This is a genomic window from Paenibacillus cymbidii, assembly GCF_004764705.1.
GTDB lineage: Bacteria > Bacillota > Bacilli > Paenibacillales > NBRC-103111 > Paenibacillus_AN > Paenibacillus_AN cymbidii.
Genome location: NZ_SHLX01000008.1, coordinates 1 through 113,990 on the forward strand (window position 1 = coordinate 1; position 113,990 = coordinate 113,990).

General features: G+C 58.5%; 118 protein-coding genes, 1 tRNA gene and 2 other annotated features (1 of these 121 running past the window's edge). Of the genes, 18 read left to right on the plus strand and 101 right to left on the minus strand.

The features are described 5' to 3' along the window. Positions 1–340: 340 nt before the first annotated feature. A complete protein-coding gene (locus tag EXY20_RS12435) occupies positions 341–685 on the plus strand; it encodes a hypothetical protein (protein WP_135551403.1) in 345 nt (114 codons plus the stop codon). Here the strand turns inward: EXY20_RS12435 and EXY20_RS12440 are convergent. Beyond that, the gene (locus tag EXY20_RS12440; RefSeq protein ID WP_167859197.1) at positions 682–3,213 is read right to left on the minus strand and encodes an S-layer homology domain-containing protein; all 2,532 of its coding nucleotides are present in this window, start codon (positions 3,211–3,213) and stop codon (positions 682–684) included. The genes EXY20_RS12435 and EXY20_RS12440 overlap by 4 nt on opposite strands. A 133-nt stretch (positions 3,214–3,346) precedes the next feature. After that, positions 3,347–4,156: a carbon-nitrogen family hydrolase gene (locus tag EXY20_RS12445; RefSeq protein WP_135551407.1), complete on the minus strand. Its 810-nt coding sequence runs from the start codon at positions 4,154–4,156 to the stop codon at positions 3,347–3,349. 174 nt (positions 4,157–4,330) lie between these two features. On the opposite strand from EXY20_RS12445, the gene EXY20_RS12450 reads away from it, so the two are divergent. Beyond that, positions 4,331–5,533, plus strand: a complete 1,203-nt coding sequence (locus EXY20_RS12450) for a pyridoxal phosphate-dependent aminotransferase (protein WP_135551951.1) — start codon at positions 4,331–4,333, stop codon at positions 5,531–5,533. Positions 5,534–5,877: 344 nt separating this feature from the next. On the opposite strand, the gene EXY20_RS12455 is transcribed toward EXY20_RS12450, so the two are convergent. Beyond that, positions 5,878–6,261, minus strand: coding sequence for a hypothetical protein (locus EXY20_RS12455; RefSeq protein WP_135551409.1), 384 nt, complete (start codon positions 6,259–6,261; stop codon positions 5,878–5,880). A 176-nt stretch (positions 6,262–6,437) separates the two neighbouring features. Continuing rightward, positions 6,438–6,649: a binding site (T-box leader), on the plus strand. Between the two features lie 103 nt (positions 6,650–6,752). On the opposite strand from EXY20_RS12455, the gene proB reads away from it, so the two are divergent. The 7 genes from proB (at position 6,753) to EXY20_RS12490 (ending at position 13,930) form a co-directional block, all read left to right on the plus strand. Continuing rightward, on the plus strand, positions 6,753–7,856 hold the full coding sequence (gene proB / locus EXY20_RS12460; protein ID WP_135551411.1) for a glutamate 5-kinase: 1,104 nt from the start codon (positions 6,753–6,755) through the stop codon (positions 7,854–7,856). A 71-nt stretch (positions 7,857–7,927) separates the two neighbouring features. After that, entirely contained in the window at positions 7,928–9,175 is a 1,248-nt protein-coding gene (locus EXY20_RS12465) for a glutamate-5-semialdehyde dehydrogenase (RefSeq protein ID WP_135551413.1), read from the plus strand. Between the two features lie 17 nt (positions 9,176–9,192). Further along, the gene (gene proC, locus EXY20_RS12470; RefSeq protein WP_135551415.1) at positions 9,193–10,077 is read left to right on the plus strand and encodes a pyrroline-5-carboxylate reductase; all 885 of its coding nucleotides are present in this window, start codon (positions 9,193–9,195) and stop codon (positions 10,075–10,077) included. Further along, positions 10,074–11,348, plus strand: coding sequence for a 2,3-diketo-5-methylthiopentyl-1-phosphate enolase (locus tag EXY20_RS12475; protein ID WP_135551417.1), 1,275 nt, complete (start codon positions 10,074–10,076; stop codon positions 11,346–11,348). Before proC ends, EXY20_RS12475 begins: the two co-directional genes overlap by 4 nt. Further along, on the plus strand, positions 11,345–12,052 hold the full coding sequence (locus EXY20_RS12480; RefSeq protein ID WP_135551419.1) for a 2-hydroxy-3-keto-5-methylthiopentenyl-1-phosphate phosphatase: 708 nt from the start codon (positions 11,345–11,347) through the stop codon (positions 12,050–12,052). Before EXY20_RS12475 ends, EXY20_RS12480 begins: the two co-directional genes overlap by 4 nt. A gap of 4 nt (positions 12,053–12,056) precedes the next feature. Further along, positions 12,057–12,698 (plus strand): methylthioribulose 1-phosphate dehydratase, encoded by a 642-nt coding sequence (gene mtnB / locus EXY20_RS12485; RefSeq protein ID WP_135551421.1) that lies wholly within the window; start codon positions 12,057–12,059, stop codon positions 12,696–12,698. Between the two features lie 101 nt (positions 12,699–12,799). Then, the gene (locus tag EXY20_RS12490) at positions 12,800–13,930 is read left to right on the plus strand and encodes a GGDEF domain-containing protein (protein WP_135551423.1); all 1,131 of its coding nucleotides are present in this window, start codon (positions 12,800–12,802) and stop codon (positions 13,928–13,930) included. Between the two features lie 11 nt (positions 13,931–13,941). Here EXY20_RS12490 and EXY20_RS12495 read toward each other — a convergent pair whose 3' ends face one another. After that, complete coding sequence (locus EXY20_RS12495; RefSeq protein WP_235885755.1) at positions 13,942–14,661, minus strand: DnaD domain protein; 720 nt, start codon at positions 14,659–14,661, stop codon at positions 13,942–13,944. A gap of 204 nt (positions 14,662–14,865) precedes the next feature. Here EXY20_RS12495 and EXY20_RS12500 point away from each other — a divergent pair, with 204 nt between their 5' ends. Beyond that, positions 14,866–15,201 carry a hypothetical protein gene (locus tag EXY20_RS12500; protein ID WP_135551427.1) on the plus strand — a complete coding sequence of 112 codons (336 nt, stop codon included), beginning with the start codon at positions 14,866–14,868 and terminating at the stop codon, positions 15,199–15,201. A gap of 81 nt (positions 15,202–15,282) precedes the next feature. Here the strand turns inward: EXY20_RS12500 and EXY20_RS12505 are convergent, their stop codons facing one another. From EXY20_RS12505 to EXY20_RS12560, 12 genes are all read right to left on the minus strand, one after another. Continuing rightward, positions 15,283–16,794, minus strand: coding sequence for an AAA family ATPase (locus EXY20_RS12505; RefSeq protein ID WP_135551429.1), 1,512 nt, complete (start codon positions 16,792–16,794; stop codon positions 15,283–15,285). Next, on the minus strand, positions 16,787–17,320 hold the full coding sequence (locus EXY20_RS12510; RefSeq protein ID WP_135551431.1) for a hypothetical protein: 534 nt from the start codon (positions 17,318–17,320) through the stop codon (positions 16,787–16,789). The genes EXY20_RS12505 and EXY20_RS12510 overlap by 8 nt, the downstream gene beginning before the upstream one ends. 513 nt (positions 17,321–17,833) lie before the next feature. Beyond that, entirely contained in the window at positions 17,834–18,352 is a 519-nt protein-coding gene (locus EXY20_RS12515) for a cell wall elongation regulator TseB-like domain-containing protein (protein WP_135551433.1), read from the minus strand. Further along, the gene (locus EXY20_RS12520; protein WP_135551435.1) at positions 18,349–19,656 is read right to left on the minus strand and encodes an amidohydrolase; all 1,308 of its coding nucleotides are present in this window, start codon (positions 19,654–19,656) and stop codon (positions 18,349–18,351) included. The genes EXY20_RS12515 and EXY20_RS12520 overlap by 4 nt, the downstream gene beginning before the upstream one ends. An 11-nt stretch (positions 19,657–19,667) precedes the next feature. Continuing rightward, positions 19,668–20,300, minus strand: a complete 633-nt coding sequence (locus tag EXY20_RS12525) for a redox-sensing transcriptional repressor Rex (RefSeq protein ID WP_135551437.1) — start codon at positions 20,298–20,300, stop codon at positions 19,668–19,670. Continuing rightward, entirely contained in the window at positions 20,297–23,173 is a 2,877-nt protein-coding gene (dinG, locus tag EXY20_RS12530; protein WP_135551439.1) for an ATP-dependent DNA helicase DinG, read from the minus strand. The genes EXY20_RS12525 and dinG overlap by 4 nt, the downstream gene beginning before the upstream one ends. Positions 23,174–23,257: 84 nt before the next feature. Beyond that, positions 23,258–23,968 (minus strand): tetratricopeptide repeat protein, encoded by a 711-nt coding sequence (locus tag EXY20_RS12535; protein ID WP_135551441.1) that lies wholly within the window; start codon positions 23,966–23,968, stop codon positions 23,258–23,260. A 146-nt stretch (positions 23,969–24,114) separates the two neighbouring features. Further along, entirely contained in the window at positions 24,115–24,498 is a 384-nt protein-coding gene (gene panD, locus EXY20_RS12540; RefSeq protein ID WP_135551443.1) for an aspartate 1-decarboxylase, read from the minus strand. A gap of 27 nt (positions 24,499–24,525) precedes the next feature. Then, positions 24,526–25,398, minus strand: coding sequence for a pantoate--beta-alanine ligase (gene panC, locus EXY20_RS12545; RefSeq protein WP_135551446.1), 873 nt, complete (start codon positions 25,396–25,398; stop codon positions 24,526–24,528). Then, the gene (panB, locus tag EXY20_RS12550) at positions 25,395–26,261 is read right to left on the minus strand and encodes a 3-methyl-2-oxobutanoate hydroxymethyltransferase (protein ID WP_135551448.1); all 867 of its coding nucleotides are present in this window, start codon (positions 26,259–26,261) and stop codon (positions 25,395–25,397) included. The genes panC and panB overlap by 4 nt, the downstream gene beginning before the upstream one ends. Before the next feature lie 393 nt (positions 26,262–26,654). Continuing rightward, positions 26,655–27,626 carry a biotin--[acetyl-CoA-carboxylase] ligase gene (locus EXY20_RS12555; protein ID WP_135551450.1) on the minus strand — a complete coding sequence of 324 codons (972 nt, stop codon included), beginning with the start codon at positions 27,624–27,626 and terminating at the stop codon, positions 26,655–26,657. A gap of 135 nt (positions 27,627–27,761) precedes the next feature. Next, positions 27,762–28,004, minus strand: a complete 243-nt coding sequence (locus tag EXY20_RS12560) for a hypothetical protein (RefSeq protein ID WP_135551452.1) — start codon at positions 28,002–28,004, stop codon at positions 27,762–27,764. A gap of 145 nt (positions 28,005–28,149) precedes the next feature. Between EXY20_RS12560 and EXY20_RS12565 the strand changes: the two genes are divergently transcribed. Beyond that, on the plus strand, positions 28,150–28,569 hold the full coding sequence (locus tag EXY20_RS12565; protein WP_135551454.1) for a GNAT family N-acetyltransferase: 420 nt from the start codon (positions 28,150–28,152) through the stop codon (positions 28,567–28,569). A gap of 4 nt (positions 28,570–28,573) precedes the next feature. Beyond that, complete coding sequence (locus EXY20_RS12570; RefSeq protein ID WP_135551457.1) at positions 28,574–29,425, plus strand: DMT family transporter; 852 nt, start codon at positions 28,574–28,576, stop codon at positions 29,423–29,425. A 40-nt stretch (positions 29,426–29,465) separates the two neighbouring features. Here the strand turns inward: EXY20_RS12570 and EXY20_RS12575 are convergent, their stop codons facing one another. From EXY20_RS12575 to EXY20_RS12615, 9 genes are read right to left on the minus strand one after another with little or no spacing between them, the layout of a single operon-like run. Further along, positions 29,466–31,292 (minus strand): ABC transporter ATP-binding protein, encoded by a 1,827-nt coding sequence (locus tag EXY20_RS12575; RefSeq protein WP_235885854.1) that lies wholly within the window; start codon positions 31,290–31,292, stop codon positions 29,466–29,468. 40 nt (positions 31,293–31,332) lie between these two features. Beyond that, a complete protein-coding gene (locus EXY20_RS12580) occupies positions 31,333–33,081 on the minus strand; it encodes an ABC transporter ATP-binding protein (RefSeq protein ID WP_135551462.1) in 1,749 nt (582 codons plus the stop codon). Between the two features lie 37 nt (positions 33,082–33,118). Next, on the minus strand, positions 33,119–34,408 hold the full coding sequence (locus tag EXY20_RS12585) for a CCA tRNA nucleotidyltransferase (protein WP_167859198.1): 1,290 nt from the start codon (positions 34,406–34,408) through the stop codon (positions 33,119–33,121). Further along, positions 34,396–35,568: an N-acetyl-alpha-D-glucosaminyl L-malate synthase BshA gene (bshA, locus tag EXY20_RS12590; RefSeq protein WP_135551466.1), complete on the minus strand. Its 1,173-nt coding sequence runs from the start codon at positions 35,566–35,568 to the stop codon at positions 34,396–34,398. The genes EXY20_RS12585 and bshA overlap by 13 nt, the downstream gene beginning before the upstream one ends. Positions 35,569–35,625: 57 nt before the next feature. After that, entirely contained in the window at positions 35,626–36,330 is a 705-nt protein-coding gene (gene bshB1 / locus EXY20_RS12595; protein WP_135551469.1) for a bacillithiol biosynthesis deacetylase BshB1, read from the minus strand. Continuing rightward, a complete protein-coding gene (mgsA, locus tag EXY20_RS12600; protein ID WP_135551471.1) occupies positions 36,330–36,755 on the minus strand; it encodes a methylglyoxal synthase in 426 nt (141 codons plus the stop codon). Before mgsA ends, bshB1 begins: the two co-directional genes overlap by 1 nt. Positions 36,756–36,792: 37 nt before the next feature. Further along, entirely contained in the window at positions 36,793–37,596 is an 804-nt protein-coding gene (gene dapB, locus EXY20_RS12605) for a 4-hydroxy-tetrahydrodipicolinate reductase (RefSeq protein ID WP_135551473.1), read from the minus strand. A 24-nt stretch (positions 37,597–37,620) separates the two neighbouring features. Further along, positions 37,621–38,145: a tetratricopeptide repeat protein gene (locus tag EXY20_RS12610; protein WP_135551475.1), complete on the minus strand. Its 525-nt coding sequence runs from the start codon at positions 38,143–38,145 to the stop codon at positions 37,621–37,623. 41 nt (positions 38,146–38,186) lie between these two features. After that, positions 38,187–38,525 (minus strand): nucleotide pyrophosphohydrolase, encoded by a 339-nt coding sequence (locus EXY20_RS12615; RefSeq protein WP_135551954.1) that lies wholly within the window; start codon positions 38,523–38,525, stop codon positions 38,187–38,189. 335 nt (positions 38,526–38,860) lie between these two features. Here EXY20_RS12615 and EXY20_RS12620 point away from each other — a divergent pair, with 335 nt between their 5' ends. Continuing rightward, a complete protein-coding gene (locus EXY20_RS12620; protein WP_407944913.1) occupies positions 38,861–39,727 on the plus strand; it encodes a YitT family protein in 867 nt (288 codons plus the stop codon). Between the two features lie 81 nt (positions 39,728–39,808). On the opposite strand, the gene EXY20_RS12625 is transcribed toward EXY20_RS12620, so the two are convergent. From EXY20_RS12625 to EXY20_RS12655, 7 genes are all read right to left on the minus strand, one after another. Next, positions 39,809–40,642: a sporulation protein YpjB gene (locus tag EXY20_RS12625; protein WP_167859199.1), complete on the minus strand. Its 834-nt coding sequence runs from the start codon at positions 40,640–40,642 to the stop codon at positions 39,809–39,811. A 78-nt stretch (positions 40,643–40,720) separates the two neighbouring features. Then, on the minus strand, positions 40,721–41,398 hold the full coding sequence (locus EXY20_RS12630) for a DUF1405 domain-containing protein (protein WP_135551479.1): 678 nt from the start codon (positions 41,396–41,398) through the stop codon (positions 40,721–40,723). A gap of 61 nt (positions 41,399–41,459) precedes the next feature. Next, positions 41,460–42,347: a menaquinol-cytochrome c reductase cytochrome b/c subunit gene (locus EXY20_RS12635; protein WP_135551481.1), complete on the minus strand. Its 888-nt coding sequence runs from the start codon at positions 42,345–42,347 to the stop codon at positions 41,460–41,462. A gap of 18 nt (positions 42,348–42,365) precedes the next feature. Then, complete coding sequence (gene qcrB / locus EXY20_RS12640) at positions 42,366–43,037, minus strand: menaquinol-cytochrome c reductase cytochrome b subunit (RefSeq protein WP_135551483.1); 672 nt, start codon at positions 43,035–43,037, stop codon at positions 42,366–42,368. A 20-nt stretch (positions 43,038–43,057) separates the two neighbouring features. Beyond that, the gene (locus EXY20_RS12645) at positions 43,058–43,609 is read right to left on the minus strand and encodes a ubiquinol-cytochrome c reductase iron-sulfur subunit (protein WP_135551485.1); all 552 of its coding nucleotides are present in this window, start codon (positions 43,607–43,609) and stop codon (positions 43,058–43,060) included. Between the two features lie 238 nt (positions 43,610–43,847). Then, the gene (locus tag EXY20_RS12650) at positions 43,848–44,300 is read right to left on the minus strand and encodes a DUF2487 family protein (RefSeq protein ID WP_135551487.1); all 453 of its coding nucleotides are present in this window, start codon (positions 44,298–44,300) and stop codon (positions 43,848–43,850) included. 175 nt (positions 44,301–44,475) lie between these two features. After that, complete coding sequence (locus tag EXY20_RS12655) at positions 44,476–45,633, minus strand: hypothetical protein (RefSeq protein ID WP_135551489.1); 1,158 nt, start codon at positions 45,631–45,633, stop codon at positions 44,476–44,478. 233 nt (positions 45,634–45,866) lie between these two features. Between EXY20_RS12655 and EXY20_RS12660 the strand changes: the two genes are divergently transcribed. Then, positions 45,867–46,844 (plus strand): alpha/beta hydrolase, encoded by a 978-nt coding sequence (locus tag EXY20_RS12660; protein ID WP_135551492.1) that lies wholly within the window; start codon positions 45,867–45,869, stop codon positions 46,842–46,844. Between the two features lie 66 nt (positions 46,845–46,910). On the opposite strand, the gene EXY20_RS12665 is transcribed toward EXY20_RS12660, so the two are convergent. The 5 genes from EXY20_RS12665 to EXY20_RS12685 form a co-directional block, all read right to left on the minus strand. Next, positions 46,911–47,522, minus strand: a complete 612-nt coding sequence (locus EXY20_RS12665; protein WP_135551494.1) for an anti-sigma factor family protein — start codon at positions 47,520–47,522, stop codon at positions 46,911–46,913. Then, positions 47,519–48,112 (minus strand): RNA polymerase sigma factor, encoded by a 594-nt coding sequence (locus EXY20_RS12670; RefSeq protein ID WP_135551496.1) that lies wholly within the window; start codon positions 48,110–48,112, stop codon positions 47,519–47,521. Before EXY20_RS12670 ends, EXY20_RS12665 begins: the two co-directional genes overlap by 4 nt. Before the next feature lie 836 nt (positions 48,113–48,948). Next, complete coding sequence (locus tag EXY20_RS12675; protein WP_135551498.1) at positions 48,949–50,037, minus strand: prephenate dehydrogenase; 1,089 nt, start codon at positions 50,035–50,037, stop codon at positions 48,949–48,951. 53 nt (positions 50,038–50,090) lie between these two features. Continuing rightward, positions 50,091–51,197: a histidinol-phosphate transaminase gene (gene hisC / locus EXY20_RS12680; RefSeq protein WP_135551500.1), complete on the minus strand. Its 1,107-nt coding sequence runs from the start codon at positions 51,195–51,197 to the stop codon at positions 50,091–50,093. A 200-nt stretch (positions 51,198–51,397) separates the two neighbouring features. Then, the gene (locus EXY20_RS12685) at positions 51,398–52,186 is read right to left on the minus strand and encodes a phytanoyl-CoA dioxygenase family protein (protein ID WP_135551502.1); all 789 of its coding nucleotides are present in this window, start codon (positions 52,184–52,186) and stop codon (positions 51,398–51,400) included. Positions 52,187–52,367: 181 nt separating this feature from the next. Between EXY20_RS12685 and EXY20_RS12690 the strand changes: the two genes are divergently transcribed. After that, entirely contained in the window at positions 52,368–53,090 is a 723-nt protein-coding gene (locus EXY20_RS12690) for a FadR/GntR family transcriptional regulator (RefSeq protein WP_135551506.1), read from the plus strand. A 48-nt stretch (positions 53,091–53,138) separates the two neighbouring features. Here the strand turns inward: EXY20_RS12690 and EXY20_RS12695 are convergent, their stop codons facing one another. The 48 genes from EXY20_RS12695 to EXY20_RS12920 all read right to left on the minus strand — a co-directional run bounded on the left by EXY20_RS12695 (position 53,139) and on the right by EXY20_RS12920 (position 92,745). Further along, positions 53,139–53,564 carry an NUDIX hydrolase gene (locus EXY20_RS12695; protein ID WP_135551958.1) on the minus strand — a complete coding sequence of 142 codons (426 nt, stop codon included), beginning with the start codon at positions 53,562–53,564 and terminating at the stop codon, positions 53,139–53,141. A 199-nt stretch (positions 53,565–53,763) separates the two neighbouring features. Then, positions 53,764–54,366 carry a histidine phosphatase family protein gene (locus tag EXY20_RS12700; protein ID WP_235885767.1) on the minus strand — a complete coding sequence of 201 codons (603 nt, stop codon included), beginning with the start codon at positions 54,364–54,366 and terminating at the stop codon, positions 53,764–53,766. A gap of 362 nt (positions 54,367–54,728) precedes the next feature. Beyond that, positions 54,729–55,541 (minus strand): tryptophan synthase subunit alpha, encoded by an 813-nt coding sequence (trpA, locus tag EXY20_RS12705; RefSeq protein WP_135551510.1) that lies wholly within the window; start codon positions 55,539–55,541, stop codon positions 54,729–54,731. Beyond that, a complete protein-coding gene (gene trpB, locus EXY20_RS12710; protein ID WP_135551512.1) occupies positions 55,528–56,736 on the minus strand; it encodes a tryptophan synthase subunit beta in 1,209 nt (402 codons plus the stop codon). Before trpB ends, trpA begins: the two co-directional genes overlap by 14 nt. Continuing rightward, positions 56,736–57,407 carry a phosphoribosylanthranilate isomerase gene (locus EXY20_RS12715; RefSeq protein ID WP_135551514.1) on the minus strand — a complete coding sequence of 224 codons (672 nt, stop codon included), beginning with the start codon at positions 57,405–57,407 and terminating at the stop codon, positions 56,736–56,738. The genes trpB and EXY20_RS12715 overlap by 1 nt, the downstream gene beginning before the upstream one ends. A gap of 3 nt (positions 57,408–57,410) precedes the next feature. After that, positions 57,411–58,214: an indole-3-glycerol phosphate synthase TrpC gene (trpC, locus tag EXY20_RS12720; RefSeq protein WP_135551516.1), complete on the minus strand. Its 804-nt coding sequence runs from the start codon at positions 58,212–58,214 to the stop codon at positions 57,411–57,413. Next, positions 58,204–59,247 (minus strand): anthranilate phosphoribosyltransferase, encoded by a 1,044-nt coding sequence (trpD, locus tag EXY20_RS12725; RefSeq protein WP_135551519.1) that lies wholly within the window; start codon positions 59,245–59,247, stop codon positions 58,204–58,206. The genes trpC and trpD overlap by 11 nt, the downstream gene beginning before the upstream one ends. A gap of 33 nt (positions 59,248–59,280) precedes the next feature. Next, positions 59,281–60,825, minus strand: a complete 1,545-nt coding sequence (trpE, locus tag EXY20_RS12730) for an anthranilate synthase component I (protein ID WP_135551521.1) — start codon at positions 60,823–60,825, stop codon at positions 59,281–59,283. 443 nt (positions 60,826–61,268) lie between these two features. Next, entirely contained in the window at positions 61,269–61,652 is a 384-nt protein-coding gene (gene aroH, locus EXY20_RS12735) for a chorismate mutase (RefSeq protein ID WP_135551524.1), read from the minus strand. A gap of 4 nt (positions 61,653–61,656) precedes the next feature. Then, a complete protein-coding gene (gene aroB / locus EXY20_RS12740; RefSeq protein ID WP_135551526.1) occupies positions 61,657–62,751 on the minus strand; it encodes a 3-dehydroquinate synthase in 1,095 nt (364 codons plus the stop codon). Between the two features lies 1 nt (position 62,752). Further along, entirely contained in the window at positions 62,753–63,916 is a 1,164-nt protein-coding gene (aroC, locus tag EXY20_RS12745) for a chorismate synthase (protein ID WP_135551528.1), read from the minus strand. Positions 63,917–64,208: 292 nt separating this feature from the next. Further along, positions 64,209–64,373, minus strand: a complete 165-nt coding sequence (locus EXY20_RS38885; protein WP_167859200.1) for a hypothetical protein — start codon at positions 64,371–64,373, stop codon at positions 64,209–64,211. 86 nt (positions 64,374–64,459) lie between these two features. After that, the gene (locus EXY20_RS12750) at positions 64,460–65,242 is read right to left on the minus strand and encodes a CheR family methyltransferase (protein WP_135551530.1); all 783 of its coding nucleotides are present in this window, start codon (positions 65,240–65,242) and stop codon (positions 64,460–64,462) included. A 141-nt stretch (positions 65,243–65,383) separates the two neighbouring features. Beyond that, complete coding sequence (ndk, locus tag EXY20_RS12755) at positions 65,384–65,827, minus strand: nucleoside-diphosphate kinase (RefSeq protein WP_135551532.1); 444 nt, start codon at positions 65,825–65,827, stop codon at positions 65,384–65,386. 135 nt (positions 65,828–65,962) lie between these two features. Next, entirely contained in the window at positions 65,963–66,937 is a 975-nt protein-coding gene (locus EXY20_RS12760) for a polyprenyl synthetase family protein (protein WP_135551534.1), read from the minus strand. Further along, positions 66,934–67,806, minus strand: coding sequence for a menaquinone biosynthesis protein (locus EXY20_RS12765; RefSeq protein ID WP_135551536.1), 873 nt, complete (start codon positions 67,804–67,806; stop codon positions 66,934–66,936). Before EXY20_RS12765 ends, EXY20_RS12760 begins: the two co-directional genes overlap by 4 nt. Continuing rightward, positions 67,793–68,401 (minus strand): UbiX family flavin prenyltransferase, encoded by a 609-nt coding sequence (locus EXY20_RS12770; protein WP_135551538.1) that lies wholly within the window; start codon positions 68,399–68,401, stop codon positions 67,793–67,795. The genes EXY20_RS12765 and EXY20_RS12770 overlap by 14 nt, the downstream gene beginning before the upstream one ends. Beyond that, positions 68,395–69,267 carry a UbiA-like polyprenyltransferase gene (locus tag EXY20_RS12775; RefSeq protein WP_135551540.1) on the minus strand — a complete coding sequence of 291 codons (873 nt, stop codon included), beginning with the start codon at positions 69,265–69,267 and terminating at the stop codon, positions 68,395–68,397. Before EXY20_RS12775 ends, EXY20_RS12770 begins: the two co-directional genes overlap by 7 nt. Positions 69,268–69,271: 4 nt before the next feature. Next, complete coding sequence (locus EXY20_RS12780) at positions 69,272–69,988, minus strand: demethylmenaquinone methyltransferase (protein WP_135551542.1); 717 nt, start codon at positions 69,986–69,988, stop codon at positions 69,272–69,274. A 10-nt stretch (positions 69,989–69,998) separates the two neighbouring features. Next, positions 69,999–70,910 (minus strand): heptaprenyl diphosphate synthase component 1, encoded by a 912-nt coding sequence (locus EXY20_RS12785; RefSeq protein ID WP_135551544.1) that lies wholly within the window; start codon positions 70,908–70,910, stop codon positions 69,999–70,001. Between the two features lie 120 nt (positions 70,911–71,030). Continuing rightward, positions 71,031–71,567, minus strand: coding sequence for a hypothetical protein (locus EXY20_RS12790; RefSeq protein WP_135551546.1), 537 nt, complete (start codon positions 71,565–71,567; stop codon positions 71,031–71,033). 98 nt (positions 71,568–71,665) lie between these two features. Then, positions 71,666–71,887 (minus strand): trp RNA-binding attenuation protein MtrB, encoded by a 222-nt coding sequence (gene mtrB, locus EXY20_RS12795; protein WP_135551548.1) that lies wholly within the window; start codon positions 71,885–71,887, stop codon positions 71,666–71,668. Positions 71,888–71,980: 93 nt separating this feature from the next. Next, on the minus strand, positions 71,981–72,907 hold the full coding sequence (locus EXY20_RS12800; RefSeq protein ID WP_235885776.1) for a phosphatase PAP2 family protein: 927 nt from the start codon (positions 72,905–72,907) through the stop codon (positions 71,981–71,983). Positions 72,908–73,079: 172 nt separating this feature from the next. Beyond that, entirely contained in the window at positions 73,080–73,769 is a 690-nt protein-coding gene (locus tag EXY20_RS12805) for a histidine phosphatase family protein (protein ID WP_235885784.1), read from the minus strand. A gap of 93 nt (positions 73,770–73,862) precedes the next feature. Further along, positions 73,863–73,936 (minus strand) — tRNA-Pro (locus EXY20_RS12810). Between the two features lie 198 nt (positions 73,937–74,134). Continuing rightward, complete coding sequence (locus EXY20_RS12815; RefSeq protein ID WP_135551550.1) at positions 74,135–74,407, minus strand: HU family DNA-binding protein; 273 nt, start codon at positions 74,405–74,407, stop codon at positions 74,135–74,137. Between the two features lie 198 nt (positions 74,408–74,605). Next, positions 74,606–76,084: a stage IV sporulation protein A gene (gene spoIVA / locus EXY20_RS12820; RefSeq protein ID WP_135551552.1), complete on the minus strand. Its 1,479-nt coding sequence runs from the start codon at positions 76,082–76,084 to the stop codon at positions 74,606–74,608. A 350-nt stretch (positions 76,085–76,434) separates the two neighbouring features. Further along, complete coding sequence (locus EXY20_RS12825) at positions 76,435–77,199, minus strand: hypothetical protein (RefSeq protein ID WP_235885785.1); 765 nt, start codon at positions 77,197–77,199, stop codon at positions 76,435–76,437. Then, positions 77,196–77,534 carry a 2Fe-2S iron-sulfur cluster-binding protein gene (locus EXY20_RS12830; protein WP_207671261.1) on the minus strand — a complete coding sequence of 113 codons (339 nt, stop codon included), beginning with the start codon at positions 77,532–77,534 and terminating at the stop codon, positions 77,196–77,198. The genes EXY20_RS12825 and EXY20_RS12830 overlap by 4 nt, the downstream gene beginning before the upstream one ends. 22 nt (positions 77,535–77,556) lie before the next feature. Beyond that, a complete protein-coding gene (locus EXY20_RS12835; protein ID WP_135551556.1) occupies positions 77,557–77,853 on the minus strand; it encodes a 2Fe-2S iron-sulfur cluster-binding protein in 297 nt (98 codons plus the stop codon). Between the two features lie 16 nt (positions 77,854–77,869). After that, complete coding sequence (locus EXY20_RS12840; protein ID WP_135551558.1) at positions 77,870–78,061, minus strand: DUF2768 domain-containing protein; 192 nt, start codon at positions 78,059–78,061, stop codon at positions 77,870–77,872. 231 nt (positions 78,062–78,292) lie between these two features. After that, a complete protein-coding gene (locus tag EXY20_RS12845; RefSeq protein ID WP_135551560.1) occupies positions 78,293–78,568 on the minus strand; it encodes a stage VI sporulation protein F in 276 nt (91 codons plus the stop codon). Positions 78,569–78,677: 109 nt separating this feature from the next. Next, entirely contained in the window at positions 78,678–79,706 is a 1,029-nt protein-coding gene (locus tag EXY20_RS12850; protein ID WP_135551562.1) for an NAD(P)H-dependent glycerol-3-phosphate dehydrogenase, read from the minus strand. Between the two features lie 27 nt (positions 79,707–79,733). Continuing rightward, positions 79,734–80,330, minus strand: coding sequence for a glycerol-3-phosphate 1-O-acyltransferase PlsY (plsY, locus tag EXY20_RS12855; RefSeq protein ID WP_135551564.1), 597 nt, complete (start codon positions 80,328–80,330; stop codon positions 79,734–79,736). A 54-nt stretch (positions 80,331–80,384) separates the two neighbouring features. Beyond that, positions 80,385–81,710, minus strand: coding sequence for a ribosome biogenesis GTPase Der (der, locus tag EXY20_RS12860; RefSeq protein ID WP_135551966.1), 1,326 nt, complete (start codon positions 81,708–81,710; stop codon positions 80,385–80,387). A 145-nt stretch (positions 81,711–81,855) separates the two neighbouring features. After that, positions 81,856–82,470 (minus strand): hypothetical protein, encoded by a 615-nt coding sequence (locus EXY20_RS12865; protein WP_135551566.1) that lies wholly within the window; start codon positions 82,468–82,470, stop codon positions 81,856–81,858. A gap of 46 nt (positions 82,471–82,516) precedes the next feature. Beyond that, complete coding sequence (fni, locus tag EXY20_RS12870) at positions 82,517–83,593, minus strand: type 2 isopentenyl-diphosphate Delta-isomerase (RefSeq protein ID WP_135551568.1); 1,077 nt, start codon at positions 83,591–83,593, stop codon at positions 82,517–82,519. 225 nt (positions 83,594–83,818) lie between these two features. Further along, positions 83,819–85,120 carry a 30S ribosomal protein S1 gene (rpsA, locus tag EXY20_RS12875; protein ID WP_135551570.1) on the minus strand — a complete coding sequence of 434 codons (1,302 nt, stop codon included), beginning with the start codon at positions 85,118–85,120 and terminating at the stop codon, positions 83,819–83,821. A 114-nt stretch (positions 85,121–85,234) separates the two neighbouring features. Then, complete coding sequence (locus tag EXY20_RS12880; RefSeq protein WP_135551572.1) at positions 85,235–85,825, minus strand: lysophospholipid acyltransferase family protein; 591 nt, start codon at positions 85,823–85,825, stop codon at positions 85,235–85,237. Positions 85,826–85,828: 3 nt separating this feature from the next. Further along, positions 85,829–86,527 carry a (d)CMP kinase gene (gene cmk, locus EXY20_RS12885; RefSeq protein ID WP_207671262.1) on the minus strand — a complete coding sequence of 233 codons (699 nt, stop codon included), beginning with the start codon at positions 86,525–86,527 and terminating at the stop codon, positions 85,829–85,831. Positions 86,528–86,619: 92 nt separating this feature from the next. Continuing rightward, positions 86,620–86,859 (minus strand): hypothetical protein, encoded by a 240-nt coding sequence (locus tag EXY20_RS12890; protein WP_135551576.1) that lies wholly within the window; start codon positions 86,857–86,859, stop codon positions 86,620–86,622. Between the two features lie 75 nt (positions 86,860–86,934). Next, on the minus strand, positions 86,935–87,588 hold the full coding sequence (locus EXY20_RS12895; RefSeq protein ID WP_207671263.1) for a flagellar brake protein: 654 nt from the start codon (positions 87,586–87,588) through the stop codon (positions 86,935–86,937). 126 nt (positions 87,589–87,714) lie between these two features. Further along, the gene (gene ypeB / locus EXY20_RS12900) at positions 87,715–89,037 is read right to left on the minus strand and encodes a germination protein YpeB (protein ID WP_135551581.1); all 1,323 of its coding nucleotides are present in this window, start codon (positions 89,035–89,037) and stop codon (positions 87,715–87,717) included. A gap of 143 nt (positions 89,038–89,180) precedes the next feature. Further along, positions 89,181–89,339, minus strand: a complete 159-nt coding sequence (locus tag EXY20_RS38890) for a hypothetical protein (protein ID WP_167859201.1) — start codon at positions 89,337–89,339, stop codon at positions 89,181–89,183. An 18-nt stretch (positions 89,340–89,357) separates the two neighbouring features. Further along, entirely contained in the window at positions 89,358–90,056 is a 699-nt protein-coding gene (gene prsW / locus EXY20_RS12905; protein ID WP_135551583.1) for a glutamic-type intramembrane protease PrsW, read from the minus strand. A 54-nt stretch (positions 90,057–90,110) separates the two neighbouring features. Beyond that, the gene (locus EXY20_RS12910; RefSeq protein ID WP_135551585.1) at positions 90,111–91,361 is read right to left on the minus strand and encodes a Glu/Leu/Phe/Val family dehydrogenase; all 1,251 of its coding nucleotides are present in this window, start codon (positions 91,359–91,361) and stop codon (positions 90,111–90,113) included. Positions 91,362–91,535: 174 nt separating this feature from the next. Beyond that, complete coding sequence (locus EXY20_RS12915) at positions 91,536–92,144, minus strand: genetic competence negative regulator (protein WP_135551587.1); 609 nt, start codon at positions 92,142–92,144, stop codon at positions 91,536–91,538. A 274-nt stretch (positions 92,145–92,418) separates the two neighbouring features. Further along, the gene (locus tag EXY20_RS12920) at positions 92,419–92,745 is read right to left on the minus strand and encodes a hypothetical protein (protein WP_135551589.1); all 327 of its coding nucleotides are present in this window, start codon (positions 92,743–92,745) and stop codon (positions 92,419–92,421) included. Between the two features lie 158 nt (positions 92,746–92,903). On the opposite strand from EXY20_RS12920, the gene EXY20_RS12925 reads away from it, so the two are divergent. Beyond that, positions 92,904–93,785, plus strand: a complete 882-nt coding sequence (locus tag EXY20_RS12925) for a polysaccharide deacetylase family protein (protein WP_135551591.1) — start codon at positions 92,904–92,906, stop codon at positions 93,783–93,785. Positions 93,786–93,871: 86 nt separating this feature from the next. On the opposite strand, the gene EXY20_RS12930 is transcribed toward EXY20_RS12925, so the two are convergent. From EXY20_RS12930 to EXY20_RS12945, 4 genes are all read right to left on the minus strand, one after another. Beyond that, positions 93,872–96,178: a thiamine pyrophosphate-dependent enzyme gene (locus EXY20_RS12930; protein ID WP_135551593.1), complete on the minus strand. Its 2,307-nt coding sequence runs from the start codon at positions 96,176–96,178 to the stop codon at positions 93,872–93,874. A 50-nt stretch (positions 96,179–96,228) separates the two neighbouring features. Next, positions 96,229–97,242, minus strand: coding sequence for a 2-oxoacid:acceptor oxidoreductase family protein (locus EXY20_RS12935; protein ID WP_135551595.1), 1,014 nt, complete (start codon positions 97,240–97,242; stop codon positions 96,229–96,231). Positions 97,243–97,474: 232 nt separating this feature from the next. After that, positions 97,475–97,705: a hypothetical protein gene (locus EXY20_RS12940; protein WP_135551597.1), complete on the minus strand. Its 231-nt coding sequence runs from the start codon at positions 97,703–97,705 to the stop codon at positions 97,475–97,477. Next, complete coding sequence (locus EXY20_RS12945; RefSeq protein WP_135551599.1) at positions 97,702–98,301, minus strand: CPBP family intramembrane glutamic endopeptidase; 600 nt, start codon at positions 98,299–98,301, stop codon at positions 97,702–97,704. Before EXY20_RS12945 ends, EXY20_RS12940 begins: the two co-directional genes overlap by 4 nt. Before the next feature lie 119 nt (positions 98,302–98,420). On the opposite strand from EXY20_RS12945, the gene EXY20_RS12950 reads away from it, so the two are divergent. Then, positions 98,421–99,341: a hypothetical protein gene (locus EXY20_RS12950; protein WP_135551601.1), complete on the plus strand. Its 921-nt coding sequence runs from the start codon at positions 98,421–98,423 to the stop codon at positions 99,339–99,341. Between the two features lie 75 nt (positions 99,342–99,416). Here the strand turns inward: EXY20_RS12950 and EXY20_RS12955 are convergent, their stop codons facing one another. After that, on the minus strand, positions 99,417–99,734 hold the full coding sequence (locus EXY20_RS12955; protein ID WP_135551603.1) for a rhodanese-like domain-containing protein: 318 nt from the start codon (positions 99,732–99,734) through the stop codon (positions 99,417–99,419). A 185-nt stretch (positions 99,735–99,919) separates the two neighbouring features. Beyond that, positions 99,920–100,233, plus strand: a binding site (T-box leader). An 89-nt stretch (positions 100,234–100,322) separates the two neighbouring features. On the opposite strand from EXY20_RS12955, the gene serA reads away from it, so the two are divergent. Further along, positions 100,323–101,909 (plus strand): phosphoglycerate dehydrogenase, encoded by a 1,587-nt coding sequence (serA, locus tag EXY20_RS12960; protein WP_135551605.1) that lies wholly within the window; start codon positions 100,323–100,325, stop codon positions 101,907–101,909. Positions 101,910–102,783: 874 nt separating this feature from the next. Here serA and EXY20_RS12965 read toward each other — a convergent pair. The 11 genes from EXY20_RS12965 to EXY20_RS13015 all read right to left on the minus strand — a co-directional run. Continuing rightward, positions 102,784–103,716, minus strand: coding sequence for a manganese-dependent inorganic pyrophosphatase (locus EXY20_RS12965; RefSeq protein ID WP_135551607.1), 933 nt, complete (start codon positions 103,714–103,716; stop codon positions 102,784–102,786). A gap of 118 nt (positions 103,717–103,834) precedes the next feature. Continuing rightward, entirely contained in the window at positions 103,835–105,754 is a 1,920-nt protein-coding gene (locus EXY20_RS12970) for an ATP-binding protein (protein ID WP_135551609.1), read from the minus strand. Beyond that, positions 105,754–106,467, minus strand: coding sequence for a response regulator transcription factor (locus tag EXY20_RS12975; protein ID WP_135551611.1), 714 nt, complete (start codon positions 106,465–106,467; stop codon positions 105,754–105,756). Before EXY20_RS12975 ends, EXY20_RS12970 begins: the two co-directional genes overlap by 1 nt. A 77-nt stretch (positions 106,468–106,544) precedes the next feature. Continuing rightward, positions 106,545–107,822 carry a cytochrome c biogenesis protein CcsA gene (ccsA, locus tag EXY20_RS12980; RefSeq protein WP_328592529.1) on the minus strand — a complete coding sequence of 426 codons (1,278 nt, stop codon included), beginning with the start codon at positions 107,820–107,822 and terminating at the stop codon, positions 106,545–106,547. Next, positions 107,819–109,489 carry a cytochrome c biogenesis protein ResB gene (gene resB, locus EXY20_RS12985; RefSeq protein WP_135551612.1) on the minus strand — a complete coding sequence of 557 codons (1,671 nt, stop codon included), beginning with the start codon at positions 109,487–109,489 and terminating at the stop codon, positions 107,819–107,821. The genes ccsA and resB overlap by 4 nt, the downstream gene beginning before the upstream one ends. Further along, the gene (locus tag EXY20_RS12990) at positions 109,486–110,043 is read right to left on the minus strand and encodes a redoxin domain-containing protein (RefSeq protein WP_135551615.1); all 558 of its coding nucleotides are present in this window, start codon (positions 110,041–110,043) and stop codon (positions 109,486–109,488) included. Before EXY20_RS12990 ends, resB begins: the two co-directional genes overlap by 4 nt. A gap of 62 nt (positions 110,044–110,105) precedes the next feature. Next, positions 110,106–110,852: a pseudouridine synthase gene (locus EXY20_RS12995; protein ID WP_135551617.1), complete on the minus strand. Its 747-nt coding sequence runs from the start codon at positions 110,850–110,852 to the stop codon at positions 110,106–110,108. A 64-nt stretch (positions 110,853–110,916) separates the two neighbouring features. Continuing rightward, complete coding sequence (locus EXY20_RS13000) at positions 110,917–111,450, minus strand: spore maturation protein (RefSeq protein ID WP_235885793.1); 534 nt, start codon at positions 111,448–111,450, stop codon at positions 110,917–110,919. Between the two features lie 38 nt (positions 111,451–111,488). Then, the gene (locus EXY20_RS13005; RefSeq protein ID WP_135551621.1) at positions 111,489–112,079 is read right to left on the minus strand and encodes a nucleoside recognition domain-containing protein; all 591 of its coding nucleotides are present in this window, start codon (positions 112,077–112,079) and stop codon (positions 111,489–111,491) included. Between the two features lie 5 nt (positions 112,080–112,084). Beyond that, positions 112,085–113,317, minus strand: a complete 1,233-nt coding sequence (locus EXY20_RS13010; RefSeq protein ID WP_235885799.1) for a D-alanyl-D-alanine carboxypeptidase family protein — start codon at positions 113,315–113,317, stop codon at positions 112,085–112,087. A 163-nt stretch (positions 113,318–113,480) separates the two neighbouring features. Further along, positions 113,481–113,990: the 3' portion of an HD-GYP domain-containing protein gene (locus EXY20_RS13015; RefSeq protein ID WP_135551623.1), read on the minus strand. Its footprint extends 576 nt past the window's final position; only the last 510 of its 1,086 coding nucleotides appear in the window; its start codon lies off the right edge, out of view — the gene reads right to left on this strand; its stop codon occupies positions 113,481–113,483.

Consider the following 113,990-nt stretch of genomic DNA (forward strand, 5'->3'; position numbering starts at 1 on the left):
TTTGATTACAATCGCACTCGCATCCATTCGTCAATTGGTTACCTCACCCCGCATTTATGCGAAAAAAGGTACTACGAGCAACAGCAGATCGCTTAAATTGTGTGTCTACTTTCTTGACAAAGGTACATAGCGCATGTTGCATGCGCTGCAGCGTCCGTCGCTGCCCCTCGCGGCGCGTTTAGCGCATATTTCATGCGCTGAAGCGGCACCGGATACCAATCATCATTGGAGTTGTCGTTTATAGCCATCAAGCATCCCCCTAGGGCAGGGTTAACCTTGTTCCGATCGCAGCGTTCTCCAATCACGGTGAGGCGAATAGCCGCGAGCGAGGAGTGATTCCATGACGTATCGAGCCCGTTCAGGCATCGCCGCCGCGGCTGCGGCGACATTGGGCGTCCTTGCACTTACCGGCGTGTTCCTGTACGCCAATCCTTACGGCGACACAAGTGCCGATACGAAACAGATCGTGCTGCTGACTTTGGCGCTGCCGAATGTGCTTTCGCTGGTTGCGTGCCTGATGCGCCCCGGCAAGCTCATGTTCGTGCTGTATGCGTTGTCGCTGCCGGCGGGACTTTACCTTGGCCTGGCCGCATTGCCGGGTTTGTGGAACTTGTTCCTCCCGCTGCTGATTATCCAATTGACCGCGTATACGGCCGTGCGCAAGCGCATGCGAGCGACCCCTTAGCGGGCCGACCGCACCTTTCCGTACGCCGACTCCGTTTCGGCATCCTGCCGGTGCAGCACCCGCCAAATCAGCGTTGCCGCCTGGGCGCGCGACGCGGCCGCTTGCGGCAGCAGGATGCCGTCGGCCATACCTTCGAGATAACCGTAACCGACGCCGTACGCCATCGCTTCCATCGCCCAGCCGTCGATGTCCCCGGCATCGCGGAACGCCAAAGCGGACACCTCCGCCTTCGCTCCCGTCTCCGCCTCTGGCTGCAAGCCGCTGCCGTGCAGCCAACGATACAGCATCGTCATCATTTCCTCGCGGCTGACGCTGGCATCGGGACGAAAGTTGCCGTCGCCGTCCCCTTCCACAAGCCCCCGCTTCTGCGCTTCGCGCACGTAAGACGCGTACCAGGCGTCCGCGGGCACATCGGCGAACGATGCCGGCTCCCCGCCCGCACCGGCGGCTGCGACAGCTGTCGGCGCCGCTGCATCCGTAAACGCCGCCAACGGCGGAAGACCGATGGCTCGCAAGGCAGGCAAACGCAACGTCGGAAACGGCAAACCGAATAACGTCGGTTTGACCGGGGAGAACGTCGCTTTAATTGCCGCCGGCTTCGGAAGCGTTGCCGGCCGGGAAGCCGGTTCGGCCGCTGCCGGCGACGTTCCCGGAAGCCGGACGAGCAGCTTGACCAGCTCGGCGCGCGTAATCGCCAAATCCGGCTGGAAGCGGAAATCTTCGTCTCCTTCGACCCAGCCTCCCGCCGCCAGCCATTCCAAATAAGGCCGACTCCAGTGATGCGTGACGTCGACGAACGCGGCGCTTCCCGCGGCGCTGTCCGGCCGAAGCGCACGCACGAACACGTCCGCCGCCCCGTTGCCGTCGCCGGTAACAATGCCCGGCTGTCGCGAGACGAACGCAATCGTTTGCCCGTCGCCGCTGACCGCAGCCGGCCCGTCGTCATCGCCGCTCGGCTTGTCTTCGTACGTCCGGCTGACGAGCGTCGCCCTGCCGCTTGCGAAGTCATACCGATACGTGCCGCCGACGCCGTGATGATTGCCCGAAAACACGATCGCGTCTCCGTCGCCGCTCCAGCGCCACGTCGCTGTGTTCGGAGCAAGCTGGTACCCTTGCTCGAACGTGACGATCAGTTCGCTGAGCGCGCCGGCGTCGCGATCGTACAAATAGCCGCGGCCGCCGCTGGCCAGCACGATGCGCCGGCCGTCGCCGCTGACGATCGGATCGACGACATCCGGCGCGTCGGCCGTAATGCGTTCGACAGAGCGCGAAAGCCGGTTGTAGACGAACAGGTCGGCGGAATTCGACCTTTTGTCCGGATCCAGATTGCGCGCCACCGAAACAAAAGCGACAACACCGCCGTCGGCGCTGATCGACGGGCTCCAGCTGGCGCCATCGCCCTTGATCCCGCTGCCCGCGCTGGCCAGCGTCAAGCTGCGATCGGCAACGCCGTACAAATAAACGTCGGTCGCCATATCGCGATCGTTCGGCACCAAGTCGTCCGCCCAACTCGTAAAGGCGACATAGCGGCCGTCCGCGCTGATGACCGGCGCAATGCTGGCCGATTGGCTTTCGCGGCCGGAAGCCGGGTCCACGCTGATGCGCCGCAGCTCCGTTTCGCCGCTTTCGTCGAATACGCCGTTGGCGTCGGCGTCGCGATCGTACAGGAACACGTCGTCCACGCCGTTGTTGTCGCCGTCGGTTAAATTCATCGCCGATTGAAACGCAATGTAACGACCGTCCCGGCTAATGCGCGGCGATCCGCTGTTCGCCGACGCCAAGCCGCCGGCCGGCGGCCGGCTGATCCATAGCAGCTCATCCTTTCTTCGATCGTACAGGAATACCTTGACGAAGTCGCCTTCCGCTCCGGGCATCAGCGCGGCGGCCGACGTAAACGCGACATACCGGCCGTCGCCGGACATATCCAGCTCGGGCAGCGGCTTTACCGCGGCATCCTTCGTTTCCGCCGCCTCTACTTTGCCTCCATCGGCGGAGGCGCCGATTCGCGTGACGCTCACGCCCTGCGGCATCAGAAACGTGCCCGCAACCGAAACGGACTCTCGTCCGTTCGAATCGGCCGCAGCGACTTTCACTTCGTACGTGCTGCCATTCGTCAGCCCGGTCAACTCCGCCTGCTGATCGCCCGGCTTCGCGGCGAGCCACCCTTTGAAAACCGTCGCGCCCGATTGACGCCAATAAATATGCACCCCGGCGAAAGCCGGGTCTTGCGGATCGCGCCAGCGCACCGTCGCTTTGCCGAGCGCGGGCGTCAGCTGCACGTCCGTGACGCGTCCGACGGTTGCGGGAGCCGCCGCTTGGGCGGCAACAGGAGTCGGCATGTCCGTTTCCTGCACGGATGCCGCTTCAACCGCAGCCACGGTTGCTTCGGCGGACAAGCTCGCCGCCGTCAGCGAGCGCTCGTTCCCTGACACATATGGTTTATTGTCGGCAACTGCCGAAACGGTTCCTTCAATTAACAGCAACACAAAGACGAATAACATCCAGCGCCGCAACTTAAGGCGAAACATAACATCCCTCCTGCAAAAGATGGATACTATTTGTATCATCTTAGCAGAAGGGACGTGCGATTGATGTTACAATTTGGCGCGAAACCTTGTCGAATACGAATAATTTTTTGTGTCCATGACGCCGGCTGACGATTTATGCATGATTGCCGTACAAAGGCGGACGCCGATCCTCGAATACCGGTATGGTCCGGCGCACGCGATCGACCGTCTCCAGCGAAATGTCGGCGGTTACCACCGTTTCTTCCTCCCCGCCTTCGGCGACAATTTCTCCCCATGGGTCGATAATCAGCGAATGGCCGAAGAAGCTTGTCGAACCGCTTGCACCGACGCGGTTGCATGCGACCACGTACATCTGGTTTTCGATAGCTCGCGCCGTCAGCAGCGTCCGCCAATGGTGCAGACGCGGATGCGGCCACTCCGCCGGCACGATCAGCAGCTTGGCGCCGTCCAGCGCCAGCTTGCGGGCCAACTCGGGAAACCGAATGTCGTAGCAAATCATCATGCCGGCCGGTATGCCGTCGATCGACAGCGTGCCGAGCTTGTCTCCCGCCGTCAGATGCTTCTCCTCATCCATCAGGCGGAACAGATGAATTTTCGAGTAATCGGCCGTCGCCAGTCCGCTCCGGTCGAACGCGTAAATCGTGTTGCGCACTTCCGTGCCGCGCCGTTCGGCAACCGACCCGGCGATCGCGTGGATGCCGGTACGCCGACACCAGTCGCCGATGAACGCTTTCGTCCGCTCCCCGTCCGGGTCGGCCAATGCTTGAATACGATCGAGGGCGTATCCGGTGTTCCACATTTCCGGCAGGACGACGACGTCGGGCCGCACTTCGGCCGAAGCCAGCCGCTCCAATTGTTCCTGCACGCGCGCAAAATTGCGCTCCGGCTCGCCAATGGCGATATCCATTTGCACCAAACTGATGCGCAGCGACGATTGAGTCATGGGAATTGCTCCTTCGCAGGTTTTCTTCATCCTACCCGAAAGCCGCGTTTGCCGCAATATGTGTTATTCCAATAGCCCTAAATTACGAGCGGCAAACTCGGCTATACAAAATCGCCCCCGTCATGTTACATTAATGAACAAAATGAATCGAACCCGCCGTGGAGTGTGAACATGATGAACCGATCCAATCCGGCCGACACCAAGCCGTTTCGTATCGTACCGGCGCAGCGTATGGATTCGCTGCCCAAGCAGTTTTTTGCCAGCCTCGTCCAGAAAGCAACCCGCCGCGCCGCGGACGGGCATGACGTTATCAATCTCGGTCAAGGCAATCCGGATATGCCAACGCCGGCCCATATCGTGCGCAAGCTGCAGGAAGCGGCAACCAATCCGCTGTATCACAAATACCCGCCGTTCAGCGGATTCCGGTTTCTGAAGGAGGCCGTGGCGAGGCGCTACCTCGAAGATTACGGCGTCACGCTTGACCCGGATACGGAGGTCGCGGTCCTGTTCGGCGGCAAAACCGGTCTGGTCGAAATCAGCCAATGCCTGCTGAATGCCGGCGACGTCTGCCTCGTGCCCGATCCCGGCTACCCCGACTACTGGTCCGGCGTTGCGCTGGCCGGCGCCCGCATGTCGTTTATGCCGCTGCGCGAAGCGAACGGCTTCCTGCCCGATTACAGTGCCATACCGGCAGCCGATCTGGCGCAGGCGAAGCTGATGTTCATCAACTACCCGAATAACCCGACCGGAGCCTGCGCGCCGGAGTCGTTCTACCGCGATACGATCGCTTTCGCCGCCAAACACGGAATCGTGGTCGCCAGCGATTTTGCTTACGGGGCCATCGGCTACGACGGCAAAGCCCCGGTCAGCTTCCTCGCCCAGCCGGGCGCCAAGGAAGTCGGCGTCGAGTTCTATACCTTGTCCAAAAGCTACAACATGGCCGGTTGGCGCGTCGGCTTTGCGATCGGCAATGCCGAGATCGTGCGGCTGATCAACCTGATCCAGGACCATTATTATTGCAGCTTGTTCGGCGGCATCCAGGAAGCGGCGGCGGAAGCGCTGAGCGGGCCGCAAGATTGCGTGCGTGAGCTGTGCGCCGCTTATGCGGGCAGACGAGACGCGCTGTACGCCGCGCTGGCCGACATCGGCTGGCGGGCGGCGCCGCCGCAAGGGTCGTTCTTCTGCTGGCTGCCGGTGCCGCAAGGGCATACGTCCACGTCGCTTGCCGACCTGCTGCTGCAGGAAGCGAACATCGTCGTGGCGCCAGGCATCGGCTTCGGCGAACACGGCGAAGGCTACGTGCGGCTCGGCCTGCTCGCGCCGGAAGAGCGGCTCCGCGAAACAGCGGCGCGCATCGGCAAGCTGGGGCTGTTCTAGCGGTTCAGGGCAATCGCTTACGAATGGTTACGATTCACCGTCACCCTGCTCCTGAGACACGATTCCATGAAATAGCGGAAAGAAGGTTCCGCAATTGCCCAAAGTTGGCTGTTGAGCACCGGATAGCGGAAAGAGGTTCCGTTATAACGCCATCGTTACCAGTTGTGCGCCGAATAGCGGAAGGTGATTCCGCTATTGCTCCAAAGTTGCTGTTGATCACCGAATAGCGGAGGGAGATTCCGTTATATCGCCATCGTTACCTGTTTAACTCCGAATAGCGGAAGGAGGTTCCGTTATTCCTCCAACGTTGGCCTTCCAACACGCCTTAGCGGAAGTTGGTTCCGCTATTGCTCCAAGGTGTCTTTGAGGCCCGGGACTAAGGCTGGCTGTGAATCGTAACGATACATTTTCAGGAAGCTGGAGGACGTGTTCAGCTTCACGCAGGTCATGTCCAGCGTCTCGTGCAGGGTGTTTTCAATCCTCCGGTGACTGCGGCGTACCTGCAAGAGTGGCTCGGCGGTTGTCCCTTTCACTGGGAATGAAATAGCTGGTTTCAACCGATGGGGCTCCCGTTGTCCCGCGGCTTGCAACGGCGCTTTCGCTTGGGGAGCACTTCGTGTTCCCTGTAATCCGCCATGTCTTCTCGCATCGTTTTTATCGTTGACTTGCAGGACATAGTCGGCCCCTTGTTCGACGATCGTGGCTGCAATCTCTTTTTGAGTGCGCATCGCATCAATCGTTACTATCCAACTTTTGAGATTGGGCAGGTGCTTTCATTGCTTGTTTGATCAACGGCAACTCCCCTTGTCTTTTTCCAGCTTGGGTTTACTTTCGTAAGCGATTGCCCTGTCTAGCCGTCCGCTTTCCTTTACAAACCGCAATCGCGATGATATTCTAAAAAGAAGATAACGTGTTGACGGGGAATAGTAGACAAGACGGTCGCGTCCAGAGAGTAAATTAACCGCTGCGATAATTTACCGCGAACCTTTGCCGAACCCGCCCCCGAACGGTCAGCGACGAGCTGAACGGCGCCCGCCGTTACCGGGTCCCGAGTCGGATGATCGAACCAATCATCAACTAAGGTGGTACCGCGGAAGTTTAACTTTCGTCCTTATTCGAGGGCGGAAGTTTTTTTGCGTCGCGTAACCCGTGCCGCCTGTCGAGGCTGCAAACGCCGCAAGCCGGCTTGACTTTATTGCAACTGAAAGGAAGACCCATCATGCGCCAACCGATCGTCGTCAAAATCGGCAGCAGCTCGCTTACCTCGGATGAGGGCGGGTTGAACCGAGACCAAATCCGTTTCTTCGCCGCCGAAATCGCCCGGCTTGCACGCGAAGCCGCTCCCGTGCTGCTCGTCACCTCAGGCGCCGTGGCCGCCGGCTTCCGCTCCATCGGCTACAAGGAGCGGCCGAAGACGCTGCACGAGAAGCAGGCGGCGGCAGCCGTCGGGCAGGCGCTGCTGATGCAGGCTTACCACGAAGCGTTTGCGGCGCATGGTCTGTCGGTCGCGCAAATTTTGCTGACGCGGCCCGATTTCGCCAACCGCAAACGCATGAACAACGCGCTGATGACGATTGAAGAGCTGCTGAAGCATAGCGTCGTCCCGATCATCAACGAAAACGATACCGTGTCGGTCGACGAGCTGAAGTTCGGCGACAACGATACCTTATCCGCACTCGTCGCCAATCTCGTCAAAGCGGAGCGGCTCGTCATCGTCACCGACACCGACGGCCTGTACACCGACGATCCGCGCCGCAACGCAGCCGCCGAACGGATCCCGCGCGTCGGCTCGATCGGCGAAGAACTGTTCCGCATGGCGGGGGGCGCCGGATCTTCGGTCGGCACCGGCGGCATGCGCTCCAAGGTGGAAGCGGCCCGCATCGCCACCCGCGGCGGCATCCCCGTCTTCGTCGGCCGAGTCAACGACAGCGGCGACTTGTTAGCCGCAGCGGCGGGCAGCGGCAAAGGCACCTATTTCGATACGCAGCAGGGCAACTTGCCGATGAAGAAACAATGGATCGGCTTCCATTCCCAGCCGGCCGGCTTTATCGTCGTCGACGCCGGCGCCGAACAGGCGCTTGTCAGCGGCGGCAAAAGCTTGCTGCCCGCCGGCATCCGCGAAACGGACGGCGACTTCCATTCCGGCGACATTGTGGCGGTGCGCGGTCCGGCCGGCAACGAAATCGGCCGCGGCGTCGTCAACTACGCCTCGTGGCAAATCCGCGCGGTAGCCGGACTGACGACCGATGAAGTGCGCAAGCGCATCGACGTGCCGCGCATCGAAGTGATTCACCGCGACGAATGGATGACGCGGACGCCTTGACGCTTTGACATCTTGACGCAATCGGCCGCCAACCGCTGCACCCGACAATCCCAATGCGAGGAGGCACTCCCATGAGTGAAGTAAAAACGAAAGCGCTCGCCGCCAAACAATCGACAACCGCGCTCGCCCGCGCCACAACGGCGCAGAAGAACGAAGCGCTGCAGCTGATGGCGGACGCGCTCGTGCGCGAGCAGCAATCGATCATCGCCGCCAATGGCGACGATATCGCCCGCGGCGAAGCCGGCGGCATGACGAAATCGCTGCTCGACCGGCTGAAGCTGGACGCCGGCCGCATCGCCGGCATTGCCGAAGGCTTGCGGCAAATCGTGGCGCTGCCCGATCCGATCGGCGACGAGCTGGAGGCATACGAACGGCCGAACGGCCTGCACATTAGCAAAAAACGCGTGCCGCTCGGGCTGATCGGCATCATCTACGAAGCCCGGCCGAACGTGACCGTCGACGCCGCCGGGCTGTGCCTGAAATCCGGAAATGCCGCCCTGCTGCGCGGCGGCAAAGATGCGCTGTCGACGAACACGCGCATTGTGGAAGTGCTTCAATCGGCGCTTGCCGCCTCGGCGCTGCCGCCTGACGCGATTCAGCTTGTCGCCAGCGCCGACCGGTCCTCGGTCGACGAAATGCTCCGGCTGAACGGTTTGCTCGACGTCGTCATTCCGCGCGGCGGCGCCGCGCTCATCCGCAACGTCGTCGAGAATGCCACCGTGCCGGTGATCGAAACCGGCGCCGGCATTTGCCATACGTTCATCGACGCCGGCGCCGATCCGGACATGGCGCTGCGCATCGCCGTCAACGCCAAAGTGCAGCGGCCATCCGTCTGCAACTCGATGGAAACGCTGCTCGTGCACCGCGCTTTTGCCGACGAACACTTGCCGGCGTTTGCGGCCCGCTTCCGCGAAGCGAATGTCGAGCTGCGCGGCGACGCGGCGACGCGCGAACGTGTTGCCGACGTGCGCGAAGCGACGGAAGCCGATTATGCGACGGAGTACAACGACTACATCTTGAATCTGAAAATCGTCGACACGATCGACGAGGCGCTTGCCCACATCGCCCGTTACGGCACGATGCATTCCGAATGCATCGTCACCGAAAACGCGGACAACGCGGCAAAGTTTTTGCAGGATGTCGACGCGGCGGCTGTCTACCACAACGCTTCCACCCGCTTCACCGACGGCTTCGAATTCGGCTTCGGCGCGGAAATCGGCATCAGCACGCAAAAGCTGCACGCGCGTGGGCCGATGGGCTTGCCGGCGCTGACATCGACCAAATATATCGTGCAAGGCGCAGGGCAAATTCGCGCCTGATAAAGGAGAGTGACCCGATGGCGACGCATTCGCTTGCTTCGCGGCAAATTGTTTTTCTCGGCGCCGGATCGATGGCCGAAGCGATCATCCGCGGTCTGGTCGCGGGCCGGATTGCCCCCGCCGACCATATAACCGCCGTTAACCGCAGCAACGCTCAGCGGCTCTCCGAGTTGCGGGAACGGTACGGCATTCGCACAACGACCGACGACGAAAAGGAGACGGCCGTGCGCGCCGCCGACATCGTGGTGCTGGCGATGAAACCGAAGGACGCCGCGCAAGCGCTGCTCGACCTGCGCGGTTTGCTGCGGCGGGAACAACTGCTGGTGTCGGTCATCGCCGGCATGCCGATCGCCACGATCGACGCGCTCGTCTCCACCGGCATGACTGTCGTGCGTACGATGCCGAACACATCAAGCACGATCGGACTCGGCGCAACAGGCATCAGCTTCTCCGCCGGCGCAAGCGCCGAACAGTGCGAGCTTGGTTTGGCGTTGTTCGCCGGCACGGGCATCGTCGCCACGGTCGATGAACCGCTGCTCGATGTCGTCACCAGCGTGTCGGGCAGCGGCCCGGCTTATTTTTACTATATAATGGAAGCGATGATCGCCGCCGGCGTGGCCGGCGGATTAACGCCGGAGGACGCGCGCACATTAACCGTACAAACGGCGCTTGGCGCAGCGACCATGGTGCAAACGACCGGCGAAGCTCCGGCCGAGCTGCGGCGCAAGGTGACATCGCCGAACGGCACGACGCAAGCCGCGCTCGAAACGCTCGAAGCCGCCGGCGTCGGCGCGGCGTTCGGCGCCGCGATGCGCCGCTGCGCCGAACGCGCCGGCGAGCTCGGCGCGGCCATTGGCGCCGATGCTAAACGGCTGTCGCAAAGCAAAGGAGCGACCGAATGAACGGATATTGTATCGCCACGTATCGCGTCTTCGACGAAAAAGCCGATTTTCACAAAAAAGCGCTTGGCATCGCCGTTGGCCTGACGGTCGGAAGTTGGACCGACCTGCCGGCTGCCAAACAAGCCGCAATGGAGCCGCATCTCGGCCTCGTCGTCAGCGTCGAAGCGCATGAGCCGGGAGCATCCGGTGAACGGTATGCCGACATCCGCATCGCCTACCCCGACATCAATTTCAGCGGCGACATTCCCGCCTTGCTCGTCACCGTCTTCGGCAAACTGTCGATGGACGGCCGCGTCAAGCTGCTCGACCTTCACTTCTCGCCGCGCTTTCTGGCGAACTTCGCCGGTCCGAAGTTCGGCCTGCAAGGCGTTCGCGAGCTGGTCGGCGTACACGACCGGCCGCTGCTGATGAGCATCTTCAAGTCGGTCATCGGCCACGACTTGCCGGCGCTGCGCGAGCAATTTTTGCAGCAGGCGCTCGGCGGTGTCGACTTGATCAAGGACGATGAAATCTTGTTCGAAAATCCGCTGACACCGATCGAGAAGCGGGTGGAAGCTTGTATGTTCGCAGCGGCGGAAGCGCAGCGGGAAACCGGGCAGAAGCTGCTATATGCGGTCAACGTCACCGGTCCGGCCGCAAAGCTGGCCGACCAGGCGAAGCGCGCCATCGGCGCGGGAGCCAATGCCTTGCTGTTTAATGTGCTAGCTTACGGCTTCGACACGCTGCGCGAGCTTGCCGCCGATGAGGACATCACGGTGCCGATCATGGCGCACCCGGCGATGGCCGGTGCGTTGTACCCGTCGCCGCATTACGGCATCGCCGCTTCCGTGCTGCTCGGCAAGCTGATGCGGCTCGCCGGCGCCGATATCGTGCTTTTCCCATCGCCATATGGTTCGGTTGTCATGCCGCGCGAAGACAACATGGCGATCCGCCGCGCGCTGGTCACGACCGACTGGGCGGCCGACTACGTGTCGCCGCCCGTTGCGGGCGCTGCCGCCGATCCGGCGCCGCTGACGTTTAAGCCGAGCTTCCCGGTGCCGTCGGCCGGCATCCATCCCGGCCTCGTGCCGCTGATCGTGCGCGACTTCGGCCAGGACACGATCGTCAACGCCGGCGGCGGCGTTCACGGCCACCCTCAAGGCGCCGCAGCCGGCGGACGGGCGTTCCGCGAAGCGATCGAAGCGGCTTGCCGGGCGATTCCGCTGCGCGACTACGCCGCCGGCCGGCCGGCGCTGCAAGCGGCCATCGACATCTGGGGGGTGCGGGAATGACCGGCGGCAACACGAGCGATACAAACCTCATCCGCGGCAAACAGCCGGTCATTTTTTGCGATTTTGACGGCACCATTACCGAAAACGACAATATTATCGCGATCATGAAGCATTTTCGCCCGGACGGGTGGGAAACGATCGTTGCCGACATTATCGCCCAGCGCATCACGATCCAGCATGGCGTCGGCCAACTGTTTGCGCTGCTGCCCACATCCCGGCGAGAGGAAATCGTCGCATTCGCACTGGACAACATGCGGATTCGCGCCGGATTCGCGGAACTGCTCCAGCTGTGCCGCGAGCGCGGCATTCGTTTCCTCGTGACGAGCGGCGGCATCGACTTTTTCGTGCAGCCGACGCTGGCGCCGTTTGCGATCGAATCCGGCGACATTTACTGCAACGGCAGCGACTTCGGCGGCGAATCGATCCTTATTACGTGGCCGCATGCTTGTGACGAAGCATGTGCCGGGGGCGGCTGCGGCATGTGCAAAACGCGCATCATCCGCCGCTTCCCGCAGAACCGGTACACGCGCATTCTGATCGGCGACAGCGTCACCGACTTCGAAGGCGCGAAGCTGGCCGACCTTATCTTTGCCCGCTCGCATCTGATCGACAAGTGTGCCGAGCTGGGCATGCCCTACGTCCCGTTCGAAACGTTCCATACCGTAGCCGACACCTTGGCGCGGATGTTGAAGGAGGAACCGTAATCCCATGACTCCCACCATTACGCTGGAACAAAAACAACGCGCTTACGCCGACCTGTCGGAAGTGAAAGCGAACCTTGCCGCACGCGGCTGGTTCCCTGGGACAAGCGGCAACCTGTCGCAACGCGTCGGCGACCTTGCTGACGGCCGTTTCGCCTTTGCGATTACCGCCAGCGGCAAGGACAAGGCGGCAAGCACGCCGGAAGATTTCCTGCTCGTGAACGAAGCCGGCGAACCGATCGAACAGACCCGGCTCAAGCCTTCCGCCGAAACCAAAATCCATTGCGAAATTTACCGGCTGACCGGCTGCGGCGCCGTTTTCCACGTGCATACGGTTTGGAACAACGTCGTCAGCGAACTGTACGCCAGCCGTGGCTCCATCCCAATCGAAGGCGTCGAACTGATCAAAGCATTCAACATTTGGGAAGAGGATGCGGCGATAGAGGTGCCGATTTTGCCCAACTATGCGGACATTCCCCGCATCGCCGAGCTGGTCGCAGGGGCGATCGTGCCGCGCATTCCCGGCATCGTGCTGCGCAAACACGGCATCTACGCTTGGGGAGCCAACGCGTTCGAAGCGAGGAAACATTTGGAGGCGTTCGAATTTTTGTTCGAATATGTGTATCGGATGGCGCTGCTCTCCAAGTAGAGCGCGTCTTTTTTTTGTCGAGGGCGGACGGGGTATGTAACGAAATCTATCCTCATGTGTTATACTGATGGATATCCTGCCTCAGGAGAGTCGATCGCCGCATGCCCAAGATGGACGATACGCTCAACGCCATCGAGTTTCACCAGTGGAACCGGAAAATATTAAACGCCTACTGGCTCGTCCTGATCATTTCAATCGTCGGCGAGTTGGCCGGGGCGCTTTTCATATTTGTACAACAATCGCGGCCGCTGGGCGAATACCTGCTGTATTCCCTGCTGCTGCCGACGGCTGTCGTCACCGTGACGATTGCCGCTGCCGAATGGATCAACCGCAGCGTACCCGCTTGGAGCAACTACTGGCTCATTACTACCGGAACCGTCATCGCGGCCGAATATGTCGCCATCCAACCGAAGGTGAACGGCATTCATCTGGCGTTCATCCTGCCGCTGCTCGCGTCGGTGTTTTATTTTCAATGGCGCAAAGTACTGTTCTCCTACGGATTGAACGTGCTCGCGGTGCTCGTGATCTTCGGTTTCTCCCAATCGTATTCGTACACGGCCGACTGGCGCGAAATGGTCAGCGCGCTGACCGTCATGACGTGCGGCGTCGTGCTTACGCTCGGCATCATGAGCCGCGGCGCGGAAATCCAGCGCTACCTGGTGCGCACCATGCAGGAGCAGCAGGAGCTGCTCGTCCGCAATACGATGATGGAGAAGCTGTCGAAAACCGACGCACTGACCGAGCTGTACAACCACAAAACGTTTCATGGCTATCTGGACAAGCTGATCGAGCAAAGCGAACGGACAGGCATGAAGCTGCAGCTGGCGTTGATCGATATCGACAATTTCAAAAAAATCAACGATACCTTCGGCCATTGGGTAGGCGATTTGATATTGCGGCGGGTGGCGGACGGCATTCGTCATTCGCTTGCGGCGGACGATTTTGCCGCACGTTACGGAGGAGAAGAATTCGCCGTCATTGTCGCGGACAAATCGGACGAAACGGCTTATCGCGCGGCGGAAAGCATCCGGCTGGCGATTGCCGGCGAACGTCACGACGAGTTGAATGGACATCCGGTGACGGTCAGCATCGGCGTTTGCGCATACGAGACCGGACTTGGCAAGGAGGCGCTGTTCAAAGGCGCCGACGCGGCGCTTTACGAAGCCAAACGCGGAGGCAAAAATCGTACCATCGTCGGCGGCGAGTCATATGCAAAGGCGGAGAGCGTGTAGCTCCCCGCCTTTCATTTGCCGCGATATCGCTGCGCGTGCTCCTTCGCCTGCTCCGCCGTCGCCACCCGGTTGCGGGCCCAGTCGAGCAAGATGCGGTCCACGTAACGGAAATGCACCTTCCCGGCAAAAACGGCTTCCTTCAGCGCTGCGCGAATGAGCTCCTCCTTGTACCCGTCCTTATCGATCCAGGCGGCGATTGTTTCCAGCTCCATCGGTGTCAGCGGCCGGGCGAACTCGCGCTCGAACGTCGTGAACAAATCGCTGCGCTCCGGCGCCGCCATACCCGCCGAAGAACGAATGGTTTTCCGCGCGGCTCCGGCATCCGGCTGTTTCGGTTCGTCCGGCGCCGGTTGCAGCTGCCCGTCCGCCTGCCAGGCACTGAGCAGCCGGTTTTGCAGCGGTTCGAAGTTGTACGTTTCGAAGCGGACGCGACTGATCGCCGTCTCCTGCTCGTCGATGCGGATGTAGCCGTCCTTGACCAGCCGCCGCAGCGAGCTGACAACCAGTCCGGGCGCCGCCGCCATTCTCCCTTGCAGCTCTTCAATTGTCGGGAACGGCTTGCGCTCCTTCTCCGCAAACGACAGCAGATGAAGCAGCAGCATCGCTTCCGTGTCGGACAAGCCGATGCGCGGGTACAGCCGCAACAGCAGTTCCGGCAACGAAACGATGCCGAAGCGGATCGCTTCCTGAAGCTTGTCCCCGGGGCGAATCGCCCCTTCGTCTAGACGCATCGCTTCACCCTCCATCATCTGATCTCACTCTCGCAAAAGTCACTGCCCCTATTCTACCATACTGCGACCGATAAATAGAATGTCTTTGGGTTTCCTCCTGTTAACCTTGACCGTTCGCACCAACTTTGATAGCATGGAGAAACAAACAAGACTCGGGCGAATGAAAGAAACTACAAAAGCAATTTGCGAGGGGGAACGAATAAAATGGCCGAAATGTCGGACCGCGAGATGCTTAGCGCAATTTTAACCAATATTCAAACCATGTCCGCAAAAATCACGGCAATTCAAGACGAACAAACGCATATGAGACAAGACATAAACCGTATCGAAACTAATATGAATCGTATCGAAACCAATATGAATCGTATTGAAACCAATATGAATCGTATTGAAACTAATATGAATCGTATTGAAACCAATATGAATCGTATCGAAACCACCATGATCACCGGATTTCAGACAGTGAACGATAAGTTGGACGACCTTAGCCACCGAACAAGCAAACTCGAATCCGATATGTACCGCATCCGAAAAGTCTAGCCGCCGTCAGGCGGTTTTTTGTTGCGCCCGAACGCAAAAAGCCGCCCCGCAGACAGTTTCCTGCCGCGGGACAGCCTTTGTTTACGCCGAATGGCGCTCCAGCGAGTCGGACAGAATGTCGCGAAACCGGTCGCCGGACAACGTTTCTTCCTGCAGCAGAATCGCCAGCGATTCGGTGAATGCGTGGCGCCGGCTTTCCAGCAGCTCGCGCGTTTGCCGGGTCAAACCGTCGAGGATGGCCGCGTTCTCCTTCATCAGCTCCTGTTTCGTGACGATGCTGCGGTCGACGATGCCGAGCCCCGTCAGGCCGGAGTCGACCATCGTTGCGACCATCTGCAGCGCCTGGTCAAAATCGCCGCGCGAGCCGGTGCTGCGCTCGCCGTAAAACATTTCCTCTGCGACCGAACCGCCGAGCGCAATCATGATACGCTCTTCGATATAGCGCTTCGTGTGCAAATATTGATCCTGCGGCGGATTGTGCCGCACGTAGCCAAGCGCCTGGCCGCGCGGACTGAGCGCCACTTGCGATACCGTGCCGGGCTTGACCAGCTCGGCGACGATGGCATGCCCCAGCTCATGGTAAGCGACACGCTCGCGTTCCTCCAGCGTCGTTTCGCGGTCGGACCGTTCGCCCATCATCACTTTGTCGATCGCTTGCGCCATATGCGCCTGGCGGATGTTCGCCTCGCCTTCGCGAAACGCATAGATGGCCGCTTCGTTCATCACGCTTTCCAGTTGCGCGCCGGAGAAGCCGAACGTTTGCTCCGCCACTTGCTCCAGCTGCGCGTCCGCGGCCAGCGGCTTGTTTTTGGCATGGATGTTCAGGATGTGCATCCGCCCTTTTTTGTCCGGCAGGTCGACCTGGATGTGCCGATCGAACCGGCCCGGACGAAGCAGCGCGCTGTCGAGCATTTCCTTGCGGTTGGTCGCCGCCATAATGAGCAGCCGCGGTTCTTCGTCGGTATGAATGCCGTCCATCTCCGTCAGCAGTTGGTTCAGCGTCTGGTCGTATTCGCGATGCTGCCCGCCCTGGCGCTGCCCGCCGATCACGTCGATTTCGTCGATAAACACGATCGCGCTCGGCTTGTTCTCTTTCTGCGCTCGGGCGCGGGCATCCTTGAACAAGTCGCGGACGCGGCTCGCGCCAACGCCGACATACATTTCCACGAACTCGCTGCCCGATGCGGAGACGAACACGGAGTTCGTGTAGTGCGCCGCGGCTTTGGCCATCAGCGTTTTGCCCGTGCCCGGCGGCCCGGTGAGCAAAATGCCCTTGAGCGGCCGGATGCCGAGCTGCTTAATGTCGTCCGCACGGATCAGAAAATCGAGCGACTCCTTCAGCTCGCCCTTGGCGTGATCCTGCCCGCCGATATCGTCGAACGTCATATATGCCGGCTGACGCGTGCGAGCTTTGCGCGCGCTGCCCCCGCCGCCGCTGCCCGTCGTAATGCCGCGCGTCCGAATCATGTAGAACATCGACCCGCCGATAATGAGCATGAGCAGGATGGGAATAATATTGACGCCGATATAGAAAAGGAAAACCAGCACGACCGGAATCGCGCCGATCGTCATTTCTTTGCCGTATTTACTCATTCGGCCACACCCCCGTTTGCGAGGCGACGCGCGGCAAGACGACGTATTTGGCATGGCCGTCCTTGCTCAGCCGAACGTACACGTTGTTGTCGTCAATTTCCGTTGCAACGGTCAGACCCGGCAATTCGCCGGCATGACTGTCCAGCGTCGCCGGAATTTGCGCGTAATGCTTCGTTTCCATCGCCTCGGCGACATCGAACAAGCGGCTCGCCCACCAATTGTCCAGCTCCGGCGTCGAATCGCCGGTCACCTTCAGCTGCAGCACGCGTTTGCCGATGATGCCGGCTGCACGGTCCTGCACCGTGGCGTACAAATCGCGCAGCCCGACGCCATCGGCCAGCTTCAGCTCGACGTCGACGCGGTCGCCGCCGATTTGCGGCTTCTCCTGTCTCACGCCGACCAACCCGTCGGTCAAATGCGCCAGCGGATTTTCCATCGCCACGCTGCGATAGACGAACAAGCCGCCGAACAGGAGCGCGGACGTGCCGATGATTGTCAAAAAGATCGGTAACCATCGCAGTTTCATGCCCCGATGTCCCCTTTCTATACTTGAGCGTGTCTGAACACCCGCTCGAGGTCATCTTGCACCGCCTTTTCGCCCCCTGCTGCGTCCGTTTTGCTTGACTTACCCCCGGTAAGCCTGCGCAAAACTTCCTTGCATGGAACGAAAATTCGGCCCAATCTGTTCCCCTCGGAGTATTCAGACACGCTCTAACGTATATCGAAACTTTCTATATGCACAGTATAGCACATCGATATACACAATCGCGGATGCAATGTGTGGAAGCGGGCGCTTGCCAGCCATGCTTCTGTCGTAACAGGAAAACCTCCCGTTAATTTTCCCGTTTTCGGCGATATGCCGAAAAATAACGGGAAAACCTCCCGCTATATTGGCCCAAAACCCGCAATTGGCGTGTTTTCAGCGAAAATAACGTGAGGTTTTCCCGTTAAATCGAACTATTGGCTATTTTCAGCGAAAATAACAGGAGGGTTTCCTGTTATTGCAGATTGCAGCACTGGAGCCCGGTGAAGGCGTCATTCATTGCAAACTCAACCGGAACGTATCGAGCAGTTCGCCGTCGGCGAACCGATAGTAGTTATAATAGTAACGCAACACACCGTCGTCTTCCTTCTGCTTGTAGAACGCTTCCCACACATAATCGTTCAGCAGCTTGCCCGGCGATACCCGCATCAGCCGCGCTTTCGGATTGGACGTGCGGAGCTGCTTGACGATCGCATCTTCTGCGACGCCGTCGGTTTCGTACTCCGTATGCACATCGCCGTCCGCCATCCAAACGATGATGCGCTGGCCAAGCTTGTCCGTGCCATAGATGATTTCGTACGCCAATTCGCCGACGAACGGCTCCACACGCTCCGCCTTGGCCAATATCGTTTGTTCGTAAGCTTGCTTCACCGCCGCGTCCTGCATCGTCCATTCGCTCGCGTGCACTTGCCGGTACAACATCTGCAACAGCACCACGATCGCCGCGAGCACCAGCGCCGCCGTCATCCCGACCTTGACCCGCATGCCGACGGCAGGCCGTTTGCGTTGCCTCATGCCGACGCTGCTCCCATCAGCTGCTCATACCGCCGTTCGAACTCGAATTTGATCCGTTCTTCGTCCATTGTCAGGCAAGCGCCGTCCTGCACGAGCCGGCGGCCGTCGACCCATACGTCGCGCACGTCCGCGCCGGACGCGGAATATACGATGTGCGACACCATGTCGGAGCGCGGGAAGAAGTGCGGGCGGTCGATATCGATCCCGATCACATCGGCTTTCATCCCCGGAGCCAACGTGCCGACGCCATTCAGCCAAATCGATGCCGCCGCATCGCGCGTGCCCATCTGCAGCGCTTTCGCCGCGGGAACGGCCGTCGGATCGCCGCTGACGCCTTTGTGCAGCAGCGCCGCCAGCCGCATTTCCTCGAACATGTCGAGGTTGTTGTTGCTGGCCGAGCTGTCCGTACCCAGCGACACAAGAATGCCGGCCGCCAGCAGCTCCGGCACGCGGGCGATGCCGCTCGCCAGTTTCAGGTTGCTGCCCGGGTTGTGCGAGACGCGCACATCGTACCGGCAAAGCAGGTCGATTTCCTCGTCGGTCAAATGAACCGCATGCGCAACCAGACACGGCCGCGAGAACACGCCAAGCTTGGCCAGATGCGCCACGGGGCGGCTGCCGTATTGGGCGACGTTGTCGGCCACTTCGCGCGCCGTTTCCGACATGTGCGTATGCAAGGGCAGGCCAAGATCGTGAGCCGCTTGCACGATGCGTTCGATATAATCCGGCGGGCATGTGTAAGCGGCGTGCGGCGACATCATCGTCGTGATGCGGCCGTCCGCCTTGCCGTGCCAGTCGCGGGCGAAGCCCATCGCATCGTTCAGCTTCGCCGTCTGCACATCCGGCGGGCACAGCCCGATGACGCCGCGCGCCAAACAGCCGCGCATGCCGGACTGCTCCACCGACAACGCCACTTCATGCATATGATCGTACATGTCGACAAACGTCGTGGTGCCGCTTTTCAGCATCTCGATAATCGAGAGCTGCGTGCCCCATTTGACATCTTCGGCGGTGAATTTCGCTTCGTTCGGCCACATCTTCTCCTGCAGCCATACTTGCAGCGCCAGATCGTCGCCGATGCCGCGCAGCAGCGACATCGCCGCATGGCCGTGCGTATTGATGAGCCCCGGCAAATACAGCCGGTGTTTGCCGTCGATAACGGTTTCGTATGCTTCCTTCGGTTCCGGCAGCTCGCCGCCTACCGATACGATGCGGTCGTCCTCGACGACCATACTTCCGGTCACAAACGGCGCCGTATCGCTTGCGGTTGCGAACATGCCACCCGTGATCGCCCATTTTGCCATTTGCTCCACTCCTAATCCTTATCTTTGTCCAAATAATAAGCGAGACTTTGCAATTCGGTCGTAAAATCGGCGTGATGAATGCGGATTTCCGTCGGCACCTTGAGCGTCGCCGGGGCAAAGTTGAGAATCGCTTCCACCCCCGCCGCTACGAATTGGTCGGCCACATTCTGCGCTTCCATTGCAGGAACGGTAATAATGCCGATGCGCACGTTGTAGCTGCGAATCGTTTCGGCCATTTCGCTTGTCGGCTGCACGGTCAAATTGTTGATCGTTTCGCCGATCTTGCTCGGCATGGCGTCGAAGATGGCGACAATTTTCATATTGTCTTTCAAGTAGGCATTATAATTGCTGAGCGCCCGCCCCAGATTGCCCGCGCCGACCAGCGCGACGTTGATGAATTGGTCGAGCTTCAGGATTTGCCTTATTTTTTCGATCAGGTAGGCGACGTCGTAACCGATTCCTTTTTTGCCGAAGTCGCCGAAGTAAGCCAGGTCCTTGCGAATTTGCGCCGGATTGAGATCCAGCTTCTGGCCGAGGTCCTGCGAAGAAACCGTCTGCACATGGCGAAGCGACAATTCCTTGAGATAACGCAAATAAATCGGCAGCCTTCTTACGACCGCCTCGGAAATTTTCGCCGGCTTCAACAAGGTTCCTCCTTCGCAGCCTCGCCCATCCACTCGGAAATGCGCGGCACAAGCTGGTTCGTGCGCATATGCTCGATCTTCGGTCCCGGCAGCGAGTACAAAAAATGTTTGCCGTACTGCGTATCGATCACGCGGGTATCGTAAACGATGACGATGCCCTTGTCCCGGGTTGTGCGGACGAGCCGGCCGAAACCTTGCTTGAAGCGAATGACCGCTTGCGGCACAGACAGCTTCATGAACGGATTCTTGTTGTCCTTCTTGATCAGCTCGCTCTTCGCTTCGGCAACCGGATGGTTCGGCGGCTGAAACGGCAAACGCACGATCGCCAGCACACTGAGCGCGTCGCCGGGAATATCCACGCCTTCCCAGAAGCTGCTCGTGCCGAGCAGTACGCTGGCGGAGCTTTCCTGGAACAGCTTCGTCAGCTTGCTGCGGTTGCCGCTGTCGATGCCTTGGCCAAGCACTTCGATGCCGTGCGGCTGCAACAGCTCGCGCAGCTCGGGATGAACGGTCTTGAGCATGCGATACGAAGTGAACAGCACGAGCATGCGCCCTTTCGTTTCGATCGCCACGTCCTTCAGCGACTGGATGAGGCACGAAACGAAATAAGCGTCGCCGGACTGCCCCTTGATCCCCGGAAAATCGCGCGGAATAACGACAAGCGCTTGCTTGCGGTATTGAAACGGCGACGGCAAAATGACTGCCTTCAGCTTCGTTTCGTCCTTCTCGTCGGTCAAACCGAGCAACTCGCGCGTATAATCGAACGTGCGATCGACGGAAAGCGTCGCGGATGTCATAATTATACTCTTTTTCTCATTGAAAAAATACTGGCGCAGCATCGGGCTGACATCGGTCGGCGCACAGGTAATGAGCAGCGACTTCGCTTTGAATTGCGCACTCGCTTCCAGCCAGTACACATAGCTCGGATCGGTCCGTTTCATGAAGAAGCGCAGCGCGTCGCGATGACGCCCGAGCTCCTTGAGCGTGCCGCCCACGTCGGTGACAAGGCTCTGCACGTCGTAGTCGTCCTGCACGTCCTTCCAATCGGCCATCGCCTTCTCTAGCTTGCGCAACACGCCGCCGAGCTTGATGTGCAAATTGTCCTCCATGTCGCACAGTTCGGTCCACCGCCGCGGCAGCTGCTCGTCCTTGATCCGCAGCACATATTGGCCGCCGCCTTCGGCGTCCTGCTGCGAGGAAGAAACAAGCTCGTAGAGCAGGAAGACCAACTCGTCCCACATCTCCTTGACGGCGACCAGCGGCTCCAGCTGCTGATCGATCAGGCTCGCCCAAGCGGCGCCTTGTTCGGCAAGCTCGCCGGTTGCCTGGCCGAAACGGGCGCGCAGCGCCGGCAGCTGGCCGCTTCGCGCATCGCGGTACAACGCCTGCAGCGCGTGGGCGAACGCATGGTAATGCAGCTCGATGCCGAGATGCTTGCTGGCCACATCTTCGAAATGATGCGCCTCGTCGACGACAAGATGCTTATAGCCGGGCAGCAGCCGGTGATCGGCTTTGATGTCGGTGAACAACAGCGAATGGTTCGTGATGACGACGTCGGCGATGTTCGCTTCATGTTTCGCGCGGTGGTAGAAACACTTCTTGAACCACGGGCAGGCGCGGTTCAGACACGACTCGGCGTCGCTCGATACCGTCTGCCAGAACTCGTTGCCGCGGCCGGCGAAAAACAGCTCTTCGTCGTCCCCGTGCTTCGTTTCGCCGAGCCACACAAGCATTTGCGCCGCCGTTTGCCGGTCGCCTACCGCGTATTCGAAATCTTCGTTTTCGATCTTATGCTCGAATTTGCGCAAGCATAAATAGTGGCTGCGGCCTTTCAGCACCGCGGCGCGGAAGGGCACGGGAAACAGCTCGCTGAGCAGCGGCACGTCGCGTTGGCGCAGCTGCTCCTGCAGGTTGATCGTATGCGTGCTGATGACGACCTTCTGGCCCGCGTTGATGCCATGGTAAAGCGCCGGCAGCAAATAACCGAGCGACTTGCCCGTTCCGGTGCCCGCTTCGATCAGCAAATGCCGGTCTTCGGCGAACGACAGCGCAACCTCGCGAATCATCTGCTCCTGCGCTTCGCGGTCTTCGTAGCCGGCGAATTTGGCGCGCAAATTTTCCTTGAACACGGCATAGAAGGCGTCAAACGGCAGCGAGACCCGTTCCTTTGCGTCATCTTCCTCTTCGCGCAGCGGCTGCTCGTCGCCCCAATCGTCGACATTCAGCGCGAACTGTCGATAATACCGCTGGCCGTCATCGTCCGACGCGCCTTCGCTTTCCTTGCGCAGCAGCAGCTCGCTGAAGAAGGCGGCCGTGTCGGACGTATCCCGCGACAGCAAATAAACGATCCGCTGCAGCGTCAACAGCGGAAGCGCGCGCAGCCGCTTCAAACACGCCAGCCATATATGCGCCGTTGCCAGCGCGTCGCTGTCGGCCTGGTGCGGCCTTTCGTGCCCGATGCCGAGCGACTGGCAAACGGCGCCAAGCTGCAGGCTGGGCAGCGACGGAAACGCGATGCGCAAAAAATCCATCGTGTCCAGCACCGGTCCGCTGAAAGGCGAATACCCGCAATAATCGAGCGTCCGCTGCAGGAAAGCGACGTCGAAGCCGGCATTATGGGCGACAAGCACGCTGCCCTCCAGCCGCCTGACCACTTCCGGCAGCACCTCTTCGGCTGTCGGCGCATCCTCTAGCATCGCATCGCCAATGCCGGTCAGCGCCGTGATAAACGCCGGCACCGGGATGGTCGGTTTAATCAGCGAAGCGTATGTTTCGACGATTTCATCGTCCTGTATCGTGACGAGACCGACCTGGATGATTTCGTCCCCAGGCTGGCTCCCGGTCGTTTCAAAATCGAGCACAGCAAATTTCATGTTTCGGCTCTTCCCCTTCTTCTCTCCTTCCCTTAAGCATACCAAAAGGAGGGGAACGAAGGAAAGCCGAATTTGCTGGCACCGTTACAGTCTGCCTCCGGGGGCGGGCGTCAGCGCGGCTTCCATCGCATCCGGGTCGGACCGGTACGCTTTGCGGAAATATTCCATTGCTTTATCGAGATTGTGGTTGCGGGCTTGAATGCAGCCCATGGCATTATAGCCGATTGCCTTGATTTTATGGTTGTCGGTCAGAGGGAGCACAAATTGCAGCAGCCGGTACGATTCGGCGTAATCGCCAAGTCGCAAGTGGCACATGGCGAGGTGGATGCGCACCACCATGTTGTCGGGGCGCTTGCGGGCCAGGAGGGCAAAATGCTCCGCCGCCCGGTCAAACATCGCCAGCTTGTAGTAGCCTTGCCCGCGTTCGAACGTTTCGAGGTCTTCCGGGTCTGACGGCGGCTGCGGGTTATGGTGCTGAACCGGAAACGGTTCGGACGGCTGTTGTTCCTCTGTCTGCGACAATTTGGCCGGCAATGCCGCCGACGCGGAAGCGGCAACCGACGGCTTCGCCGACGCGGCTTGCGCCTGATTCTCCGCGGATCCGGTAGGCAGCGCAAGCACGGCGGCCATTTTCTCTTCGAACTGCAGCCATTCTTCGACGCAAACGTCGCTCATCGTTTTGAGTGCGGACATTTGCCGGTCGAGCTCTTTCCTTTCATTCGGGGAAGCGTTCGGATATCGCGCTGCGATCTGTTCGAGCGACTCGTGCATGGCGGCAAACAAATGTTTGAACATGGCCTGGATCCCACCTTGCCGTTGAAAGATGAAGCGGCCGGATCGGCGCCGCTGCCGTTCGTGTACCTACATTCTTTGTTGCGGCGGCGGGTTTCATTCTCCGTTCCAACGTTTCGCAAGGCGGACCGTATCTTCACAAAGCAGCGTTACAACACAGTGGAATGCGGTTCATTTTCAAGCGTGCGCACGATCTGGTTGTTTCGGTCCAGGATAGCGACGCGCGGCACATGCGATCTCGCTTCCTCTTCGCTCATTAGCGCGTAAGCGATAATAATGACCGTATCGCCCGGGTGCACGAGGCGCGCCGCGGCGCCGTTGAGGCAGATGACGCCGCTGCCGCGGGGACCGGGAATGATGTAGGTTTCCAGGCGGGCGCCGTTGTTGTTGTTGACGACTTGCACCCTTTCGTTAGGGAGCATGTCAACATGATCGAGCAAATCTTCGTCGATCGTGATGCTGCCGACATAGTTCAAATTCGCTTCCGTTACGGTAGCGCGGTGTAATTTCGCTTTCATCATCGTACGGAACATCGCCAATTCCTCCCCCTGGAGCTTGCCTTATTCGATCAGCTTGTTGTCGATCAGCCGGGTGCGGCCGAATTTGACGGCGAGCGCAAGCAACAGCGGCGTTCCGTCACCTGGCTGCCAATCGCCGGCCGGCAGCAAGCCCGGATACGTGACGGCTTCGACGTAATCGACGACGGCCAGCGGAGCCGTGCCGATCGTATCGACGATACGCTCGCGCAGCCGCGCCCCCGTGATGCCCGGTTCGGCCAGCCAGCCGTCGACGCGGCCGAGCGCCCGGGACAATACAAGCGCCTGTTCCCGCTCCTCCGGCGACAAATACACATTGCGCGAGCTCATCGCCAGTCCGTCCGGCTCGCGAAGCGTCGGACACGGCACGATGCGGACGCGAAAGTTCAGGTCGTCGGTCATCTGCCGCACCACCGCCACCTGCTGCGCATCCTTCATGCCGAAGTAAGCGCGATCCGGGTCGAACAGATGGAACAGCTTCGACACGACCGTCGCCACGCCGTCGAAATGGCCCGGCCTCGAGGCGCCGCACAACGATTCGGTCAAGCCGGAGACGCTGACTGTCGTTTGCGAAGGCCGCGGGTACATGACGGTCACGTCCGGCATGAACACCACGTCCGTTCCTTCTTTGCGGGCAATGGCCAAATCGCGCTCCGCGTCGCGCGGGTACCGGGCGAAATCTTCGTTCGGCCCGAACTGCAGCGGATTGACGAAAATGCTGAGCGCCACGACGTCGTTCTCCAGCCGCGCCCGCTGCAGCAAGCTGGCATGCCCTTCGTGCAAATAGCCCATCGTCGGCACGAGGCCAACTTCGCCTTTGCCGCCGCGCCCCGTTGCCGCCTTCTTGCCGGCGGCGAGGGCGTCGCGCAATTGTTCGATCGTTGTAGCGACGATCATTTCGCTGCTCCCTCCGCTCCGTACGAGGCGCCTACCGCCGTTTGTTCCCCGTGGAAGCTGTGCGCTTCGTCGGGAAACGAACGATTTTTGACTTCCTTCACATATTGCGCAATGCCTTCCCTCATCATGTCCCCGATGCGGGCATACGGCTTGACGAACTTTTTGGGCGGAATGCCAGAACCGTATTGCAGCATATCGTGGAACACGAGCACCTGGCCGTCGCACTGGCTGCCGGCGCCGATGCCGATCGTCGGAATCGACAGCCGCCGCGAAATTTCCCCCGCAAGCTCTTCCGGCATCAGCTCCAGCACAATTGCATAAGCGCCGGCCTGCTCCAATGCAATCGCGTCGTCGATCAGCTTGCGCGCGTCCTTTTCCGTCTTGCCCTGGATAAAATAGCCGCCGATGCGATGCACCGATTGCGGCGTAAATCCGAGATGTCCCATCACCGGCACGCCGGCTTGCACACAGTTTTGCACCGTTTCGGCAATTTCCGCGCCGCCTTCCATCTTGATCGTTTTGGCCAGCCCTTCGCGCATGAGCCGCGCCACGCCGCGCAGCGTTTCGTCGCGGCTGCCGTGATACGTCATGAACGGCATGTCCGCCACTACGAGCGGGATCGTTACGGCCCGGGTAACGGCGCGCGTGTGATAAATGATGTCGTCCAGCGTCACCGGCAGCGTCGATTCGTGGCCCAGCACGACATTGCCCAGCGAATCACCGACGAGAATCGCGTCGACGCCCGCTTCCTCCGCCAGTTTGGCGGACGGGTAATCGTAGGCGGTGATGACCGAAATCGGCGTCCCTTCCTTTTTCATCTTTTGAAACTTGGCGGTCGTTACCGGTTTGGCCTGTTTTTCCATGCGCGTTCCGCTCCCTTGTTGGCTTCGCTTCTTGCGGCGAATGCCGGAATGAATGCAAAAAAAGACCTTCGCCGAACGCACAAGGTCATCAAATACAATAGCATGCAATTGTATCCCATGATCCTTCTGTCTCGGTCCTACCTAGAGGCTCAGAGCAGAATCCGTCACTTCGTTGACCCGCAGACTGCACAATTTCGCTCGCGGGTATTGTTGCCTAACACGAGATTGTTTAAAAACCGGCTATGTGCATTCGGGTAAAAAAGTGCCGTTCGCCGCATAAGCGATACAACCTTTGCCACCCTTGCTGCCATTATATCAAACATTGGCCTGATGCGATACACGATTCGACACATTTGCGCGAGGGCGTGTCTGCCCCGGAAGTCTCGGCACGCCCTACGTTTCCAGCAAGCCGGAATAAACCGGCAACACAGTTCCGTCATCGAGCCGAAGCATCAACGCTCCGCTATCGTCGATCCGTTCGGCGACGCCGGTTATCGTCCCCGTTGCAGCGACCGCCGTCACCCTTTTGCCCAACGATACCGAACGCGCCTCCCACAGCGCCTGAATCGGCGCGAAGCCTTCCCGGTGGTACAAGCCATACAGCTCTTCCAGTTCGGCCAGAAATGCGCAAATAAACGCCGTCCGGTCGATTTCTACGCCGGTTTCCATCCGCAACGAAGTGGCCACCTTGTGCAGTTCCGGCGGGTAATCCTCCGCTGTCAAATTGACCCCGATGCCGATGCCGGCGACCACATAATGCAGCCGTTCGTCATCCGCGCGCGACTCGAGCAGAATGCCGCTCACCTTGCGCCCTTCGATCAGCAAATCGTTCGGCCATTTGATGCCGACCCTGTCTCCGACATATTGACTCATCGTGCGGCACAACGCAACCGCCACCAGCAGCGTCAGCTGCGGCGTAAAATGCAGCGGAATGCGCGGCTTCAGCACCAGGCTCATGTAAATGCCTTTGCCTTTGGGCGAATGCCAGGCCCGGCCCTGACGCCCGCGCCCCTGCGTCTGCTGCTCCGCGATGATCAGCGTGCCTTCTTCGGCGCCTTGGCGGACGAGCTCGTGGGCCACGTTCTGCGTGGAGTCAACCTCGTCGAACAGCGTCAATTGACGCCCAAGCACGTTGGTTCGCAAGTTCGCGATCAAGGCCGCTGCCGTCAGCCGATTCGGCTCCTGTTCAAGCCGGTAGCCGCGGTGCGATACCGCTTCGAATACATAGCCTTCTTCGCGCAGCGCGCGGATGTGCTTCCAGATCGCCGTGCGGCTGACGCCGAGCGATTCGCTCAGTTGCTCGCCGGACACGAAGTCGCCGCCGGCCGAGCGCAGCAATTCCAAGATGCGTTGTTTCAATGCCATCGCGATCCTCCCGATTCCTGCCCGTCGATGCCATTTTCTCCTTCCGCCGCGTTTTTGTCAACCAATGGATCGACACCATTCGCCTGAAAAGAGGAAAAGCGTCGGGCTTGCGGCCGGCGCTTCTCCGTATTGCACTCACTGCCGCTGCGGCGGCTCCGTGCTGTTCAGCGTCACAAGCTCCCCTTCGCGCATCGCCATTTTTTTCAGCTTTTTGGCGCTTTCGCGGTCCGGCGCCGTTATGGCGGCCGGCTGGGAACCGGCGTTGTCCAGGCGACGTTGCGCCAATTGATCGACCAGCTCCGTCACCAGCTTCAACTCCTGTTCGGAAAGCTGCGCCAAACGTTCATAAAGATTCGATTGGTTTGCTGCTGTTGCCATGGCAATCCACTCCTTCGGTTTTCTATGCTTTTTATTCCCCCGTTTGGCGCGAAGGGAAACAAGGAGAATTCGTTTGGGCAGCGAATTCAATGTCAAGATCGTCAAACGCCGACGGAATCGGCGCACTACGGAGGTACGAACCGAAATGGAAATCCACCACCAGCATTACGTCATATCCGACGACAAATCACGCATCGACAAGGAACTGGTGCTCGGCTTCCTGTCCAGAAGCTACTGGGCGAACAAGCGGCCGCATGAGCGCACGGTCAAAGCGATCGAAACCTCGTATTGCCTCGGCGTGTACGATGGGGACAGGCAGGTAGGATTCGCGCGGGTCGTAAGCGACTACGCAACGATCTATTACATTTGCGATGTGTTCGTGCAGGAGGAACATCGAGGCAGGGGCATCGGCAAAAGACTGGTCGAAACGATCGTTTCCGCCGACATGTTTCAGGGCATGACCGGACTGCTCGGCACGTTCGACGCGCACGGGCTGTACGAGCAGTACGGGTTCGTGCGCGAGCCGGACCGGTATTTGAAGCGGCTGCCGCAGGCGAGGCCGTAGCGCGATGCCCGCGGCGGCGCTGACTCTTGTGCTGTTGTCCGGCTTCGTCCACGCCATCTGGAACGTATTCGCCAAACGAAGCGGGCATAAAGCCGTGTTTCTCTGGTGGTGCCAGTGGGCGGCGATCGCCGTCTTCTTGCCGTTTGCGCTCCGCGAGCTTGCGGTGCTGCAGCCGGTTTCGCCGGTCGGCTGGCTGCTCGCGGCGGCGAGCGTCGCGCTGCACGGCGTCTACGTGCTGCTGCTCGCCAAAACGTATACGGCCGGCGACTTGTCGCAAGCGTACCCGATCATGCGCGGCACAAGCCCGCTGCTTGTGCCGCTGCTAGGCGTCCTGCTGCTGCAGGAGCGGCTGCCGTGGACCGGCTGGTGCGGCGTTATGCTGATCGTCGGCGGCATTGCGCTGACCGGCGATTGGCGGGCATTGTTCCGCGGGCGGCGCAGCGCGGCCAATCGCACGCTGCCGCTCGCCATGGCGGTCGGCGTGATGATCGCCGGCTACACCGTCGTCGACAAAATCGCGCTCGCCCATCTCCCCGCCATCACGCTCAACTGGCTGTCCAATGTCGGCAACCTGCTGGCGCTGTCCACGATCGCCCTTCGCTCCGGCGCGATGGTGAAGGAATGGCGGCTTCATTGGCCGACAATCGTACTGGGCGGCCTGCTTGCCCCCGGCGGATACGTCCTGTTCCTGAAAGCGCTGGAGCTGGCTCCCGTTTCGCATCTGGCGCCGATGCGCGAAATCGGCACCGTGTTCGGCGCGCTGCTCGGCATATTCTGGCTCAAGGAATCGCGCGGCGCAAGCAGAATCGCCGCTTCCGGATTCATCACCGCCGGCATCGTGCTGCTGGCGTGGTGAGCGGAAACGGCGATGCGTTCGCTTTTTGCCCGGAAGGCACTCAAGCCGAAGCGGTGCCTCCGAGATGTTTGAACTGATTTTGAAACATTTGATAGTAAACGCCCCGCGCTTGCAGCAGTTCCTCGTGGCTGCCCTGCTCGACGATGCCTCCGTGGTCGATTACCATGATGCGGTCGGCGCCCTGAATCGTATTCAGCCGGTGCGCGATGATGAAGCTCGTTCGCCCTTTCATCAGTGCCAGCAGCGCTTCCTGGATGTGCAGCTCCGTACGCGTATCGATGCTGCTGGTCGCCTCGTCGAGAATCAGAATCGACGGGCTCGCAATCATGACCCGCGCGATGCCGAGCAACTGGCGCTGTCCCTGGCTCAAGTTGCCGCCGTTTTCAGTCAGCACCGTGTCGTACTTCAGCGGCAGCCGGTTGATGAAGCCCGCCGCGTTCGCGTGTTCGGCCGCCGCCGCCATTTCCTCGTCCGTCGCATCCGGTTTGCCGTACTTGATATTGTCGCGAATCGTGCCGGCGAACAAGTACGTGTCCTGCAGCACGATGCCGAAGCTTTGCCGCAGGCTGTCGCGCGTGTACTCGCGCAAATCGCGGCCGTCGATGGCGATCGAGCCGCCGGATACGTCGTAGAAGCGCGTCAGCAGGTTGACGATCGTCGTTTTGCCGGCGCCGGTCGGACCGACCAGCGCGGTGCTGCTGCCCGCCGGCGCATGGAACGAAACGCCTTGCAGAATCGGCACGTCCGGCCGGTAGCCGAAGCTGACGTTGTCGAACACGACGTCGCCTTTGGCGTCGGCGAGCTTGGCCGCCCCTTCCCTGTCCTCCGTTTCCTCTTTTTCGTCGAGCACCTCGAACGCCCGCTCCGCGCCGGCGACGCCGGATTGCAGCGTATTGAACATGTTGGCCAAATCGTTCAGCGGCCGCACGAACTGGCGCGAATAGCTGATGAAGCTGGCGATGACACCGACCGTAATATGGCCGTTTACGGCCAGCACGCCGCCGGTTACAGCCACCGCGGCAAAGCCGATATTGCCGATCACGCTGAGCAGCGGCATCAAATACCCGGACCATATTTGCGCGCGCAGCCCCACTTCATACAGCCTGTCGTTCACCTTATCGAAATCGGCGATTGCCTTCTCCTCGTGATTGAACGCCTTTACGACCAGCAGGCCGGATATCGTTTCTTCGATATGGCCGTTCAACCGGCCGAGCTGCGCCTGCTGTTCCTTGAACAGCGCCCCGGTCCGCTTCGTAATCGTTCGCGCCAGAAAGTAGACAAGAGGAACGGTCACAAGCGCGGCAAGCGTTAATGTCGGGCTCAGGATCAGCATCATCACTAGCGAACCGACGATGGCGATGATGCCGGACATGAGCTGCGTCGTCGACTGCGAAATCGTGTTGCTGACGTTGTCGATGTCGTTCGCCAGCCGGCTCATCACTTCGCCGGTCGGACGCGAATCGAAGTATGCGAGCGGCAGCTTCTGCAGTTTGGCGAACAAGGCGCGGCGCAAGCTCGCCACGATGCGGGCGGCGATGCCCGCCATCATCCAGCTTTGCAGAAACGACATCGCCCCGTCGGCGACATAAGCGGCAATCAGCGCGATCAGTACGATGCCGAGCAGATTGAAATCGACGCCGCCGGAATCGGCGATCGCGTCGACGGCTACGCCGATCAAATACGGCCCCAGCAGCGAAATGGCGGCGCTTACGAGCAGGAAGCAGAAAATCACCGTCAGTTTGCGCTTCTCCTCGCCCAAATAACGCCACAGCCGGCGGATCGTTCCGGAGAACGATTTCGGCTTGACGACCGGCCCGCGGCCGCCCGGTCTGCCGAAACCGCCCGGCCGTCCCGGCATGCCCATCATCGCGACATCCGTTTCGCCCGGCGCCCGCTGCGTTCCCGCTTCATTCGGCTTTGACATTCGAACGACTCTCCTTTCCCACCTGGGATTGGAAAATTTCCCGGTATACCTCGCATTCGCGCAGCAGCGTTTCATGTTTGCCGATGCCGACGACTTGCCCTTCGTCAAGCACAACGATTTTGTCGAGATCCATGACCGACGTGATCCGCTGGGCGATCAGCAGGCAGGTGATGCCTTGGGCGTAGTCGCGCAGCGCCTGCTTGATCCGCGACTCGGTCGCCGTATCGACCGCGCTCGTGCAATCGTCGAGGATCAGAATGTCCGGCTTGCGCACCAGCGCCCGGGCGATCGACACCCGCTGCTTCTGGCCGCCCGACAAGTTGACGCCGCGTTGGCCGAGCCTGGTTTCGTACCCGTCCGGCAGCGTCGACACGAATTCGTGCGCTTCCGCCAGCCGCGACGCCAGCTCGATGTCCTCGCGCGACGCCGACTCCCGGCCCCAGCCGATATTTTCGGCGATCGTGCCGGTGAACAACACCGTCTTCTGCGGCACGATGGCGATCGTTTCGCGCAGCTCGCGCGGATCGACTTGCCTGACGTCGGCGCCGTTCACGCGCACGACGCCGCCGGACGTGTCGTAGAAGCGCGGGATGAGCGAAGCGATCGTGCTTTTGCCCGAACCGGTCGAGCCGATCAGGCCGATCGATTCGCCCGGCAGCACGTCGAAGGTGACGCCTTTGAGCGCTGCCGCGTTTTCCATGCCTTCGTAAGCGAATGTCACATTGTCGAAAGAGATGCCGCCCTTGGCATCAGGCGACGGCTCGCGTTCCAGCGGCGCCGTCTGCATGGCGTCCCGCTCGGCGAACACTTCGCCGATGCGCGTATGCGAGGCGCGCGCCCGCACCAGCATGTTGAATACCATAAACACCGTCATGAGCGCAAACAGCAGTTGCGTCATGTAGTTGACGAACGCGACGATATGCCCGATCTGCATATGGCCGCTGTCGACGCGCAAGGCGCCGAGCCAGATGACGGCGACGATGCCGAAATTGACGGTCAGCATGACGGCCGGGTTGAAAGCGGCCATAATGCGCATAACGCGAATGGAACGGTCGCGGTATTGCAGGTTCGACTCCTCGAACTTGTCCACTTCAAAATCGAAGCGGTTGAACGCCTTGACGACCCGCACGCCGGACAAATATTCGCGCATCGTCGCATTGACGCGGTCGAGCGCCTTCTGCACGCCGAGGAAGCGGGCGAAGCCGAACTTCATGTTGAGCGCGATCAGCACGGCCACGATCGGCACAACGACAGCCGGCACGATCGCCAGTCGCGGGTTGAGCAGCGCCGCCATGACGAGACTGCCGATGCCGAGCAGCGGCGCTTTGACGAAAATGCGCATGAGGCCGTTGACGAAGTTTTGCACCTGCGTCACATCGTTGGTAAGCCGCGTGATGAGTGACGCCCGTTCGAAGCGGTCGATATTGCGAAAGCCGAGCAGCTGGATTTTGCGAAACAAGTCGCCGCGCAGCTCCGCCCCGAACTTCTGCGACACGCGGCTCGCCACGATATTGCGCATTGCCGCCGCAACGGCGCCCCCGGCCGTAATGAGCAGCATCAGGCCCCCCAGCCGCCAGACGACGTGCAGGTTGCCGGCGGCAACGCCCGAATCGAGAATATGGGCCATTACCGTCGGCAGCGTCAGATCGGCAAGCGCTTCCAAAGTAACGAACAAAATAGCGAGATAAAACAGTTTGCCGTGTTTGCGGTAATAGGGCAACAAATATCCCATCGCATTCTCTCCTCCGCTGATATCCCCATCTAGGGCGTCAGCCGAACCGCTTCGCTTCGCGTTCGGCCGCCGCCAGCAGCGCGCTCCGCTCGTTGACGGCTTCGCCGGTCGCCGTCAGCTCGAGCAGCCGGCGCAGCAGCGCGCCCAGCCACGGCCCCGGCGCGCGCCCGACGCACGCGGCTACGTCCGCGCCGCTGACGGCGAGCTCTCGCGGCTGCAGCGCCGGGATCGCCGCGAGCCACGCTTCGCCTTCGGCGAGCAGCCGCGCAAGCGCGCCCTCTTGCTGCGACGCTTCGCCGCGCAGCCGCAAGCGCGCAAGCGGCAGCCAGCCGCGCAGCGCGGCGGTGCCGTAGTCGAGCGCGCCGAACTGCCAGGCGCGGCGCACGTCTTCGCCTGCGGCCAAGCGCTCGCGCAGGCGCTCGTCCCACGCGAGCAGCGCCGTCACTTCTGCGGCGAAAGCGTGCGGGTACACAAGCGCAAGCATCGCTTCGCGCGCATCCGCGGCGCCGGCGCCCAGCGCGAGCAACAGCTGCGCCCAGCGCTGCGCCGGCGCTTCCAGCTCGCCGATCCGGCGCAGCCCTGCAGGCAGCCGCTCCGGCGCCATGCCTGCCAACGCGGGCGCCAGCGGCACTTTCATATGCGCAAGCAAGCCGCTTGCGGCAAGCAGCTCGAAGCCGCGCGCCGGGTCGTCGCCGCAGACGATGCGCATCAGTTCGGCGCCGATTCGCTCCATCGCGATATGCCGCAGCAGCGGCGCCTGTTCCTGCAGCGCCCGCCACGTCGCCGGCTCGATTGCGAGCCCGTAAGCCGCTGCGAAGCGGACGCCGCGCAGCAGGCGCAGCGCGTCTTCACGGAAGCGTTCGACGGGATCGCCGACGCAGCGCAGCAGCCCGCGCGCGAGATCGCCGCGACCGTCGAACGGGTCGATCACGTTCCGTTCCCGGTCCATCGCCATCGCATTGATCGTAAAATCGCGCCGGCGCAAATCTTCCTTCAGTTCGGTTACGAACGCCACCGTCTTCGGGCGGCGGTATTGCTCATAATCGCTTTCCGTGCGGAACGTCGTCACTTCGTACGCCCCATGCCGCATTACTACTGTCACCGTGCCGTGCTTGAGACCGGTTGGCGCCGTATGCGGGAACAACCGCAGCACCTCGTCCGGCAGCGCCGAGGTGGCGATGTCGAAGTCGTGGATGCTGCGGTTCATGACGGCGTCGCGAACGCAGCCGCCGACCAGATAAGCTTCGTAGCCGGCGGCGGTCAGCGCATCAAGCACCGATATCGCTTCTTGCTCCATCATGCCCGGCACGCCGCTCACCTCAGGCACGTTTGGCGGGACGACTCCGTTTCCGGCGCCGGACGGCCAAGCACATCGTAATAAATGCGTTCGTACTGGCGGGCGATCGTATTGTTGCAGAACGTGCGATGCGCACGATCGATACATGCCGCGCGGAAATCGGCGTAAAGCGCTTCGTTCTGCAGCAGCCGGATGGCGTGGGCGGCCATCGTTTCCGTGTCGCCAACCGACGCCAAATACCCGGTTTGACCGTGCGTAATCAACTCGGGGATGCCGCCGGCGTTGGAGCCGACGGTCGGCACGCCGCAAGCCATCGCTTCCAGCGCCACGAGCCCGAAGCTTTCCTTCTCCGAAGGCAGCAGCATAAGATCGGCCAACGAAATGATTTGCGCCACGTCGTCCTGTTTGCCGCAGAACGTCACGCGGTCCGCCAGACCAAGCTCCTTGATGCGATGAATCACTTTCGACAAGTCCGGTCCTTCGCCGACAAACATGAGCCGCGACGGCACCTTGTCGTTCACTTTTGCGAAAATGTCTACCACGTCGAGCACCCGCTTCACCGGACGGAAATTGGAAATGTGCATCAGCAGCTTTTCCCCGGGGGCGACGAACTCGCCTCTCAGCTCACTGACGTCGCGCGGGTAATAAATGCGCTTGTCGACGAAGTTGTAGGTCAGCTCGATCGGCCGTTCGATCGCCAGCGTACGCCGCGTTTCGTTAATCAGATCCGCCGATACGGCAGTTACGGCATCGCTTTGGTTAATTGCGTAGCGGATCAGATCGCTGATCGACTGATCCTGCGCCAGCACTGTAATGTCGGTACCGTGCAGCGTCGTCACGACCTTCAGCCGGTCGCCGACCATCTGTTTGGCCAGCAGCGCGCATACGGCATGCGGGATCGCGTAATGGACGTGCAGCAAATCCAGCTGCTCCATGTTTGCCACCTGTGCCAGCTTGCTTGCCAACGACAGATCGTACGGCGGATAACGGAACACGTAATAATCGCTAACTTCGACTTCGTGGTAGAAGATGTTGCGATCGAATTTGCCAAGCCGGAACGGCATGCTGTGCGTAATAAAATGGACCTCGTGTCCCTTCTCGGCGAGCAGCTTGCCGAGCTCCGTTGCGACGACGCCCGATCCTCCGAGCGTCGGGTAACAGGTGATGCCGATTTTCAATCGTTCGTTCATGGGCGCATCGCCTCCTCTCGTTAGCATCGCGATAAGGATATGCGGCCGGTGGGCGCGCTATACGAATAAATTCACGGTATAAGGCAGCTTGGTGACGAAGCCTTCCGCATACGGAATCAGCTTCTTCTGCCCGAACAGCCGATCGCGCGCCTCCACATTGGCCAAATAGCCTTGGTTGAGCGGCGTTGGCACGAACTCGCCGCCGGAAGCGCCCGCCGGCTCGAATTGGGTGCGGTAAGCAAGCAGCGAAGCGCGCTTGCGCTCGTACACGTCCGTCACGTCCACCAGCAAATCCGCTTCCGCCGTATCGTTGATAAAATAAAAAAGCAGCTGCTCCGCGGCAACGGCCGGGACCTCCGGCATGTAACGGCGAAGCTTGGCGCTGAATACCGCCTCCTGCACGAGCTTGCTGCACATCACATGGTCCGGATGCCGGTCTTCCCAATACGGGGCGAACACGATACGCGGCCGGAGCCGGCGAATCTCGCCTACGATTGCGTCGATTTGCTCCCGGCTGCCGGTGAGGCCGCGGTCCGGCAAGCCGAGGTTGCTGCGCATCGCCAGCCCAAGCGCGTCGGCCGCGTCGGCTGCTTCCTTGCGGCGCGTTTCAACTGTGCCGTTGGACGACATCTCCGCGTTCGTCAGATCGCAAATGCCCACACGCAAACCGGAGGCGGCATGTTTGGCAATCGTACCGCCCATGCCGATTTCCGCGTCGTCGGGATGCGCGCCGAATATGAGCAGATCCAGCGTTTCGCTCATTACGCTTCACCCGGCTTGTATTTATGTACCAGTTCGCGCCAAGCAAAATCGCCTCTGTCGACGGCTTTGACCAAAATTTCCGCCGTGGCGATGTTAGTCGCTACCGGTATGCCTTGCACATCGCACAAGCGCAACAAGGCGATGATGTCCGGCTCATGCGGCTGCGCCATCAGCGGATCGCGCAGGAAAATAAGCAGATCGAGCACGTTCATCGCCACAAGGGCGCCGATTTGCTGGTCGCCGCCGAGCGGCCCGGACATGTAGCGGTGCACGGTCAGGCCCGTCTTTTCCATGATGCGTTGTCCGGTTGTGCCCGTCGCATACAGTTGGTGCCCGTCCGCAAACACCTGCTCGTAAGCGGTGACGAAATTGACCATCTCTTCTTTTTTGCGATCGTGTGCAATCAGCGCTATGTTGATCCCCATGTGACAGCCTCTTTCCCCTCTCGAACGTTGTTGCCGGTTAATCGATAAAATGCTCGAAGCCGTACACGATGCCGGAGACGCCTTGCACTTTTTTGACGGCGAGGTTGACGCCCGGCATGTAGCCTGAGCGCTCGTAAGAATCGTGGCGAATTTTCAGCGTTTGTCCGTCGCCGCCGAAGATGACTTCCTGCTGCGCGAATACGCCCGGCAGGCGTACGCTATGGATGCGGAAGCCGTTGTAGTAGCCGCCGCGGCTGCCTTCGATCGTTTCTTCTTCCTTCGGGTTGCCTTGGCGCAGTTCTTGGCGATTTTGCGCGATCAGCTCCGCCGTTTTGATCGAGGTGCCGGACGGCGCGTCCAGCTTCTGGTCGCCGTGATATTCGATAATTTCCACATGCGGCATATATTTGGCCGCCTGGGCGGCGAATTTCATCATCAGAATGGCGCCGATCGAGAAGTTCGGCGCAATGATGCCGCCGATGCCGTACGAAAGACACAGCTTGTCCAACTCTTCGATCGTTTCCGGCGTAAAGCCGGTCGTGCCGATGACGGGACGAACTTTGTTGCGGATGGCGATCTTGGCATTGGCGACGACCGAATGCGGCGTCGTGAAGTCGACCAGCACGTCGGCCTGTCCCGACAGCAGCGCTTGCTCCAGATCGCCGGATACGGCAACGCCGCACTCCTCCTTGCCGACGATTCGCCCGATATCCGCCCCTTCCGATGCGCGGTCGATCGCCGCCACCAGCTTCAGTTCCGGATCGGCGAGCACCATCTTGACCACTTCTTGTCCCATTCTGCCGATTGCGCCCGCTACCGCTACATTGATGATTGTACTCAACCTGATTCACCTGTCCCTTGTTCGCTAATGAAATTGTTTGTTGCCGTTGCGGCTTGCTCGCCATTCCGATTCGTATTGCGCCACCAGCTTAAGCGCCGTCTCGTGCTGCGGATCGAGCCGGTGCGCTTCGCGCGCGGCGGCGAGCGCCATCGCGGGATCGCCCAGTTTGTCGTATACGACGGCCAGCATCAAATAAGCCTCGAACGCCAGCGGGTCGAGCGTTGTCGCGCGGCGCAGCATCGATTCCGCGTCGTGCAGGCGAAGCTGCGCGATCGCTTTCTCCGCCTCTTCCGTCAGCTTGCGCGCGTGCAAGCGCTGCAGATGAAACCGGTACGTTTCGTTGCCCGGACTAAGCGCCGCAGACCGCAGCGCATGATCGATCGCCTTGGCGAGCCGGTTGCTGCGCGCGCACGAAACCGACAGCCGGTAGTGATAGTCCGCATTGTCCGGTTCGTTGCGAATGGCGAGCTCGAACCAGGCGATCGCCTGTTCAAAGTCGTTGCGCAAAATAGATTCATAGGCTTTTTTAATATGATGCTCGCCGCTCATAGCCGTTCACCATCCCGACGGGTGATGGTACAGCATATGAGTCATTCCGGTTCGGTGTGCACTTTCGTCCATCTGTTTGCGTCTCGCGTCTGAAATTTATGCATGACCTGATCGTGCGCCGCCGTCAAATCGATGCCCAGCGAATTGGCGAAGCAGATCGTAATGAACAAAATATCGCCCAGTTCCATTTCGATCGAATTGTCCGCTTCACCGGGTTTTTTCGGTTTTTCGCCGAAATGATGGTTCACTTCGCGCGCCAGTTCGCCAACTTCCTCGGACATTCGAGCCAGCATCGAGAGCGGCTGGAAGTACCCCTCTTTGAATTGCGAAATATAGCGGTCGACTTCTTGCTGCATCGCTTTAAGCGACTTGTCTGTCATGCGCATCCCTTCCCGTTCGTCGTTACGCGGTTTGCCTTGCTTCTTCTTCATGTTAACCGAAGCGTAGGCGAAAAACAAATGAAACGAACATGGCTAGGGCGTGTCTGAATACTCCGAGGGGAACAGATTGGGCCGAATTTTCGTTCCATGCAAGGAAGTTTTGTGCAGGCTTACCGGGGGTAAGTCAAGCAAAACGGACGCAGCAGGGGGCGAAAAGGCGGTGCAAGATGACCTCGAGCGGGTTTTCAGACACGCCCAAAGAGAGGTTCGGACAAATTGGGGAATACTAGCGATAGGATGTTTTGCCAACTTTCGGCCGAAAGGAACCGATCCTTGTGAACGAAAACGAACCGATCGCCGTCATCCGCAGCTTTCTGCTGATTATGGCCGGCACGGCGATATACGCCTTCGGCCTGCATATGTTTGTCATTCCGAACGAGTTGATGGAAGGCGGCGTCACCGGCATTGCGCTGCTGCTGTATTATGCCGCCAAGCTGCCGCCGTCGTTGACGACGCTGATCATCAACGTTCCGCTGTTCGTTGCCGGCTGGCGAAAGTTCGGCAGTCGCGCCATGCTGTACACGCTGATCGGCACGTTGTCGCTGTCGGGCTTCCTGTGGATCATGGAAAGCACGATTCGCCGCGGCTGGCTGGAGCCGTTCGCCACGCATGATTATTTGCTCGCTTCGCTGTACGCGGGCGTCACAATCGGCGCCGGGCTTGGACTTGTGTTTCGCAGCGGCGGCACGACCGGAGGCTCCGATATTGTCGCCCGCTTCCTTAACCAGTGGAAAGGCTGGAGTATGGGCCAAATCATTCTGACCATCGATGCGCTTATCATCGGCGTATCGCTCCTTTACATCACTATGGACAAGGTGCTGTATACGATCGTAGCCGTCTTCGTCGCTTCGAAAACAATTGACTTCCTATCCGAAGGCGCTTATGCGGCCAAAGCGTTTACCATCGTATCCGAACGTGGCGAAACGCTGTCGCGAACGATCGCCGAAGAGCTGGGCCGCGGCGTTACGCTGCTGCCCGCGATCGGCGTATATTCGCAGCGCGCCAAGCAGATCGTCTACTGCGTCGTGTCGCGTTCGGAAGCAAGGTCACTGCGCGCCCTCGTGAAGACGACCGATCCTGCCGCCTTCATCGTGATCAGCGACGTTCACGACGTGCTCGGCGAAGGCTTTCAAACCAAATGAATGCGTTTCGTCGCATGAGAAAAACCGCTGCCCCGGCACACACATGCCGACAAGCAGCGGTCGTTCCCACGAAACGTTGTACTACCACCCTTTGCGCGCATGCGGGTTGGGCGGTCCGCCCGTACCGCCCGAACGGAGCATGCGCCAGGCCGCGTAAGCGAGCACGCTGGCGATCATTGCGCCGATCAGCAGCGAAAACAGCAGCGGATATCGCGTCGTCTCCAGCGGCAAATAGGCAGCTTGCTCGCCTTGGTCGTCGAACAGCCGGCCGATGCTGTCCCGCAGCTGTTTGATGGCGCTCCCGCTTCCTTGCAGCGCCTTCTGCTCCGCTTTGGGTTGCAAATAGCCGAACAGCGACTTAAGCCGCTCGACGTCCTCCGATTTGCCGCTGACAAGCGCCGCCGGGCGAATCATCGCGTAGCGGACCAACAAGCTGTCGAGCGCCGCTTTGGCATCAACCGCTTGCCCTTTGGCCGCCGCTTGCTCCAACGCCGCCGCGTCTTCGCGCATCAATTTGCCGTATTGGCGCCACATCGGTTCGTGCTTGTGCGTCAGCGCGTCAACGGCAAGCATGATCCGGCCTGCGGCGGCAAGCGCTTCGTCCGGCTGCAGCCGCACCGCATTAAACGTTAGCTGCCCTTGCAGGATCGTTTCCGACAGCGCCTGCACGCCTTCAATCGTCGTTGCGCCTTTCAGCGTCAGGCTGGGCATCATGTCGCCCAGTTCGAGCAACACATCGCGCGCTTCCGCGTATCGGCCGCTCACCGTCTTCTGGTAGGCGTCGTCCGCCAGCTTGGCAAACTGCTGAAGTTGGTTCGCTGCCGCCGTGTCGTCCGCCGGTTTCCAGACGTCTGCATCCGCACCGCCGGCGCAGCCGCAGACAAAAACAGCAATACCGAACAACAGCACAACCATTATTGCCGCTCCTCGCCTTGAGGCTGTCTTCATCAGGACATCCCTCCTCCTTATCAACATATGGAGGGATGTCCCCGATTAGACCGCCTGTCTGTCCACCATGCGCCGCCTGACGAATGCGGCGAACACCAGGCAACCGGTCAAACTCAGCAGAATCGTTCCGATTCGAATAGCGGTTAAATCGTCGGCCAGTTCGTCCGGCAGCCACGGATAAATGCCGAAATGATAGTCGACATAATCATTGCCGAGCGCCCAAATGGCTGCCGCATAAACGTACAGCGGCCGGATGCGGAAGAAGCGGGCGAACACGAGCGCTTCCGCCGCCATCCCAAGATGCGAGATCGACAGCATCCAATCTTGCCAAACGATGGTGTCGCCTTGCAACCCGCCCCACACAATCATCCAAACGGCCCAAATGCCGTATTTGAACGACGTCACCGCGCCAATCGTTTCCACAATGCCGCGAACGATGGACGAAGGCCGGAACGTACACGGCTCCTCCCGGCTTGTCCGGCGAGTAACGAGCATCCAAGCGATCGCCAGAGTAAAGAACATGCTGGCCGTTGGGCTGTCGGGCACGAACAGCACCATCCAGAATGGCTTTTCCGCCGCCGTCGTCTGCAATTGTTCGCCATACCAGTAAAATCCGTAAGCGGTTCCAAGCGCATTCACCCAGAAGAGCGCCCAAAGAATCGGTCGCGAGGTCAGAAACGATTTGCTCCACATCAAGGCGATGGCTGCCCGGTTGTTTCCCATAATTTCCTCCAAAAAAACCTGACCGCAGCTTAACGGTCAGGTTCTGTTCGTATGTGTTCGATTACGATTGTTTTTTCTGCTTCGCGAGCCAATCGGCCAACTGTTCCATTTGCGCGTCGGTGAAGTTGCCCATCTTCTTGCTCGCTTCGTACTGATCGGCCGGCATTTTGCCGACGCCCTCTTTCATGATCTTGAGGATCGCCGCCTTGTCGTGCGTATCGCCTACGCCGAGCAATGCCGGGAAACCGGCGCTTTTGTTGCCTTTCAGATCGGCGCCGTGGCAGGAAACGCAAGTCGCCTTGGCGTAAATGTCTTTGGCAGGATCGTCCGCCGCGACAAGCGCCGGCAGCGCATTACTTGCGCTTGGCAGCGGCTTGCCCGATTTCTTCGCTTCCTCGATCGCCTCGCGGCGCTCGATGTGCTCCGGAATAATCCCTTTTTCGTCCAATTCCTTCTGGTAGTGGTGCCAGGAGAACACCGTCAGGTAGATCGTTGCGATCAGCGATACGAACATGAGCATCGACGCGATCGGACGGCGGTAAAACCGTCTTTCTTTGCCGGTGTCAAGGAATGGAGCAAGCAGCAGGGAACCGAACATGATCGCCGGAATAACCAGCGTACCGAAAATTTTGTAATCGCCCGCTGTGTACGGATATTTAAGCAATTGATACATGAACAGGAAGTACCAGTCCGGCATCGGAATGAAGTGCGTATTCGTCGGATCGGCCGGATAGCCAAGCGGCGCCGGTTCCGACATGACAAGTACGAGGATGCCGACGAGAAATACCGCCGCCACCATCCATTCCTTCAGCAGGAAGTTCGGGATAAACGCTTCCGATTTGCCCGGATAGGCGGAGTAATCGATCGGCAAAGGCCGGTTCGATTTCTGACGGACGCGCGAGTCGCCGACGTATACTACTTTTTCGTCTGATTTATGACCGTGTGCCACGTAAAAGCGCCTCCTCTCCTATAGCGGTCCGGAAATGCCTTGCTTGCGAATCATGAAGAAGTGTCCGCCCAGCAATGCGAGCAGCACCGCAGGCAGGAAGAATACGTGGAGCGCAAAGAAACGGGTGAGCGTTTGCGCGCCGACGATATCGCCGCCTTGCAGGAACGTCTTGACGTATTCGCCGATGATCGGCGGCGATGCCGCGATCTGGATGCCGACCTGCGTCGCGAAGTAAGCTTTGTTGTCCCATGGCAGCAGGTAGCCCGTAAAGCCAAGGCCCAGCATGACGAAGAAAATGAGCATGCCGACGACCCAGTTCATTTCGCGCGGCGCCTTGTAGGAGCCGGTGAAAAAGACGCGCAGCGTATGCAGGAACATCATCACGATGACAAGGCTGGCGCCCCAGTGATGCATACCGCGGACGATGACGCCGAAAGCGACTTTGCTTTGCAGAAAATCGACACTCTTGTATGCATTCAGAATATCCGGCACATAGTACATCGTCAGGAACATGCCGGACAAAATTTGGATGACGGTAATAAAAAACGTCAATCCGCCGAAACAGTAAACGAACGCCGAAAAATGGTGCGCCGGATTGACGTGCTCCGGCACTTCGTGGTCGGCCACGTCTCTCCAAAGCGGCGTAATGTCGAGGCGTTCGTCAATCCAGTTATAAACGCTCTTCAGCATGGTCAGTTAACGCCTCCCTTCTATACCCGATGGTTCGCGTGCAGTTGGCCGACGTACACAAAGCCGTTCTCGACTTTGACGTCGTATTCGTCAAGCGGCGCCGGCGCAACGGCCAGGTTCTTGCCGTCAATCGTGTAATGCGCGCCGTGGCATGGGCAAAAGTATTGATCTTTTAAGGACGGATTCGAATTCCAGTCGACCGTGCATCCAAGGTGCTTGCAGGTCGGGTTGAGCGCGAAAATTTTGCCGTCGCTGCCCTTCGTGATCCACGTTTCCAATTCTACGTCGCTTTCGTACCAGCCGTCGATTTGATGAACCGGAAATTTGAACGCTTGGGGCTTGTCGGTAATTTTGCTTTCTTCGACTACCTTCACCCAATCGGCCTTCGCTTTCGGCTGAAGCACCGGATCAACTGCAAACCGGATCATCGGAATCACTATGCCCGCGGCCAAAAATCCGCCCGTTCCGCCGAGGGTATAGGAAAGAAACTGCCGCCGCGACATCTCGCGTTTGCCGGGCGACTGGTGGGACGAATGCCCGGATTCATAATCGTGGTTCGTGTGATCGCTCATGTGTTCTACCCCCTTTTGCCAGTCATATCGCATGTCAATTCGACATTACTTTCCACCGCTTACTAGGACATTACTAATAATAGCCTACGTCTATGGGAGCGTCAAGAACGCGGCTGTTCAATTGGCGGAAGGAATGAAGCGCTAGGCAAACATATGTAACGAAATTGTCACAACTGTTTTTCTCCTTTGCCGTTAGCGTTTGCCAATTGCGGCGCTGCCATACGCGGGTTCGCGATTTTTACGGCTGCGGCGGCGACTGCGGCGGCGACTGCGGCGGTTGGGGCGAATGCCACAACGCATCGATCGCGCGGGCGACGGTCGCCTGGCCTTCGCCGGCCATTGTTTCCGTCAGCAGCAGGTCCGCGTTCGCGAACGTCATCCCGCCGATCGCGGCATTGGCCGTTGCAAGAATGACGAAGCGGAAACCGCCCGCCTTGATCGACGCGCACAACGCTTCGACCCGCTCCGCAAACCGCCCGTCGACGAACATATAATGAAGCGCGGGATAGGTGACCACCCTTCCTTTGTAAGGCGCTTCCACCCGGTCCATCACGGTTTGCAGCCGCACCAGCTCCTCCGTCGTCTGTGCGGGCGTTTCGGCTCCGCTAAGCCCGGTCAGCGGCAGCAGGCACGTATCCAGATACGGCCGAAGCGACTCCCATTGATCCGATTTGATTTCGCTGAATTTCACTTGCGTTTCCTCCATGGATGTGGTGATAACCAATCCTCATCGATTTCGACGCGTCTCAGCGAATTTCCTGCCTGTATTCGGCACCTTGCAGATATATCCACCCGCCGTACGCTTCATTCGAGCCAAATCGTGAACGGAAACGTTCCGATGCGGCAACAACCACCGTTTCCGCCTGTTAACGATCGTACCGCGATCGAGACGTTGCCCCGTCCTCCGGCAGATCCAGCCGGATCGCTTCCTCTTCGTCGGCCGTACTGCCGGCCACCACGCCGCTGCCGAGCTTCGTCATCTGCACGACCTGGCCGTATTCCTCGTCCTGACCGATTCGCAGCAGCCCGAGGTGCATCATCGGCATCACAATGCGCTGCTCGAAAATGGAAGCGGGCGTATCGTAATAATACGGCTTGATCAGCGGCATCAGTTCGGCGCCAAGCGAAACGACGGTCGTCCACGGCTTCGCCAGCCGTTCGATCCAGCGCGCCACGGAACCGATGCTCGCTACCGGACCTTTATACAGGCGCAGCCAGAATCGGAACATCGGCACGATGCCCGGCTTCTGGCCGGATGCGACAAGCCGGTCTCCGCGCTCGCCCAGCTTGAGCAGCGGTCCGTCTTCTTCTATATACCCGTTGTAATAACAATAATCGTACATCAGCGAGAAGCGGTTCGGATACTCCTTGAATCTGCGGCCATACCCGAAACGGAATGCGGTGCGGGCGACCTGTTCCTCTTCGACTGTAAACGAATCGAGAATAAGCTGCAGCTGCCGCTTGTAAAGCGAGCCGGTATCGGCAAGCGGCATCGGCTCATGGGCCAGAAGCCGCAGAAATTGCAGCATATCTTCGCCAAACAACTGCTGCTCGTCGCGGTATACCGCCGGCGAACTCGTCGGCATGACCAGCGTACGGCGAAAATGACCGGCAAGCACCTCGGTAAACCGCCGCTTCATGTCATCGGGCACCTGGAACAAATATTTCGTCTGCTCCGAGAAGCCGCTGAACAGCCATCCCCTGCGCTTAAGATCGGCGATAATGTCACGCGGCGATGCCGCCGGCGCCGGATCCGCATCCCAGTGGGCCATCTTGACCCGCGCCGTCAGTTCCTCCAAGGTGAACGATTCCCGCTTGTCGGAGGCCAGAGAATCGAGAAGCCGGATATACGTTACCGGCATCCCTTCGATTTGCCGTTCGAACAGGTCGCGCCGGTTCAGCGCCGTTAAGATCGATTGGATCAATTCGTGCTTGGAATGGCCCCCGCACTCGCAGTCGTAATGACGCGCAATCCGGTCAAGCTCGCGAATGTCGGCATAGCTCAGCATTTCGGTTAAATTCATGTGGCACCTCCGCGTGGAAGCCGTTCGTCCGGTCAGACGACGCTGTATACTACCCATTATGGTTTCATTTCCCATAAAATATGCAGCACCCAATTTCGCCCATTGATTACAAGAGAATTACGGCGAGATTACATTTTTCGCCGGTCGTTGACTTTGTTCGAGCCCGGCTTCATCATGAAGATATGGCACCGATCACCCCCGCCATCTTCTTATTCCCGATTGGAGGGTTACGTATGGAAACACCCGTCATCACCGCCCCTGCTATCGTGTCCGAACCTTTTGAAAGCGCTGTCATTACGAAAGGTCATTCGATGCGCCGCGTCCTTTCCTGGGCGCTTGGCGTAATTATACCGATGCTCATTATCGTCCCGTTGCTGCTGTTTCACGCATATATCGCCTGGCACCTCAGCAAACCGGCCATCGCCGCGCTGACAAGCAATCCGCTGCAGGCGGTCCAGCTTCCTTACGAGGACGTTGCCTTCGCCAGCGGCAATGAAACGCTGCAGGGCTGGTACATCCCAGCCGCGGCAACGAGCCGCACGGTTGTGTTCTCCCACGGCTACGGCGGCAATCGCGAAGAAGTGTGGGTGCCGCTGTACGATTTGGCCAAATCGCTGCACGACCGCCACTATAACGTGTTGATGTTCGATTACGGCTACGTAAGTGACCCGAATCGGTTCGTCACCGGAGGCGTGCGCGAGTCGCAGGAGCTGCGGGATGCCGTCAGCTTCGCCAAAGCGAAAGGGGCCTCGGATGTGTACATTTGGGGATTTTCCATGGGGGCCGGAACGGCGCTGCAGGCGGCGCTCGGCAACGAGGAGATCGGCGGCATGATTCTCGACAGCACGTTCCTGCTCACGCCCGATACGTTATACGCAAACGTGAAGCGTTACGTCGATTTGCCGCGTTACCCGTCGCTGCCGCTCATTCGCATGTTCGCCTCGTTATGGAGCGGCATGACGCTGAACCAGATCCCGTACCAGCAAGTCGTCTCCACCGACTTTTCCATCCCGCTGTTCCTGATTCACGGCCAGGAAGACGAGCTCGCGCCATATCAAACCGCGGAAGCCATTTACGCCGAGCAGAAAATGAACGACCGCTCGGAGCTGTGGCTGCTCCCGAACGGCCGGCATGAATTGCTGTACAACAGCGCCAAAAAAGAATACACGAAGCGCGCCTTCGCCTTCCTTCGCGACATTGCAAACGGATGAAGAAAGCGCGGATTGCTCTTCGGCACATGGAAAAAGCAGCCCCCAAGGCTGCTTTATTCGTCTGAATCAGGAGCGCGTGCGCGATAGCCAGTTCATAATCAGGAGCGTAGAAGTGAACCCGAGCAGGCTGAGCGCGAGCAAATAATTGGGCGTGTAGTGAATGGACGCGATCTTGATCGGCTCGATGAAGCCGGATGCGCTTGCTACGGTCGAACTCGACATCGAACGGGCGCTCAGCGACGCGGTCTGCACCGTGTTGCTTGCGCTGGCCGCCTGATGGAAGCCGTACTTGGTCGGTACTACCTCCTCGCTGCCGCTGCCCATCCACATGTACAGGAAACTGCCGGCGAACAAGGCGATGCAAAATGCGATGACCGCCGTAACGTTTCTTCTCATCTTGTACGGAATCGCATAGATCCGGGTCGCCACAGGCCGTCTCCACGATTCGTCGCGGTAGATGCGGTTCATGACGCCATCGGCGATCAGATTCGATCTCATATGTAAGTCCGGCACAATCCGGTCGGTCTGTATCAGTTTCGCGCTTTCCGTCCACAGTTCCAATTGCTCGCGGCAAACGGGGCAGCGGGCGACGTGTCCGTCGATTGCCTGCTTATGTAGATCGCCGTCCGTCATATCGAAGTAGTCCGCGAACAGTTCCTGTACGTCACTGCATTTCATCTCTGGTTCATCCCTTCGTACTCGTCAAAGATAGGATCGACAAAATACGGTTCCAGTTGTACTTTCACACTAGCGCGGGCCCGAAATAAAAGCGACTTCACGCTGCTGACGGTTTGGCCGAGAATGTTGGCAATCTCCTGGTAATCGAGCTGGTCGTATTCGCGCAAAATGAGCGCGGAACGCTGCTTCTCGGGCAAATTGTTGATCGCCTCGCGCACCATCGACACCTTCTCGTTGCGCAGCATCTTCTGCTCGGGCAACGAATCGAATGATGTCTGCGGCGTCAGGCCGCTCTGGTCCAGCGAAACGTTGACATGCTTCTGCTTGCGCAGCTCGCTCAGCACCGTATTCCTGGCAATGGTGTAAAGCCAGGTGGAGAACGATGCTTCGACCTCGCGAAACGTCTGCAAACTGCGATACGCTTTGTAGAACGTCTCCTGGCTCAGGTCGTCGGCAAACATTTCCATTCGCGAGCTCTTCAGCATGTGAAAAATAAAGGCGTATATTTTCCGTTCATATCGGCGAACAAGTTCGGCGTAAAGCTCTACGTTGCCGTCCTTGATTTCTCGAATCAACTGGGAATCGGTCATTATGCAAGCGACCCTCCTTGCGTTTCCCCGTCCCGCAGCCGATTGATTACCTGTGTATACTTCAGCCGGGGGGGAAAAGTTGCGGTACTCTCTATGAAAATAAATTCGATCGTTGCAGTCGTTATGCCATCTTCGATATAATTCTTTGCGCTTCGCAAAAATCCTTCTTATTTCGACAAAACGCCAAAAAAATTGGAACGGGTTGGGTTTATTTACAAATATGCTGCATCGGCCAATACAATACCCGTAATAGACGATTCAACCGCCCAATAAGTTGCTGGCAACCCGGCCCATTCCGCAAAATGGCAAAAAAACCGCGCCAGCGGGCAAAAGAAATCGCTTGCAAAAAAACCGTTGACAAAATGTAAACGGATACATATAATAAAAGTACAGTATGGTTTCTCTCCACTCCTATCCGAATTTGCACTCTGTGCGACCACCGGTTTCCGGTGGTTTTTTTTTGCTCTTTTTGAACATCCTGCGAAACCGGCTCCCGCTGTGCGCGAAAGTTGGGATACCGCCTTCCGATCCTTCCGCCAACTAACAAAATCGCTTTCGTGTTGCACTCCGATGAAGCGCCTTGCTAAATAGGCCCTGTTTTATTGCCTATTTCGCCAAAAACGGACCACCTCTCCGAAATAACCAGTGAAATCACTGGCTAATATGCTCAATCGGCCCCAGAATGGGCCCGGCAGAGCGAATAAGCCATGTTCTCACTGGCTATTCCCGATGAGACGGGTGAAATCGGGACAATAAGCCATTTTTCATTGGCTATTCTGGTTACCCGGCATGATGATAGAAAAGGACAGCGTCGACTGCCCGCTGTCCTCTCTGTGCTACACGTGCACGGCGTAATGCGGCTTCAGCACCGCCGTCGCCCGGTCCAGATCCGCCTGGCTGCGGAACGACAGCCGGAGCACGCCCGGCGTGTCTTCGCGGCTTTCGATGATCTGGATGTTGCTCAAGTTGATGCGCTCGTTGCCGAGCAGACTGGCTACAGAACCGATGATGCCGGGATGGTCCGGCACATCGATGTAGATGTCGTACTGCGCCGTCAAGATGCCTTTGCGCCGCTCCGGCAGTCCGCTGCGAAATTCGCGCGAGCGGCGGAATTCCGCTTCGATCCCTTCGCCGTCGGCCGTCTCGATCAGCCGGCGAAACCGCTCGATGCCGTCGTTCCAATCGTCGATCAACCGCAACATTACGTCGCGGTTGCTGAGCAGAATGTCGCGCCACAGCTCGGGATCGCTGGAGGCGATGCGCGTTATGTCGCGGAAGCCGCCGGCCGCCAGGTTGCTGTACAGCGGGTCGGCCTCGTCGTAGACGCGCACCTGGTTGACCAATGCCGCCGCAATGACGTGCGGCAAGTGGCTGATAGCGCCGACGACACGATCGTGCAAGCCGGCTTCGACGCGGATGATCTGCGCCTTCGTGTGCTGCAGCAGCTCGGCCAGCTTGGCGTATGCCGACTCCGGCGTGGACGCTAGCGGCGTCAGCACGTAGATGGCGTTTTCGTACAGGTGCGACGAAGCCGCTTCGACGCCGGAGCGTTCGCCGCCGGCCATCGGATGGCCGCCGATAAAATGGGCGCCGCGCAGCGTCAACCGTTCGGCTACGGCGACGACCCCGCCTTTTGTGCTGCCGACGTCGGTGACGATGCAGCCTTCCTTCAGCGGCAGCCGCTGCAGCTCGAGCATATACGCTTCGAGGCTGCCAACAGGCACGCACAGGAAGATGAAATCGGCGTCCGCCGCCGCTTCCGCCATCGACGTGGTCGCATGATCGACAACGCCGCGGCTTACATATTTGTCCACCGAGGCCTGCCTGGGCGAATGGCCGACAACTCGAAAACCCGGCTTTCCTTTGAAACATAACGCAAGCGAGCCGCCCATCAGCCCGACGCCGAAAATTGCTATCGTAGTCATCGAATCAACCTTTTACCAGGGGATAAATGCGGGTAATCGCGCAACCGGCACGATCAGGCGTTCACCGGAGCTTCGGCCAGTACGGCCTCCAGCGTGCGCAGGAACGTTTCGTTCTGCTCCCGGCTGCCCACGGTGACGCGCAGCCAGGTCGGGAAGTCGAGCTGATGGCCGCCGCGAACGATGACGCCTCTGCGCAGCAAACCTTGGAATACCGGTCCGGCCGGACGCTTCACGTCCACCATCACGAAATTGCCGTGCGCCGGATAATGCGGCAAACCGAGCCGGTCGAACGCTTCCTTCAGGAACGCAATGCCTTCGCTGTTCGCTTGCCGGCAATCGTCGATGAAGCGCTGATCCCCAAGCGCGGCAAGCGCCGCAGCTTGCGCGTAACGCGTCGTGTTGAACGGTTCGCGTACTTGATTAACGCAGCGCACGACGTCGGGATGGCCGATGCCGAAACCGATGCGAAGCGACGCCAGCCCGTAAATTTTGGAAAAGGTGCGAAGCAGGATGACGTTCTTGTGCTCCTTGAGCAAGGCCAGACCGTCATGGAACTGCGAAGTCGCCGGATCGACGTATTCGGCATACGCTTCGTCAAGTACGACCAACACGTTCTCGGATACGCTTTCGAGGAATTGTTTCACTTCCGCGTGCGTAACGATCGTGCCGGTCGGATTGTTCGGATTGCAAATCCAGACAATCTTCGTTTTATCCGTCACCTTGGCCAGCATGGCGGGCAAATCGTGAGTGCCGTCCTTGAGCGGCACTTCGATGCACGTTGCGCCTTCAATATGAGCGTTGTGCTTGTATTGCGGGAACGTATGAGTCGCCATGATCGTTTCGTCGCCAGGGACGAGATAGGCGCGGGCCAGCATCAGGATTACTTCGTCGGAACCGGCGCCGAACACAATCTGGTTCGTCTCCACGCCGAAAAATTCGGCTACGGCCGCCGTCAGTTTGACCGCACCGCCGTCGGGGTACAAGCTCGTTTGTTCAATTTCGGCAATAATCGCTTCTTTTGCTTTCGGCGAGCAGCCGAACGGATTTTCGTTGGAAGCCAGCTTCGTCACTTCCGTCAATCCGAATTCCTTCTTTACTTCTTCGATCGGCTTGCCCGGCTGGTAAACCGGCAAATGCACGATTTGCTGTTTTGGAATCATAGTGGCGCACCTCGTTTTCGGGTTGATGGCCTGCAGGCCACGTGAACGTAACTCTTATTCTAGCGCAATCGCGCCTCGGATTCCAGCGGCAAAATAGGCCCTTCCCACACCGGATGCCAACGACAAAACAGGCAGGCCCTGCGCCGGATACCGGCGGCAGCAGCCTGCCTTGCTTTTGACACGATGCTTGCGGCGCTACTCTACTTCGTTTTGCGAATACGCTTCGAATAGTCGGGCCGCGCGAACGGTTCCGTCGGAATCGCTCCTTGCGGGTTATGCCCATAACGGTCGGTGCCGCGCACCATATAGGAAAGGAAATTCGGGTTGCGCTCCATGTCGCTTTTTACCTCCGTGCTCGAATACCGAATGACGAAGCCGATGCGCCAGCGATCGGAGCGGTTGGCCTGCGAGCCATGCACGATGGCGTCGTCGTGGAGCGTCATGCCGCCGGCCGGTATCGAAAGCGTAACCGCATCCGCCGCGCTAAACGAGCCTTGCTCCAGTTCGAACGACAGGATCGATTGCTCGTCGGAAATTTGATGCTTGATCAGCCCCGCCTTGTGCGAGCCAGGGATGACCTGCATCGCCCCGTTCTCCGGATCGACGTCGACGAACGCCAGCCAGACCGTCACCGAATTGTGCGGCGCAAGCGCCCAGTAATATGCGTCCTGATGCCAGCCTACCGTTCTGTCGGAATGCGGCGATTTTGTAATAAATTCGCTGCCCCAGAGGAAAAAGTCCGGCCCGAGAATGCCTTCGACATAATCCAAAATTTGCGGGTGCGTGCACAGGTCGTACAGCCGCTTGCTCGTGCGGTGCCACTGCATGATGTCGGACGGAATTTCGTCCTCGTGCAGCATCGATACGACGGTTTCGTAAACGGCTTGCAGCTCCTTCACTTCCGCTTCGTCAAAGACGACCGGCAAACCGCTCAAATAACCTTCCGATTCATAAAAGCGTTTCTGCTCGTCCGTCAGCCTGTTCCCCACTGGCCACACTTCCTTTTGCGATATTGGTGTTCGGTTTGTTTATTTATCCTACAATTCTATAATATAACCATTCAACAATAGTGTCAATTGGCTGGAATTGTTTTATAATGGGGAGCATAGGCAAGTTCGTCTGCATGGAAGGCTTCTAGCCGTACATTGTCAATCAAGCGAGGTACAATCGATGGGGAAACTGGGCACGTTGAAAAAAACGAATTTATACGAGCAGGCGATCGATTCGCTGCTCAACTACATTATCGTCAACGGCTTGACGGAAGGCGACAAGCTGCCGGCGGAACATCAGCTGAAAGACATCTTCGGCATCAGCCGCAATACGCTGCGCGAAGCGCTTAAATCGCTGCAGCTGCTCGGCATTATTGAAACGAAACAGCACAGCGGCATCGTCGTCAAAGACTTCTCGATCTCCGATCTGACGAAATTCGTGCCTTATTCGCTGCGCGTCGAGGACAAGAAGCTGCGCAGCCTGTGCGAAGCGCGGGAATGGATGGAGCAGGGGCTGCTGCCGGTGATCGTGGAGCGCCGCACCGACGAGGATTTGGCCAAGCTGGCGGACATCATCGCGGCGATCGACCGGGGAATCGAGGACGGAAGCGAAATAGCCGAGCTCGACTTTCAGTTTCATCAGGCGATGGTCGAATGCTGCAACAACACGTTCATCAACAACGTGAACACGATACTGCGCGATTTTTTTACGTTGTACGTGCGCGAGAAGCAAGCGAGCACCAAACCGGATTCGTATATGAACAAGTCCCATCGGATCACGAACAACGACCACAGGCTCATTCTGCAATACATCACCGAACGCAACTTGCCGCTGCTGCAAAAAATTCACAAGAAGCACCTGAACGCGCTGGCGCTGCAAATCACGCAAATCGGCGCCGAATAAGTATAAACCCATGCGCTCATGCATGGGTTTGTCTTTGTTGACTGCTCATCATATGTTGCTATCATCATGAAATTCAATACAGAACGGATGCAATTCCGGCTTCAGACAGTATTCGATTCGTTGCCGAAAATTTTTCCACTTCACTTTCTCCAGCGCCTCTTCTATCGGAAAAAAGCCGCACTCCAGGCTTTCCGCCGATGCCGTCAATTGCCCTCCTACCGGTTTCGCCAGAAACATCGTGTTGCAAATCGACAGGCCGACATTTTGAAACATTCCGCAAAAGGCTACGATCTCAATGTCGATGCCGGATTCTTCTTTCGTTTCTCTTATCGCAGCTTGACTCAGAGACTCTCCTTCTTCCACTTGCCCGCCGGGCATTTCCCAGCCTCTTCTCGGCCCTTTGATCAGCAAAAGTTCATTTTGCTCGTTGATGACAACGGCGGCTGCCGAAACGATATGTTTGGGTGGGTTCATGGTTTTGCTCCTTTGCTGGCGGTTGGTGCCGCTTCTTCCAGTTGGTTTGCCCTTCATCCGCTAGTACAATCCCCGCCGCTCCAACGCCTCTCGATCCGGCCCTTCTTGCGAAGATTTCGTGTACTCCAGTCTCCCGCCAATCGTCGTCAACACTTTCTCCCCACAATCCCATACCATCACGAGATGGCGAAGGTTGATTTTATAGATGCGCTTGATAGTTGTTAAATAAGATCCTTCTGTCCCGACCGTTTGCTTGCCAGAGATGTACCGCCGTATCCCCGCTTGTGATCGATATTTCCGTCTCCAGCGGAAGTCTGAGAAAACTTCGAAACAGCATGTTGATAAATCCCCCATGGGAAACCAAACAAATTCGCTTTCCGCTCTCCCTCCCATGCTCATCCAGCAATTGGGACAAAAACGTTTCCGCTCTTGCGCGAAATTGGATCAGCGATTCGGTTTCGGCAAATGTATCATGCGGTTTTCTCCCTCCTGGAGGAAGCGGAAATTTCTTTATCCCTTCTTCGCGCTTCAATCCGGCTAACAAACCATTATTCCATTCCATGATTTCATCCCGGATCGAAACTTCCACTCCGCACCGAGCACCAATCGTTTCGGCAGTCGTTTTCGCCCGCTTCAACGGACTGGACAATATTGCATCCGGCTTATAGTGATCATTGATCCAGTCAGCCACCCGTTTGGATTGCTCGACTCCTCGATCGGTCAATGCAAAGTCTGCTCTTCCTTCGAATCTGCCTTCAATATCGGCAACGGACTGGCCATGTCTGACTACTAACAGTTCCAACAGGCAATCACCCTTTCATCGTTCGATCATGCCTCCACTATTTTAGCATGTTTTTCCAATCCCCGAACTCTTCTTCATAAAATAGCCCATAAAAAATGGCCTTTTCCCCCATTTTCCGATGGTTCATCAAAAATAACCAGTGAAAACACTGGCTATTGCCGCCAAATCGCCTCAAAATCGCACATTTCAGCAAAATAACCAGTGAAATCGCTGGCTATTTCGCCGCTGACTGCCATTTTCACCGAAATAGGCAATAAAACCGGGCTTATTTCGCATCCCTCTGCCCCTGTCGTCGCGGCAATAGCCTGGAACAACAAAAAGACCCGCGCACCATTGCACGGGCCTCCCCTCCAACAACACCGCTACGCCTTCACCTTCAACGTCGCGACGAACGTTCCGATCGCCTCCAGCCCTTCCTCGCGGCGGGCCGAGTCGCGCAGCAGCGGCATCGCCTCTTCGATGCGGCGCACAATCGCACTGCCGACGACGGCGCCGTCGCACAAGCGGGCGAACTTCTCCACCTGCTCGCGGGTGGAGATGCCGAAGCCAACGGCGACCGGCACGTCGGTCGCCTGCTTGACGGCGGCTAGAAAATCGTTGATGCCGCCGTAAAACTCGCTGCGCGTGCCGGTGACGCCGAGCGACGACACGCAATAAACGAAGCCGGCCGCTTCCGAGGCGATACGGGCGATACGCTCGTTCGACGTCGGCGCCACAAGCGGGATCAAGTGGATGCCGTGGCGCAGCGACAATTCACGCACCGGCGCATTCTCTTCGATCGGCAGATCGGGGATGATGACGCCGCTGATTTCGTTTTCGCCGAGCAGCCGGAAGAAACGATCGAGCCCAAGCTGGAGCACCGGGTTGTAGTAGGTGAACAAAATAAAGGGCAACTCGCTGCCCGCTTCGCGACACTTGCGCGCGACGCCGATGCAGTCGAGGATAGTGATTTTATTCGCCAGCGCCCGCTCCGACGATCGCTGGATGACCGGTCCGTCGGCCAGTGGGTCGGAATACGGCACGCCGAGCTCGATGATGTCGGCGCCGGCCGCTTCCATTCGCAGGATGATGGAAACCGACGTGTCCGCGTCGGGATCGCCGATCGTCAGAAACGGGATAAGCGCCGTTTCCCCTTTGGCCTTGAGCGAGGCGAACCGTTCGTCAATGCGATTCATCGCCGTCACCTCCGAGATATGCCTGGATCGCTTCCACGTCTTTGTCGCCGCGGCCGGACAAACTTACGACGATCGTTTGGTCTTTCGCCATCTTCGGCGCTTCCTTCAGCACCTGCGCGATCGCATGCGCGCTTTCGAGCGCCGGGATGATGCCTTCCGTGCGGCTCAGCAGCTGCAGCGCGTCAAGCGCCTCGCGGTCGGTAATCGGCACGTAGTCCGCACGCAACGAATCTTTGTAGTACGCGTGCTCCGGCCCGATGCCCGGGTAATCGAGCCCGGCCGATATCGAATGCGCCTCCTGGACCTGGCCGTAAGCGTCCTGAAGCAAGTAGCTAAACGAGCCCTGGAACACGCCGTGCGTGCCCTTCGTCATCGTCGCCGCGTGCTCCGCGGTGTCGATGCCTTTGCCCGCGGCTTCGACGCCAAGCAGGCGCACGCCCTCATCCGCCGCGAACGGATAAAACATCCCGGCCGCATTGCTGCCGCCGCCGACGCAAGCGATAACAAGATCCGGTAGCTTGCCTTCCGCCTCCAAAATTTGCGCCCGCGATTCGTCGCCGATGACGCGCTGGAAGTCGCGCACCATCATCGGGTACGGATGCGGCCCCGTCACCGAACCGAGGATGTAGTACGTATCCTCGACGTTGCTCACCCAGTAGCGCAGCGTTTCGTTGCAGGCGTCCTTAAGCGTGCGCGTGCCGGACGTCACCGGCACGACTTCGGTGCCAAGCAGCCGCATGCGGAACACGTTCAATTGCTGGCGCTTCGTATCGACTTCGCCCATGAACACTTTGCACTCCATGCCGAGCAGCGCCGCTACCGTAGCCGTGGCCACGCCGTGCTGGCCTGCGCCCGTCTCCGCGATCACCTTGCGTTTGCCCATCCGTTTGGCGAGCACCGCCTGGCCGATCGCGTTGTTGATTTTGTGCGCGCCGGTATGGTTCAAATCTTCGCGCTTCAAATAAATTTTGGCGCCGCCGAGCTGCTCGGACAACCGCTGCGCGTAATAAAGCGGCGTCGGCCGGCCGGAATATTGCCGCAGCAGCGTCCCCACTTCCTCGATAAAATCGGGCTGCTTCGAATAATGCCGGTAAGCTTCCTCCAGCTCGAACAGCGCGTTCATCAGCGTCTCCGGCACGTAACGGCCGCCAAAAATGCCGAACCGCCCGTGCTGATCGGGTACCGTTGTGCTCATCACCGTTTCACCCTTTCGACGAATTGTTTGATTTTTGCAATATCCTTGTGACCGTCCGTTTCCACACCGCTCGACACGTCGACGCCGTCCGGCCGGTATTCGCGCAGAAGCTCGTCCACATTGTCCGGCCGCAAGCCGCCGGCAACGAGCAGCTTGACGCCGGCGTCAGCCGCCCACGCGGCGTAAGCGGGAATACGCTCCCAGGCAAACGTCCGTCCCGTGCCGCCAAGCAGCGGATCGTGCGTATCCAGCAAAATCGCGTCGACGGCGCCGCGGTACGGCTCCACCGCTTCCAGCGGATCGGCTTCCGGCTCCCCGCCGGAAGCGACCGATACTACCTTGAACACCGCCAAGCCGAACGTTTCGCGCACTTGCCGGCAGAACGCCGGCGTTTCGTTGCCGTGCAGCTGCAGCACGTCGAGCGGCGCTTCCGCCAGCGTCTCGCGCAGCAGCTCCTCCGTCGGCTCAACGAACACGCCGACTGCCAGCGGTCCGGCGGCAGCACCGCCGTCGCCCCGCAGCAGCGCAATCAGCTCGCCGGCCTGGCGCGGCGTCACCTGGCGTTTGCTCGGCGCGAACAGGAAGCCGACGTGGTCGATCGGCAGCTGCAGCCGATTCAGCTCGCGCGCCGTTTCGGGCGCGCGGATGCCGCATATTTTGACCGTGGCCATGGCTCAGTTCGTCCCTTCCGCCGCGGGAGCGCCAAGCAGCTCGCGCACGGCTTCGTAGGCCGACGGCTGGCGCATGAAATGCTCGCCGACAAGCACCGCCTCTGCGCCGACGCTTTGCAGCCAGCCGATTTCGCTCGCCCGGGAAATGCCGCTTTCGCTGACGATCGTGCGGTCCGCCGGGATGAGACGAGCCAATTCCTCGGTCGTTTTCAAATCGGTCACGAACGTATGCAAATTGCGGTTGTTAATGCCGATCAGTCTGGCATCGAGCGTCAATGCCCGCTCCAGTTCCTCGCGGTCGTGCACCTCAACGAGCGCGTCCATGCCGAGCGCCCCCGCCAGCGCCAAAAAGTCCCGCATCTGCTCGGTCGTCAAAATCGCCGCGATCAACAAAATCGCGTCCGCGCCGATCAGCCGCGCCTCGACAATTTGCCGCTCGTCGATCGTAAAATCCTTGCGCAGCAGCGGCACTCCTACCGCTTCGCGAACGGCGGTCAAATACGCGTTGCTGCCTTGAAAATAATCCGTATCGGTCAGCACCGAAATACAATCCGTGCCGGCCGCTTCATACGCCTGAGCCAGCGCGATCGGATCAAAATCGGCGCGAATAAGCCCTTTGGACGGCGAAGCCTTCTTCACTTCGGCGATCAGCCCCATCGGCCGCTTGCGCCCTTCCGTCAGCGCCCGCACGAAGCCGCGGCATGCCGGCATTGCGGCGATCGTGCGTTCGGCCGCTGCCCGGTCGAACCCGGCCGCCAGCGCCTCGACTTCCTTCCGTTTGGTGGCGACGATTTTATCAAGAAACATGTTTGAACGCTCCCGTACATTGGACTAGTTGCTGCAGCTTCTCCGCCGCCTTGCCGGAATCGATCACGTCCGCCGCCAGCTTGACGCCTTCCTGCAGCGTGCCGCTGCGCTCGGCGACGTAGAAGCAAGCGCCCGCGTTCGCCAGCACGATGTCGCGGTAGGCGCCGCGCGAGCCGGCAAAAATGTCGCGGATGATCGCCGCGTTCGTTGCCGCGTCGCCGCCTTTGATCGCTTCGATGCCGGCGGCGCGCAAGCCGAGCTCGCTTGGCGTCAAGTCGAACGTGCGAATCGTGCCGTCCTTCAGCTCCGTCACCCGCGTGGCGTCGGAAATGCTGATTTCGTCAAGCCCGTCATGGCTGGCGACGACCATCGCCCTCGACAGGCCAAGCGTCTGCAGCGCTTCGGCGACGAGCTCCGTTTTGCTGCGGTCGTAGACGCCGAGCAGCTGCCGATCGGCCCCGGCCGGATTCGTCAGCGGCCCGAGCAGGTTGAACACCGTGCGCACGCCAAGCTCGCGCCGCGGTGCCGCAGCATGTTTCATCGATTGGTGAAACACTTGCGCGAACATGAAGCAGATGCCGGCCTGCTCGAGGCAAAGCGCCGCCTGTTCGCCGTTCAGCTGGATGTTGACGCCAAGCTCCTCCAGCACGTCGGCGCTGCCTCCGCCTCGGTTCGAGGCGGAACGGTTGCCGTGTTTGGCGACGCGAATGCCGCCTGCCGCAGCAACAATGGCCGCCGCCGTCGAAATGTTGAACGTGCCCGCTCCATCACCGCCGGTGCCGCATGTGTCGAGCAAATGGTGCTGCCGCGTGCTGAGCCGCTCTCCCGCGCTGCGCATCGCAAACGCGAAGCCGGCAATTTCTTCGCTCGTTTCGCCTTTCATCCGCAGCGCGGTCAGCAAGCCGCCGATTTGCGCCTGCGTGGCGCCGCCTTCCATGATCACCGCCATCACGTCTTCCGCTTCCCGGCGCGTCAGATCGGCGCCCCCGGTCACGCGCGCGATCGCCTGCTGAATCGTAAACCGCTCGTTCATTCCCGTTCCCCTCCGTTCATCGTCAAAGACCGCTTACGCGTGCATGTAATAATCGTGGTTCGTAATCGTCCGGGCCGGCTCCGCCGCAAACGCCGCTTCGGCGGTGCGGATCGCTTTGAGCATGCCTTTGGCCTTGTTGACCGTTTCCTCGTATTCCTTCTCCGGCACCGAATCCCACACGATCCCCGCTCCGGCTTGCACATACGCTTTGCCGTGTTTGAAAATGATCGTACGAATCGTGATGCACGTGTCCATATTGCCGGAGAAGCCGAGGTAACCGATCGCTCCCGCATATGCGCCGCGCGCTTCGTTCTCCAGTTCGGCGATAATTTCCATCGCCCGCAGCTTCGGCGCGCCCGATACGGTGCCGGCCGGCATGCACGACAGGAACGCGTCGTAGAAGTCTTTGTCCTCGCGCATCTTCCCGGTGACGTTCGACACGATATGCATGACGTGCGAGTAGCGCTCGATTTCCATGAACGAGTCGCAGCGCACCGTGCCGAATTCGGCGACGCGGCCGATGTCGTTGCGCCCGAGATCGACGAGCATCAGATGCTCCGCCCGTTCTTTCTCATCGGCAAGCAGTTCGCGTTCCAGCGCCAGATCTTCCTCCGGCGTTTTCCCGCGCGGCCGCGTGCCGGCGATCGGACGGGTGTCGACTTTGTCGTTTTCGACGCGCACGAGCATTTCCGGCGAGGCGCCGACGATCACTTCGTCGTCCATCTTCAAATAGTACATATACGGCGACGGATTGATCGTGCGCAGCACCCGGTACACATGCAGCGGCGAAATGTCGGTGGCGATTTCGAAACGCTGCGACAGCACGACCTGGAAAATGTCGCCGGCGCGAATGTATTCTTTTGCCTGCTCGACGTTAGCGATGTACTGCTCCTTCGTCAGGTTGGACGTCAGTTCGCCCACATCGACATTGTCCGGAATCGAACGGTGCATCATCGCGTTCAGCGGCAGCGGCCGTTTCAGCCGTTCGATGAGCGCGTCGATCTTGGCGCATGTCGTTTCATAGGCTGCCGCAATTTCGCTGTCGGTCGCATGCTTCGGAATGTGTACGTTGGCGATCAGGTTAAGCTGCTGCTTGAAATGATCGAACACAATCAGTTGGTCGCAGAACATGAACCGAATGTCGTCCATCTGCAGGTCGTCGCGGCGATGCTTCGGCAGCCGTTCGTAATATTGCAGCAGATCGTAGCCGAAAAAGCCGACCGCACCGCCGGTGAAGCGCGGCATCCCGGGCAGCGACGGGCTGGAGTAGGCGCGCAGGTACGCTTTCAACGCTTCGATCGGCTTCTCGTGCACGACAGTGCGCTCGCCTCCCGCTTCCACTTCCGTCGTGCCGTTCTTGGAGCGGACGAGCAGGAACGGATCGGTGCCGATGAACGAATACCGCGCCCACTTGACGCCGCCTTCGACGCTTTCGAGCAGGAAAGCGCGCGGTTCCTCGTAGAAATGCTGAAACACGCGAATCGGCGTCTCCGTATCCGCAAGCAAGCTGCGGACAACCGGGATCAAGTTGTGCTGCTTGGACAGGCGAATGACTTCTTGCAGCTCGGGGGTATACATGGGCACCTCTCCTTTGGCCAAATGCGGCTAAAAAATGAGAAAACCTCTATCGAAGCCACTCAGGATGAGCGACCGCGTTTAGAGGTAGGTTTTATCGCCGATTAGAATTTGACTTTTCCGCTGTATCCGGAAACTTATAAATTCTAATGCGGTAAAAAAAACCTCTACGAAAGTAGAGGCGGTCGATAACGGATAGGAGAATTCGGTTTCCACAGGCCAAATTCCGCCAGCAGCGGCAACAACAAAGAAACGATCGTCTTCGCGACGCAATCGTACTTGCTTGCCCCATGCGGGAAAAACGGTCGTGCGGCTCGTCTCAACTCGGCTATCCTCGGCTAAACTCGACTCATCTCAACTTTGCTGACCTCACTATACTATACGTCGCGCCATTGGTCAATAGCAATCCGCGGCAACGACGCCGCAACGCGGCGGCAGCCGGCTCGTCACTTGGCCGAAGCCGATTGCCCCGCGATGTCGGGACGCAAAATTTTCGCTTCGTTCAAGTAAACGTGGCGAATTTCATTTTGCCGTTTCTCCGTATTGACATGCACCATCAGGCGAATGCATTTCGGCAAGGAAGGCTGTACCGGAATTTCCAGCGCACACATGAGCGGCACAAGCTCCCAGCCCGGCATTTGCCGGATCGCGCGCGCCGGGAACGTCGCCGTGATGTCTTCCGTCGTCGTGACGAATACGCTGCAGATGTCTTCCGGCACCGTGCCGTTCTCGGCGACGATCTGCGTCAGCAGCTCCGTCGTCGCCCGTAAAATTTCGTTCGCTTCGTTATGCTCTACCGTCGTCGCCCCGCGAATGCCGCGAACCATCATCGTGTCAAGCCTCCCCTTTAAGCTCTTCCACCGTTTCCCGCACCCATTCGGCGGACATACGCGGATTGATTTCGACTTTCCCGATTTCGGTCGGGATAATGAACGTCATATTGCCTTCCTTGAACTTCTTGTCATGCTTCATCGCCGCCATGATCGCATCCGTATCGTAATGCGCCGGCACCGCGACCGGCAACTCGTATTTGCGCAGCAGCCGTTTCGTTTCCGTATAAATGTGTGGCGGGTAGCCGAGCCGAACGGCCAGCTTGGCCGCCCCGACCATCCCAATCGATATTGCTTCGCCATGATGCAGCTCGCCGTACTTCGCTACCGCTTCGAGCGCATGGCCGATCGTATGCCCCAGATTGAGGATCGCGCGCAAATCGCTTTCGCGTTCGTCGCGCGACACGACGATCGACTTGACCCGGCAGCCTTCGTACAACGCATGGGATAGCGCCTCGGTATCGAGCGCCAGCAGCTTCTCCGCATTGGCGTCGAGCCAGTCGACGAACGCGGCGTCCCAAATAAGCCCATGCTTGACGACTTCCGCCAACCCTTCGCGCACCGTGCGCGGAGGAAGCGATTTCAGCAGGGCGATGTCGTACAGCACAAAATCCGGCTGATGAAACGCGCCGATAATGTTTTTGGCCAGCGGATGGTTGACCGCCGTTTTGCCGCCGACGCTGCTGTCGTGGGCCAGAATCGTCGTCGGAATTTGCACGAAACGAATGCCGCGCATATACGTTGCCGCCACGAAGCCGGCCAAGTCGCCAACGACGCCGCCGCCAAGCGCAATGACCGTCGACTTGCGGTCTAGCCCGCTCTCCAGAGCAACTGTGACGATTTCCTCCAATTGGCGCAGCGACTTGGACTTTTCGCCGGCCGGTACGATTGCCGTTGCCAGCGTATATCCGGCGCCGCGCAGCGTTTCCGCCACGCCTTCCAGATGGAGCGGCGCCACGTTTGTATCGGTGACGATCAAGAGCGGCGACGCCGTCTTGATGCCGTGCTGTGCGAAAATGCCGGCGATGCCGGACAAAATGCCTTCGCCGATATAGATGGGATACGACCGCTCTCCCAGATCGACCGTCAGTTCCCGCATCTTAGTACCTCTCCACTTGCGCCTTGTAGCTTTCGTAATTGGCGCGAATTTCTTCGAGCGAATCTCCGCCGAATTTATCCAGGAAGGCACACGCTACTTCCCAGGCGACGACGCTTTCCATAATAACCGCCGCTGCGGGCACGGCGCATGTGTCGGAACGCTCGACCTGGGCGGTGAACGCTTCCTTCGTGTCGATATCGACCGACGGCAGCGCCTTGTAGAGCGTGGCGATCGGTTTCATGATGCCGCGCACGACAATCGGCTCGCCCGTCGTCATGCCGCCCTCGAAGCCGCCGGCGCGGTTGGATGCGCGATTGAAGCCTTCGCCCTGCTTATATTCGATCGGATCGTGCACTTGCGAGCCTTTCAGCGCGCCTGCCGCGAAACCAAGGCCAAACTCGACGCCCTTGAACGCATTGATCGACACGACCGCCTGGGCGATCCGGCCGTCCAGCTTGCGATCCCATTGCACATGGCTGCCAAGGCCGACCGGGCAGCCTTCGACGATCACTTCGACGATGCCGCCAAGCGTATTGCCTTCTGCCTTCGCCGCGTCGATTGCCGCGATGATCTTCGCTTCCGCTTCGTCGTCGACGACGCGCACCTGCGACGCTTCCGTACGCGCGATCAGCTCTTCGATCGGCAGTTCCGGCCGCTTCGCTTCCACTTCGCCGATACGCACGACATGGCACGCCGTACGAATGCCGAACTCCTGCAGCAGCCGCATCGCCACCGCGCCGCAAGCGACGCGCACCGTCGTTTCGCGGGCGCTCGAACGCTCCAGGATGTTGCGCAGGTCGCGCTGGTTGTATTTAAGCCCGCCGTTCAGATCGGCATGTCCCGGACGGGGACGATGAATGCGGCGGCGGCCTTCGTTGTCCTCGTCCACCGGCTCCGCGCCCATCACTTTCGTCCAGTGCGTCCAGTCCTTGTTCTCGACTACGAGCGCAATCGGCGCTCCCGTCGTTTGGCCGTGGCGCACGCCGCCGACGAATTGCACCGCGTCCTTCTCGATCTGCATGCGCAGCCCGCGGCCATATCCTTTCTGTCTGCGCGCCAGTTGCTCGTTTATCGCATCCGCCAGAAGCGGCACATTGCTCGGCATTCCTTCAATAATGGCTGTCAGCTGCGGACCGTGCGTCTCGCCCGCCGTCAAATATCTCATGAACTTGTTTCCCCCTGTTCAAGATTCGCGCCAGTCGAACAACAACCGCCAGGGCGACTCCCGGAAAAGGAGCGTGGCGGCGTCCGTTCAACCCTCATCCGTCGTCCATTAAGGCGCCGAAGCGAAGCGATCCGTACGCTTTAGCGCGTTTCTGCGTTAAGTATGTGCTAATTATAGTACAGCGCCCCGCATTTGACAAGAAACGCAAAATAACCCCACGGCGTGGGGTTGCGCGCTCTTCCAGTCATGCGTCGGCACGCCGAAAGGGCGGCCGCCCGCCAAGCCGCGGGCGCTATCCGTTCACTTTCACTTTGCGCAGACGGTTTGAACCGATATCCTCCCGCGGCACGTCGACCATACCCATGACGCGCATCGAATCGATACCGAGTATTTGCGCGCACTCCTGCAACGTAATAAACCCTCTCCGGTAAGCGAATATCACTTTGCGCTTGTCCACGGACATTCCTCCCAAACGGCTTGCGCTCCGCAAGCGCTGATCCTGATACCGGTAGTATAGGAATTATTGGAAGCGGTTATGCACGATCAGCGCCTGCGGTAAAAAAACGTATCCGCCGGCTCCAGTCCGTACTGCCCGGGCGAAAAAATTTGCTCTGTGCTGCCGACAAACAGAATGCCGCCCGGCCTCAGCGCCTGGGCGAACTTGTGATAAAGCATGTGTTTCGCTTCTTCGGTAAAATAAATCATCACATTGCGGCAAACGATCAGGTCGAACGACGTTTCGAACGTGTCGAGCAGCAGGTTCTGCTTGCGGAACGTAACGGCCTTCTTCAATTCGTCCGCGATCTTGAACGTTGCCGTCGTTTTGTCGCTGGTGAAAAATTTGTCTATGTATTTGCGCGGCACGTCGCGGACGGAACGATCCAGGTAGATGCCGGCCCGCGCCTTCTCCAGCGCGCCGTCGTCGATGTCGGTCGCCGACACGTAAGCGTCCTGCAGCGCCCTGAGCTCCGCCAAAATCATCGCAAGCGTATACGGCTCTTCGCCGGTCGAGCAGGCCGCGCTCCAGACGCGCAGTTTGCGGTTTGCCCGCAGCATGTCCGGAATGAAGCGCGATTCGAGGATTTCCCAGCGGTTCGGATTGCGCCAAAACTCGGAAACGTTGATCGTCATCCGGTCGAGAAATTCGTACAGGAGCGATTTATCCTTCACCAGCGCGTCAAAATAGGAAGCGAACGTGGTATGGCCTTTTTTCATCCGCAGTGTGGTCAATCGACGTTTCATTTGCGCTTCTTTGTACTGGTTCAAGTCGATTGTCGTGTAGTCTTTGATTTTGCTCACAAAAAGGGAAAAATCCCGGTCCTCCATGGACGAATACGCCTCCCTGACGATTTGCGCCGCGCCTTTTTATAGGCTTATGCGACTATTTTCGCGCGCAGAGAGTTTATATTCCATGAGGACCGGGCATTTTCCTTCTTGCCTGCAAGCAGATTGCGTCGAATCTTGGAACTAGATCCAGTGGTTGACCGGCTCGTCGTATGTCACCAGCTCGTCCGGCGTAAAATAGTTGCCGATTTCCCGCTCCGCGCTCTCCGGAGAATCGGAGCCGTGTATCAAATTGCGCTGCGTATGTACCGCGAAATCGCCGCGAATCGTGCCGGCGGTCGCTTCGAGTGAATTCGTTTTGCCCATCATGGCGCGGGACAACGCAATGACTTGATCGCCTTCCCATACCATGGCGAATACGGGGCCCGACGTAATAAACGCCATCAGCCCGTCGTAGAACGGCTTGCCTTCATGCTCGGCATAGTGGAACGCCGCTTTCTCTTGCGATACCCGCATCAGCTTGGCGGCAACAAGCCGGAACCCCTTTTGTTCGAATCGTTTGACGATTTCCCCGATCAACCCGCGCGACACGCCGTCCGGCTTGACCATCAGGAACGTTCTCTCCATGTGCGATCTCCTTTCATGCTTCTTTCATTCCTTTTTTATGCTCGCATCAGCATTAGCTACACTATACCACTCCGCAGATGCCCTTTACAAACGGCAAGCCGCTTGCGGCAAGGGCTGCAAGCGGCTTTATGCCGATCAGTTGCTTCGGCTGCCGACGAAATGGGCGATGCGGATCAAATCGCGTTTCGTCTGCCGGTCCGGCAGCGCGTCGAGCGAACGAATCGCCCGTTCGATATATCGTTCGGCAATCCGTTCCGCCTGTTTGAGTCCGACGCTGGTGCGCACCAGCCCGATGAACGTGTCGACGTTCGTCTGCCCGTCGGCGGCCTGGATCCGGTCCAGCTCGGCCAATAGCCGCTCGCGCCGGTCCGGCTCGCGCAAGGCCAGCAGCACCGGCAGCGTGATGTTGCCCTGTCTGACGTCGCTGCCGGGCGGTTTGCCGAGCTGCTGCTCGGTACCGCACAAGTCGAGCACGTCGTCGCGGATCTGGAACGCCATGCCGACATTGTAACCATAGGAATACAGCTTTCGGGCGAGCGGCTCCGGCGCATTGGCGGCGATGGCACCGAGCTGGCAGCTGATGGCGATGAGCAGCGCCGTCTTGCGTTTGATGCGCAGCAAGTAGTCGCGCACCGTCTGGCCCGTATGGAAGAAGAAACGGATCTGCTCCATTTCGCCGATGGACATTTCGACGATCGCCTTGGACATGATCTGATGCACAAGCGGATTCGGCAGCTGCGTCACGACGCCGAGCGCTTTGGCGAATATGTAGTCGCCCGTATACATGGCGATCCGGTTGTCCCACTTCGACTTCACGGTCAACTGGCCGCGTCTCGTATCCGCGTCGTCGATCACGTCGTCGTGCACGAGCGAAGCCATGTGGATCAGCTCCATCGGCACGGCGACCAGCTTGAGCGTTTCGGTGGAATAGTCGCCGAGCTCGCCCGCCAGCAACACGAAGATCGGTCGAATTCGTTTGCCGCCCGCCTTCAGCAGATGGACCGACGTTTCCCGCAGCATCGCATGCTCGGAAAACACGCCGCGCTCCAGCTCCTTTTCGATGTAGGCCATATCTCTTTTTTTGCGTGCATAAATATCGATGATGTTCATTCGTTCACCCGTACCGCCTTATTGAGATCGACGTCCCATATGTGAAGCGCCGCTGGCCGCTCGAGCAAGCCAAGCTCCCAGGCGCAATCGAAATAGTAGCGCAGCCCGGCTTGCTGCTCCCGGCCGAAATCGCTGCTCAAATGGGCGAAATAATGCCGCCAGTACGACGGGCTGCCGCCAATCGTGCGCACCGCTTCCGTCACAAGCGTTTCCGGATCGAGTTTGGCCTGCTCCTTGCTTGCCTGGAAGGCGGCATGCAGCTCGGCGATCAGTTCGCCGCAACGTTCGGCGGCTTCCTTGCGCAGCGCCCAGACGGCGAAGCTCATCCAATGACCGGTATGGCGGCGCCACAGCTCGCCGAGGTCGGTGACCAGGTATTCGCCGCTGCGGTCGTTGGCCCAGTGGGCGCGAATCGCGTCGTCGCCGATCAGCAGCGCCGCGTCGGCTTGCGCCATCATGTCCGGCAGCGAAGGCGCCGCGTCAAAATAAGTTGGCGACGCGCCGTAATACTTGGCGAGCAATATTTTGAGCAGGTTGACCGAAGTTGCCGAGGTGGTCGGCAGTGCAAACGTACCGGCAAGCGTTTGCGCAAGCGGCTGGCGATGGAACAACAGAATCGAATTGACGTGCCCGAACGCGCTCACCGACAGGTCCGGCAGCAGCACGTAACGATCCCCGGCCTCCCCGTAAGCGAACGACGAGATCGGCCCGAGATCTACTTCGCCCCGCGCCATTGCCCGGTTGAGCCCGGACGGCACCTCGGCGACGATCGTCGTCCGTTCGGCGAACCGTTCGTAATCGAAATGATGAAAGACCGGCCATACATTGGCGTAGCTGATTCTCCCGATGCGTATCTTAGCGTTGTTCATCCGGTTCTCCCCATCTTCTGTACAAATCGTGATCGACGCCCATCTGGTCCAGCACTTTGCCGACGAGGAAATCGACGACTTCCGCAAGCGATTGCGGCTTATGGTAGAAAGCCGGCATCGCCGGGATAATGCGCGCCCCAAGCCGCGCCAGCGTCAGCATGTTCTCCAGATGGACCGCATGCAGCGGCGTCTCCCGCGGCACGACGAGCAGCGGCCGGCATTCCTTGAGCATGACGTCGGCAGCGCGCTCGATCAGGTTGTCCGACGCGGCGCGGGCGATGCCGGACAATGTGCCCATCGAACACGGCACCACGACCATGCCGGCGGTGCGGAACGAGCCGCTGGCGACGCTTGCGCCGATGTCCTGCACGGGATGATGGATCAGCTTGCCGGGCAAGCCGGCGAACTTCGATTCCAGCGTTTGCTTGCGCCGCGCCGCGTCCCAGCCGAGCTCGTCCGACAGCACCCGCCAGCCGGCATCGCTAATAATCAGATGCACGTCCCGGCCGGAAGCAAGCAGCGTTTCGCACAGCCGCACGCCGTAAATCGCTCCGCTCGCCCCCGTCATTGCCACGATCCAGTTTCCTTTCACCATGTTGCGACCAACAAATCGACGAGTGTAAAAGCGAACACAACGATGCTAAGCACCCCGTTCATGGTGAAAAAAGCGGTGTTCAGCTTGGACAGGTCATTCGGCGACACGATGTAATGCTCGTAGAACAAGATGAGATAAGCGATCATGATGCCCGCAAAATACCACCAGCCGAGATCGGTCATCGCGAACAGCGCGATCAGCCCGACAGCGGTTAGAATATGAAACGCTCGGGCCAGCGCCAGCGCGCCGCGGATGCCGAAACGGCCCGGTATCGAATGAAGCTTCTCCTTGCGGTCAAACTCCATGTCCTGGCAAGCGTAAATGACGTCGAAACCGGCTGTCCAGAACGCAATCGCGATGTAAAAGACGATGGCCGTTCCGTCAATCGTGCCGCTGACCGCCACCCAGCCGCCAAGCGGGGCAAGCGCGATCGTCATGCCAAGTATCAAGTGACACGCCCAGGTAAACCGCTTCGTGTAGGAATAAAAAACGGTCATAAAAACGGCGATCGGCATCAGCTCCATCGCCAGCTTGCTCAATTGGGACGCGGCGACGAACAGAACCGCGAACGAGACGATGATGAAGACGATGACTTCCTTGGATGACAGCAGCCCGGCCGGTATGGCGCGGCCCGCGGTGCGCGGATTGCGTTTATCGATCGCGCGGTCGATGACGCGGTTCAGTCCCATCGCGGCGCTGCGAGCGCCGACCATGCACAGTGTGATCCAGCCGATTTGCTCCCACGACGGGAGCTTGTCGTTCACAACGACGCTGCCGAGCAACGCCCCCATGTAAGCGAAAGGAAGGGCGAACAAGGTATGCTCGAATTTGATCATTTCAAGAAAAACTTTGAACTTGTGCAACATAGTTTCACTCCATCTTCGGAATCGGCTTCCTGCCGATATGCAGCGCGGCGACGCCTCCGAACAGCGGGTACGTCTCGACGGCATCAAGGCCGGCGGATGCGAACATGGCGGCAAGCTGCTTGTGGTCGGGGAAGTTGACCAACGATTCGGGCAGCCAGCGGTACTGCTCGTATCGTTTGGCGATCAGCTTGCCGAGCATCGGCAGTATGCGCTGAAAGTATAAATAGTAGATCGACTTGAACGGCTGCCACGTCGGCTTGGACAGCTCCAGCGAAACAACGAGGCCGCCCGGCTTGACGACGCGGCGCATTTCGCTGATCACTTGCGCGATGTCGGGCACGTTGCGCAGTGCAAAGCCAATCGTGGCGTAATCGAACGTATCGTCGCCGAACGGCAAGCTCATTGCGTTGCCTTCGACCAGCGTAATCCGGTCGTCCAGTCCGCGGCCTTTCACTTTCGCAGCGCCGTACTCCAGCATGTTGCGGCTGAAGTCAAGCCCCGCAATCGCGCCGCTGCCGCTGGCATTCGCCAGGTCGATCGTCCAGTCGCACGTGCCGCAGCAGACGTCGATCGCCGTGGAGCCGGGCTTTACCTTCATTTTGGCCATTGTAAAACGCCGCCACGCTTTGTGCCGGCGAAAGCTGATAATATCGTTCATCAAATCGTATTTCGGCGCCACGCTTTCGAACACCGCATGCACAAACTGTTCCTTTGACTTCATTGCGCTTCTCCTATCGTTCCTCTAGCACTTTCATCTTGCGCAGCGGCGCGGCGAACGTCTCCACCAGCTGCGTGATCTCCTGCATCAGCTTGTCCGAATCGAGCTGCTTGACACAGCTCCAGACATGCTGAACCTGCGCCTCAAGCAAATGGAACAGATGGCCGCCGGCATTGTATTTGTGCAGCAGCGAACGAATTTTGAGCGGGTCCGGCTCTTCGGCGGCGAGCTGCTTGCGCTCCTCCTTCGACGCTTCCTGCCACAGGTGCCAGTACGCCCAGCTGCCCCGCAGCGACTGCGGCGAATCCAGTCGGCGCATCTCCTGCGCCAGCACCTCGCAGCGGGTAAAGCTGTGCAGCACATCGGGCCACAAGCCGCTGACGACGCCCTGCATCTTGCTGCGGAATGGCAAAAAAAGCTGCATGCGGATATTGACCGTCTGGTGCACGTACTCCTCCGCCGTCAGCTTCCACTGCTTCATCAGCATATACAAGTTCACTTTCAGCCGGTTCGCTTCGCAGATCGCCGCGGACAAATGGCGGATGGTTTCGATTTGGCCGGCCTGGGCCAGCAGATGATAAAATTTGGCGCTGAAATAATCGCCGGCCAGCACTTTCAGCTGACGCGACCGTGCGGCCCGCTTCTCCTTGCGATCGCTTGATTCAGGCACCATGTCGTGGATATCGAGGCCCATCTGCACAAGCGAAGTGACGAGGGTATACAGCTCGTCCATGCCTCGGCGCACACCGCCGACGGCAGGCAACCGGAATTCGTCGCCGGGCGCTTCGCCGCTGCCGGAAGATTGCAGGCAGGCGTACAGCAGCCTGGCGCGAAATTCAGGAAACGCGGGCAGTTCCGTATGGTTCTGAATCATATCGTATTCCAAATAAGGTTTCGCCATTTCGGGAATGGGGAAATTCGTCATCGCAAAGCCTCCGAACGTTAGTCGACCGCATCAGCATTTTATTATAGCACAATCGCCTACGGACCGCACGAAATTGCCCGGGCTAAGGCGCGAGCGAATCGGCGCCGATTGCCGTTTTGGCTACATGCGAAAAAACTGCTTCCATTCCTGCGTGTATGTGACACGATATCTGGAAGCCAAATACTGCTCGACATCCGTGACGCCGGAGCCGTCCGCTTCCTCCGCCCGCTCCCCGTCCGGATCCCGGCGCGCGTCGAGCGCCGCGAGCAGTACCGCGTCCCGCTTGCTGTTCGTCGGCTGCCGAAGGATGCGTACCAGCACCTGGTTCACGTTCGGCGTATCGGTGACACCGAAGCGGGACAGTTCGTACATGTCGTGATACACCGTATCTTTGGCCATCGTTGTTGGCGTGACGAGCAAGTCGACGGACAGTATGGACGATTGCCATTCCACTCTTGTTATGCGCAACTGCAGCGGCAGCGCCTGCAATCGTTCTACCAGATTGCGTTCGCCGAGCGCCGAATGGTTCTTCGGGGAAAAAGCGGGCGACTCGCCGCCCGGCCGATATAACCGGTCAAGCCCGGGCATAAAGGCAAGGAGCAGCGCGACAAGCGCCGAGGCAAACAGTGGTGCGGCGACGTAACGAAACAGCTTCAATCGGCCATCCCTCCCGGGGCAAGAACCGGCGGAAAAAGCCGGCTTATCATCATTGTACAACAAAAAAATGCAGGCTATGCCTGCATCGGGATGGCGATTTATTGTTCGGTGTCGATCGTGCCGTACCGCGTCATAATAATGGCTTTGCCCCGCACCTTGACCGCCGACGTATGTTCGGTAAACTGCGCGATCATCACTTCGCCCTTGTCCAGCTTCTCGGTATGATGAAACCGCGTATCTTGACCGCGCGTCAAGCCGATGACGTGAACGCCGTTGTCTTTGGCCTTGATGACGAAATAATCGCCCTGGTTCGTTTCCATGCTTGCCCCTGCCTCCCGTCTTGTCGCTTCGCGCCTGCGGCGCGCTTTCTATCATCATGCCTTATAAACAGCCGCGCTGTCAACGAACGGGCGTCAAACCGCCATCGAATCGCCGCCCGCTCCTTTCGTTGACCCACGTTTGTAGAAACGGGTAACGACGGCCGGCATATGGACGGAAAAAAACTTGATCAGCAGATCGGCCAGCTTGACCACGCCGTAGGCGAACGCCATGCCGGCGATCACGTCGATCAGCCAATGAATTTGCAAGTACAGCGTCGAGAAGATGATTGCCGCGCAATACACCGTCATGATCGTGCGGAAGATCATGTCCTTCTCCCGCTGAACGAGCAGCAGCATTGCGAACGAGATCGACGTATGCATGCTGGGGAAACAGTTGGCTACCGAATACAGCAACTCGTTCTGACTTGTCCATTGCCGCGCCAGCAAATCGGTCTGGTCGTTGACGAACCATACTTCGTGCAGCAGCACCAAATTGTAAAATGGCAAAATGAGCGGAAACTGCAGCATATGGCCCGACAGGGCGTAAGAAAACATCTTCTTCACGCTGCGCGTCCAGTAACTGCGAATCAAACAAATCCACAACGACAGCACGAAGCCGTAGTTGTACACCCACACCATCAGCCGGTCGAGCCGCGGCGAAGCGATCCAGCGCGCCCAGCCGCCCGTATTGAGCGGGATGGCGTTCATGTATTCGTCCCAGCGAAACGGATACTGGTTGTTGCGGAACATCCAGTAAGCGATGTCCCACCAGATGCTGTTGCCGGAGCCGTAAAAATAATAAAACACGGCCAGCAGCGGAATGCCAACCGCAAAAAAACGCTTCCAATCCACATCGACGCGATCCTTGCGCACACCGATCAAACAGGCCAGCAGCAGCATCCAGCAGCCTTCGCTCCAGCCACCTACCGTGCCGATGCGCCAAACCAAATAGATGGACACCACGATGCCAAGCATCGTCCAATCCAGGCGCAGCTGTTGTTTCATTTTGTCCAGCAGCAAAGCAATCTCTCCTTCGTATCGTAGCCGGTGCGCCGTTTCATCGGACGAAACCAAAAAGACATCGCACGCGACGATGTCTTCCGTTATGATTTTGAAGTTGTCGGCTCCTTCATTATAGAAGCAAATTGACGATCTGTAAACAATTTGTAAATTGATCCGTCCATCTGGCCCCTCATTTCCATATCCTTTCGATGCTTTCCAAACGGTTCCGCTGAAAGGTCATCCGATAAATATCGGGTTTGGAGGTGCTCTCCCAGAAATCGAAGCCGTAACTGGCATCGTAATAGTTCATCATAATCGTCATGATATTGCCATGCGTGCCGATGACGATTGATTCACCTTGATGCTGCTGCAGGATCATTTCGAGTACGGGTATGGCTCGCCGCTGCGCGCTGCGCGTACTTTCCCCGCCCTCCATAGCAAAATCGTGGTCGGTGAAAGAGGTCCGTATCGCTTCTTGCAACACATCCCAAGAGGACTTGTAATCCAGCCCTTTGATCGGGCGTTCGATGAACGCTTCGTATTCCACAATGGGCAATGATTTTTGCTCCGCGACGAACTGGATGGTTTGGACCGCCCTGACGTACGGGCTCGATGCCATATAATGAACGTCAAGATCCGCGAAACATTCCGCCACCCGTCTGGCGTCCGCTACTCCTTCCGGCGATAAACCGCGCTCCCGCTCCTGCCCAAAAACAAAGGGCGACTCCGCATGTCGTACCATGTAAATGGTCGTAAAGACGTTGCCTTCCATCATCGCCGTCTCGTCTCCCTCCGATTTACCGCTTTTGTTAGCGCCGCAATCCACTATAACTTGATCTAAAATCTCCGATTCCAATACGCCGCCAATTGGGGGCTGCATGACAAAAACCACTTCCCTCGCATGTAGTTGAACTACACCGAAGAAAGTGGTCCTGCCTGGGAAATTCGTGTCATGTGTAGCCAACAAGCGTAATCGGAGTAGCGGGATTCGAACCCACGGCCTCACCCACCCCAAGGGTGCGCGCTACCGGACTGCGCCATACCCCGACATCGATACCCTTTGATTATTATAGTCAGCGCACTGTAACTTGTAAAGGGTTTTCATCCGTCGACACCGGAGGTGAAGCTTTTAACGCAAGTTTCATACGCTGCAAGGCCCTGAGAAAGCGAAAAGCCGCCCCGCCTGCCTGATGGCGAAGCGGAACGGCTTTTTGTTCGAATGACTTTATGTAGGAACGGCGCTTCTTACTGTACCCCGTCGCGCAATGCTTTGCCGGGTTTGAAAGAAGGGACCTTGCTGGCGCCGATTTCGATCTCTTGTCCTGTTTGCGGGTTGCGGCCTTTACGGGCTGCACGCTCGCGAACTTCAAAGTTGCCAAAGCCGACCAGTTGCACCTTGTCTCCGCCTTGCAGCGCCTCGGTGATTGCTTCGAATACGGCTTCAACCGCTTTCGTTGCATCCTTTTTGGAAAGTTCGGAAGTTTCCGATACTTTGTTAATCAATTCGGATTTATTCATTTTCTTTCACCTCCCCATCGTGATAATAATGCTATTACTACCCTGTGTTTACCGTTTCACCGAAAATTATACCTGTTCCCGATTAAAACGAACAAATTCATATTAATATACCGAAGTCTGAAATTCAAGTGTCGCTGGTCACAAATTTGCGAAAAAAGAGCGCAAACCGCGAGGTTTGGCGCTCTTTGTCACTTGTTGTTACAAAATGATGGCAATCAATCCGCCCGAACCTTCGTTGATGATGCGCCCCAACGTCTCCTGCAGCTTGTAGCGGGCGTTGTCCGGCATCATCGCCAGCTTGCCCTGGATGCCCTCGCGCACAATCGAGTGGAGCGAGCGGCCGAAAATGTCCGAATCCCATATTTTCAGCGGGTTTTCCTCGAAGTCCTGCATGAGGTAACGGACCAGTTCCTCGCTTTGCTTTTCGGTGCCGATGATCGGAGAAAACTCCGATTCGACGTCGACCCGGATCATGTGAATCGACGGCGCCGTCGCCCGCAGCCGAACGCCGAAACGCGAGCCTTGCCGGATCAATTCCGGCTCGTCGAGAATCATCTCCGACAGCGTCGGCGGCGCAATGCCGTAGCCGGTCGCTTTGACCATTTCCAGCGCTTCGGCGAACTGATCGTGCTCCCGCTTCGCATGCGTGAATTCCTGCATCAGCTGAAGCAGATGGTCTTTGCCGCGAATTTCAACGCCAACGACTTCCATCAATATTTTGTCGTACAGTTCATCCGGCGCGTACAGGTCGATTTCCGCCACGCCCTGCCCCATGTTCATGCCGGCAAGCGCGGCGCGCTCAATAAACGGATACGAAGCGAATTGACCCACCACACGGTCGACGTCGCGCAGCCGGCGAATGTCCTGCACCGTTTCACGGACGGACGATTCGAACTGGCTGCGCAGCCAGTGATTTTCGCTCAGCACCATGACCCAGCTTGGCAGGTTTACGTTAACTTCGTGAACCGGGAATTCGTACAGCACCTCGCGCAGCGCGCCAAGCACTTCCTCTTCGCCCATCGAGGCGGCGCTGAGTGCAAGCACGGGGATGTCGTACTTGCTTTGCAGTTCGGTCCGCAGCTCCTGCGCCGGCTCGCTGTAAGGCTTCATCGAGTTGATGATGAGAATGAACGGCTTGCCGACTTCCTTCAGCTCGGCGATGACGCGTTCTTCCGCCTGTACGTAGGATGAGCGCGGAATTTCGGAAATGCTGCCGTCCGTCGTGATGACAACGCCAAGCGTCGAATGCTCCTGAATGACTTTGCGCGTGCCGATTTCCGCCGCTTCCTGAAACGGAATCGGTTCGTCGAACCACGGCGTCGTAATCATGCGCGGCCCGTTTTCGTCTTCGTAGCCCTTGGCGCCTTCGACAGCGTAACCGACGCAATCGACGAGCCGCACGTTTACGTTAAGGCCGTCGGTAACGGTAATTTGCACGGCGTTGTTCGGCACAAATTTCGGCTCTGTCGTCATAATCGTGCGGCCGGCGGCGCTTTGCGGCAGCTCGTCGATCGCGCGGATACGGTCCGATTCGCTGCGGATGTTCGGTAGAACGGCGGTTTCCATAAATCGTTTGATAAACGTCGATTTGCCCGTACGCACCGCCCCGACGACGCCGAGATAAATATCCCCCCCGGTTCGTTCGGCGATGTCTTTGAAGATGTCGATTTTTTCCATTTGTTCTCCTCCTAATAAACGTTACTTCCGCGACGGCTCCGGCAATCGACACTCCTTCGTCCGCCGGGTATGTACACGTATTTGGACTGGTATTATCTATATGCGAGATTAAAAGGATTATGACAGCTGCCCGCGACAATGTTTCGGCAGTGATTGAAGCCCGCGCATGCATCCGCCCGAATGATACATATGACGCGCCGCCCGGCGATATGCACAATCAGCCCCATAAATCGGGGGCCTCGACATGCAAAACTCCCCTCCGCCCAGAGAAGGGCGAACGGGAGTCCGTTATTTTCATTCGCTATGTTCGCAAAATGCGAGATTCGAGAGCCAGCGCAGCGGCAGACGCGTCAGGTCTGGCTCAGTACCGGCTGGCCATCCTTCAACCGATACGGAAACGACCAGGCCGGCACAAAGGCGGATTGCTCGACAAGCAGCGTGCGCAGATCGATCTGCAGATCGAGAGCGGCGCCTTTCTTCGCGATTGCATTTTTGATATCTTGCGTGTAGTCGATGCCGACATTGCCGCCGCGATCGATCACGACGCCGACGAACTGCCGCGAATACGGGCTGCGCAGCTCCAGCGGCTTCCGCTTCAGCTTGTCATAATCGATCGCATAAAAACCCGCCGCCACTTCGTCCGCTTGCGGAATCGTGCCCGCATGGCCGCGTATGTAATCGTTCACCGCATTTTGCAAGTCGCCAACGACCTGATAAGTCGGCAAGTCCAGCAGCTTGACCTCCGGCTTCGTTTCGGCATTGACCAGCACGTAACGAGCGGTGCCGCCGTTTTCGAACGCGTTCGTCGGAATGACGGACAACAAGTTGGCATCCTGCAGTTTTTTGAAATCGATCGGATATTTTTCGTAAATCGGCGTCGTTTCCGTACTGTTCTTGATCGGCAGGACGCCGGTCTTCTGCTTGAAGCCGTCGACCGCGCCCTGAACGAGCGTCACGTATTCGGAGGAGGCAGGCGCCCCCATGCGAGTTACTTCGCCGCGATATACGCCGCAGCCGGACAACGTCCACAAGGCAGCCGCAGCGGTCAAAATAGCCGCGGCGGATTTCAGGCGGCCCAGAGCCGTCTTCCTCCGCCGCGTGCCAATCGCCTTCATATGCCGTCCTCCTCCTGTTGTTTGGCCAGCAGCGCACGGACTGCCGCTTTGAGCGGATCCTCCGGCACTGTAACGGTCACGTTGCCGAATGCGCGCGTCTGGCAAGCCAGCCGGTAGCCCATCTCGCTCAAGCTGCCCAGCTTGAGCTGCTCGTTGCGATTCATCGGCGCGAGCCCGGTATCGTCCTCGACGATGACCTTGCACATCAAACAAGCCGCTTTGCCGTCGCAGCGCGTGCGGATGCCCGCGTTTGCGCGGCGGCCCGCATCGAGCAGCGTTGTGCCGGGACGCACGCGAACCGTCTGGCGATCCGGCATAAACGTGATGTCCGGCATCGTGCACCCCAACCTTCCTTATCTAAAAGTACGGCTTCCACACTGCTATAATCGTCCCTTCCGCCTTCACTGCCGCCTGGCAGGCGAGCCGGAACCCGTTCTCCAGTTCCTCCGGCTCCAGCCGGTCCAGCTCCGCTTCCGTCGGCGCGTTCAGCCGCTCCATGCCGCTGTCGATGCGGCATCTGCAGCGAGCGCACGTGCCGCGCGTGCAGTTGAAGCCCCAATCGACGTCATGCTTCAGCGCGAGCTGCAGGATCGTATCGTCGGCCGCCGCATCCACCGTCCGGCTGACGCGGCGGCCTTTTAGTTCCACTGCCATAATGTCCCCCTGAAGCTCACATGATGGTAATAATCATGCACAACAAACCGTACAACAAAATGATGAATGCCAGACCGGAAACAATCAGCCGAAAAACGCCCTTTTTCAGCTTGTACCGGGCAAATGTAATCAATAGCGAAGCAAGCAGCATAAATCCGATGCCGAAAAAAGACACCCACATCTTTTGCATACTGGTCAATCCGTTCATGGTTCCCCCACCGCAACGTCTGATTTGCTTCGATCAATAGAATCATTACCGCATTGGGCCGTTCCCCAGGTCCAATCGGCAATGATTTTTACCGCTTGCGCCGGGCCGACCCCGCCGATTTGCTTCGATCAATAAAATCATTATAGCATACCGGCCCGGTCCGGAAAAACCGGCGGCCATCCATCGCCCGAAAGCAATGAACAACCGCCGGCTGCTTAAACGAAACGCCCGTTACTTTTTCATCATTTTCAGCAAGCTTTCCATGCTGTTCGGATTGATTTTGCTACCTTTGACCGCCTGGATAATTTCCCGGGTCGTTTCTTCCGATACGTTCAAATTGACCAAACCGGCCACCTGCTTGATCAACTGGCGCAACTGCTCCTCGCTTTTCATCGTCGAAGGCTGCACCGTTTCTGCCAGCTTCTGGATCGATTTGGGCGATACGCTTTTGCCGGTTTTATTTTTCACCGCGCCAAGCACGTCTTTGGATAAGTCTTTCCCGCTCATGGTCTACCTCCTTCTGCGAAACGGGCCTTTTTCCCGCACAGAAGCAGTTTATGAGAGGAACGTCCCAATGGTGTTAGGCGGGTGCACAGCCGTTCCGCCAACGCCTGCCTTAATCCGCCGATTCGCCGATATCGTGTTCGTGGGCGCGGTCGCGGCCCATCAAATCCTTGACGGCATCGCCTGGCGTTTTCCCATCAAATAATACGGCATACAACGCTTCGGTAATCGGCATCGAAATGTGATAGCGTTCGGCAAGCGCGTAAGCCGACTTGGTCGTTTTGACGCCTTCCACCACCATGCCCATGGTCGCCAGCACTTCGTCCAGCGGCCGGCCCTGGCCGAGCATGTAACCCGCCCGCCAGTTGCGGCTGTGCTTGCTTGTGCACGTCACGACCAAATCGCCGATGCCCGCCAGTCCCGAAAACGTCGGCGGATTGGCGCCCATCGCCACGCCGAGGCGCGAAATTTCCGCAAGCCCGCGCGTGATGAGCGCCGCCTTGGCGTTGTCGCCAAAACCGCAGCCGTCGGACATGCCGGCGCCAAGGGCGATAATGTTTTTCAGCGCGCCGCTCACCTCGACTCCCATCACATCGTGATTCGTATAGACGCGAAAATACGTGCCCATCAACAAATCTTGCGCCTGCTCCGCCGCTTCCGGCGAAGCGGACGCCACAACGACCGTTGTTGGCGAACGCAGGATCACTTCTTCGGCATGGCTCGGACCCGACAAGACGACGAGACGGTCGGCGTCCAGTTGCGGCAGTTCCTCCGCGATCACTTCCGTCATCCGTTTCATCGTTTCCGCTTCGAACCCTTTGGTCGCATGAATGACGAGCGTATCTTGCTGCAGGTGCGGCCGCAATTGGGCAGCCACCTCGCGCATGACGGACGAAGGCGCCACAAGCAGCACCGCCTCCGCCCCCCGCGCGGCTTCCGCCATCGACGTTGTCGCCCGAATCGCGGGTTGCAGCGCCGCTTCTTTCACATAACGCACGTTCGTATGATGACGGTTGATTTCGTCCGCTTGGTCCGCGTTCCGCGTCCAAAGCGCAACTTCCGCACCGTTATCGGCCAGCACCGAGGCAAGCGCGGTGCCCCAGCTGCCGGCGACAAGCACGGCCGTTTTTTTCGCTGGCATGGCTCTATCTCCTTCCGGCACTAACGGTTACAGCCGTTTGGCGCCGAGCTTGTTTTCTTTGCCCTGCACCAGTTTCACGATGTTCGTGCGGTGACGGACGAAGGCAAACAACGCAATCGGCAGCGTCGCCCAAAAAATTTCGATCGGATGATGCATAACGAGGACAAGAATCGGAATGAGGACGGCAAACAGCAGCGATCCTACGGAAACGTAACGGGTAATCGCGATGACGGCAATCGTGACAAGCCCGGCGATCAACGCCGGTAGGAAAGCGAGCGCCACCATGACGCCGATCGTCGTGGCCACGCCTTTGCCGCCGCGGAAGCCAAAATAGACCGGCCAATTGTGCCCGGCGATGGCAGCCCAGCCGCAAAACACCGGCAGCCAGGCGGAGTCTTCCTTGGCCACCCAGGCCAAACTTACGGCAGCGACGCCTTTCAGCAAATCCAGCACCAGCACCGCGATGCCGGGCCCTTTGCCAAGCACGCGCAGCGTGTTGGTCGCTCCGGCATTGCCGCTCCCGTGCTGGCGAATGTCAATGCCGCGAAGCAGCTTCCCGGCGAGGAAGCTGAAGCTGATGGAGCCGAGCAAATAACTGACGATAATCGGCCAAACGTAGGCCATGGCACGTTTCCCCCTACTACCAATTAGCCAAAAATGGTTGAAATCTTGCTTGTCTCAGCTTTCGCCCGACGATTTGCGCCGGGCAAAAATGCGGATCGGCGTGCCGGTGAAATCGAACGCGGCGCGAATCTTGTTCTCCAGATACCGTTCATACGAAAAATGCATCAGCTCGGTGTCGTTGACGAACACGACGATGGTCGGCGGTTTGACGGCCACTTGCGTCACATAGTTGATCCGCAGCCGCCTGCCTTTGTCCGTCGGCGGCGGGGTCACCGCGATGGCGTCCGACACCACCTCGTTCAGCAGATGCGTCTGGATGCGCATCGCATGCCTTTCCGCCGCTTCGATGACGGCCGGAAGCACTTTTTGCAGCCGCTGGCGCGTTTTGGCCGAGACGAACAACACCGGCGCGTAGGACATGAACAGAAAATGATCGCGGATAGTCTGGGTGAACCGCTGCATTGTTTTGTCGTCCTTCTCGACGGCATCCCACTTGTTGACGACGAACAGCGCCGCTTTGCCCGCTTCGTGCGCGTAACCGGCGATATGTTTGTCCTGCTCGATGATGCCTTCTTCACCGTTGATGACGACGAGCGCAACATCGGCCCGTTCAATCGCTTTCAGCGCGCGCATAACGCTGTACTTCTCCGTGTTTTCGTACACTTTGCCGCGTTTGCGCATTCCAGCCGTATCGATCAGCACGAACTTCTGTCCGTCCTGTTCGAACGGCGTATCGATCGCGTCCCGCGTCGTACCGGCAATTTCGCTGACGATGACGCGCTCTTCGCCGAGCAACGCATTGACGAGCGACGACTTGCCGACGTTCGGACGGCCTATCAGGGCGACGCGAATAACATCTTCGCCGTAATCATCTTCGGTGTCTTCGGGAAAATGTTTGGAAGCTTCGTCGAGCAAATCGCCGAACCCGATGGCATGCGCGCCGGAAATAGCGATCGGTTCGCCGAGTCCAAGGCTGTAAAACTCGTAAATGTTTTCTTGCTCTTTCACATTGTCTACCTTGTTGACGGCCAGTACAATCGGCTTGCGGGCGCGGAACAGCAGCTGCGCAATATCTTGATCCGCCGGCGTAATGCCGGCTTTGCCGTCCACCATAAACACGATGACGTCCGCCTCTTCGATCGCAAGCTCCGCTTGCGCTCTAACCGAACGAAGCAGTTTGTCTTCGTCGTCGATTTCGATCCCGCCGGTATCGATGACATGGAAAGTACGGCCCAGCCACTCTCCCGTGCCATAGAGCCGGTCCCTCGTAACCCCCGGTCTGTCTTCTACAATCGCCAGCCGATCGCCGATCAGCCGGTTGAAAATGGTCGATTTGCCGACGTTCGGTCGTCCGACAATCGCCACTATCGGTTTGCCCATATTGTCGTTCACTCTCGCTTCCTGATTCCGGTTCTGCGCGTACCGTACCTGCGCAGAACAAAACCGCCGCACGACGCCATGCGTCCATGCCGGTATAGTATCGTGCTTATCATTGTAACAAAAAAGCGCCTGCTTGGGAAACGCCCTATTTGCGCCTTGTTGCCCAGCCGGCGATCGTTCGTTTCATCGTTTTATACGTCTGTTCGACCGTTACCGCCATCAGCCGGGACATCCACGCCATCAGCCACCACTCGTCTTGCGCATGCAAATCTCCGAGCGAAACGGAAGGCTGCTGCCGATGCAACATCAAGGTAAACAAACCGGCAACGAGCCAACCGATCGACAAAGCGGTCAACTGCTGTTTCGGCTGGCGGTAGAAGATCACCAGCAGCAGCGACACCAGCAGCGCCGGATCGAGATCCTGATGCACGATCGCAAATGCCGGCGCCAGCCGCGTCGATTCGTGCAGCATAAACAGCAGCGCTCCCAGCATGCCGCCGACACCGCAATATCGCGCCAATGCCGCCGGCGAACCGGCTTGCATTACCGCCACAGCGGCAAATGCGGCGACCGGGAGCACGGCAAGATGGATCGTATAGCCGGCGAAATCCAGTTCAAAAAACGCCAGCACGCTCCATGCCGCAAGAAACAGCAAAATAAAACGAAGCGACAGCCCTTTCAGCCACACGTCTTTCCAGCCGCTAAGCACAAAAATCAGCGCCGCGCTGATCAATACGAACGAAATCGTCCCCGGATTCATCGCCCTCACCTGACATTACGAATCAATGTCCCTATTATGAGGCAAATCACGGCATCTCATGCAGCCGGCTGCCGCGCCGCGCATATGCCGCAAGATCGATGCCGCGCTGCGTGCACCAATGGGCGGTTTCGCCGGTGACGACAAGCGGGACGCGCCATATCGATTCGATATCCGCGGCGCCGAGCGCGGTCATCACGAGGCGCAGGTCGTCGTGCAGCGCCCCGATCGCCGCAATTAACGCGGCGGTGCCTTGCTCGCGCTGAATGCGCAGAAAGGCACCGGCGATGCCGACGGCCGAGGCGCCAAGCGCAAGCGCCTTGGCGATCTGCAGCGCGTTCGAGATGCCGCCGCTGGCGATGACGAAGCCGGCGCCGCCGGACGGATAAACCGCCGCCGTCTCCAGCAGTGCGATGCTCGTCTTGTGGCCCCAGTCGTTCAGCCACGGCATCGGCGCGCGGCGCCGCGCATTTTCGATGGCGGCAAAATTCGTGCCGCCACCGCCGCCGACATCCACAATCCGGATGCCGATCCCACGCAGCTTGACCGCCGCCTCCATGGACAAACCGAAGCCAACTTCCTTGACAATGACCGGCACGTCCAGAGCGGCGGCGATGGCGCCAATCCGCTCCGTCATGCCGCGAAAGTCGCGATCGCCTTCCGGCATAATGAGCTCCTGCATCACATTGAGGTGAATTTGCAGCCCATTGGCGCCGATCATATCGACGGCATCGCGCGCTTGCTGCACCGTCGCTTCGCTGCCGATGTTGGCGAACAGCACGCCTTGCGGATTCATCCGGCGGACGATTTCGTAGCTCGCGGCAACCGTTCGGTCGCGCAGCGCCGCCATCTGCGAGCCTACCGCCATCGCCAGACCGCGCTCCCGCGCCGCTATCGCCAGCTCGCGATTGATCGGCTCCGTTTCGGGAGAGCCGCCCGTCATCGCATTAATGACAATCGGCGAGCTCAAGTGGAGTTCGCCGATTCGGGTGTGCAAGGAAACCTCATCCATTGCCGTCTCGGGCAGGCTGTTCGGAACGAAACGAATGTCCGACAGCCCCTGATCACCAGTCTGGCCAATCGCAAGCGCATGGCGCACATGATCCATCTTCCGCGATATACGCATCCGTTTCGCTCCCGATAAACAACACATGCGCGTTCCTCAAAGGGCGTGTTTGAACACCCGCTCAGGTGCATCTTGCACCGCCTTTTCGCCCCCTGCTGCGTCAGTTTTGCTTGACTTACCCCGGTAAGCCTGCACAAAACTTCCTTGCATGGAACGAAAATTCGGCACAATCTGCTGTCATCGGAGTATTCAAACACGCCCTGGGAGCCGCGCATGCGAAGCAACTTATTTGAACTTGCTCAATTTGTCGCCGAAGCGTTCGCCGAGCGTCAGGTTCAAGCTTTGGTTCGGCTGCGGCACATAATCGCCGTACGAGTTGTCTTTCTTCGGTCCGCGCGGACGATCTTGTTTTTCGGCTTGCGGCGGCGCATCCTGCGTATCCTTGATGCTCAGGCTGACGCGCTTCTCTGCCGGGTTGAAGTCCAGCACCTTCACTTGCACTTCCTGGCCTTCCTTCAACACTTCATGCGGCGTGCCGATATGGCTGTGCGAAATTTGCGAAATGTGCACGAGCCCTTCCACGCCGGGCGCTACTTCGACGAAAGCGCCGAACGTAACGAGGCGTTTGACGACGCCGGTCACGATTTGGCCGGTTGCCAGTTCGCCGCCCACACGCTGCCAAGGTCCCGGTTGGGTTGCTTTGATGCTCAGGCTGATGCGTTCGTTCGCCGGATCGACCTTCAGCACGTGAACGTTTACTTTATCGCCTTCCTTGACCACTTCGGACGGATGCTCGACATGATGCCAAGCCATTTCGGAAATGTGCACCAAACCGTCGATGCCGCCCAAATCGATGAATGCGCCGAACGGCGTCAGACGTTGCACGGTGCCTTCCAGCTCCTGGCCCGCCTGAATGCCGGAAATAATCGTTTTTTTGTTCGCTTCGAATTCTTCGTCAAGCACGTCTTTCTGCGACAGGATGACTTTATTCTTCTCCTTGTCAAGCTCCTTCACCCGCAGGCGCAGCGTGCGTCCCTTATAGTCGCTGAAGTCTTCGACAAAGTGGCGCTCCACCATCGACGCCGGCACGAAACCGCGCAAGCCGATATCGACGACAAGTCCGCCTTTGACGACGTCGGCTACCTTGGCTTCGATCACTTCTTTGTTGTCCATCTTCTCTTGCAGCTGATCCCAGCCCTTCTCGTTGTCGATCGCACGCTTGGACAGGACAAGTCTTTCTTTCGCGTCGTCGAGCGTAACGACTTTCAGTTCCACTTCCTGGCCGATCTGGACCGCATCCGCCGCGTTCTCGAGCTGAACGGAGGAAAGCTCACGAATCGGAATGATGCCGTCGTATTTGTAGCCGACATTGACGATCGCCTGATCGGCATCTACCTTGATGATGGTGCCTTTAACGATGGCCCCTTTCTTCAAGGCAACGATGTCGGCAAAATCGGGACTCGTCTCCGGCACGCTGGAATCTTCCTGGGCCGCGCTTTCCGCTGCGGCTTCTGCTGCCGCTTCTGTTGCTTCTGCGGCAGTTTCGTTCACTTCTGTCAATTCTTGCGCTTTTGTCTCTTCTGTCATTTGAATTAACCTCCTCGATTGAACCGGCCAACCCTGCTTGCAAATGGTGAAATAGCCGAAATCGTGTCATTATGCGATAGTATAATTCCAAGATACCATTTCCATGCGCGGCAATCAATTGTTGCGGCGCACCCCATAGTGGCGAATCTGTTCGCGAATGGCGCTCATGATCGCTTCCGTCGCTTCGTCCAACTGATCGGAAGTGGCTTCGGCATAAGGCGACAGGTCGACCGGCTTGCCGTAAACGATCGTCATCGGCCGGAACCACTTGTAATTCCCTATAATCGCTACCGGTACAACGGCTGCACCCGATTTGATCGCCAGGCTTGCGGCGCCCTTCTTGCCCATGCCTCCGGCGTTCTTGCGGCTGCCTTCGGGGAAGATGCCCATGGCATTGCCGCTGCGCAAGTGCTGCTGCGCAAGCCGGATCGACTCCTTGCTGATCCCGCCGCGCTTGACCGGGAAGGCGCCGAGCGTCCGGAACAACGTGCCGATCACCGGAATGTCGAACAGCTCGGCCTTGGCCATAAAGTGCACTTTGCGGTCGAGCGGCGTTCCGACTGTCGGAGGATCCCACAAGCTTATATGATTGGACGCCAGGACCAGCGGCCCGTCCAGCGGCACGTTCTCTTTGCCGATGACGGTATATCGAAACACGATGCGATACCAGATGCGAAAGAAGATTCGTCCGATACGGTACAGCATGGCTTACTCTTCCCCGCCTCTCTTCGCTTTGCAAAGATCGAGCACCGCGTCAACCACTTCCTGCAAACTCATGCCCGTGCTGTCAATCAGCACGGCGTCGTCCGCACGGGCCAGCGGCGATGCCTCGCGTTCGCTGTCCATGCGATCCCGCACGGCAATTTCCTCTGCCAATTGCGCCAGCGTGATGTCCGGATTGCTCAGCTCGCCGAATCTGCGGCGGGCCCGCTCTTCCACGCTTGCGGTCAAAAACACTTTGACCTCGGCGTTCGGCAACACGCGCGTGCCAATATCGCGGCCGTCCATGACGACTCCCTTGCCCGCAGCCAGTTCCTTCTGGAGGCCGACAAGAATTTCCCTTACGGCGGCAATGCTCGAGACGGCCGATACGTTGCGGTTGATTTCCGGCATCCGGATCGCTTCCGTCACGTCTTCGCCGTCCACGCGGACCCGCTGGCCTTGAGCGCCAGGCAGCAGTTCGATGTCCATGGCCCCCGCAATCGCCGTCACTTCATCCGCCTGCTCCGGCGAAACGCCTCTGCGAAGCGTCTTCCATGTAACGGCTCTGTACATCGCCCCGGTATCGATATAAATAAACCCGAGCGCGCCGGCCACCATGCGTGCTACCGTACTTTTGCCCGCACCGGCCGGACCGTCCAGCGCGATGTTGAAAGGTTTCAAACTTCCGGTCACTCCCCCGTCCATGTGAACAAAAAAGCAGGCACGCGCCTGCGAACGATGAAAATTATATCATATTTGCCCGCCGCTTGCAAAAAGCAATCGAAACAAAATCGACTTTATTCGCCGGCTGTCCCGGAAGTACGGGCGTCGCTCCAAGCCGTTTGTCGAAACGGTTCGCCTTCCAGCGGATCAATCCGAGTCACCACGTGACGGACGGACGGAATCGTCAGGAGCGCCTGCGCGATCAGCAGCGCCAGAAGCAGCGCAACAAGCGCCACACGGAGATAACGTTCGATTCTGGCGGAAAAGAGCGAGAACTGTTTGTCGTATGTAGGGGAATAACGTTTGCCGTTCATCCTTCGATCACCCGGTCCCTCAAATGGCATTAATCTCAGGATGCCCATAAAGGAGGCCGTTCAAAAGGATGACGATTATTTCTTGCGGAAATCGAGCTGGCGTTCGAAGCAGTAGCGAATGATCTTCTGCCGGTCGCGGTCGTTGATGTCGACGAACCGCATCATCACGAGCTGCTTGCCGTTCTCCAAATGCTTGACGCGCACCATTTCGCCTTTGAACGGCACGTGGTCGACGCGGCCGTTCTTGTAATGAACGAGCAGCCAGCATCCGGCCTGGTTGCCCATTTGCAGCGGAATGAACTTGTCGCAAAGAAAGGAAATGCCGCCGCCGCCGACATCGTCGGTCACGCCGATGAATTGAATCTGCTCGGTCAGCCGGACGGCGATTTCGAGCTCGGCTGGAACGCGCAGGAAGCTGCGCCGCTGCACCTTTGTAATCGATTCCAATTCCGGCATCTTGATGACGATGAGCCGGATGACATCTTCCTTGAACCCGAGCACGGAAGTTTGAAAATAATTCTTTACGCCGCCTTCCGTGATGAAATAGGCGGAAATTTCGTCACCGACATATAAACGCTTCAGCCGTCCCGTCTTCTGGCTGATCGGAACTTCCATCGTCAAATATTGCTCGTGAACGTCGGCGATTCGCGATTTCAGCTCCTCTTTGGCTTCTTCCTCGTCGATGGAATTGACTTGCAGGTACAGGATCTGATTGACCTTAGGAAGCAATCGCGTCACCTCTCGCGTTTTGGACATAAATCGATTATAACACGCTGCGGCGAATTGAACAGTAAAAAAAGAGGAGTTTGTCGACTCCTCCCCGAAAAAACGTCCCGGTTTCTTGGGACTATCATCCTATACGGTTTCGATCTTTTCTTCCAGCCCGGTATTCGCATTCAGAAAAATCCGATAGTTGGCGTTGTTCATTTTCCCCGTAAACTGGTAGCAGAGCACCTCTTCGTCGAGATCGTTTTTAATGATCGCCATCTCGCTGCCGCTCACCTGGAACCCCGGATTCAGCTCCTTCTTCGCCTGTTCCAGCGTCAAGGTCGGAGCCGGCCAGGTGCGTTCCTTATGCTCGAACAAATAGTCCGTCGCCTGCAGACCGATAATATCGCCGTTGTCCAGCGCCACTTTGACGACCACTTTCTCCGGGTAAATGATCGTGTCCTTCGACTTGCCGGCAAACGTCAGGCTGGCGACATTCTGGTATTCGTCGGCACTGACGAGCGTCATCGACGCGTAACCGTGCTTGTCCAGAAACTCCGCCGCCGCATCGCGCGCCGCGCGCGTATCGACCGTCTTGCCGCCCACCTGGCGAAGTGACATGAAAAAGACGAGTTGACCGCCTTTTTTGGCATAATCGAGCTGGACGTCCGTATTCGCCGCTTTGCCGGATACGCTGTACGTATTGTATTCGGTGCCGCCGCCGTTCTCGACAACCGCAAGTCCGGACGGGTCCGCCAGATCGAGAAATTTGGCCGCCTTCGTCTTGGCGTCATCCGCGGAAATGTCGGCGCCGCCAAGCGTCTGTAAGCTTCGCTTCTGCATGACGTTCATCATCGTCGGTCCGTAATTGAGCTCCGGAAACTGCCCGACGCTTTTGTCCATGGTCCGGAAGCCGTCGATGATGACGTTGTCCTGGTTCTCCTTCTGCGAGGCGAGCGCCACTTCGACGTCCATCCAGCGCAAATTGTTTGCCATCACCTTCGCCTGAACGCCCCGCAGCTCTTTCGTGATGTCGGACGAACGCTCGTACAACGTCTGCAGCGCCTTCATTTCCTCGTCCGACAGCGGGTTTTTGGTCAAATCGCGAACGGATGTACGGTACGTAAATTTATTGATCTGATCGAGAAACGCTTCGGTTTTGGTAAAAGGAAGCAGCGTCAGCGGCAGCGCGCTGATTTCGTTCTGCGCCTGGCTCGTCAGCCGCCATACGTTGACCAGCCCTTTGCGATGGTAATCGCCCGCATCGCCGCCCGCCGCCAGCGTATTGCCGAGTTCGGTATGCAGCTTGTCCATATGGTAGGACAAATCGTGGAAGTTGCGCTGGTATTGATTTTCCGCCTTGATGAGAATCGCATTTTTCTCCTGGTTCTCCTGGTAGCCCCAGACGCCGGCCCCGATCAGCGCAACAAGCGTCAACGGGAACAGGATGGCGCTCAATCTGGTGTACATGGGTAAGTCGCTCCTTTTGCGCATAGCCTGTATTGCCCATAGCTTTCGCCAGCGGCAACCTCTTTATGCAGCAACCGGGAGGGCCGTTGCAACAACAAATAACCCCGCTTCGGCGGGGTTATTGCGTTGCAGCCTATTTCTCTTTACTGTTCCTCGATTTCAAAATCATGCTGGTTGCTGCATATGCATTGGCGAAACCCGGTTTCGATTTTTCCTTTTTCCTTGCGGCCTTTCAGGATAAACCGTTCCCCGCATTGTTTGCACCGGATTATCACTTTGACCCCCGTTCCCGTTCCCGTCATACCTGCCCTCCCTTGCGATCAAATGTTGATTTCTTCTTCCCGCCTGACGACCCGAAGCGGCGATCTTGCGTTCGCGCGCTTGACTTTCAACATGCTGCGAATCCACAAATAGGCCATGAGCGGCGTAATCAGCCACACCCAATATTGTTTCTTCATCAATAAAATGTAATCGAACAGGCCGTGGTATATAATCGGAAAAACAAGCGAGTAAACGAGGTAGCGCTTCTCGCGCAAACGGTTGAATTTGGCTTTGCCCAAATGGTAACCCATCATGACGCCGAACAACGCATGGCCGGAAACCGGCAGCAGCGCCCGGTACAACAAATTAGAAAAGCTCGGGAAGCCGACGATCGCATACAGCACGTTCTCCATCGTTGCAAAGCCGAGCGCCGCGGCCACCGCGTACACGATGCCGTCATACGGCTCGTCGAATACCGTATGCTTGTATATGAAGAAATAAATGATGAACCATTTCAGAAACTCTTCGATTACCGCAGAGATGACGAACGAAAACAGCAGCGGATGTTCGCCCTCGCCGCCGATGCCCAGCACCAGCGAACGTTGCAATACCATGGTCGGGAATACGAGCAGCGCTCCGAATACGAACAGCTTCGCCACCATCGAAATCGGCTCCGGTTCGTAGCGGTCTTTCAAGTAAAAATACGACAGCAGCGCGATTCCCGGCGCTATGGCCGCAATCAGGATCGACAGCATCATGCGGGGCGTCCCTCCCTTCCGCTTGTTTCACGCCAGTCTGCCACTGTGTGTCGCCTACACCCATCCGCGATACCTCGAGGCTTCGGCCACTTTGCGAACGCCGGCCATATAAGCCGCCAAGCGCATATTGACTTGCCGGGTCTTATGAATATTATAGACATTTTCAAAGGCGTTTTCCATGACTTCTTGCAGTTTGGCAGCGACTTCTTGTTCCGTCCAGTAATAGCCTTGGTTATTCTGCACCCATTCAAAATAAGAAACGACTACCCCGCCCGCGCTGGCCAGCACATCGGGCACCAGCAGCACATCCCGCTCCGTCAAAATGTTCGTCGCCTCGAGCGTCGTGGGGCCGTTGGCCGCTTCGACTACGATGCCGGCCTGGATGTGCGCCGCGTTGTCGATCGTAATCTGGTTCTCGATGGCGGCGGGAACAAGAATATCGCAAGGCTTGACCAACAACTCGGCGTTCGTAATCGTCGATTTGAACAGCTTGGTCACCGTTCCGAACGAGTCCCGCCGGTCCAGCAATTCCTCGATATCGAGCCCTTGCTCGTCGTATAAAGCGCCGTAAGCATCGGAAATACCGACCACGACAGCCCCCGCTTCGTGCATAAACTTGGCCAGGAAGCTTCCGGCGTTGCCGAAGCCTTGAACGATCACTTTGGCGCCGGCGACTTCCTTGCCCCGTTTCTTCAGCGCCTGGTCGATCATGATCGTGACGCCTTTGGCCGTCGCCGTCTCGCGGCCGTGCGAGCCGCCCAGCACGAGCGGTTTGCCCGTGATGAAGCCCGGCGCGTCGAATTCGCGGATGCGGCTGTATTCGTCCATCATCCACGCCATAATTTGCGCGTTCGTCATGACATCCGGCGCCGGAATGTCCTTGCTTGGGCCGACCATCTGGCTGATGGCCCGCACATAGCCGCGGCTGAGCCGCTCCAGTTCGCGGAACGACATTTGCCGCGGATCGCAGATGATGCCGCCTTTGCCTCCGCCGTATGGCAGATTGACAATGCCGCACTTCAGGCTCATCCAGATCGACAGCGCCTTCACTTCGTCTTCGGTAACGTCCGGGTGGAAGCGCACGCCGCCCTTCGTCGGTCCGACGGCATCGTTATGCTGGGCTCGGTAGCCGGTAAACATGCGCATCGTTCCGTCGTCCATCCGCACCGGAATGCGAACGGTCAGCAGTCGCAGCGGCTCCTTGAGCAGTTCGTACATGTCGTCTCCGAAGCCGAGCTTGCCGAGCGCTTCCTTAATGACGATTTGTGTCGCATGCAGCACGTTGCGGTTTTCCGTTTGGGTCATCGCGCCATCGCTCCGTTTCTTTCCCTGACCTCGCAGGTCGGTTTGGTCAATTATCGCTTATCGTTTGCCGGGCTGCTGCTTCCTATGTATGGAATCCCCTTGGCCGCTCATGAAAAAAGCACCTCAAAAACGAAACCGTTTTTGAAGATGCTTTCCTGGAATCGTTCGGGGAGATCAACGGAAATGGGCGCAAAGCACTTGTACGGCGTTTGCTGCGATTACCACTTTGCCGTATTCTTCCAGAACTGCTCTTGTCACCGAAGTGGCTTCGCCAAACTCGGACAGTACGGCAATCAGCGCGTCGTAGCGTCCTTCCCGTTCCTCGGACTCCTCTTGACTGATTTGCAAAATATAGCAGCCTTTATATGCGAACAACGTTCCTCCATCGTCTACCAACGGAAGAATGACATTGGCCATGCGCACCAGATCTTCGAAGTCGCGGAACGCGTAAGAAATGAGTTCGCTTTGCTCCAGCGTCACTTCCATTTCGTAAACGTCTTCGTCTTCCTCTTGCTCCGCTTCGTTGTCGCGGGGGCCGTCCATCTTGCCGCGAGTGACGATTACGACCATGCCTTGCGCAGGCAAGCCGAACACTTCCACCGCAAGCGGTCCTGTCGCGTCGAACCCGAGCTCCGAGTAAGCCTGTTCCATCATTTCGCTAAACAGCTCATGCACCTTCGGAATCTCCCGCCACAAGTCGTCTTTGTGAATGCCGCGTTCGGACAAATCGTCGAACGTGAGGAAAATCCTGATTTTGTCCGAGGTCAAACGTTCAATTTTCATAGGGGATCCTCCTTGCACGAACAGTTTCTCGCTGCGTCATTTCACATTAATAAAATATGTTTGCTGCCTCAAATGTTTCTTCCGAACGCGGAAAATAATGAGAATACCTCAATAAAGGCACCTCATGGACGAGCGACCGCGCAAGCTGATGCGGCAAAGAAACTACTTGCTAGTATTATAGCATGTAATTTCGGTATATGCGAAAGTAACGAACATGGAAAACGCCCCACTGCCGTGGGGCGCTTTGCAGCGAAGCGGATGCGGGATCGAGACGCTATTGCTTGATGGGCGACACTTCGGCGCCTTCCGCCAGAATATCGTCGATTTGCTGCTGGAGCTGTGGATCGCGGCTGGCGAATTTGTGCACTTCCTTTTCAAGCGACGCGGAATTCGCCTCCGTTTCGCTCAATGGAGCGCGCGGCTGCTGCTCCGCCGGCTTCGAATCCCCGCGATAATGCGCCATCTTATCGGTTGCGATGCTGCCGAGCGTATCGGCCAAACTGGAAAATCCGGCAAAACGAAGCGACCTGCCGCTTCGATTCCACATCACGACTGCCGCGGCGCCCAATACGCCGCCAACTAAAAACGCACCTAGTTTCATCATGGCTCCTCCTGACGTTGTGATGCATCTAGCACGTATTGTTAGCCAACGGCAGCTCCTTGATGCCAGCGAAAAATAGGAAATTCGAACCCCGCAAGCAATTCGGCATTTCATGGTACAATAGGGAAACCGACAAAACAAGACAAGGGGAACCATCCATGAACAGCACGTTCGTTTCCTTGACCAAACAAGGCGCGGCTCTCTTGACCGTTGCGACGCTGTTGGCCGCCTGCGGCAGCACGCCCGCCGGAAGCGGCGGCGCCTCGTCCGCGCCGGCTTCCGCAGCCGTTTCCGCGTCGCTCGCGCCGTCCGCTTCCGCCACTCCCACTCCTGCGGGGTCGCCGTCCGCCGCTGTTTCGATCGCTCCGGGTGCAAGCGCCGCGACACCGACGCCATCTCCATCGCCTGCGGCCAAGTTATACCGACTGAACAAAAACTACGATGTGGTGCCAATCGGCCCAAACGGCAACAAAAAAGTCGTGCTGCTCACGTTTGACGACGGCCCGAAGGACAAAACGATGGTCGACTCGCTGCTCGGCACGCTGGGCAAACACAAAGCCAAAGCGATTTTTTTCGTGCTTGGTTCAAAGGTCAAACAAAATCCGGACCTGCTGAAACAAATTTACGCCAGCGGGCATACGATCGGCAATCATACCTGGTCGCACAGCCAACTTAATAAATTAAGCGACGCCCAAGGCGATGAAGAATTCGACAGCACTCAGCGCATCATCCGCGAGACGATCGGCATCACGCCGGTATTTTTCCGTCCGCCGAACGGCATTTCCACCGACCATCTGAACGAACGTTATCCGAAGGAGCACGTGCTGCGGATGAACTGGTCCAACGGCTCGCTCGACTGGGCAGACAACCAGCACAAGCCGGCGGGAGTGATCCAGTCGGTGCTTGACCAGCTTCATTCGGGAAGCAACATTCTCATGCACGAGCTCGCCTGGACAACGGAAGCGCTGGACGAGCTGTTGACGAAGCTGGAGGCGCTCGGTTATGGCTACGTCGATCCGGCGACTATCGAAACGCCGTAATACCGCCGTTCGCAAACGAAGAGCCGCCGGCCCGATAGGGGCCAGCGGCTCTTTCCATTCATGCGGCGCAACGCAGCGCCGGCTTCTTACAAATATTCGTTTTCGTGGCGAGCTTTCAGCCGCACCCAGCGGCGTTCCACTTCGTTCTCGAAATTTTGCAGCGCTTCTGCGTATTCGACCTTGACCATGTGCTTGGTTTTGCCCATCGTCTTCAGCCAGTCGCCGACCGGCACGCGTTTGCCCTTCTCTTCCGGGTTGTACGTGATCGTCGTTACGCCGCGCTCGATTTCGTAGAGCGGGAAGAAGCAGGAATCGACGGCGGCGCCGATAATTGTCGTGCCTTCCTTCTCTTCCGACAGCCAGTTCAGCGGACACGTGATCAATATTTTGCCGTACACGAGCCCTTCATGCTGCGCGTACCACTGAGCTTTAGCCGCCTTCTTGACCAAATCCTGCGGGAACGATTCCGAACCGGTGAACACGTACGGGATGTTCGTCGCCGCCATGATTTGGGCCGTGTCCTTGTGATGGAACAGCTTGCCGCCCTGGTGCTTGCCGACGTTCGAAGTCGATGTCCGGTGGCCGAGCGGCGTCGAGTAGCTGAGTTGTGCACCCGTGTTCATGTAGCCTTCGTTGTCGTATTCGAGAATAATCATCTTGTGATTGCGCAGCGCCGCGCCGATCGCCGGACCCATACCGATGTCCATGCCGCCGTCGCCCGTAATCATGACGAACGTGAAGTCGTCCTGCAAGTTCAAATGGTCGAGCTCGCCGCGGCGTTTGCGTTCCCAGAACATCTCGACGACACCCGACAGCGTGGCCGCGCCGTTCTGGAACAGGTTGTGGATATACGTCGCCTTGTGCGCGCTGTACGGATAACCGGTCGTAACGACCATCGCGCAGCCGGTATGAAACAGCGATACGATGTCGCCTTCGATGCCTTTGAAGAACAGCTCAAGCCCGGAGAAAATGCCGCAGCCCGGACATGCGCCGTGCCCCGGCGCAATCCGCTTCGGTTTGCCGGTGAGCGCGCGCAGCGGGGGGACCCGAACGTTCAGCTTGCCGGTCGTTTCATCCTTTGTTACCGTAATCAGCCCGGTTTTCAAATCCTCGAACTTCATCGGGTTGAGCACCCGTTTCGGCGCCTTCGTCGGATCGCCCGGCGTATGGCCGTGGTAATCGAACGGCACTTCGACTTTGCCTTTGTGCAGCGCGTCAAGCGCATATTCGAACATCGCATGGCCGTCTTCGGCGTAGAAGTCTTTGCCGCCAAGGCCGTAGATGCGGCTGACAACCATCGTCGAGCTGTTGCCGTGGGTGAACAGCGCGGCTTTGATTTCGTTCGTCATGTTGCCGCCGTAAGCGCCGTACGAATCCGCACGGTCGCCGACGGTAAGCGCCTTGACGTTCTTAAGCGCTTCGGCGATCGCCTTCTGCGGGAACGGACGGATCATGTTCGGCGCAATCGAGCCGGCCTTGATCCCTTTCTCGCGCAGCTGGTCGACGACGTCTTTAATAATTTCCGACGAAGAGTTCATCAGGAACACCGCAACTTCGGCGTCTTCCATCCGGTACAGATCGAGAATCGGATAGTCGCGGCCGGTCAGTTCGGCGTATTCCTGGCGAATCTGGTCGAATACCGCTTCGGCGCGGTACATCGCCTGCGATTGCTGGTAGCAGTTGTTGATATAGTCCGGCTCGTTCATGTACGGGCCGACCGTAATCGGATTGTTGCGGTCAAGCACGTCCGGATAGCCGACCGGAGGCTGCGCGCCGATGAACGCGTGTACGTCCTCGCGCTTAGCAAACGTTTGGACGCGGCGCTTCTGGTGCGAAGTGAAGTAGCCGTCCGACGCGACCATGACCGGCAGGCGCACGTCCGCATGCTCCGCCAGCTTGAGCGCCATGATGTTCATGTCGTATACGGCTTGAGGATCGCGGCACATTACGATCGGCCAGCCGGTGTTGAGCGCAAAGTACAAGTCGGAATGATCGCCGTGAATGTTGAGCGGACCGGATACCGAACGGCATACGAGGTTCAGCACCATCGGGAACCGCGTGCCGGACTGCACCGGCATCTGCTCCAGCATGTACAAATACCCGTTCGCGCTCGTCGCGTTGAATACGCGACCGCCTGCGGTCGAGGCGCCGTAGCACACGCCCGCCGAACCGTGCTCGCCGTCGGCCGGAATCAGTACAACGTCGTGCTGGCCGCTCGTTTTCATCAAGTCCAGAAACTGGGCCACTTCCGTGGACGGGGAAATCGGGAAGTATCCCATAATATGATAATTGATCTGGTGCGCGGCATAAGCGGCCATTTCGTTGCCGGATTCGTATACCATCCGCTGCTCGACTTTGCCTTGCCCGATCTCTCTCTTGATCTCAATCGCCATCGGTCACACATCCTTTTCTCAAGGTAGTTCCTTACGAACGGGCCGGAACGTCATCCGTTGCTGACAGCCAGGTCGAAACGATGCGCAATGCGGTGCGTTTCGCCGTAGCCGTCCGTTTCGCGTTCGCCCGACAGGGCTTCGGTCGGACAGGCGGCGACGCACTTCAAGCAACCTTTGCAATATTGGTAATCGATGCCTTCGAGGAACATCTGCGGACGGCCTTTCTTGTCGGGACGCTCTTCCCAGACGAAGCAGAAATCCGGGCAGACGTTGTCGCAGGCTGCGCAGTGAATGCACTTGTCCTCGTAGTAGTGCGGCATCATGCCCGAGCGGGAGATGCTCAAATCTTTCAGGATGCTGTTGCCCGGGTTCGTCACCATGCCGCCCATCGGCTGCGTGGCGTAACCGAGCACCGGCGTATCCATCCGAACGAACGACGGCATCGAGACGCCTTCCGGAAGCTCGTACGACTGGAATTTCACTTCGTTGAAACCGCGGTCGAACGTGCGCAGCGCCGGATCGACGGCCTGCGGATATTTCTTCTCCAGCGACTTGCGAATGACATCCTTCATGATCTGCGGATCAAGGAACGGACAGAGCCGAAACAAGGCGCCCAGCATTGCCATATTGGCGCGGTTCTTCTCTTCGAGCGAAATGCCGGTCGCGTCGATGACGGCGATTGTGCCGCCGACAATCCGCAGCTTGTCTTTCAGTTCGGCCGGTTCTTTGGTCGAGTTGACCAGCACCGTGCTGTCTTCGTAGATGCCGCTGCTGACGTTGACCGTCTTTGAAAGCGCTTCATGGAAAATGCCCACGACATGCGGCCGCTCTACCGGCGACGTATCGCGAATGTTCGTGTCGATATCGCAGAACCGGATGTGGGCTTTAACAGGCGACCCTTTCTTCTCCGAACCGTACGACGAGAAACTGACGCCGTTAAGGCCGGCGCCGACGACCCCCGCTTCGGCAAGCATCTTGCCGGCGAGGTTCGCGCCGAGCCCGCCGATCGATTCCAACCGAATCTCGAAAAATCCCAATTCATTCTTCTTCGGCAGTATGGACATTCCGTGCGTTCCCCTTTCCTGTACCGGGCGCATGACGCGCAGCCGCAAGGACATCTGAAATGTGACAAAATCGTTACAACTATTATAACAGGGGAATAATTCCGTGGCAACAGATTTGTGACCCGTCCCTCGTGGCCCCATGCAACAAAAGGATGCGCAGCCAATCGACCGACGGCTGCGCCTCATTTCAGATATATAACAGCGGTATTATGGAGTATAACAGTTTACCGCTTCACCATGGCAATCGGTACCCTTCGAGCCAGAACGACCAGCCAATTACTGCAACAATGAGCAGGACGAACATGCCGAGCAATACGCCGAAAAAAAGCGGGGTCCACTTTCGTTTCGAGGACTCGTGCACCGCGCCGCGCGGCGGCAAAAAAAACTCGCTTCGGGCATCGTTGACCGCTGCCGCCCGCCCGTTTCCCGCGCCTTGCGGCAGGCGCTCCGTTCCGGTTTTCACTTGTTATCCCTCCGGTATCTGATGATGCAGCCCATTACAAAATCTATCATAAAATGCGCGAGGATCGGTGTCCATAGACTTCCGGTCCGAATATAAATCCAACCCAGGCCATAGCTGATGCTGAATACGAGCCCTGTCATCAACCAATGCCGCAAATAGCGGATATGAATGGCCGCAAACAGGATGCTGGTCCAATACGGGCCGAACGCATGCTGTACGGCGCCGCGAAACAACAGTTCCTCGCAAATGGCGACGACGAGCGAAATAACGGCGATATGCCACAGCGGCCGATTGCGGAACAGCATGTCGTTGACGCCGCCGTCGTCCCCCACCTCTTCGGGCACGAAGCGCGCGATCAGCAGGTCGGCAATCAGCACGACGGCGGCGAAGCAGGCTCCCCACAGTACGATTTCCTTCGGATCGTCGAATCGCAACCTCGCGAAGATGTCGCGATTATGCTGAAAAAAGAGGACGATCATTCCGATAATAAGAGTGAGCGCTTGCGTTACATACAAATTAATGAGCAGCATCCGGTCGTCGATCGCCGATATATCGACTTTGCGGAGCCGAATTTGCTTCCAATCCCACTTTTTCATCATGCTTCCGCCTTTTGCCGTCATCGTATTCCAATTTGGTTGCGATTCCCCTATACTAACCAAGTGCAGCCAAAGAGGAAGCGGGTTCTAGTTCAAACTTATAGATAGAGGAGCTTACTATGGAAAAGCGGCTTACAAGATCCGACACTGTTTTTTTGCTTCTGTTCATTTTTATGCTGATCTGCGCGATCGGCGCTTTTTTCTACGGCGTCCAGGTCGGGACCAACCGCACGGAAGCCAAACACGCTGACGCCGTCAAGGCGCAGGAAGAAGCAAGCAAAACGTTTACCGCCTACCACCAGACTTATCTCGTCTCCTTTTATCATACGATCTATTTGCCGAATCGCGATTTTCAGAGCGCCTGGTTCAAAGCCATGAACGATCTGCAGACGGGCAAGGGCACGTCCGACCCGGCCGCCACGATCAAGGACCTCGGCAAGCTGGCGGAAGACAAGTACGACGCCGTCGCAAACCAGTCGATGCCGGAATCGTCGCCGCTGCTGAAGGAAGCGCACGAAAACGTGCTGAAGAGCCTCAAGCTGTTCAGCCAGGCGGCCAAAAGCTTCCAAAGCAAAGCCAACGCGCTGAAAGGCAACGTGTTGATGGACGAGCTCGGCAAGGACGCGAATTTCGCCGAAGCGAAAAACTACGCGCTGCTGGCGCAAAAAGGCTTTTACGACTCGATTGTCAAATGGAACGAAAGCTTTACGCTCGATTTGAAGGGGCTCGACCTTCTCGCTTCGGACAAGCTGTCGCTGGCCGACTGGGGCAAGCTGAACCTGAATTTGAAAAATGCGTACCTGGCGCAGCTGCTGGTGAAAGACAAGCAGTTCCAGCCGTTTACGCCGCAGGACCTCGCCGAACGCATCGACGAAACGATCAAGTCGGATCAGGCGAAAAAAATGAACGCCGATTCCGTTCCCCAGCTGGCCGAGCTGTTGATCGGCACCGGCGCCGTCAGATCGGGCGACTTCCTGAACGGCAAGGCTAAGTATTATACGGACGAACCGCTCCCTCAGTTGCCGTTCTTCACGAATTGATTGCAGCAAGCGCAAATCCGCTTCCTGCCGGGCGTTCGACGCCGTGGCGGAAAGCGGATTTTTTTAAGTGCGTCTTCAGTCGTATGCGAAACCGTTCAGCGCCGCTACGGCGGCCATGCCGCCTTCGACGTTGATGGCATTGCCGAAGCCTTGGCGGCGCAAATAATCGCATACCATCGCGCTGCGGACGCCATGCGCGCACATGACGTAAAGCGGCACGCCGTCAGGCAATTCGTGCAGCCGGCCGGGAATCGTTTGCATCGGAAAATGGATCGTTCCTTCCAGATGATAATACGACCACTCTTCCGCTTCTCTTACATCGATGATCGCCGCTTCCCGCAGCTCGCCGTTCGTCAACCGCTTGTGAAACGTTTCGGCATCGATCTGTTCCATTGCGACTCCACCCTCTCCTCCAGCGCTTATCTCGTACAATAACGAAATTCGGCCGACGGAGCAACTTTTCCCGCAACGGAAGCCCGCCGCATTTTAAGATTAATTTGTGACACTTGTCGGACAGCGGCGTTTGCGCTATTGACACCCCTTCGAAGAGCATGGTAAAGTAACCACATTATAGCCTTTCAAAAGCGATGATGGAACCAAACATCCGAACGCCGACAGAGAGCCGGTGGCTGGTGGAAACCGGCGGCATGTACGATGTGGAGCATTCCGGAGCTGCCGCGCTGAACGAAATCATGTAGGCGCCGGCCGGCAAGGAGCCGTTACAGTCCCCGGTTGCGGCAAGGATGACGCGATCGTTTCCGATGATGGATACGATGCGGCGGCACCTGCCGGGCACGAGTCTTGCGATTCGTGCGCGTTTAACCGATGAGGCCGTCCGCGCAAGCGTCCGGCGAACTAGGGTGGTACCACGAAACAGACTCTCGTCCCTTGATACGGCATACGTATGGGGCTGGGAGTTTTTTGTTTTGTCGGGAAACATAGCTTCATGGCAGGTCAAATCTCTAGGGAGGGCATTCAATCATGTACAAAGTATTGGTTTCGGATCCGATCAGCGATATGGGGATTCAGCAGCTGTACGACGCCGGAGACATCGCCGTCGAGAAGAAAACGGGCTTGTCGGAGGATGAGCTTGTCGCCATCATCGGCGAATACGACGCACTGCTCGTTCGCAGCCAGACGAAAGTGACCGAGCGGATCATGGCAGCGGGAAGCAAACTGAAGGTGATCGGCCGCGCCGGCGTCGGCGTCGACAACATCGACCTCGAAGCGGCCACGCAGCGAGGCATCGTCGTTATCAACGCGCCGGACGGCAATACGATCGCTACATGCGAGCTGACGTTTGCGATGATGATGAGCGTGGCCCGGCAAATTCCGCAAGCGTACAAAAAAACGACAAGCGGCGTCTGGGACCGCAAAACGTTCGTCGGCGTCGAGCTGCGCGGCAAAACGCTCGGCATCATCGGAATGGGCCGCATCGGCAGCGAAGTGGCCAAGCGGGCCAAAGTGTTCGGCATGGAAGTGCTCGGCTACGACCCGTTCCTGACGGAGGAGCGTGCCGAGAAGATCGGCGTCAAGCTGCACACCGTCAACGAAATCGCCGAGCAGGCCGATTTCATCACGGTGCATACGCCGCTGACGAACGAAACGCGCGGCATCGTCGGCAGTGCCCAATTCGCGCGGATGAAGAAAGGCGTGCGCATCATCAACTGCGCCCGCGGCGGCATCGTCGACGAAGGCGCGCTGCTTGAAGCGATCGACCAGGGCATCGTCGCCGGCGCGGCGTTCGACGTGTTCGTCGACGAACCGCCGACGACGGACCATCCGTTCCTGAATAACCCGAAAATTATCGTCACCCCGCACCTTGGCGCCTCGACGATCGAAGCGCAGGAGAACGTGGCGATCGACGTTTCCGAGGAAGTGCTGCACATCCTGCGCGGCGAACCGTTCAAAAACGCGGTCAACATGCCGCCTGTGCCGGCCGCTATTCTTGGCAAGCTGCAGCCGTACTTCACCCTCGGCGAAAAACTGGGCCGCTTCGTAGGCCAAATGAGTGAAGGCGCTGTGCAGGAAATCGCCGTCAACTACTCCGGCGAGCTGGCGGACGTCGACACGACGCCGCTGACCCGCTATATTGTGAAAGGCGTGCTTTCCAACCATCTGGGCAGCGAAGTGAATATCGTCAACGCGCTGCACTTGGCCAAATCGCGCGATCTCGGCATCGTCACGCAAACGTCGACGGCGACGAAAGGCTTCACCAACCTCGTCACCGTCAAGCTGCGCACGAAGCAGGAAGAGCGCACGATCGCCGGCACGCTGCTCGCCGGCTTCGGCGAACGGATCGTGCAAATCGACCAGTATCCGGTCGACGTGGCGCCGGCCGGCAACCTGCTGCTCATCTCGCACAACGACAAACCGGGCATCATCGGCCGTGTCGGCACACTGCTCGGCAGCATCGACGTCAACATCGCCACGATGCAGGTCGGCCGCAAAGGGGTCGGCGGCTCGGCGATCATGGTGCTCGTCGTCGACAAGCCGGCGACGGACAATGTCGTCAAGGAGCTGTCGAAGCTCGAGGAGCTGACGAACGTCAAAGAGTTGACGATGTAAGCCAAATCTGGGTTTTGTTGCAATCGCCCGTGCTTCTCGCGCGGGCGATTGTTTCACGAGCAACAAGATTATTCGTCTTCTCCCCCGTTTTCCCGACAAATTGCCGCATCACGCTGCGCAAAACCTAGGCATATCCGAACATATTTCCCTATATGTCAGCATAAAACATGAAAAGCTTTTGAATTGCGAAATAGACCTGAACGGAATATATTCTCCGGAGTCCCCATCTGCCCGCTATCCCCTTCGCTCAGACTGGAACGGAGTTGTCCTCTCCGCAACTTCCTTTCTGCCCGCTATCCCCTTGACTCAATCTCAAGCATCAACAACTTGTATCCCTTTTCAAGAAAAGTGCCTCTTGCGATGCAGTGACACCATTCGGGTATACCCTGCAAACTCGATACATCCAAACACCAATTTGAGCAGACGGGATAACCGGCAGACGCGAACTTCTGCCGAATATATGCACGCTCGCCGCCGCACCAGCTTGAGCCAATGGGATAACCAGCAAACACATACTTCAGTTAACCACTTTAGCATGGCTTGGAATGTCAGCGAACGATGGCTGATTTCAGCCTTACTATGATGGGAAACAGTTCCCTTCGCTTAACCTGACAACATGTTTGGGTTCGGGGTTCGGGGTTAGCTTCTGTCTTTATCGGGGTCCCTCAATGATGGGTGAACACGTTTAGCGGAGGTTATCACGATGTCGAAGGTTCGATGAGATGGAACTCTTCAAAATAGCCCGTTTTTCCCGAAATAGCCAATCAAACATGGCCTATTTCGAGCTTAACACCGCTTAACACCGAAAAAACGGCACCCCGCCGCCTGACCCAGGCCGGGATGCCGTTTCGTTATGCTGCCAGCACTTGCCGATTTACCGCTTGTTGAAAATATCCGTCAGCACCGGCACGATTTGCGATTTGCGCGAGACGACGCCTTTCATGATCGCCCGATTGCCGTCCAGCTTGACGCTGTAAGCTTGCTCCACGGCGTCCGCCGCGCTGCCGAGCGCAAGACCAACCGAGTCGTTGTTCAAGATGTCGGTGACGACGAACAGGAACAGGTCAAGCCCTTTCTTCGCGATGATGTCGTTCAGCGCCACTTCCAGTTCCGCTTGCTTCGCCAGCACGTCGTTTACATCGACGGCGTTGACTTGCGCGATTTCCACTTTGGACGCGCCCATCTGGAACTCTTTGGCGTCGAGGGAGATCAGCTCCTGGATCGTCTTTTTGCTCAGGTCGGCGCCGGCCTTGAGCATATCAAGCCCGTACACTTGTGCGTCGACGCCGGCGATAGCCGCCAGCTCCTGCGCCGCGGCTATGTCCTGGGACGTGCAGGTTGGCGATTTGAACAGCAGCGTATCGGAGATGATCGCCGACAGCATCAGCCCGGCAATCGGCTTCTCGATGGCGACGCCGTTCTCTTTGTACATCTTGTTCAGAATCGTCGCCGTGCAGCCAACCGGCTCGGCGCGATAGTACAGCGGTCCGCTCGTTTCGAAGTTGGCGATCCGGTGATGGTCGATGACTTCCGTTACCGTCACTTGATCGATGTCGGAGACGCTTTGCTGGCGCTCGTTGTGGTCGACCAGGATGACGTGCTTCGTTTCGCCGGCAACTGCCTCAACCAGTCGAGGCGCGGATACGCCAAACGAATCGAGCGCAAATTGCGTTTCGCCGTTGACGTTGCCCAGGCGCACCGGCTCGACGTCCTGGCCGAGCTTCGTTTTCAAGTCCGCATACGCGATGGCGGAGCAGATTGTGTCGGTGTCCGGATTTTTGTGACCGAAAATAAGTACCTTAGCCATGGTTATTACTCCTCATTCCGATAGTTTTTATGCGTGAATAGAATACAACAGAATGGCACCACAATCAAGATTGCCTTGCAAAGATCAGCTTATCTTCGAAGCGCCTGCCTTGAAACGCTCATTTTCTGAATGGCGCCGCGCCGCGGGGCAACGAGATCGTGAATGTAGTGCCTTTGCCAAGCGCACTCTGGGCGCGGATCGTGCCGCGATGGGCGTCGATCAGGTTCCGCACGATGGCCAGCCCCAGACCGGTGCCGCCGGAGCTGCCCCGGGTGCGCGCCTTGTCCGCCTTGTAGAAGCGTTCGAAAATATAAGGCAAATCCTCCGGCGGAATGCCGCTGCCTTCGTCGGCAATTTCCAGCAGGACGTCGTCGCCCTCCGTCCAGCCGCGCAGCGCGATGCCCGCATGCTCCGGCGTATGGCGGATCGCGTTGTCAAGCAGGTTTGTCAGCACCTGCTCCAGCCGGTCTTCGTCGGCGCTTGCGAGCGCAAGCGGCGCACCGCCGAGCTCCAGCTCCAGCCGAATGCCGCGCTCCTTGCACAGTGCCAGAAACTTGCGATGCACCCGCTTCAGCAGCTGCGTCAATTCGACTTCTTCAAAGCTGAGCTCGAGATGTCCGGCTTCCATCCGCGCCAGATCGAGCAAATCTTTCACGAGCCGTCCCATGCGCAGCGATTCGTCGTGGATGACCTGCGCCATCTCCTGGCGCTCTTCGGGCGTTGCCGCGATATCGTCGACCAACGCCTCGCTATAGCCCTGCAGCATCGACAGCGGCGTGCGCAGTTCGTGCGATACGTTGGCTACGAAATCTTTGCGCAGCTTGTCGAGCCGATGCTCCTCGGTCACGTCGCGCAGCACGGCAACAGCGCCGCGCACCTGATCGCGCGAGTACAGCGGCGCCATTACCACCGACCATACGCCGCTCTGCACGTGCAGCTTCGTCGTCACCTGCCGCGCTTCCTTTGCCACCTCGCCGAACAAATGCCGCAGCGGCTGCGGCACAAGCCGCTTGGGCACAAGCATCCGCGCATCTAGCCCGTTGCCGCGATACCCCTCCATGTCGCTCCCGGCCAGGTCTGGCAAACTGTTGTCGTGGCCTTCCTGTTCGTCCCAGCCAATGCGGTTCCACGCTTCGAGCAGTTCTTCTCCGTGCGGGTTGGTGAAGATGACGCCGCCTTCCGCGTCAAACGAAATGACGGCATCCGCCATGCTGTGCAGCACACTGCCAAGATTTTCTTTTTCGTAATGCAGCGCTTTGATCGTTTCGTCAAGCCGTTCCCCCATCCGGTTGAACGTGACCGCCAATTCGCCGATTTCGTCCGAGGACACGACCGGCACGCGGTTGCCGTACTGTCCGTGCGCAATCAGGTCGGCCGTGTTGCGCAGCCGCACGAGCGGCCGGGTGATCCGGGTAATCAGGAAAAATGCCAGGAATGTGGTCAGAATGAAGCCGATGAACGAAACAAATGCGAACAGCTTCTTGATATACGTTTGCATGTTCTCGACGGATTTCTTCGATTGGTAAACGACGGCCGCCTCCGAAACCGGCTTGCCGGTTTTCTGCACCGGCGCCGCGGCGAGCAAATAGTCGTTGCCGTCCGTCCCCTTGAAAGCGTGAATGAGCGTATTGCCGGCAGCCAGCTGCTGCATATCGGCGGCTCCCAACGCCTGGTCGAGCGTGCCGATGCCAACTCCGCCGAACAGGAGCGCCGCCGCCCCGGCCGCCCGGTCGAGCGGCGTCATCAGCAGCGCGGCATCCTGCGTGCGCAGAAAATCGTTCGTCAGCGTCACGTAAGCGGACTCGTCCGTTCCCGCGGTGGCGGACCCGGAATCCGGCCAGGCGTCCAGTTGATGCAGCGCCACTTCGCCGGCGATTTTCTGCGTCAGGCGCAGCAGGCTGTCGCGCTGGTCGTTTTCTTTCGGAAAGCTGGTGTCGATATATTGAAAAAGAAACAAGCCCAAGATGACAAGCACCACCGCCACGAGACCGATGATTGTCATCCAAAGCTTGCCTACGACGCTTTTGAAAATATTCACTATTTGGGCACCTCGAGCTTGTAGCCTACTCCCCACACGGTCGTAATCATCGCCGCCGCGTCGGGCGACACTTTATTCAGCTTCTCGCGCAATCTCTTGACGTGAGTGTCGACCGTGCGCAAATCGCCGAAAAACTCATAGTTCCACACGTCCTTGAGCAAATCCTCGCGGGAGAACACTTTGTCCGGCGACACGGCCAAATAATGCAGCAGCTCGTACTCCTTCGGCGTGAGCGCCACTTCCTGGCCGTCGGCGCTGACGCGATGCGCGTCGTGCTCGATGACCAGATGCGGGAACACGATATCGTTGCCGGACGACGCATCCTTGGACAAGTAAGCCGTCACCGACGCCCGGCGCAATATCGCCTTCACGCGGAAAATGACTTCGCGCGGGCTGAACGGCTTGACGACGTAGTCGTCCGTGCCAGCTTCGAAGCCTTGCACGCGGTTCGCTTCTTCGCCTTTGGCCGTCAGCATGATCACCGGTGTCGCTTTCGACTGGCGCAGCCGCGAGCATACTTCGATCCCGTCGATGCCGGGCAGCATCAGATCGAGCAAAATCAAATCGTAATCGTAGTCGAGCGCCTTCTGCAGCGCCGACTCTCCGTCCTCCGCCTCGTCGATCCGATAGCCTTCCTTCTCGAGGTACATCCGCAGCAAACGGCGGATGCGCTCTTCGTCGTCGACGACCAGGATGTGGGCTTTCGATTCCATGTCCAACACCTCTCTCTTTCAACGGAAAGTATGCTTGTACCCTGCAGCTGCGCCTGCCGGCAGGCAGCGTGTCGGCCTTACACGCCCGCGTAGGAGTGCAAGCCGGCAATGACCAGGTTGACGCCGATCAGTGTAAACATGACGACCAGGAAGCCAATGACGGCCAGCCACGACGAACGTTTGCCCTGCCAGCCGCGCGACAGGCGGAAATGCAAGTAAGCGGCGTAGAACAGCCAAGTGATGAGCGCCCACACTTCCTTCGGATCCCAGCCCCAGAACCGGCCCCACGCTTCCGCCGCCCAGATCATGGCGAAGATCAGCGCACCGAGCGTAAAGATCGGGTAACCGATCGCAATCGAGCGGTAGGCGATTTCGTCCAGATCCTCGGGGTCCATGCCTTTCAGCATCGGGCTGATAAACGCGGCGAGCGGCCGGCGGACGATAAGCCGCAGCAAGCCATAAAGCACGAGACCGGACACGAGCGACCAGACGACGGTGTTCAGCTTGCGGCCCGCGCTGGCGCCCTTGAGCCATGACGGCGCTTCGAACAACGGTTCTTCGATGCCGAGCCACGGCTTCATTTCGACAATTTTCCCGTCATGCGGCTTAAAGATCGGGGGCAGCACGTATTGCGCTTCGACCGTGCGCACTTCGTCGGCGGCGCCTTTCAGCCCCGGCACGGTTATTTCTTCGGTGAACACCGCTTTGTAGCCGGTGGCATTCCACGTAAATACCGAACCGATGAAGGCGACGATCAGAATGATGAAGAAGATCGTAAACTCCAGCCACCGCTTTTCGCGTCGCGCGGTTTTGGAATCGTCCTTGAAGTTGACCGTCCGCAGCAGGTGCATCAGCCCGCCGGCGAAACCGACGGCAAAAAACGCTTCTCCCGTCGCCGCGGTGGTGACGTGGATTTTCAGCCAGTAGCTTTGCAGCGCCGGAATAAGCGGCTGGATTTCCTGCGGGAAGACAGCGGCATACGCCAGAATGATGATGGCGACCGGCAGCGCGAACGCGCCGATAATATGCTTGCGATAAATGGCGAACACGATCAGGAATGCGAACACGATCATCATGCCGAGGAACGTCATGAACTCGTACATATTGCTGGTCGGAATGTGGCCGGCCAAATGCCAGCGGGTGAAGAAAAAGAGCAAATGAAAGACGAAACCGGCGACAGCGACGGCAAACGCCACGGCGCCCCACCGCTTCTGATGCTGCTCGGGGTCGCGCCCGCTCCATACTTTGCCGGCGATCGCCAGCACGAACAGCAGAAACGCCACGCAATATAACGCGAAAGCGATAATGAAATACGAGCTGCTCGGCTTGCTGATCGAATCGAATAATGCGGTCACGAAGCGTTCCCCCCAGCTTCCATCAATGATTTCGGTTCCAAGTATATCCCGGTTTTGCCCAGCGCAGACGCCACTTCGGTGCGTATGCCGTACCAATTTTTGTTCGTGTGGCCGCCGAGCGCCAGATGGCCTTTGTCGACGCGCAGCCAGACGCGGCGATGCTGCCAGTAAAAGCCCATGATCAGACCGATCATCGAGATGGCGGCGCCGGTCCAAATATAAGGCATCGCTTTATCGACGCGAATGTTCAAATAGCTTGTGTAGCCGGCAATTTCGACGTTCTCCATCGATCCGGCGGCGATTTCGACTTTGGCGCCGATCGCGCCGTTGACGTCGTTCTGGCGGAACTCCTGCTTGTCGATTTCGCGCGGGAAGTAAAGGAACGGCTCGCCGCTTGCGGCCAGGTTCGGTCCGGTGATGATGAAAATGAACGCCGGCGCATCCGGGTTGTTCGACTTGGAGATCGGCTGCCCTTTGTCATCGAGCCCGAATTCCGGGTAATACCCTTTCACCTTCAGTGTGTAAGGCCCGGCCTTGTATTCGCTCTCCGGATTGGTCATCGAAAGACGAAACGGCCCGAAGCTTTCGCCGGTTTGTTTGTTCGTGATGCTGGCGTTGACGGCAAGCAGCGTCGGCGTTTCCGCGAAATCGAACTGGTACGCCTGAAACCCCTTGTAGTCGAACGGCTTGTTGACGAGAATCGACTGCCGCTTCAGCTCCTCGAGCTGCGGCTCGATGGCAGGCACGTTGCAATTGGCTACGCATCGGTACAGCACGGCCTGCGTTTCGTAAATTTTCGGCACCACTTTGTCGCGCGCTTTGAACTTCTCGTCCATTTCCGCTTCGGAATAATACTCGACGGTGAACTTCTCGTTCTTCATATAATACGACGTATTCGGGATGGGCACGGCCTGTCCTTCGAGCAGGCCGACATATTCGTCCATGTGCCAGCCGGGAATGCTGCGCATGAGCACGGCGCCGAGGAACACGATAAGACCGATATGGTTGATATACGGGCCCCAACGGCTGAACCGATTCTTCTCGGCGATCAACGCCGTTCCGTCGATATTCACGCGGTATCGTTTGCTCCTGAGCTGTTTCGCCATTTGCTCGACCCAAGCCGCGTCGCCGTCGCCTGCCGGCAATTGCCCCTCGTACCGGACCTTCTGCCGCAGCAGGAAGCTTGGATGCTTGCGCACCTGCTGCTTCGACAGCGCCCGATACAGCGGCAGCACGCGGTCCAGACTGCAAACGATGAGCGAAGTTCCGATCATGAACAGCAAGGTCATGAACCACCAGGAGCTGAACGTATGGCTTAAGCCCAGCTTGTAATAAATCAGGCCCGACGTGCCGTACCGCTCCTCGTAAAATTCGTCCGGACCGATATTGAGCAGCGTGTTTTCCTGCGGATAAATCGTGCCGAGCATCGAAAGCACAAGCGTGATCAGAATCATGTAAATGGCGATTTTTACCGATGAAAAAAAGCTCCATACCCGGTCGAGCAGCCCCTGGTTCGTACGCTGCGAACGGCGGGCCACGCCGTCGTATCGCATTTCAAGCGGCCCCGTATTCCCCGGATCGTCCTCGAGCGGTTTGCCGCACGATTCGCACAGCACCGTTCCGACCGGGTTTTGGTGGCCGCATTCGCATTTCGTATTTTCGATCATGAGCGAACTCCCTTGCCTTTTGCCTTCGCCGTCAGCTCCGTCAACACATTGTCGATCATCGCTGCATTCATTTGCCCTTCAATCACCTTGCCCACCTTGCCGTCGGCGCCGATAAAGACGGACGACGGATAATTGTAAACGCCATACTTTTTGCGCACGTCCTGATTCTGGTCGAGCACAACCGGGAAATTCAAACCCAACTGCTGCACATAAGCGCCCGCGGTCACCTTGTTCTCGGCGACGTTGATGCCGAGCACAACGACGCCCTGATCGCGCCACTTGTCATATTGCGCCTGCAAGTCCGGCATTTCCTGGCGGCACGGCTCGCACCAACTGGCCCAGAAGTTGAGCAGCACCGTTTTGCCGTCGTATTGCGCCAATTTGATCGAACTGCCGTCAAGCGACGGCAACTCGAATGAGCGGGCCGATTCTCCAGCCTTGATCAATCGCTGCGCAGGCTCCTTGAAAAATAAATTGTTGGCGATCGTCAGACCGGCAATGACAATAACGATTGCAAATATGCCGATTTGAATTGCTTTGCGGTATTTCCCCATTTTCGCCCACCTTCAGCCCCTGCTCTTGCTAGTTCCATTATAGCGAAAAACGGCTGTGGCGCTTATTCTTCATTTTGAACATTGTGTGTCGCCAGCGCCGCGCTTCGCAGTTCCTGCACCTCGTCCTTCGACAGGTGGCGGTATTTGCCGCGCGCCAGTCCGGCGATATGCAGCGGACCGAATTGCACCCGCTTCAGCCGCACGACGGGATAGTGCACCGCATCGAACATGCGCCGCACTTGCCGGTTCCGCCCTTCGAATATCGTAATGGAAATAACCGACTGCTGTTTCTCCGGATCGACGTCGATATACTCCAGCTCGGCCGGCGCCGTCATGCCATCCTCCAGCTTGACGCCCTTCTGCAGCTTCTCCAGCACGCTGCCGTGCGGAACTCCTTTTACCGTCGCGTGGTACGTCTTCGGTACGTGGTGACGCGGGTGTGCCAGCAAATTCGCGAGCTCGCCGTCGTTCGTCAGCAGCAGCAGACCTTCCGAATCATAGTCGAGCCTTCCTACGGGATACACGCGCTCCGTGATGCCGGGCAAATAATCGAGCACGACCTTGCGGCCGCCCGGATCGGTAACGCTCGTGATGACGCCTTTCGGCTTGTGCAGCATCACATACAGCTTGCCTTGCAGCTTGACGACGCGACCGTCCACCTTGACTTCGTCGCGCGACGGATCGACCTTGGCGCCGAGCTCCGTCACCTTCTCGCCGTTCACTTCGACGCGTCCGGACGTGATATAAGCTTCGCACTTGCGGCGCGAAGCGATGCCGGCATTCGCCAGCACTTTTTGCAAACGTTCCATAATGGCGTTTTCACCTCAAGCTTATGATAACGATCTCGAGGTAAAATCACAAGCGCGACGGGGATCAGGCAAATACGAGGTAGCAAACGAGGATAGCCGCAACGAAGCCGACGGCATCGGAAATGAGGCCGACCTTGAGCGCATAACCGGCTTTGCGGATACCGACGGCGCCAAAATAAACCGTGATGACGTACAGCGTCGTATCGGTGCTGCCCTGGATCGTGGCGGCGATGCGGCCGATCAGCGAGTCGGGGCCGAACTGCTTGATCAGGTCCGTCGTAAAAGCGAGCGAACCGGCGCCGGTAATCGGGCGCAGGAAGGCAAGCGGCATTACCTCGCCGGGAATGCCGACTTTGTCGAGCAGCGGGCGAAGCGCGCCGACGAACAAGTCCATCGCGCCGGAAGCGCGGAACACGGATATGGCCACCATCATGCCGACCAGGTGCGGAATGATGCGTACCGCCGTGTCGAAGCCGTCCTTGGCGCCTTCGACGAACGATTCGTAGGCGGGAATTTTGCGATAAGCGGCGTACAGCGGAATAAACACGATGATGACGGGAATCGCCCAGGCGGATAGGGCGGTTATAACGGCATACAAGGCCATTCCTCCTTCACACAGACTGGCATCGCACAAGATCAGCGACCGAGCGGATTGTGCCTGCGGCGGTACCAGCGATCCACGACGATGGCCGCCAGCGTCGACAGAAACGTGGCGATCAGCGTCGTGCCAACGATATCAGCGGGGCTCGCCGAATGGAAGCTCATCCGGATCGCGATCAACGTCGTCGGAATGAGCGTAATGCTGGACGTATTCAGCGCCAGCAGCGTGCACATCGCCGGACTGGCCGCATCCTTGTCCGGATTCAGCTTCTGCAGCTCCTGCATTGCCTTGATGCCCATCGGCGTCGCCGCATTGCCCAGTCCCAGAATATTGGCGCTCATGTTCGACATGATGTACCCCATGGCCGGATGATTGACCGGCACGCCGGGGAACAGGAAACGCACGACGGGACGAAGCAGCCGCGCCAGCTTCTCCAGCAAACCGGCGTCCTCGGCAATGCGCATCATGCCAAGCCAGAACACCAGGATGCTGATCAGCCCGAAGCATACGGTCACCCCCGTTTTGGCGCCGTCGAACACAGCGGCCGTCACAGCCTCGACATTGCCCTGGACAACCGCAACCACGAATCCCGCCACGATAAAAAGCAGCCAGATCCAGTTCACCATGCCGCTCACCTTCCCATCCGGAACAGCTGTTTGACCAGCGCCAGCAACGTATGCCCGAATCGACCGCCGGAGTCGGCCTGAGCCGCCAGGCTGGGCTGGAACGCGCTTTTCGCCGGCAGTGTCAGCCTGGCGCCGCCTTCCGGCACGACGGGCACCGAACCGACTTCCTGCTCGTTCACGAACAGGTGCAGCCTGCCCGATATGCCTAATCTCGCGTTGGCCGACTCCGGCGCCTCCGCCTCGAACGTGCGGCCGACATGCGCCGCTTCCGCTTCCGTCAGCGGATAGGTAAACGACTGGGCGGCCACGAAACCGGCCGCCACACTTTCGCCGCGGCTGACCAGCGTCCGGTTCTTGTATTGGTCGAAGCCGTATTGCAGCAGCCTTGCATGATCGGCCCAATCGCTGCCGTCATTGATCGTCACGACGACCACTTGCCGGCCGTCGCGCGTCGCCGACGAAACGAGGCAGCGTTTGGCCGTTTTCGTGTAACCGGTTTTGACGCCGTCGGCGCCTTCGTAAAGAGCGAGCATCTTGTTTTTGTTGTACCAGACATAGTCGCCGCTACCGCTGTCGCCCGGCACCCGCTTCACCTGCGTTTTGACGATTTCGCGGAATGTCGGGTTGCGCAAGGCATAGGCGCTCAGCTTCGCCATGTCGACCGCGCTGGCGTAATGCGTTTTGCTGTCCAGGCCGTGCGGATTGTCAAAATGCGAATTCGTCATGCCGATCGCCTCCGCTTCCCGGTTCATCATGTAGACGAACCCGTCCAGCGAGCCGCCGACATGTTCGGCGATCGCCGTGGCGGCGTCATTGCCCGAGCGCAGCATAAGCCCGTACAACATGTCGTTCAGGCTCATCTGCTGTCCCAGCTTCAAATAGATCGACGATCCTTCCTTGCCGAACGCACGCGAGCTTACCGTCACCGGGTCCGACAACGTGCCGTACTCGATGGCGACGATCGCCGTCATGATTTTCGTCAAGCTTGCGATCGGCAGCGGCTTGTCCCCGCTCTTGCTGTACAGCAGCCGTCCCGACTGCACATCCATCACGGCTGCAGCCTGCGCGTTGTTGGCCGGAGCGGCCGGAACCGCCGGTGCCGCGGGCGCGGCTATCGCATGCAGCGGCATGAGCGCAACAACGAATGCCACCCAGACCGGCAGCCAGCGGCGCCGCGCAATCTTCCGCCACGAGCGGCGTTTGCCCCGTTTGCGAAATAACAAAAAAGCCCTTCCCATCGTTCCACTCCTCTGCATGCCAACCGTGCGGACCAGGCGATAACTTGTCTTTGGTACAAGTGTATGCCGGTCCTGCCGGGAACATGTCCGGGACGATCGATTCGGAAGAACTTGAGCTTGTTTCTATCGGGTTGCGGCAGTTTGCTGCCTGCGCCGGGCCAGGCTAGATGTCGACGCTGTCCACCATCACGGTCAGCTTCTGCGACAAGTCGATTTCGTAAATCGGCGCCGCCTGGCTGCCGTCGGGCAATTGAAACACGCGAACGACCGGGCGCTGCGGATACGCCGGATTGATCGATACGACGACACCTTTTTCGCCGGTATTCAGCTTGACGGTCAGACCAATAGGGTAAATGGCCACGTTGTCGCGGAACAGCGCCACTTTCTTGCGGTCGTAAAGCGTACCCGCACAGGCATACAACACTTCCAGCGATTGATGCGGCAGCATCGCGAGCCGGTGGGCGCGGTGCGTCGTCATGGCGTCATAACTGTCGGCGATGGCGATCCATTGGGCAAAATCGTGGATTTCATTGCCTTTGATGCCGCGGGGATAACCGCTGCCGTCCATGCGTTCATGGTGCTGGAAAGCGCAATGCGCGGCGATGAGCGGCACGCCGGGCGCGTCTTTCAGCATCTGGTAGCCGATGACGGTATGCTTCTGCACTTCCTTGAA

Coding starts and splice junctions, on each gene's coding strand:
- dinG (WP_135551439.1), bottom strand. CDS start 23,173: ATGAAATTTGCTGTGCTCGATTTTGAAACGACCGGGAGCCAGCCTGGG.
- EXY20_RS12995 (WP_135551617.1), bottom strand. CDS start 110,852: ATGGAACGTTTGCAAAAAGTGCTGGCGAATGCCGGCATCGCTTCGCGC.
- EXY20_RS12850 (WP_135551562.1), bottom strand. CDS start 79,706: ATGCCAGCGAAAAAAACGGCCGTGCTTGTCGCCGGCAGCTGGGGCACC.
- EXY20_RS12675 (WP_135551498.1), bottom strand. CDS start 50,037: ATGACTACGATAGCAATTTTCGGCGTCGGGCTGATGGGCGGCTCGCTT.
- EXY20_RS12645 (WP_135551485.1), bottom strand. CDS start 43,609: ATGAGCGATCACACGAACCACGATTATGAATCCGGGCATTCGTCCCAC.
- trpC (WP_135551516.1), bottom strand. CDS start 58,214: ATGTTTCTTGATAAAATCGTCGCCACCAAACGGAAGGAAGTCGAGGCG.
- EXY20_RS12840 (WP_135551558.1), bottom strand. CDS start 78,061: ATGAACGGATTGACCAGTATGCAAAAGATGTGGGTGTCTTTTTTCGGC.
- EXY20_RS12815 (WP_135551550.1), bottom strand. CDS start 74,407: ATGAATAAATCCGAATTGATTAACAAAGTATCGGAAACTTCCGAACTT.
- EXY20_RS12560 (WP_135551452.1), bottom strand. CDS start 28,004: ATGGCAACAGCAGCAAACCAATCGAATCTTTATGAACGTTTGGCGCAG.
- EXY20_RS12655 (WP_135551489.1), bottom strand. CDS start 45,633: ATGAATTTAACCGAAATGCTGAGCTATGCCGACATTCGCGAGCTTGAC.
- EXY20_RS12510 (WP_135551431.1), bottom strand. CDS start 17,320: ATGAAACTGCGATGGTTACCGATCTTTTTGACAATCATCGGCACGTCC.
- trpA (WP_135551510.1), bottom strand. CDS start 55,541: ATGAATCGCATTGACGAACGGTTCGCCTCGCTCAAGGCCAAAGGGGAA.
- EXY20_RS12615 (WP_135551954.1), bottom strand. CDS start 38,525: ATGACAGACAAGTCGCTTAAAGCGATGCAGCAAGAAGTCGACCGCTAT.
- EXY20_RS12580 (WP_135551462.1), bottom strand. CDS start 33,081: ATGGGATATTTGTTGCCCTATTACCGCAAACACGGCAAACTGTTTTAT.
- EXY20_RS12690 (WP_135551506.1), top strand. CDS start 52,368: ATGGGGAAACTGGGCACGTTGAAAAAAACGAATTTATACGAGCAGGCG.
- qcrB (WP_135551483.1), bottom strand. CDS start 43,037: ATGCTGAAGAGCGTTTATAACTGGATTGACGAACGCCTCGACATTACG.
- aroC (WP_135551528.1), bottom strand. CDS start 63,916: ATGAGATATTTGACGGCGGGCGAGACGCACGGTCCGCAGCTGACAGCC.
- EXY20_RS12780 (WP_135551542.1), bottom strand. CDS start 69,988: ATGAAGTCAAAGGAACAGTTTGTGCATGCGGTGTTCGAAAGCGTGGCG.
- EXY20_RS12495 (WP_235885755.1), bottom strand. CDS start 14,661: ATGCGTCTAGACGAAGGGGCGATTCGCCCCGGGGACAAGCTTCAGGAA.
- EXY20_RS12920 (WP_135551589.1), bottom strand. CDS start 92,745: ATGAAACTAGGTGCGTTTTTAGTTGGCGGCGTATTGGGCGCCGCGGCA.
- EXY20_RS12445 (WP_135551407.1), bottom strand. CDS start 4,156: ATGACTCAATCGTCGCTGCGCATCAGTTTGGTGCAAATGGATATCGCC.
- bshA (WP_135551466.1), bottom strand. CDS start 35,568: ATGAACGAACGATTGAAAATCGGCATCACCTGTTACCCGACGCTCGGA.
- proB (WP_135551411.1), top strand. CDS start 6,753: ATGCGCCAACCGATCGTCGTCAAAATCGGCAGCAGCTCGCTTACCTCG.
- rpsA (WP_135551570.1), bottom strand. CDS start 85,120: ATGACAGAAGAGACAAAAGCGCAAGAATTGACAGAAGTGAACGAAACT.
- serA (WP_135551605.1), top strand. CDS start 100,323: ATGTACAAAGTATTGGTTTCGGATCCGATCAGCGATATGGGGATTCAG.
- EXY20_RS12865 (WP_135551566.1), bottom strand. CDS start 82,470: ATGAATCCGGGGACGATTTCGTTCGTATTGATCAGCGCGGCGCTGATT.
- ypeB (WP_135551581.1), bottom strand. CDS start 89,037: ATGTACACCAGATTGAGCGCCATCCTGTTCCCGTTGACGCTTGTTGCG.
- aroB (WP_135551526.1), bottom strand. CDS start 62,751: ATGCGGGAACTGACGGTCGATCTGGGAGAGCGGTCGTATCCCATCTAT.
- EXY20_RS12630 (WP_135551479.1), bottom strand. CDS start 41,398: ATGGGAAACAACCGGGCAGCCATCGCCTTGATGTGGAGCAAATCGTTT.
- EXY20_RS12770 (WP_135551538.1), bottom strand. CDS start 68,401: ATGGTGAAAGGAAACTGGATCGTGGCAATGACGGGGGCGAGCGGAGCG.
- EXY20_RS12775 (WP_135551540.1), bottom strand. CDS start 69,267: ATGTTGCACAAGTTCAAAGTTTTTCTTGAAATGATCAAATTCGAGCAT.
- EXY20_RS12890 (WP_135551576.1), bottom strand. CDS start 86,859: ATGAACGGCAAACGTTATTCCCCTACATACGACAAACAGTTCTCGCTC.
- EXY20_RS12930 (WP_135551593.1), bottom strand. CDS start 96,178: ATGGCGATTGAGATCAAGAGAGAGATCGGGCAAGGCAAAGTCGAGCAG.
- EXY20_RS12505 (WP_135551429.1), bottom strand. CDS start 16,794: ATGAGTAAATACGGCAAAGAAATGACGATCGGCGCGATTCCGGTCGTG.
- EXY20_RS12990 (WP_135551615.1), bottom strand. CDS start 110,043: ATGGGGAAATACCGCAAAGCAATTCAAATCGGCATATTTGCAATCGTT.
- trpD (WP_135551519.1), bottom strand. CDS start 59,247: ATGAACGAGCGGTTTACGATTCAGCAGGCGATCGCGCGCGTGACCGGG.
- EXY20_RS12555 (WP_135551450.1), bottom strand. CDS start 27,626: ATGGCATTGAAACAACGCATCTTGGAATTGCTGCGCTCGGCCGGCGGC.
- fni (WP_135551568.1), bottom strand. CDS start 83,593: ATGCGTATATCGCGGAAGATGGATCATGTGCGCCATGCGCTTGCGATT.
- EXY20_RS12535 (WP_135551441.1), bottom strand. CDS start 23,968: ATGTTCAAACATTTGTTTGCCGCCATGCACGAGTCGCTCGAACAGATC.
- EXY20_RS12765 (WP_135551536.1), bottom strand. CDS start 67,806: ATGAACAACGCTAAGATACGCATCGGGAGAATCAGCTACGCCAATGTA.
- mtrB (WP_135551548.1), bottom strand. CDS start 71,887: ATGGAAACGAACCAGGGCGATTATTTCGTCATCAAGGCCAAAGACAAC.
- panD (WP_135551443.1), bottom strand. CDS start 24,498: ATGTTCCGTACGATGATGAAAGCGAAATTACACCGCGCTACCGTAACG.
- EXY20_RS12515 (WP_135551433.1), bottom strand. CDS start 18,352: ATGAGGCAACGCAAACGGCCTGCCGTCGGCATGCGGGTCAAGGTCGGG.
- proC (WP_135551415.1), top strand. CDS start 9,193: ATGGCGACGCATTCGCTTGCTTCGCGGCAAATTGTTTTTCTCGGCGCC.
- prsW (WP_135551583.1), bottom strand. CDS start 90,056: ATGATGCTGTCGATCCTGATTGCGGCCATAGCGCCGGGAATCGCGCTG.
- EXY20_RS12750 (WP_135551530.1), bottom strand. CDS start 65,242: ATGGAGGACCGGGATTTTTCCCTTTTTGTGAGCAAAATCAAAGACTAC.
- EXY20_RS12665 (WP_135551494.1), bottom strand. CDS start 47,522: ATGAAATGCAGTGACGTACAGGAACTGTTCGCGGACTACTTCGATATG.
- EXY20_RS12465 (WP_135551413.1), top strand. CDS start 7,928: ATGAGTGAAGTAAAAACGAAAGCGCTCGCCGCCAAACAATCGACAACC.
- der (WP_135551966.1), bottom strand. CDS start 81,710: ATGGGCAAACCGATAGTGGCGATTGTCGGACGACCGAACGTCGGCAAA.
- EXY20_RS12715 (WP_135551514.1), bottom strand. CDS start 57,407: ATGGCCACGGTCAAAATATGCGGCATCCGCGCGCCCGAAACGGCGCGC.
- EXY20_RS12945 (WP_135551599.1), bottom strand. CDS start 98,301: ATGAAAAAGTGGGATTGGAAGCAAATTCGGCTCCGCAAAGTCGATATA.
- EXY20_RS12575 (WP_235885854.1), bottom strand. CDS start 31,292: ATGATGGGCATGCCGGGACGGCCGGGCGGTTTCGGCAGACCGGGCGGC.
- EXY20_RS12565 (WP_135551454.1), top strand. CDS start 28,150: ATGGAAATCCACCACCAGCATTACGTCATATCCGACGACAAATCACGC.
- EXY20_RS12435 (WP_135551403.1), top strand. CDS start 341: ATGACGTATCGAGCCCGTTCAGGCATCGCCGCCGCGGCTGCGGCGACA.
- EXY20_RS38890 (WP_167859201.1), bottom strand. CDS start 89,339: ATGACGGGAACGGGAACGGGGGTCAAAGTGATAATCCGGTGCAAACAA.
- EXY20_RS12450 (WP_135551951.1), top strand. CDS start 4,331: ATGAACCGATCCAATCCGGCCGACACCAAGCCGTTTCGTATCGTACCG.
- EXY20_RS12950 (WP_135551601.1), top strand. CDS start 98,421: ATGGAAAAGCGGCTTACAAGATCCGACACTGTTTTTTTGCTTCTGTTC.
- EXY20_RS12785 (WP_135551544.1), bottom strand. CDS start 70,910: ATGACGAATTTCCCCATTCCCGAAATGGCGAAACCTTATTTGGAATAC.
- EXY20_RS12610 (WP_135551475.1), bottom strand. CDS start 38,145: ATGAGCGGCGAGCATCATATTAAAAAAGCCTATGAATCTATTTTGCGC.
- EXY20_RS12845 (WP_135551560.1), bottom strand. CDS start 78,568: ATGAGCGGGAAAGACTTATCCAAAGACGTGCTTGGCGCGGTGAAAAAT.
- trpB (WP_135551512.1), bottom strand. CDS start 56,736: ATGAGCACAACGGTACCCGATCAGCACGGGCGGTTCGGCATTTTTGGC.
- EXY20_RS12925 (WP_135551591.1), top strand. CDS start 92,904: ATGAACAGCACGTTCGTTTCCTTGACCAAACAAGGCGCGGCTCTCTTG.
- bshB1 (WP_135551469.1), bottom strand. CDS start 36,330: ATGAGCGAAACGCTGGATCTGCTCATATTCGGCGCGCATCCCGACGAC.
- EXY20_RS12490 (WP_135551423.1), top strand. CDS start 12,800: ATGCCCAAGATGGACGATACGCTCAACGCCATCGAGTTTCACCAGTGG.
- panC (WP_135551446.1), bottom strand. CDS start 25,398: ATGATCGTCGCTACAACGATCGAACAATTGCGCGACGCCCTCGCCGCC.
- cmk (WP_207671262.1), bottom strand. CDS start 86,527: ATGGACGGGGGAGTGACCGGAAGTTTGAAACCTTTCAACATCGCGCTG.
- mgsA (WP_135551471.1), bottom strand. CDS start 36,755: ATGGGGATCAACATAGCGCTGATTGCACACGATCGCAAAAAAGAAGAG.
- EXY20_RS12805 (WP_235885784.1), bottom strand. CDS start 73,769: ATGCAGCCCCCAATTGGCGGCGTATTGGAATCGGAGATTTTAGATCAA.
- EXY20_RS12500 (WP_135551427.1), top strand. CDS start 14,866: ATGGCCGAAATGTCGGACCGCGAGATGCTTAGCGCAATTTTAACCAAT.
- spoIVA (WP_135551552.1), bottom strand. CDS start 76,084: ATGGAAAAAATCGACATCTTCAAAGACATCGCCGAACGAACCGGGGGG.
- mtnB (WP_135551421.1), top strand. CDS start 12,057: ATGACTCCCACCATTACGCTGGAACAAAAACAACGCGCTTACGCCGAC.
- EXY20_RS12825 (WP_235885785.1), bottom strand. CDS start 77,199: ATGAAGGCGATTGGCACGCGGCGGAGGAAGACGGCTCTGGGCCGCCTG.
- aroH (WP_135551524.1), bottom strand. CDS start 61,652: ATGATGGTTCGCGGCATTCGCGGGGCGACGACGGTAGAGCATAACGAA.
- EXY20_RS12955 (WP_135551603.1), bottom strand. CDS start 99,734: ATGGAACAGATCGATGCCGAAACGTTTCACAAGCGGTTGACGAACGGC.
- EXY20_RS12570 (WP_135551457.1), top strand. CDS start 28,574: ATGCCCGCGGCGGCGCTGACTCTTGTGCTGTTGTCCGGCTTCGTCCAC.
- EXY20_RS12520 (WP_135551435.1), bottom strand. CDS start 19,656: ATGGCAAAATGGGCGATCACGGGTGGCATGTTCGCAACCGCAAGCGAT.
- EXY20_RS12670 (WP_135551496.1), bottom strand. CDS start 48,112: ATGACCGATTCCCAGTTGATTCGAGAAATCAAGGACGGCAACGTAGAG.
- EXY20_RS12830 (WP_207671261.1), bottom strand. CDS start 77,534: ATGCCGGACATCACGTTTATGCCGGATCGCCAGACGGTTCGCGTGCGT.
- hisC (WP_135551500.1), bottom strand. CDS start 51,197: ATGATTCCAAAACAGCAAATCGTGCATTTGCCGGTTTACCAGCCGGGC.
- EXY20_RS12480 (WP_135551419.1), top strand. CDS start 11,345: ATGACCGGCGGCAACACGAGCGATACAAACCTCATCCGCGGCAAACAG.
- EXY20_RS12910 (WP_135551585.1), bottom strand. CDS start 91,361: ATGACCCAAACGGAAAACCGCAACGTGCTGCATGCGACACAAATCGTC.
- resB (WP_135551612.1), bottom strand. CDS start 109,489: ATGATCGAAAATACGAAATGCGAATGCGGCCACCAAAACCCGGTCGGA.
- panB (WP_135551448.1), bottom strand. CDS start 26,261: ATGGAAAAACAGGCCAAACCGGTAACGACCGCCAAGTTTCAAAAGATG.
- EXY20_RS12975 (WP_135551611.1), bottom strand. CDS start 106,467: ATGGAATCGAAAGCCCACATCCTGGTCGTCGACGACGAAGAGCGCATC.
- EXY20_RS12835 (WP_135551556.1), bottom strand. CDS start 77,853: ATGGCAGTGGAACTAAAAGGCCGCCGCGTCAGCCGGACGGTGGATGCG.
- ndk (WP_135551532.1), bottom strand. CDS start 65,827: ATGGAGAGAACGTTCCTGATGGTCAAGCCGGACGGCGTGTCGCGCGGG.
- EXY20_RS12935 (WP_135551595.1), bottom strand. CDS start 97,242: ATGTCCATACTGCCGAAGAAGAATGAATTGGGATTTTTCGAGATTCGG.
- EXY20_RS13010 (WP_235885799.1), bottom strand. CDS start 113,317: ATGGGAAGGGCTTTTTTGTTATTTCGCAAACGGGGCAAACGCCGCTCG.
- EXY20_RS12880 (WP_135551572.1), bottom strand. CDS start 85,825: ATGCTGTACCGTATCGGACGAATCTTCTTTCGCATCTGGTATCGCATC.
- EXY20_RS12660 (WP_135551492.1), top strand. CDS start 45,867: ATGGAAACACCCGTCATCACCGCCCCTGCTATCGTGTCCGAACCTTTT.
- trpE (WP_135551521.1), bottom strand. CDS start 60,825: ATGTATACCCCCGAGCTGCAAGAAGTCATTCGCCTGTCCAAGCAGCAC.
- EXY20_RS12760 (WP_135551534.1), bottom strand. CDS start 66,937: ATGAACATCATCGATATTTATGCACGCAAAAAAAGAGATATGGCCTAC.
- EXY20_RS12455 (WP_135551409.1), bottom strand. CDS start 6,261: ATGCGCACTCAAAAAGAGATTGCAGCCACGATCGTCGAACAAGGGGCC.
- EXY20_RS12965 (WP_135551607.1), bottom strand. CDS start 103,716: ATGGCTAAGGTACTTATTTTCGGTCACAAAAATCCGGACACCGACACA.
- EXY20_RS12440 (WP_167859197.1), bottom strand. CDS start 3,213: ATGTTTCGCCTTAAGTTGCGGCGCTGGATGTTATTCGTCTTTGTGTTG.
- EXY20_RS12625 (WP_167859199.1), bottom strand. CDS start 40,642: ATGGTTGTGCTGTTGTTCGGTATTGCTGTTTTTGTCTGCGGCTGCGCC.
- EXY20_RS12475 (WP_135551417.1), top strand. CDS start 10,074: ATGAACGGATATTGTATCGCCACGTATCGCGTCTTCGACGAAAAAGCC.
- EXY20_RS13005 (WP_135551621.1), bottom strand. CDS start 112,079: ATGGTGAACTGGATCTGGCTGCTTTTTATCGTGGCGGGATTCGTGGTT.
- EXY20_RS12695 (WP_135551958.1), bottom strand. CDS start 53,564: ATGAACCCACCCAAACATATCGTTTCGGCAGCCGCCGTTGTCATCAAC.
- plsY (WP_135551564.1), bottom strand. CDS start 80,330: ATGGCCTACGTTTGGCCGATTATCGTCAGTTATTTGCTCGGCTCCATC.
- EXY20_RS12915 (WP_135551587.1), bottom strand. CDS start 92,144: ATGAAAATTGAACGTTTGACCTCGGACAAAATCAGGATTTTCCTCACG.